This is a genomic window from Symbiopectobacterium purcellii (assembly GCF_019797845.1).
In the GTDB taxonomy this organism is placed as follows: domain Bacteria; phylum Pseudomonadota; class Gammaproteobacteria; order Enterobacterales; family Enterobacteriaceae; genus Symbiopectobacterium; species Symbiopectobacterium purcellii.
In genome coordinates this window covers 1,497,782-1,613,124 of record NZ_CP081864.1, presented here as the reverse complement: position 1 = coordinate 1,613,124, position 115,343 = coordinate 1,497,782, and the positions used below count along the sequence as shown (strand labels likewise).

The 115,343-nt window shown below is 52.6% G+C and carries 96 protein-coding genes, 1 tRNA gene and 7 pseudogenes (2 of these 104 running past the window's edge); 52 read left to right on the top strand and 52 right to left on the bottom strand.

Translation table 11 applies throughout. From position 1 onward, the window contains the following. The 14 genes and pseudogenes from tssM to tssB form a co-directional block, all read right to left on the bottom strand. Window positions 1-1,987, bottom strand: a pseudogene (gene tssM, locus K6K13_RS07505) (type VI secretion system membrane subunit TssM) (it extends 1,511 nt beyond the left edge of the window). A gap of 25 nt (window positions 1,988-2,012) precedes the next feature. Continuing rightward, complete coding sequence (gene tssA / locus K6K13_RS07500) at window positions 2,013-3,419, bottom strand: type VI secretion system protein TssA (protein WP_222160220.1); 1,407 nt, start codon at window positions 3,417-3,419, stop codon at window positions 2,013-2,015. An 11-nt stretch (window positions 3,420-3,430) separates the two neighbouring features. After that, window positions 3,431-3,979: a type VI secretion system-associated protein VasI gene (gene vasI / locus K6K13_RS07495; RefSeq protein ID WP_222160218.1), complete on the bottom strand. Its 549-nt coding sequence runs from the start codon at window positions 3,977-3,979 to the stop codon at window positions 3,431-3,433. Next, entirely contained in the window at window positions 3,979-5,499 is a 1,521-nt protein-coding gene (locus K6K13_RS07490) for a sigma-54 interaction domain-containing protein (protein ID WP_222160217.1), read from the bottom strand. The genes vasI and K6K13_RS07490 overlap by 1 nt, the downstream gene beginning before the upstream one ends. A 2-nt stretch (window positions 5,500-5,501) precedes the next feature. Then, on the bottom strand, window positions 5,502-8,141 hold the full coding sequence (gene tssH / locus K6K13_RS07485) for a type VI secretion system ATPase TssH (RefSeq protein ID WP_222160216.1): 2,640 nt from the start codon (window positions 8,139-8,141) through the stop codon (window positions 5,502-5,504). A gap of 13 nt (window positions 8,142-8,154) precedes the next feature. Beyond that, on the bottom strand, window positions 8,155-8,931 hold the full coding sequence (icmH, locus tag K6K13_RS07480; RefSeq protein WP_222160215.1) for a type IVB secretion system protein IcmH/DotU: 777 nt from the start codon (window positions 8,929-8,931) through the stop codon (window positions 8,155-8,157). A gap of 13 nt (window positions 8,932-8,944) precedes the next feature. Continuing rightward, window positions 8,945-10,285, bottom strand: coding sequence for a type VI secretion system baseplate subunit TssK (gene tssK / locus K6K13_RS07475; protein WP_222160214.1), 1,341 nt, complete (start codon window positions 10,283-10,285; stop codon window positions 8,945-8,947). Between the two features lie 2 nt (window positions 10,286-10,287). Next, window positions 10,288-10,812: a type VI secretion system lipoprotein TssJ gene (gene tssJ, locus K6K13_RS07470; protein WP_222160213.1), complete on the bottom strand. Its 525-nt coding sequence runs from the start codon at window positions 10,810-10,812 to the stop codon at window positions 10,288-10,290. Next, window positions 10,809-12,029, bottom strand: a complete 1,221-nt coding sequence (gene tagH, locus K6K13_RS07465; protein ID WP_222160212.1) for a type VI secretion system-associated FHA domain protein TagH — start codon at window positions 12,027-12,029, stop codon at window positions 10,809-10,811. Before tagH ends, tssJ begins: the two co-directional genes overlap by 4 nt. A 36-nt stretch (window positions 12,030-12,065) precedes the next feature. Continuing rightward, window positions 12,066-13,064 (bottom strand): type VI secretion system baseplate subunit TssG, encoded by a 999-nt coding sequence (tssG, locus tag K6K13_RS07460; RefSeq protein WP_222160211.1) that lies wholly within the window; start codon window positions 13,062-13,064, stop codon window positions 12,066-12,068. Next, window positions 13,028-14,794 carry a type VI secretion system baseplate subunit TssF gene (gene tssF / locus K6K13_RS07455; RefSeq protein ID WP_222160210.1) on the bottom strand — a complete coding sequence of 589 codons (1,767 nt, stop codon included), beginning with the start codon at window positions 14,792-14,794 and terminating at the stop codon, window positions 13,028-13,030. Before tssF ends, tssG begins: the two co-directional genes overlap by 37 nt. An 18-nt stretch (window positions 14,795-14,812) precedes the next feature. Beyond that, window positions 14,813-15,244, bottom strand: coding sequence for a type VI secretion system baseplate subunit TssE (gene tssE / locus K6K13_RS07450; protein WP_222160209.1), 432 nt, complete (start codon window positions 15,242-15,244; stop codon window positions 14,813-14,815). Window positions 15,245-15,249: 5 nt separating this feature from the next. Then, window positions 15,250-16,728 (bottom strand): type VI secretion system contractile sheath large subunit, encoded by a 1,479-nt coding sequence (gene tssC, locus K6K13_RS07445; protein ID WP_222160208.1) that lies wholly within the window; start codon window positions 16,726-16,728, stop codon window positions 15,250-15,252. 32 nt (window positions 16,729-16,760) lie between these two features. Beyond that, window positions 16,761-17,264 carry a type VI secretion system contractile sheath small subunit gene (gene tssB, locus K6K13_RS07440; protein WP_222160206.1) on the bottom strand — a complete coding sequence of 168 codons (504 nt, stop codon included), beginning with the start codon at window positions 17,262-17,264 and terminating at the stop codon, window positions 16,761-16,763. Window positions 17,265-18,566: 1,302 nt separating this feature from the next. On the opposite strand from tssB, the gene K6K13_RS07435 reads away from it, so the two are divergent. Genes K6K13_RS07435 through K6K13_RS07415 form a run of 6 tightly spaced genes read left to right on the top strand, consistent with a single transcriptional unit; the run spans window position 18,567 to window position 23,597 of the window. After that, a complete protein-coding gene (locus tag K6K13_RS07435) occupies window positions 18,567-18,881 on the top strand; it encodes a hypothetical protein (protein WP_252120444.1) in 315 nt (104 codons plus the stop codon). A 1-nt stretch (window position 18,882) separates the two neighbouring features. Continuing rightward, a complete protein-coding gene (locus K6K13_RS07430; protein WP_222160205.1) occupies window positions 18,883-19,968 on the top strand; it encodes an ABC transporter ATP-binding protein in 1,086 nt (361 codons plus the stop codon). A gap of 27 nt (window positions 19,969-19,995) precedes the next feature. Then, the gene (locus K6K13_RS07425; RefSeq protein ID WP_252120443.1) at window positions 19,996-20,925 is read left to right on the top strand and encodes an ABC transporter substrate-binding protein; all 930 of its coding nucleotides are present in this window, start codon (window positions 19,996-19,998) and stop codon (window positions 20,923-20,925) included. Window positions 20,926-20,940: 15 nt separating this feature from the next. Continuing rightward, entirely contained in the window at window positions 20,941-21,099 is a 159-nt protein-coding gene (locus K6K13_RS23135; RefSeq protein WP_252120442.1) for a hypothetical protein, read from the top strand. Between the two features lie 55 nt (window positions 21,100-21,154). Further along, complete coding sequence (locus tag K6K13_RS07420) at window positions 21,155-22,591, top strand: inositol monophosphatase family protein (protein ID WP_222160203.1); 1,437 nt, start codon at window positions 21,155-21,157, stop codon at window positions 22,589-22,591. Then, window positions 22,584-23,597 carry a LacI family DNA-binding transcriptional regulator gene (locus K6K13_RS07415; protein WP_222160202.1) on the top strand — a complete coding sequence of 338 codons (1,014 nt, stop codon included), beginning with the start codon at window positions 22,584-22,586 and terminating at the stop codon, window positions 23,595-23,597. The genes K6K13_RS07420 and K6K13_RS07415 overlap by 8 nt, the downstream gene beginning before the upstream one ends. A gap of 28 nt (window positions 23,598-23,625) precedes the next feature. On the opposite strand, the gene K6K13_RS07410 is transcribed toward K6K13_RS07415, so the two are convergent. Continuing rightward, a complete protein-coding gene (locus K6K13_RS07410; RefSeq protein WP_222160201.1) occupies window positions 23,626-24,132 on the bottom strand; it encodes a MarR family winged helix-turn-helix transcriptional regulator in 507 nt (168 codons plus the stop codon). Between the two features lie 82 nt (window positions 24,133-24,214). Between K6K13_RS07410 and K6K13_RS07405 the strand changes: the two genes are divergently transcribed. Continuing rightward, the gene (locus K6K13_RS07405; protein ID WP_222160200.1) at window positions 24,215-25,090 is read left to right on the top strand and encodes an EamA family transporter; all 876 of its coding nucleotides are present in this window, start codon (window positions 24,215-24,217) and stop codon (window positions 25,088-25,090) included. Window positions 25,091-25,099: 9 nt separating this feature from the next. Here K6K13_RS07405 and K6K13_RS07400 read toward each other — a convergent pair. Next, window positions 25,100-25,612 (bottom strand): annotated as a pseudogene (locus tag K6K13_RS07400) (LuxR C-terminal-related transcriptional regulator); the annotation flags it as partial. On the opposite strand from K6K13_RS07400, the pseudogene K6K13_RS07390 reads away from it, so the two are divergent. Beyond that, window positions 25,497-26,537: pseudogene (locus K6K13_RS07390) on the top strand (glycoside hydrolase family 1 protein). The pseudogenes K6K13_RS07400 and K6K13_RS07390 sit on opposite strands and share 116 nt — an antisense overlap. A gap of 3 nt (window positions 26,538-26,540) precedes the next feature. Here K6K13_RS07390 and mltB read toward each other — a convergent pair. Then, a complete protein-coding gene (gene mltB / locus K6K13_RS07385; protein ID WP_222160195.1) occupies window positions 26,541-27,686 on the bottom strand; it encodes a lytic murein transglycosylase B in 1,146 nt (381 codons plus the stop codon). A 176-nt stretch (window positions 27,687-27,862) separates the two neighbouring features. Further along, window positions 27,863-29,965, bottom strand: a complete 2,103-nt coding sequence (gene fusA, locus K6K13_RS07380) for an elongation factor G (RefSeq protein WP_222160194.1) — start codon at window positions 29,963-29,965, stop codon at window positions 27,863-27,865. An 854-nt stretch (window positions 29,966-30,819) separates the two neighbouring features. Between fusA and K6K13_RS07375 the strand changes: the two genes are divergently transcribed. Both K6K13_RS07375 and K6K13_RS07370 read left to right on the top strand, forming a co-directional pair. After that, window positions 30,820-31,614, top strand: coding sequence for an NEL-type E3 ubiquitin ligase domain-containing protein (locus K6K13_RS07375; RefSeq protein WP_222160193.1), 795 nt, complete (start codon window positions 30,820-30,822; stop codon window positions 31,612-31,614). A gap of 104 nt (window positions 31,615-31,718) precedes the next feature. Next, window positions 31,719-32,030: an ArsR/SmtB family transcription factor gene (locus tag K6K13_RS07370; RefSeq protein WP_222161002.1), complete on the top strand. Its 312-nt coding sequence runs from the start codon at window positions 31,719-31,721 to the stop codon at window positions 32,028-32,030. 67 nt (window positions 32,031-32,097) lie between these two features. On the opposite strand, the gene ygjG is transcribed toward K6K13_RS07370, so the two are convergent. The 3 genes from ygjG to K6K13_RS07355 form a co-directional block, all read right to left on the bottom strand. Beyond that, entirely contained in the window at window positions 32,098-33,504 is a 1,407-nt protein-coding gene (gene ygjG, locus K6K13_RS07365; protein ID WP_222160192.1) for a putrescine aminotransferase, read from the bottom strand. 362 nt (window positions 33,505-33,866) lie between these two features. Further along, window positions 33,867-35,291, bottom strand: coding sequence for an aminobutyraldehyde dehydrogenase (gene patD / locus K6K13_RS07360; RefSeq protein WP_222161001.1), 1,425 nt, complete (start codon window positions 35,289-35,291; stop codon window positions 33,867-33,869). Window positions 35,292-35,398: 107 nt separating this feature from the next. After that, entirely contained in the window at window positions 35,399-35,560 is a 162-nt protein-coding gene (locus tag K6K13_RS07355) for a hypothetical protein (protein ID WP_222160191.1), read from the bottom strand. 946 nt (window positions 35,561-36,506) lie between these two features. On the opposite strand from K6K13_RS07355, the gene K6K13_RS07350 reads away from it, so the two are divergent. Further along, window positions 36,507-37,847 (top strand): anaerobic C4-dicarboxylate transporter, encoded by a 1,341-nt coding sequence (locus K6K13_RS07350; RefSeq protein WP_222160190.1) that lies wholly within the window; start codon window positions 36,507-36,509, stop codon window positions 37,845-37,847. A gap of 64 nt (window positions 37,848-37,911) precedes the next feature. Here K6K13_RS07350 and gltP read toward each other — a convergent pair whose 3' ends face one another. Together gltP and cbl are read right to left on the bottom strand one after the other, a co-directional pair. Then, window positions 37,912-39,231: a glutamate/aspartate:proton symporter GltP gene (gene gltP, locus K6K13_RS07345; RefSeq protein ID WP_222160189.1), complete on the bottom strand. Its 1,320-nt coding sequence runs from the start codon at window positions 39,229-39,231 to the stop codon at window positions 37,912-37,914. 544 nt (window positions 39,232-39,775) lie between these two features. Further along, a complete protein-coding gene (gene cbl / locus K6K13_RS07340) occupies window positions 39,776-40,729 on the bottom strand; it encodes an HTH-type transcriptional regulator Cbl (RefSeq protein ID WP_222160188.1) in 954 nt (317 codons plus the stop codon). 616 nt (window positions 40,730-41,345) lie between these two features. Here cbl and K6K13_RS07335 point away from each other — a divergent pair. Together K6K13_RS07335 and K6K13_RS07330 are read left to right on the top strand one after the other, a co-directional pair. Further along, window positions 41,346-42,167: pseudogene (locus K6K13_RS07335) on the top strand (AraC family ligand binding domain-containing protein). A gap of 109 nt (window positions 42,168-42,276) precedes the next feature. Further along, window positions 42,277-43,251 carry a DMT family transporter gene (locus K6K13_RS07330; RefSeq protein ID WP_222160185.1) on the top strand — a complete coding sequence of 325 codons (975 nt, stop codon included), beginning with the start codon at window positions 42,277-42,279 and terminating at the stop codon, window positions 43,249-43,251. Between the two features lie 47 nt (window positions 43,252-43,298). Here the strand turns inward: K6K13_RS07330 and K6K13_RS07325 are convergent, their stop codons facing one another. The 10 genes from K6K13_RS07325 to K6K13_RS07280 form a co-directional block, all read right to left on the bottom strand. Continuing rightward, window positions 43,299-43,799 (bottom strand): TlpA family protein disulfide reductase, encoded by a 501-nt coding sequence (locus K6K13_RS07325; RefSeq protein ID WP_222160184.1) that lies wholly within the window; start codon window positions 43,797-43,799, stop codon window positions 43,299-43,301. Beyond that, window positions 43,786-44,484, bottom strand: a complete 699-nt coding sequence (locus K6K13_RS07320; protein WP_222160182.1) for an ABC transporter ATP-binding protein — start codon at window positions 44,482-44,484, stop codon at window positions 43,786-43,788. The genes K6K13_RS07325 and K6K13_RS07320 overlap by 14 nt, the downstream gene beginning before the upstream one ends. Window positions 44,485-44,488: 4 nt before the next feature. Continuing rightward, complete coding sequence (locus K6K13_RS07315; protein ID WP_350338150.1) at window positions 44,489-45,643, bottom strand: ABC transporter permease; 1,155 nt, start codon at window positions 45,641-45,643, stop codon at window positions 44,489-44,491. Further along, window positions 45,633-46,937, bottom strand: a complete 1,305-nt coding sequence (locus K6K13_RS07310) for an ABC transporter permease (protein WP_222160180.1) — start codon at window positions 46,935-46,937, stop codon at window positions 45,633-45,635. Before K6K13_RS07310 ends, K6K13_RS07315 begins: the two co-directional genes overlap by 11 nt. A gap of 2 nt (window positions 46,938-46,939) precedes the next feature. Beyond that, complete coding sequence (locus tag K6K13_RS07305; protein ID WP_222160178.1) at window positions 46,940-48,361, bottom strand: Fe-S-containing protein; 1,422 nt, start codon at window positions 48,359-48,361, stop codon at window positions 46,940-46,942. A gap of 81 nt (window positions 48,362-48,442) precedes the next feature. Further along, window positions 48,443-48,973, bottom strand: a complete 531-nt coding sequence (locus K6K13_RS07300) for an iron transporter (protein ID WP_222160176.1) — start codon at window positions 48,971-48,973, stop codon at window positions 48,443-48,445. Window positions 48,974-49,023: 50 nt separating this feature from the next. Next, window positions 49,024-50,943: an FTR1 family iron permease gene (locus tag K6K13_RS07295; RefSeq protein ID WP_222160175.1), complete on the bottom strand. Its 1,920-nt coding sequence runs from the start codon at window positions 50,941-50,943 to the stop codon at window positions 49,024-49,026. Between the two features lie 84 nt (window positions 50,944-51,027). Next, window positions 51,028-51,297: a HypC/HybG/HupF family hydrogenase formation chaperone gene (hypC, locus tag K6K13_RS07290; protein WP_222160174.1), complete on the bottom strand. Its 270-nt coding sequence runs from the start codon at window positions 51,295-51,297 to the stop codon at window positions 51,028-51,030. Window positions 51,298-51,380: 83 nt separating this feature from the next. After that, window positions 51,381-52,241, bottom strand: coding sequence for an OspG family effector kinase (locus tag K6K13_RS07285; RefSeq protein ID WP_222160173.1), 861 nt, complete (start codon window positions 52,239-52,241; stop codon window positions 51,381-51,383). A gap of 94 nt (window positions 52,242-52,335) precedes the next feature. Next, a complete protein-coding gene (locus K6K13_RS07280) occupies window positions 52,336-52,476 on the bottom strand; it encodes a hypothetical protein (RefSeq protein ID WP_222160172.1) in 141 nt (46 codons plus the stop codon). Window positions 52,477-52,564: 88 nt separating this feature from the next. On the opposite strand from K6K13_RS07280, the gene K6K13_RS07275 reads away from it, so the two are divergent. From K6K13_RS07275 to hycI, 11 genes are all read left to right on the top strand, one after another. Further along, window positions 52,565-53,182 carry a 4Fe-4S dicluster domain-containing protein gene (locus tag K6K13_RS07275; protein ID WP_222160171.1) on the top strand — a complete coding sequence of 206 codons (618 nt, stop codon included), beginning with the start codon at window positions 52,565-52,567 and terminating at the stop codon, window positions 53,180-53,182. Next, window positions 53,179-55,191 (top strand): hydrogenase 4 subunit B, encoded by a 2,013-nt coding sequence (gene hyfB, locus K6K13_RS07270; RefSeq protein WP_252120441.1) that lies wholly within the window; start codon window positions 53,179-53,181, stop codon window positions 55,189-55,191. Before K6K13_RS07275 ends, hyfB begins: the two co-directional genes overlap by 4 nt. Before the next feature lie 10 nt (window positions 55,192-55,201). Then, complete coding sequence (locus tag K6K13_RS07265; RefSeq protein ID WP_222160170.1) at window positions 55,202-56,170, top strand: respiratory chain complex I subunit 1 family protein; 969 nt, start codon at window positions 55,202-55,204, stop codon at window positions 56,168-56,170. 15 nt (window positions 56,171-56,185) lie between these two features. Beyond that, on the top strand, window positions 56,186-57,640 hold the full coding sequence (locus K6K13_RS07260) for a hydrogenase 4 subunit D (RefSeq protein ID WP_286206784.1): 1,455 nt from the start codon (window positions 56,186-56,188) through the stop codon (window positions 57,638-57,640). 24 nt (window positions 57,641-57,664) lie between these two features. Beyond that, window positions 57,665-58,315, top strand: coding sequence for a hydrogenase 4 membrane subunit (gene hyfE / locus K6K13_RS07255; RefSeq protein WP_222160169.1), 651 nt, complete (start codon window positions 57,665-57,667; stop codon window positions 58,313-58,315). Window positions 58,316-58,319: 4 nt separating this feature from the next. After that, window positions 58,320-59,903, top strand: a complete 1,584-nt coding sequence (locus K6K13_RS07250; protein ID WP_222160168.1) for a hydrogenase 4 subunit F — start codon at window positions 58,320-58,322, stop codon at window positions 59,901-59,903. Beyond that, window positions 59,896-61,635 carry a hydrogenase large subunit gene (locus K6K13_RS07245; RefSeq protein WP_222160997.1) on the top strand — a complete coding sequence of 580 codons (1,740 nt, stop codon included), beginning with the start codon at window positions 59,896-59,898 and terminating at the stop codon, window positions 61,633-61,635. Before K6K13_RS07250 ends, K6K13_RS07245 begins: the two co-directional genes overlap by 8 nt. Before the next feature lie 12 nt (window positions 61,636-61,647). After that, entirely contained in the window at window positions 61,648-62,229 is a 582-nt protein-coding gene (gene hyfH, locus K6K13_RS07240) for a hydrogenase 4 subunit H (protein ID WP_222160167.1), read from the top strand. Then, window positions 62,222-63,028, top strand: a complete 807-nt coding sequence (locus K6K13_RS07235; RefSeq protein WP_222160166.1) for an NADH-quinone oxidoreductase subunit B family protein — start codon at window positions 62,222-62,224, stop codon at window positions 63,026-63,028. The genes hyfH and K6K13_RS07235 overlap by 8 nt, the downstream gene beginning before the upstream one ends. Then, window positions 63,025-63,426: a formate hydrogenlyase maturation HycH family protein gene (locus tag K6K13_RS07230; RefSeq protein ID WP_222160165.1), complete on the top strand. Its 402-nt coding sequence runs from the start codon at window positions 63,025-63,027 to the stop codon at window positions 63,424-63,426. The genes K6K13_RS07235 and K6K13_RS07230 overlap by 4 nt, the downstream gene beginning before the upstream one ends. 81 nt (window positions 63,427-63,507) lie before the next feature. Beyond that, entirely contained in the window at window positions 63,508-63,954 is a 447-nt protein-coding gene (hycI, locus tag K6K13_RS07225; protein WP_252120497.1) for a hydrogenase maturation peptidase HycI, read from the top strand. A gap of 80 nt (window positions 63,955-64,034) precedes the next feature. Here the strand turns inward: hycI and K6K13_RS07220 are convergent, their stop codons facing one another. After that, window positions 64,035-65,714, bottom strand: coding sequence for a methyl-accepting chemotaxis protein (locus K6K13_RS07220; RefSeq protein ID WP_222160163.1), 1,680 nt, complete (start codon window positions 65,712-65,714; stop codon window positions 64,035-64,037). Window positions 65,715-66,248: 534 nt separating this feature from the next. On the opposite strand from K6K13_RS07220, the gene K6K13_RS07215 reads away from it, so the two are divergent. Together K6K13_RS07215 and fdhF are read left to right on the top strand one after the other, a co-directional pair. Beyond that, the gene (locus K6K13_RS07215) at window positions 66,249-66,704 is read left to right on the top strand and encodes an electron transport protein HydN (RefSeq protein ID WP_222160161.1); all 456 of its coding nucleotides are present in this window, start codon (window positions 66,249-66,251) and stop codon (window positions 66,702-66,704) included. Between the two features lie 38 nt (window positions 66,705-66,742). After that, window positions 66,743-68,896 (top strand): formate dehydrogenase subunit alpha, encoded by a 2,154-nt coding sequence (fdhF, locus tag K6K13_RS07210; RefSeq protein WP_222160160.1) that lies wholly within the window; start codon window positions 66,743-66,745, stop codon window positions 68,894-68,896. A 340-nt stretch (window positions 68,897-69,236) separates the two neighbouring features. Here the strand turns inward: fdhF and K6K13_RS07205 are convergent, their stop codons facing one another. Continuing rightward, window positions 69,237-71,426, bottom strand: a complete 2,190-nt coding sequence (locus K6K13_RS07205) for a sigma 54-interacting transcriptional regulator (RefSeq protein ID WP_222160158.1) — start codon at window positions 71,424-71,426, stop codon at window positions 69,237-69,239. 633 nt (window positions 71,427-72,059) lie between these two features. Between K6K13_RS07205 and K6K13_RS07200 the strand changes: the two genes are divergently transcribed. Further along, a complete protein-coding gene (locus K6K13_RS07200; RefSeq protein WP_222160157.1) occupies window positions 72,060-73,346 on the top strand; it encodes a dicarboxylate/amino acid:cation symporter in 1,287 nt (428 codons plus the stop codon). Between the two features lie 82 nt (window positions 73,347-73,428). On the opposite strand, the gene hypT is transcribed toward K6K13_RS07200, so the two are convergent. After that, window positions 73,429-74,316, bottom strand: coding sequence for a hypochlorite stress DNA-binding transcriptional regulator HypT (gene hypT, locus K6K13_RS07195; RefSeq protein ID WP_222160156.1), 888 nt, complete (start codon window positions 74,314-74,316; stop codon window positions 73,429-73,431). A gap of 207 nt (window positions 74,317-74,523) precedes the next feature. Between hypT and cuyB the strand changes: the two genes are divergently transcribed. The 3 genes from cuyB to K6K13_RS07180 all read left to right on the top strand — a co-directional run bounded on the left by cuyB (window position 74,524) and on the right by K6K13_RS07180 (window position 76,613). Next, window positions 74,524-75,285, top strand: coding sequence for a cysteate racemase (gene cuyB, locus K6K13_RS07190; RefSeq protein ID WP_222160155.1), 762 nt, complete (start codon window positions 74,524-74,526; stop codon window positions 75,283-75,285). A gap of 188 nt (window positions 75,286-75,473) precedes the next feature. Then, window positions 75,474-75,549 (top strand) — tRNA-Asn (locus K6K13_RS07185). Between the two features lie 410 nt (window positions 75,550-75,959). Beyond that, the gene (locus K6K13_RS07180; protein WP_222160154.1) at window positions 75,960-76,613 is read left to right on the top strand and encodes a CPBP family intramembrane glutamic endopeptidase; all 654 of its coding nucleotides are present in this window, start codon (window positions 75,960-75,962) and stop codon (window positions 76,611-76,613) included. Window positions 76,614-76,901: 288 nt separating this feature from the next. On the opposite strand, the gene K6K13_RS07175 is transcribed toward K6K13_RS07180, so the two are convergent. Further along, on the bottom strand, window positions 76,902-77,519 hold the full coding sequence (locus tag K6K13_RS07175) for a LysE family translocator (protein ID WP_222160153.1): 618 nt from the start codon (window positions 77,517-77,519) through the stop codon (window positions 76,902-76,904). 530 nt (window positions 77,520-78,049) lie between these two features. Here K6K13_RS07175 and K6K13_RS07170 point away from each other — a divergent pair. Then, window positions 78,050-78,478, top strand: coding sequence for an Lrp/AsnC family transcriptional regulator (locus tag K6K13_RS07170; RefSeq protein WP_252120440.1), 429 nt, complete (start codon window positions 78,050-78,052; stop codon window positions 78,476-78,478). A gap of 15 nt (window positions 78,479-78,493) precedes the next feature. Here K6K13_RS07170 and K6K13_RS07165 read toward each other — a convergent pair whose 3' ends face one another. Further along, window positions 78,494-79,336: an EamA family transporter gene (locus tag K6K13_RS07165; RefSeq protein ID WP_222160152.1), complete on the bottom strand. Its 843-nt coding sequence runs from the start codon at window positions 79,334-79,336 to the stop codon at window positions 78,494-78,496. 377 nt (window positions 79,337-79,713) lie between these two features. Next, entirely contained in the window at window positions 79,714-80,412 is a 699-nt protein-coding gene (locus tag K6K13_RS07160) for a B3/B4 domain-containing protein (protein ID WP_222160151.1), read from the bottom strand. Between the two features lie 43 nt (window positions 80,413-80,455). On the opposite strand from K6K13_RS07160, the gene K6K13_RS07155 reads away from it, so the two are divergent. Then, window positions 80,456-81,052: a helix-turn-helix domain-containing protein gene (locus tag K6K13_RS07155; protein ID WP_222160150.1), complete on the top strand. Its 597-nt coding sequence runs from the start codon at window positions 80,456-80,458 to the stop codon at window positions 81,050-81,052. A gap of 105 nt (window positions 81,053-81,157) precedes the next feature. Here K6K13_RS07155 and K6K13_RS07150 read toward each other — a convergent pair whose 3' ends face one another. Beyond that, window positions 81,158-82,492: an aminotransferase-like domain-containing protein gene (locus K6K13_RS07150; RefSeq protein WP_222160149.1), complete on the bottom strand. Its 1,335-nt coding sequence runs from the start codon at window positions 82,490-82,492 to the stop codon at window positions 81,158-81,160. 106 nt (window positions 82,493-82,598) lie between these two features. Between K6K13_RS07150 and K6K13_RS07145 the strand changes: the two genes are divergently transcribed. Next, entirely contained in the window at window positions 82,599-83,489 is an 891-nt protein-coding gene (locus tag K6K13_RS07145; RefSeq protein WP_222160148.1) for a DMT family transporter, read from the top strand. 47 nt (window positions 83,490-83,536) lie between these two features. Continuing rightward, window positions 83,537-84,427: a dihydrodipicolinate synthase family protein gene (locus tag K6K13_RS07140; RefSeq protein WP_222160147.1), complete on the top strand. Its 891-nt coding sequence runs from the start codon at window positions 83,537-83,539 to the stop codon at window positions 84,425-84,427. 250 nt (window positions 84,428-84,677) lie between these two features. Here K6K13_RS07140 and K6K13_RS07135 read toward each other — a convergent pair whose 3' ends face one another. The 3 genes from K6K13_RS07135 to K6K13_RS07125 all read right to left on the bottom strand — a co-directional run bounded on the left by K6K13_RS07135 (window position 84,678) and on the right by K6K13_RS07125 (window position 87,876). Further along, window positions 84,678-85,595: a hypothetical protein gene (locus K6K13_RS07135; protein WP_222160146.1), complete on the bottom strand. Its 918-nt coding sequence runs from the start codon at window positions 85,593-85,595 to the stop codon at window positions 84,678-84,680. A 30-nt stretch (window positions 85,596-85,625) separates the two neighbouring features. Further along, window positions 85,626-86,132: a LemA family protein gene (locus tag K6K13_RS07130; RefSeq protein WP_222160145.1), complete on the bottom strand. Its 507-nt coding sequence runs from the start codon at window positions 86,130-86,132 to the stop codon at window positions 85,626-85,628. Window positions 86,133-86,397: 265 nt separating this feature from the next. Beyond that, window positions 86,398-87,876, bottom strand: coding sequence for an aminotransferase-like domain-containing protein (locus K6K13_RS07125; RefSeq protein ID WP_222160144.1), 1,479 nt, complete (start codon window positions 87,874-87,876; stop codon window positions 86,398-86,400). Window positions 87,877-87,912: 36 nt separating this feature from the next. On the opposite strand from K6K13_RS07125, the pseudogene K6K13_RS07120 reads away from it, so the two are divergent. Next, window positions 87,913-88,608: pseudogene (locus tag K6K13_RS07120) on the top strand (arylamine N-acetyltransferase family protein); the annotation flags it as partial. Window positions 88,609-89,348: 740 nt separating this feature from the next. Here K6K13_RS07120 and K6K13_RS07115 read toward each other — a convergent pair. Continuing rightward, window positions 89,349-89,753 (bottom strand): DUF2251 domain-containing protein, encoded by a 405-nt coding sequence (locus K6K13_RS07115; RefSeq protein ID WP_222160143.1) that lies wholly within the window; start codon window positions 89,751-89,753, stop codon window positions 89,349-89,351. Between the two features lie 506 nt (window positions 89,754-90,259). Between K6K13_RS07115 and K6K13_RS07110 the strand changes: the two genes are divergently transcribed. Next, a complete protein-coding gene (locus tag K6K13_RS07110) occupies window positions 90,260-90,466 on the top strand; it encodes a hypothetical protein (RefSeq protein WP_222160142.1) in 207 nt (68 codons plus the stop codon). A 359-nt stretch (window positions 90,467-90,825) separates the two neighbouring features. Here the strand turns inward: K6K13_RS07110 and K6K13_RS07105 are convergent, their stop codons facing one another. Together K6K13_RS07105 and K6K13_RS07100 are read right to left on the bottom strand one after the other, a co-directional pair. Then, a complete protein-coding gene (locus K6K13_RS07105; protein ID WP_222160141.1) occupies window positions 90,826-91,398 on the bottom strand; it encodes a TetR/AcrR family transcriptional regulator in 573 nt (190 codons plus the stop codon). Window positions 91,399-91,495: 97 nt separating this feature from the next. Continuing rightward, window positions 91,496-92,359, bottom strand: coding sequence for an arginase family protein (locus tag K6K13_RS07100; protein ID WP_222160994.1), 864 nt, complete (start codon window positions 92,357-92,359; stop codon window positions 91,496-91,498). Between the two features lie 301 nt (window positions 92,360-92,660). Here K6K13_RS07100 and K6K13_RS07095 point away from each other — a divergent pair, with 301 nt between their 5' ends. Continuing rightward, window positions 92,661-93,605: a zinc-dependent alcohol dehydrogenase family protein gene (locus K6K13_RS07095; protein WP_222160140.1), complete on the top strand. Its 945-nt coding sequence runs from the start codon at window positions 92,661-92,663 to the stop codon at window positions 93,603-93,605. A 251-nt stretch (window positions 93,606-93,856) separates the two neighbouring features. Here K6K13_RS07095 and K6K13_RS07090 read toward each other — a convergent pair whose 3' ends face one another. Then, entirely contained in the window at window positions 93,857-94,204 is a 348-nt protein-coding gene (locus tag K6K13_RS07090; RefSeq protein WP_222160139.1) for a winged helix-turn-helix transcriptional regulator, read from the bottom strand. A 121-nt stretch (window positions 94,205-94,325) separates the two neighbouring features. On the opposite strand from K6K13_RS07090, the gene K6K13_RS07085 reads away from it, so the two are divergent. Beyond that, window positions 94,326-95,069 carry an SDR family oxidoreductase gene (locus K6K13_RS07085; protein WP_222160138.1) on the top strand — a complete coding sequence of 248 codons (744 nt, stop codon included), beginning with the start codon at window positions 94,326-94,328 and terminating at the stop codon, window positions 95,067-95,069. 343 nt (window positions 95,070-95,412) lie between these two features. On the opposite strand, the gene K6K13_RS07080 is transcribed toward K6K13_RS07085, so the two are convergent. Next, window positions 95,413-96,462, bottom strand: a complete 1,050-nt coding sequence (locus K6K13_RS07080) for an alpha/beta hydrolase (RefSeq protein WP_222160137.1) — start codon at window positions 96,460-96,462, stop codon at window positions 95,413-95,415. Window positions 96,463-96,714: 252 nt separating this feature from the next. On the opposite strand from K6K13_RS07080, the gene K6K13_RS07075 reads away from it, so the two are divergent. From K6K13_RS07075 to K6K13_RS07035, 9 genes are all read left to right on the top strand, one after another. After that, window positions 96,715-97,881, top strand: a complete 1,167-nt coding sequence (locus K6K13_RS07075; protein WP_222160136.1) for an aldo/keto reductase — start codon at window positions 96,715-96,717, stop codon at window positions 97,879-97,881. A 14-nt stretch (window positions 97,882-97,895) separates the two neighbouring features. Beyond that, complete coding sequence (locus tag K6K13_RS07070; RefSeq protein WP_222160135.1) at window positions 97,896-98,576, top strand: heavy metal response regulator transcription factor; 681 nt, start codon at window positions 97,896-97,898, stop codon at window positions 98,574-98,576. A gap of 15 nt (window positions 98,577-98,591) precedes the next feature. Further along, the gene (locus K6K13_RS07065; protein WP_222160134.1) at window positions 98,592-100,061 is read left to right on the top strand and encodes a heavy metal sensor histidine kinase; all 1,470 of its coding nucleotides are present in this window, start codon (window positions 98,592-98,594) and stop codon (window positions 100,059-100,061) included. A 109-nt stretch (window positions 100,062-100,170) separates the two neighbouring features. Then, window positions 100,171-100,782, top strand: coding sequence for a flavodoxin (locus K6K13_RS07060; RefSeq protein ID WP_252120496.1), 612 nt, complete (start codon window positions 100,171-100,173; stop codon window positions 100,780-100,782). A 51-nt stretch (window positions 100,783-100,833) separates the two neighbouring features. Further along, the gene (locus K6K13_RS07055; RefSeq protein WP_222160132.1) at window positions 100,834-101,481 is read left to right on the top strand and encodes a DUF4405 domain-containing protein; all 648 of its coding nucleotides are present in this window, start codon (window positions 100,834-100,836) and stop codon (window positions 101,479-101,481) included. Window positions 101,482-101,588: 107 nt separating this feature from the next. Further along, window positions 101,589-102,068: a (R)-mandelonitrile lyase gene (locus K6K13_RS07050; protein WP_222160131.1), complete on the top strand. Its 480-nt coding sequence runs from the start codon at window positions 101,589-101,591 to the stop codon at window positions 102,066-102,068. Continuing rightward, on the top strand, window positions 102,046-102,804 hold the full coding sequence (locus K6K13_RS07045; protein ID WP_222160130.1) for a carboxymuconolactone decarboxylase family protein: 759 nt from the start codon (window positions 102,046-102,048) through the stop codon (window positions 102,802-102,804). Before K6K13_RS07050 ends, K6K13_RS07045 begins: the two co-directional genes overlap by 23 nt. A gap of 227 nt (window positions 102,805-103,031) precedes the next feature. After that, window positions 103,032-103,883 (top strand): aldo/keto reductase, encoded by an 852-nt coding sequence (locus K6K13_RS07040; RefSeq protein WP_222160129.1) that lies wholly within the window; start codon window positions 103,032-103,034, stop codon window positions 103,881-103,883. Between the two features lie 26 nt (window positions 103,884-103,909). Continuing rightward, window positions 103,910-104,899: an aldo/keto reductase gene (locus K6K13_RS07035; RefSeq protein WP_222160128.1), complete on the top strand. Its 990-nt coding sequence runs from the start codon at window positions 103,910-103,912 to the stop codon at window positions 104,897-104,899. Between the two features lie 267 nt (window positions 104,900-105,166). On the opposite strand, the gene K6K13_RS07030 is transcribed toward K6K13_RS07035, so the two are convergent. Further along, a complete protein-coding gene (locus tag K6K13_RS07030) occupies window positions 105,167-105,856 on the bottom strand; it encodes an aspartate/glutamate racemase family protein (RefSeq protein WP_222160127.1) in 690 nt (229 codons plus the stop codon). Window positions 105,857-105,952: 96 nt separating this feature from the next. On the opposite strand from K6K13_RS07030, the gene K6K13_RS07025 reads away from it, so the two are divergent. Together K6K13_RS07025 and yajD are read left to right on the top strand one after the other, a co-directional pair. Continuing rightward, window positions 105,953-106,849 carry a LysR family transcriptional regulator gene (locus tag K6K13_RS07025; protein ID WP_222160126.1) on the top strand — a complete coding sequence of 299 codons (897 nt, stop codon included), beginning with the start codon at window positions 105,953-105,955 and terminating at the stop codon, window positions 106,847-106,849. A 104-nt stretch (window positions 106,850-106,953) separates the two neighbouring features. Beyond that, complete coding sequence (gene yajD, locus K6K13_RS07020; RefSeq protein WP_222160125.1) at window positions 106,954-107,298, top strand: HNH nuclease YajD; 345 nt, start codon at window positions 106,954-106,956, stop codon at window positions 107,296-107,298. 157 nt (window positions 107,299-107,455) lie between these two features. Here the strand turns inward: yajD and K6K13_RS07015 are convergent, their stop codons facing one another. After that, entirely contained in the window at window positions 107,456-109,108 is a 1,653-nt protein-coding gene (locus tag K6K13_RS07015) for an inverse autotransporter beta domain-containing protein (RefSeq protein WP_222160124.1), read from the bottom strand. Window positions 109,109-109,692: 584 nt separating this feature from the next. On the opposite strand from K6K13_RS07015, the gene K6K13_RS07010 reads away from it, so the two are divergent. From K6K13_RS07010 to K6K13_RS07000, 3 genes are all read left to right on the top strand, one after another. Next, on the top strand, window positions 109,693-110,286 hold the full coding sequence (locus K6K13_RS07010) for a flavodoxin (RefSeq protein ID WP_222160123.1): 594 nt from the start codon (window positions 109,693-109,695) through the stop codon (window positions 110,284-110,286). Window positions 110,287-110,417: 131 nt separating this feature from the next. Beyond that, window positions 110,418-111,407 (top strand): aldo/keto reductase, encoded by a 990-nt coding sequence (locus tag K6K13_RS07005; RefSeq protein WP_222160122.1) that lies wholly within the window; start codon window positions 110,418-110,420, stop codon window positions 111,405-111,407. A gap of 20 nt (window positions 111,408-111,427) precedes the next feature. Beyond that, window positions 111,428-112,477 carry an NAD(P)-dependent alcohol dehydrogenase gene (locus tag K6K13_RS07000; RefSeq protein WP_222160121.1) on the top strand — a complete coding sequence of 350 codons (1,050 nt, stop codon included), beginning with the start codon at window positions 111,428-111,430 and terminating at the stop codon, window positions 112,475-112,477. Window positions 112,478-112,486: 9 nt separating this feature from the next. Here K6K13_RS07000 and K6K13_RS06995 read toward each other — a convergent pair. Continuing rightward, a pseudogene (locus tag K6K13_RS06995) lies at window positions 112,487-114,199 on the bottom strand (SulP family inorganic anion transporter). A gap of 194 nt (window positions 114,200-114,393) precedes the next feature. Continuing rightward, window positions 114,394-115,343: pseudogene (locus K6K13_RS06990) on the bottom strand (TonB-dependent receptor) (it continues 1,135 nt past the right edge of the window).

Below are 115,343 nucleotides of genomic sequence, written 5' to 3'. Positions count from 1 at the left end.
ATTCCCGCTGTGCTGCTGCGATCGGCGCACTGAACGGTTGAAAGTTGCTTATTGCCGCCGTCTCTTTCTGCTCACGGTCACGGTGCCAATCCGTGTGCATCAGTGCGTAGTCCAGGTGCTGCATCAGTTGCTCCTGCACCTGGCCTTGCCCCGGAAACGCGCGCTGCCAGCGTTGGACCATATACTGTTTAACCAACATATTGTTACGCCCCGAGGCATCATCCAGCATGCGCATCACGCGCAGGATAGTCAGCTTGTGTTCACTGTTGGCCGGCGCCTGCACCAAATCCTCCAGCAACCCCTGCATCACCGCAGGCAGAAAGCGCTGGTTGAGCATTTGCAGATAGGAGCCTTCGACAAACGGCCCGATCTTCCCGCCCTGATACAGGCCAAGATCCGCCAACATCGGCGTGCGCTCATGGTAGTTACCGAACGACAAGGTGGCATCACGAATCAGATTCAGACGCGGTAACTGCTGGAAACCGTAGCCCGGCTGCCCTTCCAGTTCATTGGTGCCGATAAAAGCCTGCGCTTTGGTCAGCACGTTGCGCCCAGCCTCTTCGTTGACACGATAAAAATGGTGCCAGCCTGCGATCAAGGCGATGCCCGCCACGGCCATGACGCTGATACCGATACTCAAACGGCGACGGCGATAGACATGGTGCAGACGACTCTCCCCTGCCAGGCTCGCTTCGGAAAAGATCACGTCAGGGAAAAGGCGCTGTACGAAAAAGGTGGTCGACTCCCCTCGCATCGCGCTGTTCACCGGTTCAGGCAACTGGTAACGCCGTGACGCGGACTGGGCAAAGGCATCGAACGGTACTCCCTGTTGATAGACGGAGCAGGCATACAGGCCGCGCACCATGAAAGCACGCTCATCGCCCGCCGTCACGGTTTCTGTCAAAACTTCAAGCACGTACGCTTTCAATCCGGCCAACTGGCGTACAAAGGCAAACAGGTTGTTGCGCACGGTGCGATCGCTGTGATTGAGCAGCATGTCCGGCAAGTTACTGTTGAGGTGCTCCGTCCAGGTATCCCAAAAGTCAGCCAGGTCCTCCAGCCACGCGTTGCCCCGACTCGATTCGAGGGTAAACGTCACGCCGAGCACCGCCTGCCGCGCCTCGCGGTTAAGCTGGCGATACACTTTGTCAAACCCGCTCAACATATCCAGGCGGGTCAAGGCGATATACACCGGCAACCGGGTATTGATGTTGACGGCAATATCCTGCAATCGCGCCCGCATCACCTGCGCGTAGGCTTTGCGTTCCGCCACGCTGGCCTGAGCCAGCCAGGCAATATCGATGGTAAAAACCAGCCCGTTGAGTGGCTGACGCCGACGGTTTTCACATAACCATTGCAGTAGATGCTGCCACAGGCGCGCATGACGCTGCCCGTCCAGATCGCTATCCAGTCCAGGCTGAGCCAACAGTTGACCACTCGGGTCCCAAATCACCGCCGACTCCCCTACCCAACAGCTTACCTGCTGTCCGGAAGCGATATCCCGCAGCTCCGCATCCAGCTTGGGATTGAGCTTATTGGCAGGGTTGGCACGGTGCACCAGACTACTTTTACCGCTTCCCGACAGCCCAATCATCAGATACCACGGCATGGTGTACAACGCCCGTGCCCCTAGCTGGTTCTGAAACGCAGCCAGCCAGCGATCCAGGAAGGTTTGTTGATGATCAACATCTCGTTGCAATGGATCCTGTTCGATGACCTGCTGTTCACGCCGTTCGGCGCGCAGTTGTCGAACGCGTCGCCAAACGCACCAGGCGCTGTAGGCAAAGCCGAGCCACAGCCAGATAACGCTGAACACCACCCGTTCCCATAGCCCTTGCAGCGGACGCCATTCCCCCACTTGCAAACGCGGGCCGAACCACCAGGCCACGATCAGCACAACGCTCCACAGCAACACGCCCAGCAACAGCCAGGAGGGTTTCAATTTTGGCAATTGCTTACGCAAAAACGTTAACATTGTTTTGAACATAGGTAACCACTCACTCCTGAATCTCTTATCGTTGGCGGATCGCAGCCAACCGTTCCATACGGTCCACCATTTCTGGCTCCCAGTGCATCAGGCCCAGACGCTGACAGGTCTGCCACAGATGCTGATAGTGCTGGGCAGCCAGCGCCTTCATGCCCTCGTCCATCAGTAAATCCGCCAGCACCAACTCAGCATAAAAGCGATCGCGCGGTGATTTCAGGTGACGCATTCGGTCATCGATCAGCGCCAGCGCCGCATTGATGTCCTTTTCGTCGCGACAGTTGGCGACTTCCGTTGCCAACCCCGCTTGCCCCCTGCCGGCACCGCGTGCTGGCTGACTGGATTGCAACCATTGGCTACATTTCCCGGTTAGAAAGGGCGAACCATCACTGAACGCCAGCGCCTGCAATTCCGGCACCCGTTGGAGAAAGACAGATAGCTCATCAGCAATAGCGTGGGCAACGGCGGTATGCCCGAGGTGGGTCGCGACCGCAGCGGAGATCATATGTCCGTCAAACCAGTAAGGTGCCAGCACCAGACTCTGTTCGACGCGCTGCCACAGGCTGTGATCCGCTTGCGTCAGCGCGCTCTGGTATTCATCCACCCGATCCGGCGATACCGGCGCCAATTGGGTTTTATTCCCCTGCGTACTTATCGGCGGTGTGGTAATACCAGACCACACGGCATTGCGCCGCAACCGGTAGCCGACGGGTGCATCCGGTTGGCGCTCAACCAGCAGCGCCGCGACATTGAGCTGTGTCTGACGCAAGCCACGTTCATCAGAAGCATTGATCTCTACAATGCTGGCCGGTGCTGGCACCGCGGCGCTGAAAGAGGCGACGTCAGGAGGCGATGTGGAGACGGGCGCAACTTCACGATCGGTCTGAGCTTGTACTTGCTGGCGCTGCCGCACACGGCTGATACTGCCGACCAGTTCATCCGTCAGTGCCGCTTTATCGCTCGCGAGCTGACACCAGCGTTCTGACAACGCCAGCGCCTGACGCTCCAACAATTCCACTTCGCTGGCAGAAGCGTTTTCCACAGCGCGTGGCAGTACGCTCTCGAAGCGGCGCACAATCTGAATCATCACTTTCTGTTTCTGCACCGGGCTGGCTGGCCAGGCAACGTGCCAGTAGTGCGTCAGCCAGGCATCCAACAACGTCAACGCGCTGGTGAATGGCGTCGCCTTCGCGGGGTGCTGCAAACAGCGCAACAACTGCGCCAGCACCCGCATATCCTTGGTGCGCGTTTCCAACAGCAGCAGGCATTGTCCCGCTACCACGTTGAGATCTACCTGGCTGTGCGCCAGCGATCCCAGCTTGACCAGTTCGTTTTCCACCTGTTCCCATATGGGATCGTCTGCCGCCACAGCGGCGCGTAAGCGATCGTCCGACAGCGGCGTCAGCAGGCGTGTGGCCCACGGATGGGTATGCATCGATACCTCCATCACCAGTGACACTGCTGACGCAACGGCATCAGCGCCTCCGTAAGCCCGGTGAGGTCAATGCGCAGCGGTTTGCCGCTGGCATCGATCAACACGGCGTGCTGATGTCCTATCCAGCGTTTAAGGGCATCGATCGCCGGTAAACCGCGTCCATACTCCAGCAGCCGTCCATGGTTGCGTACAAACCAGTTGTCCGCGCTGCGGATTCCGTCCAGCTGTGCGCTAACCGTCTCGCCCTCCCAGGGCGTTGCCAGCGTCAGCCGCAGGTACGTGATGTTACTGGTGCAGCTCACCACCAGTTGATTACCCTCCGCCAGCGGGCGCGTTAAGGTCATGTCGCCACTGTTTTCTTCACGCCGTAACTGGAAGGCAGTGCTTTGCGCCGCAGGCGACATCGTCCGCACGCGCTCCCCTTCGCGGCTGAGTGCGTCATAACAGGCCAGTCGTACTTGTGATGAAGTTTCACTGCGACACTGTTCCCACAATGTCAGCCAGGCCAGTTCGGGCGTACCCGCCGTCGCTAACAGCAGCGGTAATGCGCTCAGTAGCATCAATTCACCTCCAGCTTCTGACATTTAGGAATATTGAGGCTCTCCGCCACCAGCAGGCGGTTGCCATGAAACTGGCTCATACGTGCTTTGATCACCGCGGCCTCATATTGCTGGGTAGCAACACGCAGATCGTGGATCTCCTGAAAATGCGTTTTCGTTTCCTCTGCACTTCCCGCCATGCGGTCGCGAACCTCTTGTGGCAAGGCCGCCAACGTCACCGTTTCCCCTTCCGGCGTATGCGCGCAGGCAATCTCCAGCAGGTTTCGCAATTCACGCACATTGCCAGGGAAGTCATACCCCACCAGTTGGCGTAACAGAGCGCGGTGCAACGGCCCGACACGCTTCTGCTGCTGGAGGGAAATCCGTCCGATAAAGTGTTCGCTTAACAGACTGATATCATCCGGACGTTCACGCAGCGGCGCGATCTGCATCAGGCATTGACACAGGCGATGGTAGAGATCCTGACGGAAGGTGCCTTCTGCCACGCGCTGCTCCAACGGTTGGTGCGTCGCCGCAATCAAGCGAAAATCAGAATGGCTCTCCTTGCCCGCACCGAGCGGCCGGAAACGGTGTGTTTCCAGCACGCGCAACAGCTTGGCCTGCATCAACGGTGACATATCGCCCACTTCATCGAGAAACAGCGTACCGCCGTTAGCCTGTGCCACCAGCCCCACCTTGTTGCTCTGCGCCCCGGAAAACGCACCTTTTTCGTAGCCGAACAGCTCACTTTCCACCAGATTCTCTGGGATCGCCGCACAGTTGATCGCGACGTAAGGCTTATCCGCGCGCTCAGAACACTGGTGCAACAAGCGCGCTACCACGTCCTTGCCTACGCCGGTTTCACCGAGTATCAATACCGAGAGGCGATGATGCGCCGCCTGATAGATCTGCGTGTGCAGTGCCTTGGTGGCAGCAGACTGACCGATGAGCGTCGCTTCAACCTGCTTTTCCCGATCGCGGCGATGCACGTCTTCATCTTTGATTTGACGCAGTGAATCGCGTAGCGCCGTCTGTTCACGCTGGGTAATGGCTAACTGACGTAGCAGCATCAGTTGACAGCAGAACACATGCCCAAGGCGCACCCCCTCACCGCTGTGATGCAGCGCGAACAGGCGCTCAGAAGAATCCAGCAGCGCCAACACCGCCAGCGGCTTGCCATTTTCAGCCGACAGCGGCAGCGCATGCAGCCCGCAGGCCGTGCCAACACGGCACAACATTTGACGAAAATCGTGATGCTCGATACGCGCGCCACCGTACAGTGAATCCCAGGTACGCACCTGATTCTTGTGCAATACATAGGCCAGTGGGTGGCTAAAATCATCGACCGCCAGTTGTAACGATACCGGTGCATCGAGGACGCGCCCGTAGCAGGTCAGTTGTCGACCGCTGACATCCAGCATGCCCAACAACACACCCTGAGGTTGCCAGACGCGCTGAATGGTCTCCAGCAGCCAGTCACGCAGCGTCGCTTCGTCTCGGGTTTGCGTTAACGCCAGCGCCAGATCGAGGGCTCGCTGCATACTCAGCCCTCCACCTCAGACTGGAACTGGTCATCTTTCACATGGAAATGCACCCGACGAACCGGCTCGCCCGCGGAAAGGCGTTGCAGCAGTTGCAATGAAACCGGCGGCAGCAACGCGCCATCAATCACCGATTCCAGCATCCGCGCCCCGTTTTCACTGCGGTTTGCCAGACGCAGGATCGCCTCCGGCACCGCCTCATCGATCACGGTTTCGGCACCAAAACGCTGTTGCAGCAGTGACACCAAGCGCGCCAACTTGCCGTGAACGATGGCGACCATCGTGGCATGATCCAACGGCAGGTAGGGAATGACCTCCATACGCGCTAATAGCGCTGGTTTGAAAAATGCCGCCAGTTCAGGATAGAGCGCATCCAGCAGCGCATTCGCGCGTGCATCCTGCTCATCCAGCGATGCATAGCCCGCATAGTTAACAATGGTTTGATAACCGAGGTTAGACGTAAGGAAAAACACCACGTTACGGCAGTCGATAACCCGCCCTTCACCATCGGCCAATTCACCTTTATCAAACGCCTGGTAGAACAGGTTAAGTACGTCCGGATGGGCTTTTTCCACTTCGTCCAGCAGGACCACGGAGTAAGGTTTCTGACGAATGGCCTCTGTCAACACACCGCCTTCACCAAACCCCACGTAGCCCGGCGGTGAACCAATCAGACGCGATACCGTGTGTTTTTCCTGATATTCCGACATGTTGATGGTGGTCAGATAATGGCGTCCGCCGAACAGCAGATCGGCAATCTGCAACACCGTTTCCGTTTTCCCAACGCCGCTCGGCCCAACCAGCAGGAAAGCGCCCAACGGTCGGCCGGGACGACGCAGATCGGCTCGCGCCGTCAACAGATGCTTGTGCAGGTGTGCGATGGCCAAGGTTTGACCTTTAATCGTTTCGCCCAGGAACTCAGGCAGACGAGTGACGACCTCCATTTCCCCTTGTGAAATCCGATTGAGCGGCACCCCGGTCCACTCGGCGATCACGGCGGCAATCTGGGTTTTATCCACGTGGGGTGACACCAATACAGACGCCTGCTGGAGTGCTTCCAATTCACGCTCGCTGGCTGCTAACTCATCGGCCATCGCCTCGAGATTATCCGGTAGTTCAACGTCGGGAAGCGCATCGGCCAGCAGTGCAGTGCGCAAGGCGATAATGCGCTCTACATGATGCTTCTGCTGCTGCCAGTCATTCTCCCGTTGCGCCAGTTCTGCGACACAGGTTTCACACTCGGCGCGCAATGTCGCCAGTCGTTCAACGGTGTCACCCAGTCCTATGCGACGCTGGCGTTCCAGTTGTGCGATCTCCATCTCCTGCTGATGCAGACGCGTCTGTAACTGGCTGACAGCTCGGGGGGGCGTAGTGAGGTTGATGGCAACCCGCGCACAGGCGGTATCCAGCACATCAATCGCTTTATCCGGCAGTTGACGACCGGAGATATAGCGCGCGGAGAGGTGTGCTGCCGCATGCAGCGCGTCCTCATCAATCAGCACCCCATGGGCGTTTTCATAAATGGCACGTAACCCACGCAGGATAACGGCGCTTTCATCCGCACTCGGTTCCCCCACGTTGACCCGTTGGAAACGGCGCGACAGCGCAGCATCTTTCTCTACGTACTTTTTGTATTCGCTACAGGTGGTCGCGGCAATGGTGCGCAATTCTCCGCGCGCCAGCGCCGGTTTCAGCAGGTTGGAAACATCCAACCCGCCAGCCTGGTTGCCAGCACCGATCAGGGTATGCGCCTCATCAATAAACAGAATGATGGGCTGGGGAGAGTCTTTGACCTCCTGCATCACCCCTTTGAAACGCTTCTCAAATTCACCTTTTACCGATGCGCCGGCCTGCATCGCCCCGAGATCCAGGGTCAGCAGTTCCACGTTACGCAACCGCTCCGGCACCAATCCGGCAACGATGCGCAAGGCCAACCCCTCAATCAGCGCACTTTTCCCCACGCCCGCCTCCCCAACCACCATCGGGTTGTTTTTACGGCGGCGAGACAGGATATCGATCATCACATCGATTTCACGATCGCGGCACAGCACCGGATCGAGCTGCCCTTGACGCGCAGCTTCAGTCACATTCTGGGTATAGCGTCCAAGCTGAGTGCTCACCGCAGCCGCTTGCTCTGTGGTGGCGCTGCCATTTACCGCTACCGCAGTTTCCGATGACGCTTTCACCCACTCATCAAACTGCTGGCGCAGCAGTTCACGGTTGATGTGTGCCAGCGGGCGCGATGCGGCTGCCGACAGATAGCGGTTTGGCATCATCAGCAGCACCATGAGCAGCACGCCGCTTCGCAGATGGCTGTGCTGAAACTCGGCCGATGCCAGTAACCAGCTATCTTGCAACCACTCGACCAACAGCGGTGAAAACGAGGGATAACCCGCCGCTACAAAATCACTGTCTGCAACCGCGGGCTGGAGCTGGGCGCGGAGGGCCTGCACATCCACATCTGCGCGTTTGCAAATCTCGCGCACGTCGCACAGCGGCGTATCCAGCATATTCATCAACAGGTGCTCGATGCGGATTTCCGCGCCCTGATGCTGTATGCAGAGCGCCGCCGCTTGTTCCAGCATATGGCGACACACAGGGTTGAGACGTTCAACCAGCGTAGTCAGTTCGATTCGAATCACGGTGCAGCTCCTGTTACTGTAACAATTCACCCAGTTGACGTAGCACGTCCTGGGTTTGGTGAATCAGCGGGTAGTAGTAAGCGCCAAACGCCGCAGCCAGTACGGCACACAGGCCGAGAAACAGGACGCTGAGCGACACCTGTTTGCGCAGGCGATAGCGCGATACCTGCTGCCCGAGATGTTGATGAAACACCGTAGGAACGGCGGCAGGTTCTGGATATAACACGTCGTACAGTTTTCGCACCACACGGTCCAGTTCCTCGCGCCCTTGCACCATCACGCGATAGCGTCCTTCAAACCCGAGACACAGGCACAGATAGATAAACTCGAGAATATCGCGATAGCGCGCCGGGTCTTCCTGAAGGCGATCCAGCAGCACGAACACTTTTTCGCCACCCCAGGTTTCATTGTGAAACCGCGTCAGCAGCGAATGGGCGGACCAGATGCTCTGTGATCCCCATTCCCGCGCCATCACGGCCTCATCGATAACGGTGCACAGAATGTAGCGAAACGACAGGATCACGCCGTTTTCATAGCCATGGGCATGCAACTCCTGCTCAATGGCCTGAATTTCGGACACCACCCGTTGATAGAGATCGGGTACGTCTTCGTAAGCCACAAGCTGACGCACGCGCTCCACCATTCCCAACAGCGGTGTCACCGCATCGATCATCGGGTTAATACTCTGGCCGCGCAGACTGAACCAGTAATCAGAGTCGCTATCCAGTTGCCGGGCATGGTCATACAGCAGGTCGCCCAGTTGATCGTTTTTAATCACGTCGATGCTCATCGTTTCCCCTCAGTTAACCCTGACCACGGATAGCCCAGAGCTGCATATCCAGCTCCGGGAATTCGCCCGCAATATGGAACGCCAGGGTATTGCCGGACACCAGCACCTGCCAGGACGGGCTTTGTCTGTCCAATTGGAAATAGCTGTAGCCGGCGTGATACGGCAGTTGGCGTGGTGCAACCGGTAACGGCAACAGCGGTACGCCCGGTAATTGCAGATTGATCAGTTCGCGGATCTTCTCACTGGAGGCAATCTTGGTCTGTTGCAACAGTTGCTTGCGCAGGTGCTCCTGCGGCATCCGCGCCTTGACCGCCAGCACAAACTCGGCGCTGGACAACAGCTCAGCATCCCCCACCACCGCGACCATGACCCCATAGGGCTGCTTGATGAGCTGGACAGAGACAGCACGCGGTGACAACACGGTGCTCAACGCCTGACGCAGCGCCAACATGATCGGCTCGAAACTGCTCTGCGGGTGCGCGTGGCGATAGGCAGGAAACTCCGGTGGCAGTCGGGACTCGTCGGTAAAGGTCATCAGTTCGCCACACAGCGAGACCAGCACTTCATGCAACCGTTCAGGGTGCAACGTACCGAGGCGCGCCAGGTGGGACAAGCGGGGCTGCGCGCGGTTAAGCAGTTGCAGCATCATGAATTCCGCCACATCGGCGACGCCTTGTTGTCCCGGTGCGGCGATACGCAGTGCCAGACTGCGCGCACGCTCGGCGACCAGCCCGGCGGATTCACCCAAAAAGCGTTTCAGTGCAGGAATAGCCGTGATGCTCACGCTGCACGGCATAAAATTTGGATCGAGTACCAGTCCGCCATCGGGGCGTTTATCGAGAATAGTGGCGATGGCCAGCGAGGCGTAGGCGCTGCGATCGTCGCGCTCCAGCATCAGACGCAGGCTGACCTTGCCCACGTCGAGCGATGCCACATCGCCGCCCTCGCTGTGCAGATCGCGTACATCGTGACGATGCGCCTGCAAGCGGCTGGCAACCCCCTGCCCCGGCTGTCCGACTTCACTGACACCGCTTACCGCCAGCGGCAAGGCGATATAGACCTTTTGATTGGCGAGCGCTACGTCGGTGATCTCCAGCGGCGGTGGCAGCACATCGTCACCGGGAATATTGAACACGGTGCCATCTGGCATCACACCGTTGGCGTGAACCAGCGCAATACGGCCAAAGTTGAGGTACTCTTCGTTAATCGCTAACGTTTGCAGGCCATAGAAATAGTCGCTGAGCGCGCTAAGTCGTGCGTGTAAGGTGTAGTCGGTATACCGTAGCTGCTGTTGGAAATGCTGCGGTTTGATGAACAGCCCTTCCCGCCAAATAACGCGATTTCGACTCGACATGGTTATTCTTCTTCCTGGTCTTTTTTGATGTCGACTTCATCCCGGCGCAGGTGCACCAGAATCTGATAACTGCGGCCGGTGTTTTTCAGTTTGATCACCTTGCGCCACTCCGCACTCTCCGGATCGGCATAGCGCGCGATGACACCGATGTAATGCACCTTGGCATCCAGCGCTTCGGGCGGCAGGTACTTAAACTGCCCCGGCAGCAGGGTGTAGTCCTGATGACTGACATAATTCTTGGTCAGCGCCTTTTCGATATCCTCGGTGATCTGGTCGTAGTCGGCGGCCAGCAGGCGTGAATCCTCAGCCAGTAGCACCAGTTGAAATTCGATGGGCGCGGCATCACCGCTCTCGTTGGGGTTTACGTCCGGCTCTGCCAGCAGGCTAAACCCCACCGTGGAGGGCTGATTGTCGTTACTGCCCACCTGAATATCGGGATTGGCAGCCACTTTCGCCATCTTGCCGAGGGTGGTACAGCCTGGCAGCAACGCCAACAGGCTGACAAAACAGAACACTCGCCACATCATTGCTGCGCCTGTTGTTGACGCACCGCGCGGTCATACGCCTGGGCGTAGACCTGCTGAAACAGCTTCTGAAACCCCTGCTGGCGCACAGAGGTCAGTTCGCGGTAGTAGTGCTGGTACATGTCCCATGCCCAACCGTCATCCACCACCTCCTGCTCGCCGCTGCGGCGATAATGGGCAAAACGGTCGAGCAAGGCGGCTGGAGAGAACGCTTGCAAGATGGTTTCCAGTGCAACGCTAATCGCCTGCTGGTTTGCCGCCTGATGCACCCGGACGTTATTTAGCACTTCAGCCACCGCTGCCGGTGCAGAAAGGTGAACTGGGCTTTTTCCGTCGGCAAACAGCAACGGCAAGGTGTCGGCATAGTCCAGTCCCAGACGCAGCGGGTTATCTTCAATCGGACGCAGATGGGTATCCGCCAATGCGCCTTGCTCACGCTGCAAGGCCAGCAGACCTTCCACCATCGCGCGCAGACTTTTTCCCATCTCTTCCAGCATCTCGCGCTGTTGTCTTGCATCCTCCAGCGTCAGCGTTTGACCCAGACCACGCATCAGCGGTGCCAACAGGTGGCTATCCAGTGAACCCGATGCATCCTGCGTCACAAGGGGATTATTGATGTTGGGTAGTTCCACAAATTTCTGGTCCATGGTGTCCTCAGCAGCTGAAAAAGTGGTAAGCGCAGTCGGTAACGCCGCCTCCGCAGGACCACCGTGGGTATTCAGCAGGCTCTGACGCTGCTCTTGCTGCAATACCCACAGCGGATCGTTAGTGACGTCATCGCCTAGTGCGTCCGTCGTTGTCTGACGTTTGGTCGTGTCATCGAGCCAGCCATCAAGCCCACTCGCGCTATCCTGCCCCAGCAGTTGATCGATATTTTTCTCCTGCATCAGATCGTTTAGGTACACACCGAGACGAAAAGGGCCAATAACCAGCTCATCGCCATGTGACAACCGCACGTTGCGCCCGCGACCAATCGGCGACAGCGAGCCATTGATAAAGGACTGCCCGCTCAGGTCGCACAGGCTGAAATGGCCGTCGCGCATCTCAATGCGAGCGTGTTCCGGCAGCACGGCACCCAGCCTGTCGCGCAGTTGCCAATGGTCCTTTTCTGATGCCCCCAGCGTGCCGCCGTTATGATCAAACGCGTGCTGCACCTGAGAATTGATATCCAGCTGTTCGCTGTTGAGAACAACCAGAGTGAGTGGATGACTAACGGTCACATTGACTCCTGAACACGATGTATACGTAAACACGATTTATTCTTGAACGCAGATCGTTACGTAAGGCTCTGCCGGCGGCTGCCCAAGGAAACTGCTCCAGCCTAAAATGCCGCTCTGCTCGCTGCCCAACCGCAGCCCTTGCGCTTCATCCTCGGCAAAGCCAAGGCGTAAATCCCACGCCAACTGATCGCGCAGAATAAAAGAGACGAAGCGCACCAGCGGCTGGAAGTGCTCGCCGTTAGGCAAGAAGCTGAGGAATCGGCCAAAACTCAGATTGCCAATCTTCAGCAGGAACTTACCCGCGCAGTCATTGACGTTGTCACCAATGACAAAATCGCCTCCCAGCACAATGTTGGCTTTGCCAAGCCGGTTCTGCTGGCTTTCGTGGATCGCCACCCGACGTTTTTGCCAGGCCAGCACCTCCACATCCTCGAGGTCAAAACAGTGGCTCACCAACCCCGCCACCACTTCCGGCGAACGGCTGGGGCTGGCGAGCACCCCGGCATACGAGAGCATCTTGGCGCGGTTCACCGTCAGGCTCTCGCGTACTGCGTCATTCCCCAACCCAACCAGCGCAAACATCAGCCGTGAAAAACCGTCCTCGCCATCGTTCTGAAACCGCACGTGGTAGCGATATTTACGCCAGGCGCGGTGCAGCAGCGTGAGCAAACGGTGATGGAAGAAATCGAGGAACAGTCCCAGTTTCTGTTCACCCTGCGCATACTCCCAGGCGAGATCGTCCAGGTAGTAGCCCGGCATCGGCGACTGGCTGCCGTGCAGGCCCAAAAATGCAACTTCGAGCGCCTGACGTCCGTTCTCATCGCGTTCCACCTGCACGATATCGCCGGGGTGAAAACCGATTGATGCCGTGGAGCGAAAACGCAATCGCTCCTGCTCTGGGCGAAAATCCAATGCCCGTTCCAGATCCACCCCTTCCAGTTGATTGAGCAGTTCAACCAACTGGTAGAAATTAAAGCGCGAGGCGTCCTGATAGAACGTCACATCATCGAGTGCTGACCTATCTGTACCGGCCATCGGTAGCGCTCCTTGTTATCGAGATTAACCACCTCCAGCAGGTGGAAGGCGTTGACGCTGGCATACAGTGAGAAAAAGTGCGCCAGCACGGTACTGAACAGATACAGCTCACCTTCGTTACCAAAGGCCGATTGCCGCACTGACAGCACCGATTTCAACCCCCGCACCGGCATTCCCTGAACCAACCGATCGATCGGTGTGGTTTCAATGGCGTCTATTCCTGCCAATCGCTTACGCGATGCCTGTTCCGCCTTCTTATCGTGCAACGCGGGAAAATCGTAGGTGCGCAAAATCTGCACCAGCGCATCGCGGCGCAGTAACGACACATAGTTGAGTGACAGATTTGAGATAAGCGTCCAGTGCAGGCTGCCGTCCATCGCCGGACGCAGCGGACGGGTGGGCCGAATCAGGTTGCGAAAGGTGGCAAAGGTTGGCGATGTGCCGGTTGGCACACAGATACTGCCCACAGGCAGTTGCGCGGCACGAGCACGGTTGGTGCAGGTCAACGCTACCGAGATCGATTCATCAAGATTGATCGCTTCACGCTCATCCCCACGCACAAATGACAGCAGGTGTTCGAAACCATTTCCCTTAACAGCCTCTTTCACCCGAATGCGGTAGTAAAGCGCCAACCGCCATTTGGCGCGTTCGATCTGATGCTGAAAACTTTCAAACGGTTGATAGCGTCGTGGCACGCCGCGCGAACGTACGGCTCGCCCTTCCCCCCACCCTTCCACGCTGTCCACCGAAAAAATTTCAAAGCTATCGGCATGACGGAAGCTGGCTTTGAGCGGATACTCCGTCTGACGGCCGTCGAGATTAATCGGCTCACTGTCGTGCTGAAACAGATTAATAGCGGGCACACAGTTGAGCAGAAAAGCGTCCGACCGGATTTTCAGCTCGGCAGGCAACGGACGATCGAAACAGAAATGCAGCCGAAACGAGGTGAGCGTCATCGGCAAATCGGGCCAAAGGGCACCGGACAGTTCAAAGAACTGGAAGCTTTCTGGAAAGCAGAAATACTCCTGCAAAATGCGATAACCGGAGTAGACATTACCGGGGTATGGCAGCAACGCATCTTCGCGTTCAAATCCGACCATTTTCAACGCGCTCGCCTCTTGGCGAAAACGCTGTCCCTCGACCTCCAGTTCAATGTGCGACAGTTTACTGGCAAGCCAGAAATAGAGCTCAGACGCGGTATAGGCATCACCACCAAGGTAAAAGCGCAGCTTATCCAATTGCAGTTGTTGTAACGATTGCGGGTCGTGCAGCGCAATATCTACGCTGATAGTGGAGAGGTCATTGCAGCTTTGTACATGGATTTGACGAATGTCTGCCGGGTAGATCCAGGCGTCGTGGCAGGTTCGGAAATGGCACACCACGTCGTCCATCGGTAAGCTATCCAGCTCACACCCTCCGGCCACGAAAGCCGGTTGCGCCAGCGCACCTGGTAGCACCGAAAACTGCATGATGGTCATGCTAGGCACCGGACGCAGATAGTTCGGCCACAACATGCCCAGCAAACCGTGAGTCAGTTCCGGAAACTCATCCTCAAGCTTGGCGCGCAGGCTTCCCGTCAGAAAGGCAAACCCTTCCAGCAACCGCTCGACATCCGGATCCGTGGTCTGCTCGGACAAAAAGCGCGTAAGCTCAGGATGTGCCTTGGCGAATTCACGCCCTTGCAAGCGCAAGAAGGTCAACTCATCCCTGAAAAACTGTTCCAATGACATAGCGCCTCAATGACAGGGTCAGACCATTCGGTAATGGCGGTGGTTATCCATCTGAATGTTGAACGACATGACCTGCTCCAAATCGTCCAGTTTGACGTGAGCGGTCACCAAAAATGACATCTCCAATGGATTCGATAACGACCCCGAATCCATCACGTCCACATGCGCAATGCGTGGTTCAAAGCGGCAAATGCACTGCCGGATCGCTTCGCAAATTTTGCCGTAAATATCAGCGCCCCCTTGCGTTGCGTCATTGAAATCAATCACGCCCAACTCAGGTGCACTGCGGCAATTGCCCGGACGGGTATTGAGCACATTGTCCAACTGACGTTTGATGGACAAAATCAGTGTCTCAAGTTCCGTTTCAGGGGACGTGCGCGGCGTCTCTCTCCGAATGCGATCGAACAGACTTGCCGTACTTCCTCGTTCCCAGGCAGAAAGTGACGGCATCGGTCTTATTCCTTATCCAAACGCCCAACCAGTGACAGTTCGAAGTTAGCGCCCATGTATTTGAAATGGGGGCGTACTGACAGCGAGACCTGATACCAGCCCGGTTCCCCTTCCACATCCAGCACCTTAATCTGTGCAGCACGCAGCGGACGGCGGCTACGTACGTCTGCTGGCGGGTTTTCCTGATCGGCTATGTACTGTTTGATCCAGGTATTCAGTTCGCGCTCCAGATCCTGACGCTCTTTCCATACGCCAATCTGTTCGCGCTGCAACACCTTGATGTAGTGCGCCAGACGGTTGATGATGAACATGTACGGCAGTTGGGTGCCCAACTTGTAGTTGGTTTCCGCCTCTTTACCCTCTTTGGTATTGGGGAATACTTTGGGCTTTTGCACCGAGTTGGCAGAGAAGAACGCGGCGTTGTCGCTGTCCTTGCGCATGGTCAGCGTGATGAAGCCCTCTTCGGCCATCTCATACTCACGGCGGTCGGTGATCAGCACTTCGGTTGGAATTTTTGCCTGCAATTGCCCCATGGCTTCATACACGTGTACGGGCAGGTCGGTAATGGCACCACCGCTTTGCGGGCCGATAATGTTCGGGCACCAACGGTATTTGGCGAAGCTGTCGGTAATTGCCGCCCCCATCAGATAGGCAGTATTGCCCCACAGATAGTGATCGTGATCGGCACTGATCTCTTCTTTGTAGTTGAAGCCTTTGATGGGGTTTTCTGCCGGATCGTAAGGCAGGCGCGCCAGAAAACGTGGCGCGGTCAATCCCAGGTAGCGCGCATCCTCAGACTCACGCAGTGAGCGCCACTTGGTATAGGCTGGGCCTTCGAATACGGATTTCAGATCCTTGATGGTCGGCAGATCGGTGAAGCTGTCGACGCCAAAAAAGGTCGGCGCGACGGAAGACACGAACGGTGCATGCGCCATGGCCCCTACGGCACTGACATATTGCAGCAGTTTGATATCGGGTGCGCTTTGCGTCATGGCATAGTCACCGATCACCCCACCGATAGGCTGCCCACCGAATTGTCCGTAACCACTGGAATAGACGTGTTTGTAAAAGCCTGATTGGGTAATTTCCGGTGCAAACTCAAAATCATCCAGCAGCTCTTCTTTGGTGGCATGGAGTACCAGCAGCTTGATGTTCTCACGAAAGTCAGTGCGATCGACGAGCAGTTTCAGCGAACGCCAGGAAGACTCCAGTTCCTGTAGCGGTTTGGCATGCAGAATAACATCGACCTGCTTGCTCAATGTCTTGTCCAGTTCGACGATCATGCTATCGACCAGCGCTTTGTTAACCGGTTCTGCGGCATTACCGTTATCAAGAATATTGGCCACCAGCGCCGCAATTCCCTGCTTGGCTACGCTATAGCCTTCATCGACCGGCGTAATGCGCGCCTGCGCCATGATTTCATCCAGCAACGAGCCGGAGGCACTGGCCGTGTTGGCCTGTGTTTGTGCTTCAATGATTGACATTGTTATTTCCCTATCTCGTTAGTGGGCACTGATTATTCAGCCGGTTTTACCAGATCCAGCTCTTTCAGCAGTTGCTCTCTGGCGTCATCGTTGGCGAGCAGATCCTGTAACCGGTTGCGGAAAGCGGGAATATTGCCAAGCGGCCCCTTAAGGGCAACGAGTGCTTCACGCAGTTCGAGCAGCTTGCGCAATTCAGGCACCTGCTGAGCAATACGATCGGGGGAAAAGTCATTCAATGAAGTAATATTCAACGTCACCGGCATATCATCTTGAGCATCGTCTTCCAGGCGATTTGGAACGTTGAAATTCAATTCTAACTTTGCTTCTTTCATTACCGAGGCGAAATTATTTTTGTCGATCGATACCGTGTCACGCTCCTCAATCGGCGTCTCCTCGGTGCGACCTTTCATATTTCCTACCACCATCAACGTCAGCGGCAACTCTATTTCCGCCTGCTGGCCACCAGTAGCGGGGACATATTTGATATTAATACGCTCTTTTGGTGCGACAGATGCACCGTCAGTTCCTTTTGCCATAAGTCAATACTCGTATAGGGGCGCCATCACCCGAAAAAAGTAAAGCCGAATCCCACTGGATGCTGTCATCAACAATGAGAGAGCACACCAGCAGAGAGCAAATAAGATTTGTCATTCGACCAGAAACATAAAATAAAAAAAATCGTGTTAAAAAAATGAAAAAAAACATTTCAAGACACACACGCACGGTAAATCGGAGTAAAAAAATTACTCAAAAACTATAAAAAAACAATTGTTGTCATCCGTTGGTCAATCATACACATAATGTAAACCAACGGTCAACGGGTCTTAAATCAGACACTTTACACATTGAAACAACAAATAAAAACCAACAAAAACAAATAACTAAACACTATCCATTGATGCGTTATTTTAAGAAAACCGGAAAAATCGAACAAAAAACGTCTGATTTTCATTAGGAAGATACAGGTATAATATTTATACGCTTTTTATTTTGATAAAAATAAAATAGTTAGCGTGTTAAGTAATTAGCTTGGGTATTATTCTTATTCATACGTTTTTCTTTCGACTAATTAAACATCATTGTTAAAGAATAAATTATTAACATCACGAGTTTGATTTAAAATTATTCTTATCTCTGTTTTTTTACGTTAAGACAGAAGATAACAACATCATAAGCCATAAAACCTGCGTATCTATAACAACGACAAACCAGCAAAACCCAATGAACCAGGAAACGATAAAAGGGCAATGTAACAAAGGCTTAAAACCATATTCTTTGAGTGGGATTGCCCGATAAAAACAAAGCAGGTCCGTAATAGGCTACTTGTGGGTCCGCCTACAGGAAAATATTTACCAAGGAAAGGGAATGAGAAGATTCTGATAGCTAACCGTCAAGCAAACTGAAAAAAGTCGCTCCATTTAATCCATTAATCTGACTTTTTACCTCACGTTAATCGTACTATCCCAATCATCTTCATCCGTGTTGTCACCCACACTGTAGGAAGAAAATGTGCCCGATGTAGGGCCCACTTTCCTCCAGATCTTAACAACAATAAGCAGCAACATCTGTTTTGCACATAGGTGCAACCAACTCGAAAAACTGTAACATTGCCTCGCTATATTCCTGCCTGTCGTCAACAGTCAGGGGTAAATCCGTGTCTTACCAAGCCGAAATCCGCCACCGAAAAAACGCGTGGCCAAAGATACGCCACACACTGTCTATCGCCAGCCACGAACCTGCCAATTGGCTTGGTGCACTGCTGCTGATGCTGTTTAGCGGGATCATTCTGGCACCGGTGCTTTCCGTTTTGCTGAATGCGGCACGGGTGCAAAGCGGCGATGAAAGCCGCGCAGATTGCCGGTGCCGGTTGGTTGGCGCGCCTGCGCCGTATCGTGATTCCGATTCAATCAGGCCCGCTGGCGACCGGCATCCTGCTGCCGTTTATTTCCGGCATCAAGGGCATCAGCCTGTTTGTCATTCTCGCCACACCCGCAACCGACGTACTGACAACCTATTCCCTGCGTTTGATTGACTACAACTACCAGCAGGCCGCCAACGCCGTGGTACTGATGATTGCGCTGATTTCATGGGCAGGTACGGTGATGATCCAGAAGATCACCGGCACTGGTCTGGCTGACGCGCTGGAGAACTAACATGCCTTCCATCCAGTTGTCTCATCTCACCAAAACCTACGCCGGCAGCGATAGTCCGGCAGTAAACAACATCAGTCTGACCGTTAACGACGGTGAATTTATGTGCTTGCTCGGGCCGTCTGGCTGCGGCAAAACCACCATTTTGCGCATGATAGCCGGGATTGAGCATGCCAGCGGCGGGGAGATTGTCATCGGCGACAAGGTTGTCGATTCCGTCACGCAGGGTATTTATGTCCCACCTGAAAAACGCGGTATCGGTCTGGTGTTTCAGAGCTACGCGCTCTGGCCCCATATGACAGTCGAGCAGAATGTCGATTTTGGTCTGCGTTTACAGAAAGTCCCGGCGCAAGCGCGTATCGCACGCACTCAGGACGTGATGGAAAAATTACGCATCGCGGATTATGCCAAACGCTATCCGGCGCAGCTCTCCGGTGGACAGCAGCAGCGCGTCGCCCTGGCGCGCATGCTGGCGGTTAATCCTGGCGTGCTGCTGCTTGATGAGCCGCTCTCAAATCTGGACGCCACGTTGCGTTTGGAAATGCGGGCCGAATTGCGCCGCTTACACGAAACCTTCGGCACCACCATCGTGTTTGTCAGTCACGATCAGTGGGAGGCGATGACCCTGGCGACAACCATCGCGGTGATGAGCGCCGGGCAGATGCAGCAGGTAGGCACCCCGGATCAAATCTATGCTGCCCCCACCAACCGCTTTGTTGCCGAATTTATTGGCACGCCCAAGCTCAATATGATCCCGCTACACCCGCCGTTGAGCCATTTAGCGCAGCATCTGCACCACCGTTTTTCCCTGCACGACAGCGAGCACGCCGAGCTGTGCGGTATCCGACCCGAAGAGATTGTCCTCAGCGCGGAGGCAGGCAATAACGGCGTTGCCATGACCATCGATAACATAATGCCTACCGGCGGCAGTTGGATCATTGAACTGGTCACCGGCAACGATCGGTTGTTCCATTCGACGCAACTGCGGCCACGCTGGCAGCCCCATCAGCAAGTGTTCTGCCAATTGCCATCCCACTCGCTGCACTTTTTCAATCGCCATGGGCTGCGCCACGAGATAGCCGCCCAGTAACCCCCTTACTTATTATCAGGAGTCACGATGAAGCGCACATTCACTGCACTGTTGGTCACCAGCACCTTGTTAAGCAGCCCGTTAACCCATGCTGAAACCGCCGACGTGCAAGCCCTGATCGCCGCCGCACGGCAAGAGAACCCATTAACAGTTTATGCGTCAACCGGTAAAATCGTGCAGCAGGCTAAAGCCTTTAGCGAAAAGTACGGACTTAAAGCCACCGGCGTGAAAGCCGACGCGCCGCAGATCATTGAAATTATCAGTCGCGAAGCACAAGCCAAAAACGTCAGGGCCGATGTCGCCATCGTGGAAGATACGCCGGCGGCCATCACGCAGTTGCTCAGTAAAGGCTATGTGCAAAGCTGGGTGCCGGATGGCCTGCAAGGCAACATCGCCGCCCGGTATCAAAACCCGTTAACCGTGGTGCTGGCACCCAACGTATTTGCCTACAATACCGCGCGTCACACCACCTGCCCCGTCACCAATATCTGGCAGCTCACCCAACCTGAGTGGCGAGGCAAGGTAGCGATGCAGGACCCGACCGGCAAACCCGCCTACACCGACTGGTTCAGCCAGATGGAAACCCACTACGACCAGCAAATTCGCGAGGCGTATCAACAGCAATTCGGTAAGCCGCTGCAAACCAATGAGAAATCTGCCACCGCGGCGTTTGTTAAAGCGCTGGCAGGAAACAGCGTGTTGCTCACCCACTCCGATAATGATGCAGCCTCAGCCATTGGCGCACCGGATGGAAGCGCCGATTTTGTCGGTCTGGTTTCAACCGCGAAATTCCGTGATAACCAACAAGGGATGAAGCTGGGGTTGTGTAACGGACTCAAACCATTTATCGGCTGGAATTACCCCAGTCTGGGAGTGATCGCCACCGGCAGCCACAGCACTAACGCTGCCAAACTGTTTGTCCACTATTTGCTGACCGCCGAAGGGATTGAGCCGTAGAGCGTCGATGGCAAAATGTCCACCAACCAGACAGTCTCACTGCCTGCCAACGAAGCCTCTGGAATCGAAAAGCACCGTTCAGAATTGATGGAATACCTGACAGACACGGCTAAAGAGGACTGGAAAAACCGTCAGGATTGGCAAGATATCTGGAGCCTGAACTACAAGAAATAAGGTTTGACTCAGACCGTGGCATCGCCCCTTTTCACTTTTAAACAGGCAGATTACGTTGACCAACATCTACATTGAGCAGCGCGAAGCGGCATTAAAACGCATCATTCTGGACGCGGGTGATACCGCCCTGCGTTATTTTCGTTCACGCAAAGCGGGGGAGTATGAACTCAAGGGCCATCAGGATATCCTGACCGAAGCAGACACGCTGGTAGAAGCCCTGATTCTACGGGAGCTTGGCGCAGCCTTCCCCGGCGATTTGGTACTGGGTGAAGAGTCAGCGCGCCAACCCAGCAATACAGCGAGTTTGTGGGTTGTCGACCCGATTGATGGTACCGCCAACTTTGCGCGCGGGATCGCCCATTTCTGCGTGTGCATCGCCTGGGTTTATCGCGGCATCACCGAACTGGGCGCCATCTATAACCCGGTCAGTCAGGAACTCTATCTGACACGCCGTGGACATTACGCCGTGAAAAACGACCAACCGCTGCGCTGCACCGCTATCGCGGACACGCAGTTGGCCTCTTTTGAACTCGGGTGGTCTGCACGTCACAGCCAGCGCCGCTATCTGGACGTGATGGCCGCTCTACTCAATCTGGGAGCCAGCATCCGCCGTGGTGGCTCGGGTGCACTGGCGCTGGCATGGGTTGCGGAAGGCCGCACTGATGGCTATGTGGAAATCCACATGAACGCCTGGGACTGTTTGGCGGGATTGCTGCTGGTGCGCGAAGCAGGAGGAGAAACCGGAATCATCCCTCAGGATGCTACCGGCTTGTATAACGGCCTGCCGGTACTGGCGGCGGCGCCGGGCGTTGCCGCAGCGTTGGCACGCGCCGCCAGCATTCCGTTAGCACGCGAAGCGGTCACGCCTACACCAACGTCTTCAGCCACGCCGGTATACCCGCGTCCCCCCCTCAGTCTGATTAGCGAAAACTTCCCCGGCTGGGGCATGGATATCTACATCGGCGGTGCCAGCGGTGTCTGTGACGCCGCGCTGCTGGCCGAACACGATATCGGCATCGTGATCAATTGCGCGGTGAATCTCGATATCGATTGGGTAACTACCCAGGAAGCAACACCGGATACCCATCTGCTTTCCCACGGTGCCGGACCGGTTCGCTATTACAAACTCGGACTGATTGATGGCGAAGGCAATGCGCCAGCGATGCTGCACGCCGGCTATCAGTTGATGCGCTCCGCGCTGTTACAGCAAATTCCCGATAAACCGTCTTATCGCAACCGCCGTCGGGGCAATATTCTGGTCAACTGTCGCGGCGGACGCAGCCGCTCCGTGGCGCTGGTCGCGCTGTTTATGCACCTCGAATGTCCGGAACGTTACCCGACGCTTGACGATGCCATCGCGCTGATTCGGGAGAAACGTCAGCTACACCCGGATGAATGGTTTGAAACGCCGAAGCCGTCGCTGACGCGTCTGGCTGAACATGCCATCCTGCGTGAAAAAGCGTTGATTGCAACGGAATGGCACGATGAGTGAGAGCAGCTACAGCAAAAACAGCGGATTTTCCAGCGCCGCTGAAGTCGCGCAACTGGCTGGCGTATCGCGTTCAGCGGTATCGCGCACCTTCACACCGGGCAGCAGCGTCTCGGCAGAGACGCGGCGCAAAGTCCTGGCCGCCGCACAAACGCTTAACTATCACGTTAATCATCTGGCTCGCGGCCTCTCCAAAGAGGCCAGTCGCCCGGTGTGTATTCTTGGCGGTAATCTGGCGGCACCTTACCAGGCCAGCCTGTTGGAGCACCTCACCCGTCGTTTGAACCATGCCGGACGCGCAGTGATGGTGATCAACACCGACGACGGTGAAGAGAGTGTCAGAGAGGCCGTGCAACAAACCCTGAATTATCGTTCGACGGCGACGATTGTATTGTCAGGGAAACCGCCGGGTACGCTAATTGAAACCTGCCTGCAAAGCGGACAACAGGTGATTTTGATTAACCGTATGGGACAGTTTGAGGGGGCAGACAATATTGAGATTGACTACCGCTCGACAATGGCTGATGCGTTAGACTTGTTGCTCACTGCTGGCTGTCAGCAGATTGCGTTGGTATCGTCATCGGCACGTTCTCCCAGCATGGTATTGCGCGAAACGCGCTTTCTCGATGCGGCAGCCGAACGAGGGATTAACGTCACGCTGACCCAACCAGGCAGCGCCAGTTATCTTACTGGCGTTACCGCCGCGCGCGCGTTGTTAAGTACAGAAGCGCATCCGGACGGGGTGTTTTGTGTCACCGATCTGATTGCCTGCGGTTTTATCGACGCCGCTCGGCATGAGTTTGGCCTGCGGATTCCAGAAGATATCAGTATCATTGGCTTCGATGATATCGAACAGGCCAGTTGGCTGGGCTATGGCTTGACCACTTTCGCTCAGCCTTTGGCTGAGATGGCGGAAGCCGCGTGCCAACTGGTGATCGCGCCGACAACGGAAACACCGTCCCGACGCGTGTTCAACGCCCTTCTCGTACGGCGCAGTACCTTAGGCTAGGTGTTGACGGCTTCGAGGACAGAGAGGGTTACTCGTCTTCCAACAGGCGCATCAAGGTGGATAGCGCCTCATTCAACTGCTGGCGCTGTGCCACAGATAGCCCGGACAGCAGTTGCCGCTCGTTTTCGATATGGGTTTCGACAGCGCGGTCGATCACCGCGCGACCTTGTGGCGTCAACGCCACCAGCATGCTGCGCGCATCCTCCGGATTGGGCAAACGTGAAATGAATGCACGTTTTTCCAACGCTTTCAGCCGGTGGGTGATGGTGCCAGAGGTGATCATCAGGGTGGAAAACAGCTGGGTGGGTGACAGCACAAACGGCGCACCAGCGCGCCGCAGTGTGGCGAGCATATCAAACTCCCAGCGTACCAGCCCGTGCTCCACGAAGGCCTCGTCCACACGCGGTTCCAACAACAGCGCACAGCGCTTCAGGCGGCCGATGGGCCCCATCGGGCTGCAATCCAGATCCGGGCGTTCACGCCGCCACTGTTCTAAAATTCGATCGACGGCATCCGCCTGCGTTTTTTTTGTCATCACTCGCTCATTTATCTTGATATAAAGATAATTATCATTGCATACTTTGCTCACTAATTTAGCTTGAAGCAAAGATAAAATCATGACCTTTTTGTCACGTTATCCCCTTTTCGATCTGCTGCTCACCGCGCTGGCACCCACGATTTGGGGAACAACCTATATTGTTACCACGCAGTTTTTGCCGCCTGACAGACCCTTTATCGCCGCGCTGCTGCGTGTGCTGCCTGCGGGATGTGCTCTGCTGCTCTGGTGTCGCCATGTTCCATTGCGCCATGAATGGTGGAAGCTGATCGTCACCGGCATCCTCAATATCGGCGCGTTCCAGGCGCTGTTGTTTGTCGCTGCCTACCGTTTACCGGGCGGTTTGGCCGCCGTTATCGGCGCGATACAGCCGCTGCTGGTGATGCTGCTGGCGTGGGGAATTGATCGACAGCGATCTCCGTTAACCGCCGTTCTGGCGGCCTTTGCCGGCATTATCGGCATGGCGATGCTGCTGCTTTCACCGCAGACAACCGTCGATACCATCGGGATCGGCGCAGCGTTTCTCGGCGCAGTCAGCATGGCGTTAGGCACCTGGCTGTCGCGGCGTTGGTCGCTCTCGATGCCAGTGATGGCATTGACCGGATGGCAGTTACTGCTCGGCGGAATGTTTTTATTGCCGGTAGCGCTGCTGGTCGATCCGCCGCTACCGGTGCTAACGGCCACGCAGATTGCCGGTTATGTGTGGCTGTGCGTAGCAGGGGCGATGCTGGCCTACGCGCTGTGGTTTCGCGGCATTCGCCGTCTTTCGCCGGTGGCAGTGTCGGCAATGAGCCTGCTGAGCCCGGTCACGGCCGTGGTGCTGGGGTGGGTATTTCTCGGGCAACGCATTCAGGGAATGGCATTGCCCGGGCTGATTATCGTGATGCTGAGCGTATTGTCGATCCAGTGGGCGCTTTCCAAAAAACCCAAGATCTGACCCCTGATGTCATAAACCGCGCGTTTGCAGATACAGCACGGTAGCTGCCACGCGCGAACTCACGTTCAACTTACGCAAGATATTTCGGATATGCACCTTCACGGTCTCTTCCGAAATAAACAGCGCAGAGGCAATTTGCTTGTTGGACAACCCCGATGCCACCTCCTGAAGCACATCCAGCTCACACTCAGTGAGTACGGTAAACGGCGAAGGGATCTCTTGCATCGCCATGCGGTTTTGTAAAACCGCTTTCACCTGTTCGCTGAAGGCATCGCCGTTACGGATTGCCGCCAACAGGCTCTCCGGCGCGCTGTCTTTAAGCAGATACCCATCAGCCCCTGCATCCACCAGCGCGTATATATCGCCCGGTGAATCCGACACGGTCAGCACGATAATGCGCGCACAGATGCCATCACGCCGCAGCGCGTGCAGCGTATCCAATCCGCTCAACCCTTTCATATTGAGGTCGAGCAAAATAATATCGGGTGAATCACGATTGGCGAGGCTGAGCGCCTCCATACCGATGCTGTCAGTGGATGTGCTCATGGGATTGCAGGGTCTGGATGCCAACGAGGCCGATCGACGTCGCTATCAAATGAACCACCACATGTTTCTGGCGACCGCCAAGGCGATCGAGGCCTGTCATGAACTGCTGCCACAGGCGAAGATCGGTCCGGCGGTCTCCTATGTGCCTATCTATCCGGCATCACCACGCCCAGAAGATGTGTTAGCCGCGCGTCAGAACCACGATCTGCGCAACCACGCCATGCTGCACGTACATTGCTATGGCGACTATCCCGGTTACTACACCGCATTTTTACAACAGCACGGCTGGTAGCCGCAGGTGGAAGACGGTGATTTTGCCTACCTGCGCCAGCATGCGCCGGATTTCATCGCCTTTAACTACTATCGCACCAACGTTGCCAGCGCCTGTCCGGCAAACATCACCGCACAGGAGATTGAACGCATCAAAGACGCCACTGGCGATCGTTTGGCGTCTGTGATCCCAGGTTACTATCAGCGCGAAAAGAACCCCCACCTGAAGGCGACGGAATATGGCTGGCAGATCGATCCGATCGGCTTTCGACTGGCCTTTCGTGAACTGCACGAACGCTATCGACTGCCGCTGATGGTGACAGAAAATGGGTTGGGTACACGGGATGAACTCACGGCAGACGGTCAGGTGCACGACGAATACCGCATTGCCTATATTCGCGATCACATTGAACAGATGCGTCTCGCCATTCAGGACGGCGCACACGTTCTCTCCTACAACCCCTGGACCTTTATCGATGTGCTCAGTTCAAGCGATGGTTTCAAGAAGCGCTACGGCTTTGTCTATATCGATCGGGGTGAGTTCGATCCCACCCCGTTAACACGCATCAAGAAGGACAGCTTCTATTGGTATCAGGCGTTGATCCGCAATAACGGCAACGCCCCTGAGTGAGGTTTATTCCCAGCGCAGGCTGGGCTGCGACCCACTGGCTGGCTGGCGCGTGGGCATCGCCGGTACGGCGTTGCCCTGGCTGGCCTGCTTCACTGCCAGCCCCAGTTGCCACACCGCCATGGCATAATGGACGCTGTGGTTATAACGGGTGATGGTGAAGAAATTCGGCAAGCCGAACCAGTATTGGAATTGGTTGCCCATATCCAAACGCAGCAAACTGACCTCGGTATAACCAATCAGCGGTTGGGCAGTACGCAGCCCGGCCGCTGTCAGCGTCGCCACCGGATAACGCGTTTTGAAACCACTGTCCCAGGTGTTAGGCACCTGTCCTTGTGTCGGGACTGCCACCTCGGCACCGGCAGTCCAGCCGTGCGCCTTGAAATAGTTGGCCACACTGCCGATAGCATCAACCGGATCCCATAAATTGATATGCCCGTCACCGTTAAAATCGACGGCATACTGCTTAAACGATGATGGCATAAACTGACCGTACCCCATGGCACCCGCATAGGAGCCTTTAAGCGAAAGCGGATCGTCCCCCTCTTTACGCGCCATCAGCAGGAAAGTTTCCAGCTCCCCGGCAAAATAGTCGGCACGGCGCGGATAGGCAAACGCCAGCGTGGCCAAGGCGTCGATAATACGGGTTTTTCCCATTACCCGTCCCCAACGGGTTTCCACGCCAATAATACCGACGATGATCTCGGGCGGCACACCATAGGTCTGCCAGGCGCGTTGTAGGGCGTCGCTGTATTGATTCCAGAATATCACCCCATTTTGCACATTATCCGGCGTAATGAACTTGCTGCGATAACGCACCCAGGCACCGTTTGGCGTCGGCGGTCCACCGGCAGAGACCGGCGCTTGCTGATCCATCAAGCGAATCACCCAATCGAGCTTCTTGGCCTGTATCAGGACATCGTGCAATTGCTGGCGATCGAACCCGTGCTCTTGCACCATTCGCGCAACAAAACGGTCAGTTTCTTTGTTGAATACAAAATCGCCCTGTTGCAGTGGTCCGGTATGCTCAGGTTGCAACAAAAAGCCACCGGATACCGGCGGTTGGGTGGCAGGATCCGCCGCCGAGGGGGCAGAAGTCTGGCTGCTACAGGCAGCCAGCAGCAGAGGTAACACAACAGCCAAATAACGCATCAGAAAGCCATTTAACGCCAAATGATAGGATACATCTATGGTAAGCCAAAGCTCGGTATGAAAAAACAGAAATATCGAAATGAAACAGTGCGGTACTTTGTCTGTCGTGATGCATGCAAAAAAAGAAAAACCCCGGCAACATTTGCCGGGGTTGCTTACGAATGCCTGGATAAACCTCAGGCTTTGGCGCGCGACGTAATAATCGCCTCCATCACATTGCGCGGTGCTTCAGCGTAATGCTTGAACTCCATGGTAAAGGTAGCGCGCCCTTGCGTCATGGAACGCAGCGTGGTGGCATAGCCGAACATCTCTGACAACGGCACCTCTGCGCGAATGACCCGGTCACCCAGCCGTTCTTCCATGCCTTGCACCATGCCACGCCGTGACGATAAATCGCCCATCACGTTACCGGCGTAAGGTTCTGGTGTTTCGACTTCCACCTGCATCATCGGTTCCAAAATCACCGGATGCGCGCGTTTTACCCCCTCTTTGAAGCCAAAGATCGCCGCCATGCGGAACGCCATTTCTGACGAGTCCACTTCATGATAGGAACCAAACGTCAGCGTGACTTTCACATCCACCAGCGGATAGCCCGCCAACACGCCGTTGTTCATGGCTTCCCGCCCCCCTTTTTCCACGGAAGGGATGTATTCACGCGGCACTACGCCGCCCTTGGTAGCATCCACAAAAGTGAACCCGGCACCGGCAGCCAACGGTTCCAATGACAGCACCACATGGCCATACTGCCCTTTACCGCCGGATTGGCGCACAAACTTGCCTTCTACGTCCGTTACCGTCTGACGTATCGTTTCGCGATACGTCACCTGCGGCCGGCCGACGTTCGCTTCCACGCCGAATTCACGTCGCATGCGATCAACGATAATCTCCAGATGCAGTTCCCCCATACCCGCAATGAGGGTCTGACCTGACTCTTCGTCCGTTTTCAGGCGCAACGACGGGTCTTCTGCCGCTAAACGTTGTAAGGCCAGCGCCATCTTTTCCTGATCGCCCTTGGTTTTAGGTTCAATCGCCAACGCGATCACTGGCTCTGGGAAAACCATACGTTCCAAGGTGATAACGGCATCGGGATCGGACAAGGTATCACCGGTCGTGACATCCTTGAGCCCGACACACGCAGCGATATCCCCAGCGCGAATCTCATCCACTTCGTGGCGCGTATTGGCATGCATTTGTACGATACGGCCAATACGCTCCCGTTTGCCCTTCACCGGGTTATAGACGCTATCGCCTTTGCTCAGCACGCCCGAATAAACGCGCACAAAAGTCAATTGACCGACATACGGGTCACTCATCAGTTTGAATGCCAATGCCGAGAACGCTTCTTGATCATCGGCATGACGTTCCGCTGACGCCCCCTGCTCATCCACACCCTGTACCGCCGGAATATCCAGCGGTGAAGGCATCAGTTCCACAATGGCATCCAGCAGACGCTGCACCCCTTTGTTTTTGAACGCACTGCCACACAGCATGGGCTGAATCTCACCGGCAATGGTACGCAGACGCAAACCTTCTACGATCTCGGCCTCGCTCAGATCGCCCCGCTCAAGATAGCGGTCCATCAACGTCTCGGAAGCTTCCGCCGCCGCAGACACCATCTGCTCACGCCATACCTGCGCCGTTTCTACGAGATCGGCCGGGATGGGTTGGTAGCTAAAGGTCATCCCCTGGGTAGCATCATCCCAGAAAATGGCACGCATCTTCACCAAATCCACCACGCCGCTGAAATGTTCTTCGCTGCCGATAGGCACGACGATCGGCACGGGATTGGCCTTCAGGCGCTCAACCATCATCTGACGCACGCGGAAAAAATCGGCACCGGCGCGGTCCATTTTATTCACGAAAGCCAGTCGCGGAACCCGATACTTGTTGGCCTGACGCCAGACGGTTTCCGATTGTGGCTGAACGCCGCCCACGGCGTCATACACCATCACCGCACCGTCGAGCACGCGCATCGAGCGTTCTACCTCGATAGTGAAATCCACGTGCCCCGGCGTGTCGATGATGTTGATACGATGCTGAGGAAAACGGTTGTCCATCCCCGGCCAAAAACAGGTTACTGCCGCAGAGGTAATGGTGATCCCGCGTTCCTGCTCCTGCGCCATCCAGTCAGTCGTGGCCGCACCGTCATGCACTTCACCCAGCTTATGGCTCATCCCGGTGTAAAACAGGATGCGCTCCGTGGTAGTGGTTTTCCCCGCGTCAATGTGCGCAGAGATGCCAATGTTGCGGTAACGGTCAATAGACGTTGTACGAGCCATGATGTGTCCTTAATAACGAAGGGGTTCGGACGTGGCAGTGAACTGTCGCAGGGAGAACCCAGATTGATAACGGCGACGATTATAGTACAACTGTTCGAGTATATTCGAAATATTTTTTTGAAAATGTTATTCAATAGATTGCCCAACCCCACTCTGTCGTACGTCGATACACAGCGAGTGATACCTGCTTGCAGCCTACGCTTCGTCAACAATCCCTGCAATCAATGATGCGTTTTTGTTACAAAAAACGCCCCTAACTCGAAACGCTTTTTATAAAAACCATAATATAAACAAAAGTATTAATAATAATTTTTATTTATGATTAAAACTAAATTGAAATATGCAAGACATCACAATAAAAAAACAGATATTAATTCTTTAATCGATAGGATATCACCATGCCATACACTAATATTAATAAATCAGCGGATCATCCCACGTTCACATCAGATTCCAGATGGCGTAATAGACATCCCATCATCGCCGGTTTTTTTTTGACGAGAGTAGCTCGCGCACAAAATGATTATCTTCAACTACAGTATAACCCCCTATATACAGGAAATCTCTCAGAGCTAGGCAGTGAAATATCCAGAACGCCCCGAACCCTCCTTCCTGGAAATGCAGAAAACACCACAGCCGATATAATCAGAATACTTTTCCAGCCACAGTTAAATTACTTTCCATCAGAGGTAAATACCGCCACAGAGAATAAACGTTTGCTTACAGAGATCCCCCATTGGTATACGCCAGAAGATTTAAACAGTAAACCACTGGTATCACAACCAAACATAAGCAAACTGGAACATTGGAAGAGGATCTCTCAGAACAGCAACAGTGACTAATTCTCCCAATTTTTGAGCAAACTCAGAGCCTGTAATGTCGTTACTCACTCTTCTGAGTTTAAACAGCATATCGGTGCATTTCTTGACAATATTGTGTTATCTCCCTCGTTAGCAGAAACCTTGTTTGCTATCGCCTTGGACGGAACCACCAGTTGCAACGACAAAACCCTGTTTACTTACAATCAGATGCAGCAAGTTATGATTATTGACGACATTAACAAGGGTAAATATGACACCCAATTGGATGCGTTGATTACAGTAGCCAGACGCGTTTATCGCACCCGACAATTAACTATGATTGCCAATCAACATATGAAGCATCACCCTAACGTCGATGAAATTGAAGTTTACCTCGGCTTCCAAACCCAATTGCACAGCGCGTTAGACCTACAACACTTCGCACCAGACATGCACAGTTTTATTTGCGCAAATATTTCATCAGAAGACCTGAACGCTGCGGAGAAAACCATTAAAAGAAATGAAAACATTCAATTCCCTTCTTGGCTAGCGCAGTGGGAACCGTTACATACATTAATTGAACGACTGGCGCCGGAAAAAAAACACGCGGCGCAAGAACGAAGGTACTACATGCTGGAGTTTGAATATCAAGGCCGCATTGATGATTTACTGCGAAAGAGCCTATTAAAAGGCATACCAGATGCTGAAGAAAATGCGGGGAAAATAGTATTAAACAAAATACAGCTCAAGATTGATCGGGCGCTCATTGCTGATTTCTTTTCTGAGCATCAACTCAAAAGCGCAATTGAGAATGCATTCTGGACAAACGAAAAATATCATAAGGTGTAAAAACACACGCCAGGATGACATCATCAAATACACCCGTTATAGTGATCGCTGACGAACAGTGACGGCGGCCAGGTGGCACCGTTGATAAATCAATGCGGAGTACTATGATCGCTCACCATCCCGACCCTGAGCAAATTCGATTAGAGAACGTTTTACTGGCTTTGGGTAATCCGGTTCGGCTGGAAGTCGTGCGTATTTTAGCCCAGCAGGGGGAGCAATCCTGCGGCGCACTTTCGCAAGGCGCGGCAAAATCCACAATGTCGCACCATTGGCGAGTATTGCGCGACAGTGGCGTGATCTGGCAGCGCCCTAATGGACGTGAAAATCTCCTCTCGCTGCGACGTGAAGATCTGGATGCACGGTTTCCCGGCCTGTTAGACACGCTGTTGGCCGCACTGGAGCAGCGCGACACATAAAAAAAGCCGGTCTGGTTGCAGACCGGCTTTCGTGCATGAGTAGTACTCAGCGTATCAAGGTAGCGTTTCACCCTACAGCGTATTCCTTAAGTTGAATGTCATTCGGTTGTGCACCCCGCAGTTTTTTCAATACCTCACCGGCTTGCAACAACACCTGAGCACACTGGTTATGGGTAATGGTTAACGGCGGTGCGATGCGGACCGATTTGGCATTGTTCAGCGTACCCGCCACCAGAATGCCGCGTTTGAACAGCTCACTGGCGAAGGCATAGCCAATTTCGTTTTCTCTGAATTCGATCGCTTGCAGTAAGCCTAAACCGCGCACCTCGACAATCAGTTCTGGATATTCGGTAGCTAACTGCCGTAACCCATCCAGTAAAAACGCCCCTTGTTGTGCAGCTCTGTCCGCCAGATTCTGCGTGAGCAAAACGTTGATGGTCGCCAACGCGGCGGTACAGGCCAACGGATTGCCGCCAAACGTCGTGGTGTGCAGGAACGGGTTATCGAACAATACCGAAAAGACCGCTTCTGTCGCCACGGTCGCACCGATGGGCATCACGCCGCCCCCCAGCGCTTTCGCCAAACAGAGGATATCCGGCTGCACCCCATAATGCTCACAGGCAAACATTTTACCGGTACGCCCCATTCCGGTTTGCACTTCATCCAGAATCAGCAGCGCGCCAATTTCATCGCACAGTGCACGAACCGCTGGCAGGTAGTGCGCAGGAGGAACAATAACGCCGCCTTCACCCTGAATCGGTTCCAGGATAATCGCCGCAATACCATCGCCACGTTTTTCACACAGGGCAACCTGCTGTTTCATGGCCTCAATGTCACCAAAAGGCACATGATGGAAACCAGGCAGCAGCGGCATAAACGGTTGCCGGAACGCCTGTTTGGCCGTTGCAGATAATGCGCCTAGCGACTTACCGTGAAAGGCGCCACTCGTGGCAATAAAGGTGAAGCGTCCGCGCGGTGCCTGATAGGCTTTGGCCAATTTCAGCGCCGCTTCCACCGCTTCGGTGCCGCTGTTGCTGAAAAAGCTGTACTGCAAACTGCCCGGCGTGAGCGCCGCCAACGTTTTCGCCAACATGGCACGCATCGGATCGAGCAATTCCTGACTGTGTAACGGCTGCTTGGCCAACTGACTCTCTACCGCCGCCAACACCGTGGGATTACGATGGCCTACGTTGAAAATGCCATACCCTCCCAGACAGTCGAGATATTCCTTTCCTTGCGTATCAACAAGCGTATTCGGACCGCTGGCGCGCCATTCTACGGCACCAAAGTCCCCTCCAGAGGTGACAGATTTTCTGTAGCTCAGAAAACCCGGATTGACGTAATCGCGGAAGTTGCTCAGCACTTCCTGATTTAATGCAATGGTTTCTTCTTGCGTGAGGGTCTCTTTATGGACCCACTGTAGTGCCCGTTGAGAACACTCTAACGGGGTGAGTGTAGTGCGTAGTCTGGACAAACTGTGCTCCTTCGCAACGGATATCACGTGATATCAATTTAATTAATGCACAGAACACGCCAATTGTCTGTCAAAAGGCGCACTTTGAAACAAAATTTTTACATTGGAAGGACAGCAAGAATAAAGCGGTGGGATTATGTGTGCTTATCGGAATTAACTGCCGTATCGAAAACGCCAATGGTTGAGAATATATTGAAAAACAATATGATTGCCCCATTATCGCGCACATCGTCCCAAAATGGAGCATCTGAATAACGTCATAAAAAACGCCAGCGTCAGTGCTTCGATTGCCCCTGACGCCGGATATCAACACCGATAAAGAGAGCTTACCTTAACATTTACGAAACACAACCTCGCGACGATCAGTGACGAATCATAATGTGTCGCACGACGGTGTAATCCTCTAATCCATACATCGACATGTCTTTGCCGTAACCGGAAAGTTTCTGCCCACCGTGCGGCATTTCACTGACCAGCATAAAGTGCGTATTGACCCAGGTACAGCCATATTGCAGACACGCAGCCAGACGATGCGCACGCCCCACGTCGCGCGTCCACACCGAGGAAGCCAGCCCGTAGCCAGAGGCATTGGCCCAGGCAACGACTTGTGCCTCATCGTCGAACGGGGTAATAGAGATCACGGGGCCAAATACCTCTTTTTGTACGATATCATCATCCTGCTGTGCGCCCGCCAGCACGGTCGGCTGGAAGTAGTACCCCGGCCCGTCAACCCGTTGCCCCCCGGTTATGACCTGAATATGTGGCAACGCGCTGGCCTGTTCAACAAAGTTAGCGACACGTTCCAACTGTGCGGCGGTAATCAGGGGCCCGAGCTCTGTGTCTTCGCTGTTCGGATCGCCCATATTGAGGCTGGCGACGGCCTGACCCAATTTGCTGACCACGTCATCATAGATACCACGCTGCACATACAGGCGGCAGGCAGCCGTGCAATCTTGCCCGGCGTTATAAAAACCAAAGCTGCGAATACCGTCCACCACCTGATCAATATTGGCGTCATCGAACACGATAACTGGCGCTTTACCGCCCAGTTCCATATGCGTACGTTTAATGCTGGAGGCGGTGTGCGACAAAATATGTGCCCCGGTTGCAATCGAACCGGTGAGCGACACCATATTCACCAGTGGATGCCCAGTCAGTGCGTCGCCAATTGCCGCGCCGGTACCGAACACCACGTTGACCACTCCCGCAGGGAAAATAGCGGCCAATAAAGAGGCCAGATGGAACGTGGTAAGCGGCGTTTGCTCCGCAGGCTTCAAGACCACACAGTTACCGGCCGCAAGCGCGGGTGCCAGTTTCCAGGCGGCCATCATCAACGGGTAATTCCAGGGCGCAATGGAAGCTACTACGCCAATGGGATCGCGTCGAATCATTGAGGTGTGCCCTTCCAGATATTCACCGGCGGCCGAACCACTCAGACATCTTGCTGCACCGGCGAAAAAGCGGAAAACGTCCGCCACGGCGGGCAGTTCATCATTCAATGCGGCGTGATAGGGTTTGCCGCAGTTCAACGACTCAAGACGCGCGAAGGTTTCTGCATGCTGCTCAATAGCATCCGCCAGTTCTAACAGCAACAGCGAACGGGTTTTTGGCGTGGTCTGCCCCCATTGCGCAAAAGCGCTTTCCGCAGCACGCACAGCTGCATCAACCTGGTGCAGGTCTGCCTGGGGTATACGTGCAATTTCTTCCCCCGTCGCAGGGTTGAACACCGCCAGCGCAGTGCCCTGGCCCGCTTCGAGCTTACCGTCTATCAGCAGTTTGTCGTGCATCATCGCGTCCTCGTCACCCGAAATCAGTCTGTTGTCTGCATGGATTTTTTCTGCATTGTGATGCTAAGTGTGCAAAAAACCTGCCACTTTCGCTCACCACAATGCAATCAATCTGGACGTTCCTTATTGGTATTTTGCGCCGCTACACGCGCTGCGTCTGCCAGCGCGTCGATCTCCTCTTCGGTTAACTGCTCTGCCGCCTCGTGCACTTTGGCCAGTCCGTCGCCCACCGTAACCGCTTTAGGATCGTCCATTTGTTGCTCTGCCATATTAACCTCTCCAGCTGTTTACTGGCCGCATCATTGACCCTTAAGTGTAGTCGAACATCTCAGCCTGCCCATGGCAGCACGACGATAACAAAAGCCAACGGGCAAACCTTGCAGAAACTGCCTGTATATTTTCTTCATGCTAACTAAAGTTATTCTTAAATCAGACAGTAAATAATTTTTTTAATAACCGAACATGCTATAACAAGCGGACAATGGATTTCTTTTTCGGCAAGAAAAAGCGCAATAAAGGTGAAAAAGCATTTTAGTAAAAAACGTAACATGACAACCGTCACAGCGATTGCAGCAACAACGCAGCAGTAATGAAAAAACCATTACCACCAAAGAGTTAAAGGCATTGAAAATCATTATCATCGATAATGAATATCTCGGAAAGCGCCTCATTTCTTTTCATTATCGATTTATTAGCAAAAAACAAACTTATGCAAAGCATTAAAACAACAAATTAAAAACAACATTGAAAAATATAGTAAACATTAAATAAGATAATTAACGCAATAAATTCACCCTCTGTTTTAATTTCCCTAATATAATTAATTTTAGAGTTAAATAACCAAATAAACCAAATAAACCAAATAAACCAAATAATAATTATTATTGGGATCTGCTTCTTTTATTTGAATTAAAATTTATAAATATAAAAAATTGTAGACATGGATCAAATAAATAATAATCCAATAATCCAATAATCCAATAATCCAATAATCCAATAATCCAATAATCCAATAATCCCTATAGTACCCACGACGACAGTAAGCCAACTTAATTTATTTATACCCTAAATAATTCGAGTTGCAGAAAGGCGGCAAGTGAAGGAATCCCGATGAGCTTACTCAGGTAAGTGATTCGGATGAGTGAATGTAGCCAACGCATCTGCAACTTGAAGTATGACGGGTATATTTCGTCAATATTGAGCAATGGGGTACTTATGGATTTTATCTTACAATTAGTGATCGTTCTGATCTGCCTTTTTTACGGGGCAAGAAAAGGCGGTATAGCACTCGGCCTGCTCGGCGGTATCGGGCTAGTCATTCTGGTCTTTGTGTTTAAACTCAAACCCGGCACACCGCCCGTCGACGTTATGCTGGTGATTATCGCGGTGGTTGCAGCTTCTGCCACCCTCCAGGCTTCTGGTGGGTTGGATGTGATGTTGCAAATTGCAGAACGTTTGCTGCGCCGCAACCCGAAATACGTTTCTATCATTGCACCGTTTGTCACCTGTATCCTGACCATTCTTTGCGGTACCGGCCATGTGGTGTATACCATCCTGCCCATTATTTATGATGTCGCTATCAAAAATAATATCCGTCCTGAACGCCCCATGGCTGCCAGTTCGATCGGTGCACAAATGGGGATTATCGCCAGCCCGGTTTCCGTGGCAGTGGTTTCGTTAGTCGCCATGCTGGGGAATTTTACCTTTAACGGTCGCCATCTGGAATTTCTCGACCTGCTGGCCATTACCATTCCGTCAACGCTGTTAGGTATTCTGGCGATCGGTATTTTCAGTTGGTTTCGTGGTAAAGATCTGGATAAAGATGAAGACTTCCAGAAATTTATCTCTGTGCCGGAAAACAAGCATTACGTTTACGGTGATACGGCTACGCTGCTGGATAAAAAACTGCCCAAGAGCAACTGGGTCGCCATGTGGATTTTCCTGGCAGCCATTGCTGCGGTAGAGATTCTCGGTGCAGATGCCGACTTGCGCCCAAGTTTTGGCGGCAAGCCGCTCTCCATGGTGCTGGTCATCCAGATGTTTATGCTGTTTGCGGGCGCAGTGATTATCATTGCCACTAAAACCAACCCGGCCAATATCTCTAAAAACGAAGTCTTCCGCTCTGGGATGATCGCTATCGTTGCAGTGTATGGGATTGCCTGGATGGCAGAGACCATGTTCGGTGCGCATCTGGAAGAAATCAAGGCTACGCTTGGCACCTTGGTGAAACAGTATCCGTGGGCTTATGCCTTGATCTTGCTGCTGGTATCGAAGTTTGTTAACTCGCAGGCGGCAGCACTGGCGGCAATCGTACCGGTAGCGTTAGCCATCGGTGTGGATCCGGCGTATATCGTCGCCTCAGCGCCTGCCTGCTACGGCTACTATATTTTGCCAACCTACCCCAGCGATCTGGCTGCCATCCAGTTTGACCGCTCTGGTACCACCAAGATTGGCCGTTACGTTATCAACCACAGCTTTATCCTGCCGGGGTTGATTGGCGTATCCACATCCTGTGTGTTTGGCTGGGTATTTGCCGCCATGTACGGCTTCCTCTGATTCCTGCCATAAAAAAAACGCCCGAAACTCGGGCGGTTTTTTCATTGTCTTTCCAGTGCGTTAATCAAACGTTGCTCTGCACCAGCGGTGAGTCACTGCCCTTGATTTCACGCTCGTAGGCACGGGCTTTCTCTTCATCAAACTGCCCTTCCCACTTCGCAACAACCAAGACGGCAAGCGCATTACCCACCACGTTCAGCGCCGTGCGCGCCATGTCCATGATGCGATCCACGCCGGCAATAAAGGCCAATCCTTCCAACGGAATGCCCACGCTGCCCAAAGTAGCCAACAACACCACAAACGAAACCCCCGGCACACCAGCAATCCCTTTGGAGGTCAGCATCAGGGTTAACACCAGCACAATCTCTTGCCACAGTGAAAGATCGATGCCGTAGAGTTGAGCAATGAAAATGGCAGCGATACTTTGGTACAGCGTGGAGCCGTCCAGGTTAAACGAGTAGCCCGTAGGCACCACAAAACTGGTGATCGATTTTGGCGCGCCGTAGGCTTCCATTTTTTCAATGATGCGTGGCAACACCGTTTCGGAACTGGCGGTAGAGTAGGCCAGAATCAGTTCATCTTTCAAAATACGGATCAACATGGTGATCCGCAGATTGCATAAGCGAGCCACTACGCCCAGGACCACCAACGCGAAGAACAGAATGGCGACATACACCAGAATGACCAGTTTGGCGAGCGGCCACAATGAGGCAAAACCGAAGTTGGCTACCGTCACCGAAATCAACGCAAACACCCCAACTGGCGCGTAGCGCATGATCATGTGAGTGACTTTAAACATGGTTTCCGATACGCCGCGAAACGCGTTCAACAACGGATCGCGCTGCGCTTTGGGCAGCGATGACAGCCCCAGCCCAAACATGACGGAAAAGAAGATAATCGGCAATATATCGCCATTGGCAATCGCGGCAAAAATGTTGGAGGGAATGAGTGACAGCACGGTCGCCACTAAACTGTGCGACCCACTCTGCACCTGTTCGGTGGTTTTTTGGTATTGAGAGATGTCCACCGTGGTCAATGATGACATATCGATGCCATGACCGGGTTGGAACAGATTTGCCAGCGTAATGCCAAGAATGATGGCAAAGGTGGTGATCACTTCAAAATAGACAATGGTTTTAAGACCGATACGCCCCAGCTTCTTGGCATCCCCTACTCCGGCGATGCCCACAATCAGCGTGGCGATCACAATCGGTACCACGATCATTTTGATTAACCGGATAAAAATATCACCGGCAGGGCTCAAAATGTTACCGATAAGCCACTGGCGCTCATCAGGACTTTCATGCAGCACGGCACCAACAAGGATGCCAAGGAACAGCGCAATAAGGATTTGCCAGGCAAGGCTGATTTTGATTGATTTCATAGTGAATTCCATTGCAAGACCACCCGGTGCCGCGAACGTACGACCACAGCGCCTCTCTTCCGGTTGAACAGCGCATCAGGGTGACTGAGATAAAATGCGACCAATGTGAATGCTGATGCAGTACGCCTTGATAACCCTTGGTGCGGCGTAAAGGTATGAATACGCCCCGTAATAACGCTGAGTGGATTGACAAGTGACTGTATCTGAAAGCAAAACATCAGACATACGTTATTGTTATGGCCGGGGATACTACTATCCCATTTCCATGAGATCAAGCAGTCAAACAGTGTCAAAAGCCACAGTTATGTCAAATAATTGTGATAAAACACTGAAAAATACGTAAAAAAAGCAGTTATTCACCACATAGAAGAAAAGATAAAGAAGATATGTCAGACTGAGGTAAAAGCAGTAGCAGGATGCATAATGTCAGTCAATCGCGATTCACTTGATCGATATCAAGCAAACCGCCATTGCCGTGGTTTTGCGGGTTAAGCGCCAGGCTTGTGACAACAGGATAAGTAACCTGACACTGATGGGGTAAGCGCTAAATCTGGTAGTCGATAACGGACTCCGCATTGTCCGAAAAGACTTTATCTTTGATCTCATCCAGCGAGAGTTCGCTGTTGCACAGTTGCAAGAATTTCCAGGCATAGTTGCGCTGTAACTGACTTTTCTTCAGCCCAATCCACACCGTGTTTCCTTCAAACAGATGCTCAGCGTTCAAGCGAACCAGCCCTTTATCACGCGCGGGTTCGTAGGAGTGATCGGCAACAATCCCCACCCCTAAGCCCAATTCAACGTAAGTTTTAATCACATCCGAATCCTGTGCGCTCAGGGCAATATCAGGCGTCATGCCTGCTGCCAGAAAAGCGCGATCGACGCGAGAGCGCCCGGTAATCCCTTGTCGATAAGTGATCAGCGGCAGCTTGCTGAGCATATCCAGCGTCACCGTTGGCACGTCTATCAGCGGGTGTTGCTGCGGCACCAGGATAGCGTGATGCCAGCGGTAGTATGGAAACGCTGCCAGCGTGGCATCATTCATCAGTTGCTCACTGGCAATGCCGATATCCGCTTCACCGGAGTGCAGCATGGCAACGATATCGTCCGGCGTCCCTTGGTTCAGCACCAGTCGCACTTGCGGATAGATGGCACGAAACTCTTTAATCACATTGGGCAAACTGTAGCGCGCCTGGGTATGCGTAGTGGCAATCACCAGTTGGCCCACATCGTTGTTGGTGAACACGTTAGCCAGACGACGAATGTTGTTGGCATCATTCAAAATACGTTCCTCGACCACCAGCAACTCTTTGCCCGGCTCGGTCATGCCGAGCAGTCGTTTGCCACGGCGGATAAAGATTTCGATGCCCAGTTCTTCTTCCAGTTCACGGATATGACGACTCACGCCCGACTGAGACGTAAACAGCGAATTGGCGACTTCCGTCAGATTATAGTTACGCCGTGCCGATTCTCGAATAATCTTCAGTTGTTGAAAATTCACTTGGATCCCCATCTCTGCATCGTTTTACCCTAACGCCATATATACCCGTCATACTTCAAGTTGCAGGTGCGTTGGCAGCGTTCGTTATTCGGCTCATCCCTGGCCCTCACCTCTTACGAGGCCGCCGCACGCGGCGTTCAAATCTGCTCCCGGCAGATTTGTCACCCGAATCACTGACTCAAGTAAGCTCATCGGGACTCTCTTCCTTGCCGCGTTACGAGACGCATAAATGAGCCTCGCCCTAAAGGGCCAGCGCGAGCGCTGTTCAAAACGTTAACGTTTTATCCTGCAACTCGAATTATTTAAGGTATAAATACGGGGGAAAAAATGCTGCGACAAATAAGCAATCGGATGGTGTTATATTATTTTCTACTAAGAAAATAAGCCGCGATCATCAGCGCGACCCACCTTCGGGCATAAAAGAATAAAATCATTTATAATCAACACATTAAAAAATTACTTTTTATGTGGATTTAATTTCCGTCGCAGATCGATAAATCTTTTTGTTATGATTTATATAAATCCGATCTTACTCTTTCAAAAATACGTCATGGACCTGCACATGAATAACGCCCCTCTCTCGCTGTTGGATAAAAAAGAAGGCGTCGATCGCGAGATGTTCCAGGGTCCGTTGGATCGCGCGCAATTTCGTCATGTACCGCAGCAGCCTGGCGTTGAATTATATCAGGCACACATAGCCCGCTGTGCGTTCGAACCCCATACTCATGACGCTTTTGGTATCGGCACCATCGACTTTGGTGCCGAGCAGTTTCGCTATCGGGGCGCTCAGCACATCGCCGCACAGGATTCGCTGGTGTTGATGAATCCAGACGAACTGCATACCGGGCAGGCCGTCGGTGAGGAAGGGTGGCGTTACCGCATGATCTATCTTGATCCTGCGCAATTGGAGGCCCTCTCCGGTGATCAGGGCTGGTGGTTTAGCGATGTGGTTAGGCATGACCCACTGGCAGCCCGCCAGTTGTCTGCGCTGCTGGCTGCGCTGTGGCGGACTCACGACCCGCTGGCCTGTGACAGCCTGATGCTAAGCATTATCGATGTTTTTCGCCCCTTTGCCCGCGTGGCGCAGCCGTTAAAAACGCAAGCCCTGTAGCGCTTTGACGAGGTGAAGCACTACCTCAACGATAACTTCGCTCAGGCCATCACGCTTAACCAGTTGGCCGCCGTCGCCGCCCTCAGTCCTTATCATTTCCAGCGGCGCTTTAAAGCGCAATATCACGTCACCCCACACCAGATGCTGATGGCGATCCGTTTGCAGCGGGCCAAACAGTTGCTGTGCCGCGGTATGCCCGCCGCCCAAGTGGCGGCGGAAGTTGGACTGACAGATCAAGCCCATCTGACGCGCAGCTTTGCCCAACGTTACGGTATTACGCCCGTTCGCTATCAAAAACAGGTTATGCCGTACGGCCAGCGTCGGTAAAAAAAGCGCAATATCCTACAATATGTTATCCGGCTTACCGGTTAGGCTTCCCGTGATACGACACGACAAGGGCCTGGCCCTTCAAGCATAAATGGGTAACGGGTGTGATATGTTAAGCGGTATCGTTTTCGCCCTGACGGCGGGTTTGATGTGGGGGCTGATTTTCGTCGGCCCGTTGATGGTGCCGGAGTACCCTGCCGCGTTGCAGTCTGCAGGTCGCTATGTGGCGTTTGGGCTGATAGCGCTGCCATTGGCATGGGCTGACAGGAAACGTCTGCGTCGGTTGAGCCGTGCGGACTGGATTGAAGCGCTGAAGCTTTCAGCGGTGGGTAATCTGCTTTATTACTTTTTCCTCGCCAGCGCCATCCAGCGTACTGGCGCGCCCGTCTCTACCATGATCATCGGCACGCTGCCGGTGGTGATTGCCGTTACCGCTAATCTGCTGTACGGGCGACAGGAAGGCATGCTCTCTTGGTGGCGATTAACGCCACCGCTGTTGCTGATTTTGCTTGGGCTATTATGCGTGAATCTGGCGGAGCTAAGCGCCAAGGATGAGCAGGTCGATATGGAGCGCTATCTGAGCGGCATTGGCATGGCGATTATCGCGGTCATCTGCTGGACCTGGTATCCGCTGCGTAATGCACGCTGGCTGCGCCGTAATCTGGATAAAAAATCCACCACCTGGGCCACCGCGCAAGGGATAGTGACGCTACCCATGGCCTTGCTGGCCTATATCATGGTCAGCGGACAGCTTGCCCTGACCAAACCGGATTTTTCCCTGCCGTTTGGCCCACGCCCACTGGTGTTTATTGGTTTAATGCTGGCGATCGGGTTACTGTGTTCCTGGCTGGGAACCTTCTGTTGGAACCAGGCCAGCCAACGTCTGCCGACAGTGCTGGTAGGGCCGTTGATTGTGTTCGAAACGCTGTCTGGGCTGACCTACACCTTTATGCTGCGTCAGGCATGGCCGCCGCTGCTGACACTGTGTGGGATCTTCTGTTTGTTGGTGGGTGTGGTGGGTGCCATGCGTATCAAACCCAAACCCATAGTGGTAAAGGTGGATACAGCGGTGCAGGAAAAATAAACCTAAAGGTGGCGCCAGGTTCCCTCTGCGCCACCCGCTAAAGGGAATTAGGCCCCGGTGGCTAGCTTTTTGAACAGCGTCGTTAACTGTTGCTCATTGCGCGCGCCTTCATGCTGGGCGGTGACGTTGCCCGAGGCGTCAATCACGAACGAGGTTGGCGTGCCCACCACCTGATAGCGCTCTTTGGTAATGCCCAGTTGGTCACGGATGACCGGATAGCTGATGTGCTGCTGCGCCAACAGCGCAGCGATGTCCACGCCATCAGGATCGGTATTCACCGCCACTACCACTACGTTATCCGCGTAGGTTTTACTCAGTTTTTCCAACGTGCCCATCTCCGCCAGACACCCACCACAGCCAGAAGACCAGAAGTTAAGATAGACCTGTTTGCCCTGCCAGCGCGCCAGTTCCACCTGTTGCCCGGCCAGATCGTAGGCCGCCAGCGCAGGTGCGCGTGCGCCAACCTGTACCTGCTCCTCTTTGCAGCCCGACAGCAGTGCCAGCGTCCCCATCAGGCACCCTAGCGTTATCAGTTTACGCCACTGCATGTTGTTGAACCTCCTCGCTCAGATACTTGCCGTGCTGCAAGCGGATAATACGATCGGCAAAACGCCCCAGCTCCGGATTGTGTGTCACCATGACAATGGTACGTCCCTGATGATGCAGATCCTGCAACAGCGCCAGCACGCGTTGTTCGTTCTCTTCATCCAGATTCCCGGTCGGTTCATCGGCAAAAATCACCGGCGGCTCGTTCACCAGCGCACGAGCAATACAGACGCGCTGCTGTTCCCCACCGGAAAGCTGACTAGGCAGGTGATCGGTACGGTGCTCCAGCCCGACCTGCGCCAGCACCTGGCGTGCCGCCGTTTCGTCCACCACGCTATGGTAATGCTGCGCCAGCATCACGTTTTCCAGCGCGGTGAGAAACGGGATCAGGTGGAACTGCTGGAACACCAGCCCGATTTTGTCCGCGCGAAAGCGTCGCCGTCCTTCTTCATCCAGCGCCGCCGCATCGACGCCGTCCAGCAGCACCTGCCCTTCCGTCACGGTATCGAGGCAGGTCAGGATATTCATCAGCGTGGTTTTCCCCGAGCCGGATGCGCCCATGATGGCGACAAATTCACCGCGCTGAATACGGATATTGATGTTTTCCAGCGCAGTGACCTGCCCGAAGCGTTTGTACAGTTGGCGGGTCTCAATCACCGCCTCTTGCGGGTTATGTGCAACACCCATTGAATCACTCCCCTTTTAACACTTTTGCGGGCTCGACGTGGATCGCGCGCCGGGTAGGAAACACAGCGGCGGCGGCCGCCACCAGCAAGGACAGCAGCAGCGTCAGCGGCAGCACCGGTGCACGCAGCGAAATGCTGGCGTTGAACACCGTGAGTCCCAGTACCTGTGCCAACAGGTAACCGAGCAGGCAACCGCACACCACCGCCGCAAGCGCAATCACACCGGTTTCGGCCAGCATCTGGCGCACGATATCTTTCCCGCTCGCGCCCAACGCTTTCTGTAACGCAAACTCTTTGGCACGTTCACCGACAATCGCCATCAGGGTGGTGTTCACACACAGCGAAGAGAGCACCAGAATGACGGCAGAAACCAGTCCCATCAGCCCTTTAATCTTGTCCAGCACCTGCCCTTCAGAGGCGGAAACCTTAAGGATAGGTCGAATCTCCAGATCAGGATATTGTTGCTGCAGACTGGCAGCGAAGCGATCGACCTGCCCCAGATCGTTGCTGACACTTAACAGGGCGTTACTGATGATGCCTTCCTTTTGCAGCCATTTTTGCGCCAGATCCAGATTCACGATCAGCATATTGTCGGTAGCGTCACCGGCTTCAACAATCCCTTTAATACGCAGGCGCTGACGCTCGCTGCCATCGATCAGTGTGACGCTATCGCCGACTTTGACATGCAGTCGCTCCGCCAACTTGACGCCGATCATCGCGTTGCGATCGTCAAACTTGACGCCAATCCAGTCACCGGTTACCTGCCAATAGGGAGAGAGCTGGCGCAACGCATCAAACCACACGCCCATTAGCACCACTTTCTCCAACTCGGTACGCGCCATGCCGTATAAGTACGGGCTGGCAGCATTGATCAGCCCCGGCGGGGCGTTGTCGAGAATCGGCTGAAAGCCGTTTTGTGCCAGAGAGCCGCCGTGCGCCGGACCGATATAAAAGTTGGCACCAAAGGTACGCAGTTCCTGGCTCATTTTGGCGTTGATATCAAAGTACACCGCCGACATGGCGGTCACGATAGCGGCACCGACGGTCAGTGCAGCAAACACCACGCTGACACGCTGCATGCGTAAGCGCAATGCGCGAATCACCAACCGCCAAAACATACTGCCCATCCAGCGCTCTGTACCCGAGCGATTAACGGCCATACAGCACCTCCACCGGGTAGAGTCGGGCAATGCGCCGCGCCGGGAACCAGGTGCCGATCACAGCAATCAGCATGGCAATCACCAGTACGCACGGGATCACCACCCAGGCAAAACTGAGCGGCACGCCAAACAGCATCAAGCCAATCGCACGCGCTAATCCCCAACCGGCGATGCACCCTAAGGCTCCGCCGAGCAAGCCGCTCATCGCCGCTTCAAGATAGAACAGCAGCATGATCTGCCACTGCCGCGCGCCGAGCGCTTTCATCAAACCGATTTCCTTAGAACGCTCCATAATGGTACTGGTCATCAATGAGGCAATGCCCATGGCAGCGGCGACCAGTGCGGCAAAGGTCACCACGCCCAACAGCAACTGAATTTTATCGATAACCACCCCTTCTGACGCCGCCACCTGCCAGATAGGGCGGACCACCGATCCTGAGATGGCTTCTTCCAACTGGTGGGCAATCGACGACACGTAAGCGGTGCAATACCACAGGTCATACTCTTCGGCATTGAGCGCTTCGAGATTCTCCCGCGCCCGGCGTGACAGCTCGTTTTCCGGCACCGTCAGCGCAGAGACACGCACGGCCTGAATCTTTCCTTCCAGCCCCAGCATGTTCTGCACCGCCGCCAGCGGCATCACCAGGCGGTTCTCTTCATCGCCACCGCTGGCAAGAATGCCACTGATACGTACATCCAGCGCGCGTTCTGGCCCTTGTAACCGTAACGTTTGCCCCACCTGCCAGCCATTTTGCTGCGCCAGCTGTTTTCCCGCCAGCACGTCAATCCCCTGCCCGCTCTGCAACGCATTTTCGCTCACCGGTTCGGTCGGCCAATTGCCGGTCACCTGCCAGTAAGGGCTGACGCTCTGTTGCCCGGTGTGGTAATCCTCTTCATCAGGGATGGTGATCGGCTGAGAAAAGAAGGTGCCCAGCACTGAAATGTGCTTGCCGGCAACGATCACATCCCCGCTGAGCAGCGGTGCAAAACCGACAATATTGTTACGCCAAAAGATATCCTTGATGTTGGGCAGTTCTGATTCATCAAGAAATTCCTCACTGGCCAGCGGATTGCTGTTTTCACCAAACAGCGCAGGCAGCGCCGCCTGACCGGCGGGCTCTACCAGAATATTGGCACCGTAGGACTTCAGTTCGCGCGCCATTTTGTCGCCAATATCGATCGATACTGCCAGCAGCGCCGAGATCAAACCGGCAGCCAGAAACACCGTCAGTACCGCCAGCGATTTGCGCCGCACATTGCGACTCCATGACTGACGTAGCATGCGCCATAACATGATTACTCCTCCTCGTCCGCTGCGGCGTTATCCGTCGCAGACTCGGTACTACCCGCGGGATGTGCTGTCACGAAGCTGCGGGGGTTGTCACGGAACTTGTTGTAGCTGGCTTCCGATGCAAAGAAATAGGTCTTCCCGGCGTAGCGGTATTTGTGCTCGGCTTTCAGATTGGTCAGCTTGCTGCCGTCGACCGGATCGACCACGTCCATCGAAACCACGGTGCTGAAGTAGTTCGCACCTACCGCCAGCGACGCGTAGCTGATCACCAGTTCGTTGTCGTCGTTGCTCCACCCTTCAATCGGTACCGGATTACATCCACCGGCTTTACCGATGGAGGGGATAAAGATCCGCACACCGCAAGCCACACAAATCACCTGATTGCCTTCCATCACATAGCCCTGATCGCCACACAGTAAGCAGGCATCAAACACCACGCCGAGGCGAAGCCGGTCGGGATAGCGGTTAATCACAAAGAAGCGAACGGCTTTGCCGTCGTCGGCAATCCAGACAAAACGGTGCAGCTTGCCGTCACGCACCTGCTCGATAGGAATATGCACTTTGCCATCCGGGCCGAGCGTCACGGGTTGCGCTTCCGACAAGCGCGGCGGCTGTGATGCAACCTGATCCCAATAGAGCTGCCCCAGCGCTACCACCAGCAGCGCCACCAACGCAGCGGTAAAGGTCCGGCGCGTATTACGGTAATCGGCGGTTGCTTTGCGCTTGGCTATCGCTTCGTCGGTGGACTGCATCTGCTGACGATTTTTCAGCAACGGCAGCAAGAAACCGACCGAGAGCAGCGCCAACAGCAGTGCGCAGAGATAGTTAAGCGCCGCGCCGTTATTGGTGACGCGCGCCACAAAGCTCAGACGCGGTTTGGTCAAACCCAGCGCTTGCAGCTTCATCAACAGCAACATCAGACCGCCGCTCAGCGGCAGTACCAACAATACCACCAGCAGCAGCAGTAGCGACCAGCGCCAGCGCGGTAAACGCCGCACCATCATGCTGCACAGCACGGCGCTGAAAGCAACCCAGCCAAAGGCCAGAATCACCGCGCTGATGTTCAACAGTAAATCGGTATTTACTACATGGGTGGTGGTCAGTGCCGTCAGGTTGGGATCGTCGCCCCAATGCACGGCGGCCCCGATGATCAACAGCCCCTGCCAGAGGTAGCCGAATTTGCTACTTTGCGTGAATTGGCTCAGTAAAAACAGCGCCAGTGCGACCAGTTGAATCAGGGTAAAAATCAGTTGGACGGTTTGACTGGAAGGCAGGCGAATTCCCACCAAGGTGCCGACCAGCAAAGCCAGTAACGTGGTCCACATCAGTGGGCGCAGACAAGGAGCAGAACGGTGACTCCAGTGGAGTCCTAACAGCAGCGCAACAGGCAAAAAGGCTTGTAGCACGGTAACAAAAAAATGACTCATAACGCACACTCAGGCGAAGCCCCCTGCGCCCAGGGCGGCAGGGGGAATTTCCGTAACGGCCTTACGCAATCCAGAATCGAATTATTTGTCCAGACCAACGTATTTGAAGTCATAGCTGACATCAAACGGTTTCCACCAGCGGCCAACACCGGTTTCACCATCGGTATGGCGGTGCATACCAGCTTTTGACGGCGGCTCAATGTGGTAGGTCACTTTATAGTTACCTACGCCCATCATTTTAATGTTGGCACCGTAGTGCGGACCATCGCTCGCCACCATCGGCATGAAAGTCCCTTCCTGCTTAGCACCGGTATCGGTGTTCACCAGGGTATAAGCGATTGTCAGGTATGGCATCCATTCGCCTGCGCCGAAGCCGTTTTTGTTGCCTTCCACGGCGTGGATATCTGCTTCCAGGTGAATATCAGATTTAGCCGCTGGCAGGCCCATGCCGCGCGGCTCCATGTCAATCGGCTGCAAGTAGACCGCAGCGATCTCCAGTTCGTTAATGGTGATCGGCTCACCAGCCGGATGTTCGGTAAACGCGAACGCGGCAGGTGCCGTTAATACTCCGGCAATAATCGCGCTGGCAATCAAACTCTTTTGCATCTTCATCAAACCCATCCTCATATCATCAATATCATGTTGTTTTTGATTTTTGCTTATCATTGCTTCCCGTATTCGAACGTCTCAGCGCGCCGACGCATAATCCACAGCGCGGCCAGAGCAGCGAACACCAATACGACTTGCGGTATCAGCGTTTCGACGTAGGGGTAGATCCCCAATACACTGATTTCCGGAACCCACGTTAACAACGTAGGTTCAAACAGCTTGCCTTCGATTAACTCCAGTACACCTTTACCGGCGAACACAAACGCCATCAGGTACATAAAACAACCGGTAAACATAAAGAAGGGTTTCAGCGGCAGTTTGACCACGGTAAAGCGCATCACCAGATAAGCGATAAGCAATATCACGCAGCCAATCAGGAAGCCCGCCAGAATAGAGAGGTGCCCTGCCACGTTGCTGGCATCCCCCACTAATGCGAAGTAGAACAGCACCGTTTCCGCGCCTTCGCGGTATACCGCCAGGAAACTGGTCAGCCACAAACCGACAACCGAGCCGCTGCTCAGGGAGTGCGACAGTTTTCCTTCCAGATAGGCTTTCCAGTGTCGGGCTTCGACTTTAGACAGCAGCCAATAGCTCATGCTGAACAGCATCACCACCGCAATCAGCATGGTGAACCCTTCCAGCAATTCACGACTGGCACCGGAATTACTGAACAGCATCTGGAACAACACGGCGGTCAATACACTGCACACCAGCGCCACATACACCGACTGGCGGATTAACGGCAGTTTGTCATGGTGATTGTTTTTCACCAGATAGGCCACGATAGCAGCCACGATCAGCAGCGCCTCCAGCCCTTCACGCACGATGATCAGCAGACTGTAGATCAGCAGGCTCCAGTGCGTTTCACTGCCGCTGCCCAGCATGGTGACTGCGTTAGCCAAGTCCTGTTGCATCGCATCAGCCTGCGCATGCAGCGCAGAAACTGGCTGCCCGGCGCTCATCATACTGACCAGACGGGTGAAATAGCCTTCCAGCGTGGATTTGAATGCAGAATCACGCGAGCCGACTTTGTTCTCCATACCGCTGGCTTCAAACAGATCGAAGTAGGCATCCTGCACCGCCATAATGGCCGGTTTTACCTGTCCGCTTTCATACTGCGCAATCGCTGCTGCGATAGCCTGGTTGATGTTATTAACTACGCTGGCCCAGTCCGCATCCGGAATGTCAGCGCCAGCGATACTGTTATCCGGTGCCGCCGATACGGGCTGATCGTCGCGGGTGGTGGGTAAGCCCGGCAGCACATCTTCAATATCTTGCAGCAGCGTGGTGACCCGATACGCCACTTCGCTCATTTGATCCGGCTGAGCGGTCAGCGCGATCAGTGCACTAAACTGCTGGTTGATCGAGGCGGCTTGCTGCGAAGAGCGGTTTTGGCGCACTGACATTTCCATCTCGGAGTTTTTAAATCCTTGATAGTGTGCCTGCTGTACGCTTTGACTGGCTTTCTGATAGTCGCCTGCCTGATAGTCAGCCACAGCCTGCGCCAACCCATCGTCAATGGTCTTGAAACTTTGCTGCCAGTAGAGGGCGATATCGCTGTTGCCATAAGCCCCGTGCTGCTCCTGAGCCACCAATTTGTGACCGTCAGTCAACACCGGTAACACGCTGTCTAACTCGCCTTTCAGCCAGTTCACCTTGGCCTGAATATCAGCTTGCGGCTTACCTTCGCCAATCATGCGGCGAATTTCACCAAAGGTGGCTTCCAGTTGATAGCTTTTCTGCGCGGAGATATTGATACGAATTGGCCCTTCCAGGTTCTCAAACACCTCGAAGTAGGCCATTTGAACTTCAGTACGGGCTTCATCCGGCTTCTGCTGCTGATAGAGCTCAGCGGTCTTATCCAGGCGGCCCTGAATGTCATGGATGAAGGTGTTGTAATCCGTTGCGGCAAATGCCGACAGGCTGGAAAACATGAAACACAGTACAATCAAACACTTCTGCCAACTAGACATAAATACGATGGTCATCGACAATGAGAGTTATTTTCATTATAACGTTTTAACATTTACATTTCTTGACGTAAATCACAAAAGGGCTCACTGTTTCAGAAATATTGTAACATCGTGCTCTACCTCTTCCATTTGGCGCAGTGCCGCCAGCGTGTCGAGCGCTTCCTGTTCATCCAACCGGCTCATGGCAAACCCGACGTGGACAAATACCCAACTGTCTATGAGGCTGGCAGCGTCAATGCCATCCGCCACCAGCGCAATATTCACTTCGCGCTTAACCCCACATACATCCACCCACGCCGTATCCTGCACGGTGTCCGCCAGTGCGATGACTTTTCCGGGAATGCCGAGACACATGATGATAATCCTTGTTGATGAGTACAGGCTGCCGTGCATCGATTTAGCAAAATTTATGCCAACGGCACAATCAGTATTTCCTCCTATATCGCTATTCCAATAGGCTGAGGCTTACTTTTTTCCGCAATCAACTTGAGAATATAATGTAAACCACCGAGGTCAATCTTGTCTCCGGGGAAATAGGAGATATCAACAGGATAAAATTGATTTCTTGCAAGGTTGTATAAAAAGTTATCTTCCGACATATCGGTCGGCGGACAACCTTTGTCACACATTTCGTATAACAATAATATAAAGTCCTCCTCAGCGTCATCAGCAAAATAATCGACCTTGGACAAAGGAACGCCATCAATTTTATCCAACTGGATAATCCCCTGAGCAATAATACTGGCAGATTCATTCCCATAAAAAAGGCGGAACGAATCTGCTTGCCGGGCAACCTCATTGGACGACACATCATCATAGAAAATTTTCAACACTTTCCCTGGATTCTTTTTATCTTCAACCACAATAGCCTGTGCCCCTTCCCCTAGCGAAGCACCGATCCTATCGCTATTTTTTATTATAAATTCAGTGCTAGTGGCTGTGCATGATGACGCTGAGCACGGAATTCCTGTTTGGGGGTTGTTATCAACGGAGGGACTTCCGCAATGTGCGACAAACGCCTTTAATTGCGACCGAAGATTGTCACTAGACACTTGTGCCAGCGCTTTACCGATATTATACGCCAATATTATCGACGCGCCCGATGGCGTAACGGGTTTATTATTTTTAAAAATTCGCCTGGCATCCGCTTTCGGCAGTTCGAAGGAAGTTCTGGCTATTTTCGCCAACTTATTTAAGGTTTTCGAGGACAGTGTGTTGTTATTGGTTTTTTTCAACAACGCGGAGTAAATCGTATCTGTTTTAACATCAATTCGAGATGGAGAATTAATAAAGAGCATCGTGTACCTCAGTAAAAATACTACTGTACACAATAATTATGGTCAGCCGTTCAAGAAAACAATTTTAGCGCGGTTAAGCACTGACAGAAACATTTCATACCGTTTCAGGGGAAAAGGATAAGGCAATGCCTGTACGCCGATGCGTCACGCCATCGTCATCCATCTCGTCACTAATGTCGAAACCGACATCGTCAACACCGTCACCGATGAACACCTGCGCACAATACCCTAGCAAGGGCGGGCCTCTCAGGCTAACTCGCTGACGTGGCACAGAATATGCTTTACGCAGCCCAACATAGGAGAAAGCCCCGGAGGGTATGGCTATGAATCGCTTCGTCATTGCGGAGCCCAAACGCTGTATCGGATGTAACACCTGTATGGCGGCCTGTACGCAGGTACACCGCCAGCATGGGTTGCAAACCCATCCCCGTTTGACGGTGGAGCGAGATGCCCAAGGCACCGCCCCCGTTTTGTGTCGCCACTGTGAGGATGCTCCGTGCGCACAGGTATGTCCGGTTAACGCCATCACGCAGCGCAACAACTCTGTGGTGTTGGATGAAATCGCCTGTATCGGCTGCAAGCTGTGCGCCATCGCGTGCCCGTTCGGTGCGATAACCCCGTCTGACAGCAAGCCGCTGGCGGTGCCGCAGACCTTCGCTCACCACGTTCCCGTTGAAGCCTTAACGGACGTACCGGTCAGCGTTGCCTCCATCAATCCGTTTCTGTCATGGAACGCGGGGGTGAAAAGCGTGGCGGTAAAATGCGACCTGTGCGCCTTTCAGGACAAACCGGAATGTGTACGCGTTTGCCCAACGCAAGCCCTCTTTGTTGTGGATGAGTCACATCTTGCCGCTGCGACCGAGGCCAAGCGCCGTCAGGCAATGATGTGGCCGCAGGGCAATCAGCCCTTTGCGGCAACGGAATGGGAGCCAAAATCATGATGACGCCCTTTGCATGGCTGGCACTCTCGCTGGCGCTCTATCTGGCAGGTGCGCTGTTATCGCTTTGCCTGGCCCACAACGATGACAGGGCAATCAAGCTCAGTGGCGTCTCTGCCCTGCTCGCCGGACTCGCGGGTGTCACCGCCGCGCTTCCGGTGCTGACCCGCGCCGAGCCGTTACTGGCATCGTTCGATGGCCCCTTTGTTGCTTTCGCGCGATTAACGCTGCGGCTGGATGCACTGGCTGCCTTTATGGTGCTGGTAATTTCACTGCTGGCAACCATCACAGCCCTGTATTCGTTAGCCTATCTGCAAGAGTACCGCGGACGCGCTGGCGCGATGGGGTTCTATATGAACCTGTTTATCGCCTCGATGGTCGCACTGGTAGTAACGGATAACGCTTTCTATTTCATCATCCTGTTTGAAGTGATGTCGCTTAGTTCTTACTTCCTGGTGATCTCCGATCAGGATGATGAGGCCATCAACGCCGGGCTGCTCTACTTCCTGATTGCCCATGCCGGATCGGTACTGATCATGGTGGCGTTCTTCTTGCTCTACCGCGCCAGCGGCAGTCTGGATTTTGCCGATTTCCGTCAGGCAAAACTGCCGCCGTTACAGGCTTCCGTGGTGTTCCTGCTGGCGTTCTTCGGGTTTGGCGCAAAGGCCGGGATGTTGCCGCTGCACGGCTGGCTGCCGCGCGCCCACCCCGCCGCGCCGTCACATGCCTCTGCATTGATGTCGGGCGTGATGGTGAAAATCGGCATCTTCGGCATCATTAAGGTGGGTATCGACCTGCTCGGTGCCACCGCAACCTGGTGGGGCGTAGTGGTGCTGGCATTTGGCGCTGTCTCTTCAGTGCTGGGTGTGTTGTACGCGCTGGCCGAGCACGATATCAAGCGCCTGCTGGCTTATCACACGGTAGAAAACATCGGCATCATTCTGATGGGCGTCGGCATGATTGGCATCGCCACGCATCAACCGCTGCTGGCGGCATTAGGTCTGCTGGGCGGGCTGTATCACTTGCTGAACCATGCGCTGTTTAAAGGGTTACTGTTCTTGGGTGCCGGGGCCGTGATTTACCGGCTGCACAGCAAAGACATGGAAAAGATGGGCGGCCTTGCCCGCCGTATGCCGTACACCGCGCTGGCGTTTCTGGTTGGCTGTATGGCGATTTCTGCGCTACCGCCACTCAACGGCTTTGTCAGTGAATGGTTCACTTATCAGTCACTGTTTACCCTGAGCCATCAAGGGAGCTTCGGGTTGCGGCTGATCGCCCCGATTGCCATTGTGATGCTCGCTATCACCGGTGCTCTGGCCGCCATGTGTTTCGTCAAAGTCTACGGCATCAGTTTCTCCGGAGCCCCTCGCAGTGAGAAAGCCGATCGGGCACGGGAAGTGCCCTGGCCGATGACCCTCGCCATGGGCCTGCTGGCGCTGCTGTGTGTCGCGCTGGGCGTCGGTGCCAGTCTGGTGGCACCGGTTATCACCCAGGTTGCCATCAGCCTGACCGGCGAGGCAGCCCCGGTGGTAGCGCACGGGCTGACGCTGTTCCCCGGCAATCCGGCGCAAACCTCACTCTCAACCCCATTGATCTTTATTTTGCTGCTCGCGCTGCCGCTGTTGCCGCTGCTGCTCTACGTGGGCGCGAAGGGGGGCCGTCAGGCATTCCGCCAACGTGGTACACCCTGGGCGTGTGGCTATGAGTACGAAGGCGCCATGGCCGCTTCAGCGGGCAGTTTTACCCAGCCGCTGCGCGTGTTATTTGCTCCGCTCTACCGTATACGCAAAACCTTGGCTCCGGGCCCGATGCTACAACGGACGCTGGAACAGACGACACGTGCCGCTGAAAACGCCGAACCCCTGCTGGATAACCGCATAGTGATGCCGTTAGCCAGCGCCTTGCAGCGGGTGAGCCGTGCGATGCAGTGGATACAACACGGCGATTTCCGGCTCTATTGCCTGTACGTGGTCGCAGCGCTGGTGGTGCTGCTGCTGGTCACGATGGCATAAGGAGAATCCGATGTTTACTGAAACTACGCTATCCGGTGCCGCCCCGCTCATCATCCGTCTGGTGTGCGCCTTGTTGCAGGCGCTGGTGCTGTTCGCGCTTGCCCCGCTGTTCTCGGGGCTGGCGCGTGTGATCCGCGCCAAGATGCACTCGCGTCAAGGGCCGGGACTGTTACAGGACTACCGCGACATTATCAAGCTGCTCAAGCGGCAATCCGTCGCACCAGAACACGCAGGCGGGGTATTTCGCCTGATGCCGTTTGTGCTGATCGGCTCAATGCTGCTGGTCGCCATGACGCTACCGGCTGTGACGCTACGTTCGCCGTTTGGTGCCGGCGGCGACATCATCACTCTGCTCTATCTGTTTGCCCTGTTTCGCTTCTTCTTTTCACTGGCAGGGCTGGATTCCGGCAGCCCGTTTGCCGGTATCGGTGCCAGCCGCGAACTGACGCTCGGCATATTAGTCGAGCCGATCCTGATTCTGTCGCTGCTGGTGGTGGCGTTGATTGCCGGTTCCACCAATATCGGCAATATCAGCCATGTGCTGGCAGAGGGCGCCTGGCTCTCACCAACGGCTACCGGTCTGGCGCTGCTGGCCTGTGCTTTTGCCACCTTTATCGAAATGGGCAAAATTCCTTTCGACGTTGCCGAGGCCGAACAGGAGCTACAAGAGGGTCCGTTGACCGAATATTCCGGTGCCGGGCTGGCGCTGGTGAAATGGGGGATCAGCCTCAAGCAGGTGATGGTGGCGGTGTTGTTTCTCTCTATTTTCGTGCCGTTTGGCAAGGCGGACAGCTTCACCCTCGGTGCCATGCTGTGGGGCAGCATCGCGCTGTTGTTAAAGCTGTTGCTGGTGTTTGTCGCCGCTGCGGTGTTTGAAAACAGCCTGGCGCGCGGGCGCTTTCTGCTGACCGGGCGCGTTACCTGGCTCGGCTTTGGTATCGCCGCGCTGGCCTTTGTTTTTTACCTCACCGGTCTATAGGAGCCCATCGCGATTATGGATACGTTCGTTATAGAAAGTCGCGCGCTGGCGACGCTGCTTCTGCCCTTTATCGGCGCGCTGTGGATTGCCGTTGCGCCACAGCGCCACGCCAAAGTGCTGTGCAGTCTGTTCGCCCTGTTGGCGACGTTGGGTATGGCGTCGCTGGCCTGGGGCTGGTATGCGGCAGGCCAGCAAGATACGGTGATTACGCTGTATCGCTACGGTGACGCCGAGCTGTTCGGCTTTGTGTTTGACCGCGTCAGCCTGCTCATCGGTTTTGCCGTGGTGTTCCTCGGCCTGCTGGTCAGCATCTACTCCTGCGGTTATCTGACGTCAGGCAACCGGGAGCACCCGCACGAAGGCACCAATCGTTACTATGCGTTTCTGCTGGTGTTCATCGGGGCGATGGCGGGTCTGACGCTCTCTTCCACGCTGCTCGGGCAACTGCTGTTTTTCGAAATCACCGGCGGGTGTTCCTGGGCGTTGATTGGTTACTACCAGCAACCGAAGTCGCTGCGCTCAGCGTTAAAAGCGCTGTTGATCACTCACGTTGCCTCTGTTGGCCTCTACCTTGCCACCGCCTGGCTGTTTGCCAAAACCGGCACCTTTGCGCTGAGTGCCATCAGCCAGTTAGACAGCGCCGATAAAATGGTGGTGTTCGCCGGCATCATGTTCGCCGCCTGGGGGAAATCCGCCCAGTGGCCGCTGCACGTTTGGCTGCCGGATGCGATGGAAGCCCCCACACCGGTCAGTGCCTATCTGCACGCCGCCTCGATGGTGAAAGTGGGCGTGTATATTTTTGCCCGCGCCATTCTGGCAACAGACGACATCCCGCATGTGATCGGCGTGGTAGGGCTGGTGATGGCGACCTTTACGCTGGTGTACGGCTTCCTGATGTATTTACCGCAGAAAGACATGAAACGCCTGCTGGCCTACTCCACTATTACCCAACTGTCGTACATCTTCTTCGCACTTTCACTGGCGACCTTCGGCTCACGCATGGCGTTCGAGGCCGGTATTGCCTACATCTTCAACCACGCCTTTGCCAAGAGCCTGTTCTTTTTGGTCGCCGGTGCGCTGAGCTACAGCTGTGGCACCCGCATGTTGCCACGCCTGAAAGGATTGATGCGTAAAACGCCGTTGCTCGGCATCGGCTTTTGCGTGGCCGCGCTGGCGATCACCGGGGTACCGCCGTTTAACGGTTTCTTTAGCAAATTCCCGCTGTTTGCCGCCGGTTTCTCGCTCTCGGCTGAGCACCTTTGGCTGTTACCGCTGCTGGTAATTACGTTGGTGGAATCTGTCGCCAGCTTTGCCTGGTTCCTGTACTGGTTCGGACGCACCGTGCCGGGTGAACCGTCGGAAGACGTGGCGGCAGCGGCACCGCTCCCGGCCACCATGCAGGGCGTGCTGGTGGTGTTAATCATCATGTCGCTGTGTTCCAGCGTGTTTGCTGCACTGTGGCTGCAATAAGCACGGGCGAAAGGAGAAAATGAAATGACTGGTTCGCTTATCGTCAACAATTTGGCCGGACTGCTGATCATCACCTCGCTTCTGGTGATCGTCGCCAAACGGCCTACCACCTCATCGTTACTCTACGCGCTGCAATCGCTGGTACTGGTGCTGATATTTGTCGCACTGGCCAACCTGTTGCAGGCGCATGAGCTGTATCTTTGGTCACTGACCGCGCTGGTCACCAAGGTGATTCTGGTGCCTGCCATCATGTATCGCGCTTTCCGGCGACTGGACGACCCGAGCGCCGACGGCGGCATTATCAGTCCGGTGGCGATCTTGCTGTTGGCGGTATTGATTGTGGTGCTGAGCTACTTCGTGGTGGCCCCGGTGCAACTGCCGATGGTCAGTACGCTCAAACCGGCGCTCGCGGTGTCGCTCGGCCACTTTATGATCGGCCTGCTGTGTATCGTCACCCAGCGTAACATCCTCAAACAGGTATTCGGCTATTGCCTGATGGAGAACGGCGCGCATCTGACATTGGCGTTGCTGGCACACCGCGCGCCGGAGCTGGTGGAGATAGGTATCGCTACCGACGCCATCTTTGCTGTCATTGTCATGGCGCTGATGGCACGCAAAATCCATCGCACCTTGCATACCTTGGACGTTCAACAACTTACGGCACTGAAGGGGTAAGCACATGACCAGTTCGACCTTGCTTTTCACCCTGCTTGCCACGCCGTTTATCACTGCGCTGCTGGCATTTGCCTGCCGCTGGTGCGGTGGTGCGGTGCGCATGGCGGTGAGCGTTATCCACCTGTGCGGCATCAGCCTGCTGCTGGTGCTTTCGCTGTACGTGGTGGGAATGATTGCCTCTCAGGGCGAGATTCTGGCAGCACATCGCTGGTTGCATCTGGATAGCTTGAGTGCACTGTTTCTCGCCATTCTCGGCATTATCGGCTTTCTCACCGGGCTTTACTCCGTGGGGTACATGAACCATGAAGTGAACAGCGGCGAGGTTTCCGTCCCGACGTTGTGCCACTACTACGGCTTCTTTCAACTGTTTCTGTTCACCATGTTATTGGTGATCACCAGTAACAACCTGATTGTGATGTGGGCCGCCATTGAGGCCACGACCCTCAGCTCCGCGTTTCTGGTTGGCCTTTACGGACAACGCTCGTCGCTGGAGGCTGCCTGGAAGTACGTCATCATTTGTACTGTCGGGGTCGCGTTTGGGTTATACGGCACTGTGCTGGTCTATGCCAATGCCGCCAACGTGATGGCGACACCGGGTGATGCCATCTTCTGGACCGAAGTGCTGCAACATGCTTCCGAGTTGGACAGCACGCTGATGCATCTGGCGTTTATTTTCGTCATCATCGGTTTCGGCACCAAGACAGGGCTGTTTCCGATGCATGCCTGGTTACCCGATGCCCACAGTGAAGCCCCCAGCCCGACCAGCGCGCTACTTTCTGCCGTGCTGCTCAACTGCGCTCTGCTGGTAATTGTGCGTTATACCATGATCGTCAGCGCCGCCATCGGTCCGGTATTTCCGCAGCGGCTGTTGCTGGTGTTCGGGCTGCTGTCTGTCGCGGTGGCCGCATTCCTGATTCTGGTTCAGCGCGACATGAAGCGACTGCTCGCCTACTCCAGCGTGGAAAATATGGGATTGATTGCCGTGGCGCTGGGCATTGGTGGCCCACTCGGTGTGCTGGCAGCACTGCTGCACACGCTCAATCACAGCCTGACGAAAACCCTGCTGTTCTGCGGCTCCGGTAACGTACTGCTTAAATACGGCACCCGTGACATGGATGCGGTGAAAGGCATCCTGCGTGTCACCCCCATTACCGGCGCACTGCTGGCCGGTGGCGCACTGGCGCTGGGCGGCATGCCGCCGTTCAACCTGTTTTTAAGTGAATTTATGACCGTCACCGCCGGCATCAACGCGGGCTATCTCTGGCTGGTTATCGTGTTGCTGTTTTTGCTGACTATCGTACTGGCCGGGTTGGTGCGCATGGTCGCCAGCACCGTGCTGGGCAACAGCCCTGCTGCCGTCAGCAAAGGCGAGTTAGGCATCCTGACTACCGCACCGATGGCTATTCTGCTGGCATTAATGCTGCTGATGGGCACACATATTCCACAACCCGTTACCCGTTTACTGGAAAGCGCCAGCGCGTTGGTATTGCAATCGCACACCACCGAGGCCGCTGCCGTCACGGCACTGTCGCCTACCGAACGCGCACCGCTTACCCTTTCTCGTCAGGAGACGTCCCGTGATGAATGAACATCCTACTCCCCCCGTGGCTGCTGCAACCAACGCCAAACGCGGCGCGGGTTATGCCGCGCAGGTGCAGCAGCGGTTTCCCCACGCCATATTGGAACAGGCGTGGCAAACCGACGATCAATTGACGCTGACGGTGAAACTGACAAGCCTGCCAGAAGTGGTGGAGCATCTCTACTATCAGCACGGTGGTTGGCTGTCAGTCCTGTTTGGTAACGACGAACGGACATTGAACGGTTATTTTGCCATTTACTACGTACTGTCGATGGAGCAAGGGGAAAAATGCTGGGTGATCGTCAAAGCACTGATCGACCCGGTCAATCCTGAGTTTCCATCGGTGACGCCGCGCGTGCCTGCCGCCGTGTGGGGCGAGCGCGAAGTGCGTGATATGTATGGCCTGATCCCCGTCGGTCTGCCGGATGAACGCCGTCTGGTATTGCCTGACGATTGGCCGGACGATCTTTACCCGCTGCGCAAAGATGCGATGGATTACCGCCAGCGCCCGGCACCGACCCAGGATAATGAAACCTACTCCTTTGTGAACGACGCCACTGGTGACACCCGCGTGGTGCCGATTGGGCCGCTGCACATCACCTCCGACGAACCCGGTCACTTCCGCCTGTTTGTCGACGGCGAGCAGATTATCGATGCGGATTACCGCTTGTTCTACGTCCACCGTGGCATGGAGAAGCTGGCGGAAACCCGCATGGGCTATAACGAAGTCACCTTTCTGTCCGATCGGGTGTGCGGTATCTGCGGTTTTACCCACAGTGTCGCCTACACCACATCGATCGAAAATGCGATGGGGATTGTGGTGCCGCCACGGGCACACGCCATTCGCAGCATTCTGCTGGAAGTGGAACGCCTGCACAGTCACCTGCTAAACATCGGCCTGTCGAGTCACTTCGTCGGTTTTGACACCGGATTTATGCAGTTCTTCCGCATCCGCGAAAAATCCATGACCATCGCCGAGATGCTGACCGGTGCGCGTAAAACCTACGGCCTGAACCTGATTGGCGGTATTCGCCGCGATATCCTGAAAGAAGATCGGCTGAGAACCATCAAGCTGATCCGCGAGATGCGCACCGAGATTATGCAACTCTCCGACATGCTGCTGAACACGCCCAATATGCTGCAACGCACGCAGGGTATCGGCATTTTGTCATCACAGGTAGCGCGTGATTACAGCCCGGTAGGCCCGATGATCCGCGCCAGCGGGTTCCAACGCGATATGCGTATCGATCACCCCTACTCCGCCTACCTGGATTTGCCAATGGAACTGCACCACCTGAGCGCCGGGGATGTCTATTCCCGCGTTCTGGTGCGCATTCGCGAAGTGCTGACCTCGCTGGCCATTGTGGAATACGGTTTGGACAACCTGCCCGAAGGTCCGCTGCTGACTGAAGGGTTTGCGTATAAACCTTATCAGTTTGCACTGGGGTATGCAGAAGCGCCGCGCGGCGAAGACGTGCACTGGAGCATGACCGGCGATAATCAGAAACTGTTCCGCTGGCGCTGCCGTGCTGCTACCTACGCCAATTGGCCGGTGCTGCGCTATATGCTGCGCGGTAATACCGTGTCCGATGCGCCGCTGATCATCGGCAGCCTGGATCCGTGCTACTCCTGTACCGATCGGGTAACGCTGATTGACGTGCGCAAGCAGAAAATCACTACCGTGCCCTATAAAGAGATCGAGCGCTATGGGCTGGAACGCACGCGTTCGCCGCTGAAATAGAGGGATGACACCATGTTAAAACTGTTCAAAATCCTGCGCGACGCGGGCAACAGTACGGTCAAATACCCGTTTGCGCCACTCGAGGTGCCAGCAGGGTTTCGCGGCAAACCGCAATACGACCCCGAGCAGTGCATTGCCTGCGCGGCCTGTACCGTCGCCTGCCCAGCCAATGCGCTGACCATGGAAACCGATGTGGCGAACGGCACCCGTACCTGGCAGTTGTTCCTCGGGCGCTGCATTTTTTGCGGACGCTGTGAGGAAGTGTGCCCGACGCGCGCCATCGTGCTGTCACAAGAGTTTGAGATGGCTGTCGCCAATAAAGCGGATTTGTTCCAGCGGGCCACCTTTCGGCTGTTGGCATGCCATGAGTGTCACCGCCCCTTCGCCCCGGAGAAAGAGGTGGCCTTTACGGTAGCCCTGTTGCAACAGGCTGGTATGTCGGCAGAAGACGCAGAAGCCCGACGCACACAGTTCGAAACCTGCCCGGAATGCAAACGCAAACAAAGCATGCCACACAAAGGCAACGTAACGCTGAGCCAGCATTTTATCACGCCGCCAACGGCGGCTTTCAGTCAAGGGGGCCACCATGAGTGAACCGCTCAACGGCGTAGACATACCTTCATCGGTCCATACGCGCAGCACGCCCATCCAGCTTGATGAACAGACCCAGCAGTTAAAGAAAACGCTGCTGAAAGATATTCAGCGATCTGATTACGTCTATCGTGTCGACTGCGGTGGCTGTAACGGTTGTGAAATTGAAATTTTTTCCGCCATCACGCCTGTTTTTGATGCAGAGCGTTTTGGCATCAAGGTGGTGGCCTCACCGCGCCATGCCGATATTCTGCTGTTTACCGGCGCAGTCACGCGAGCGATGCGCAGCCCGGCGCTGCGCGCCTATGAATCCGCACCCGACCCGAAAATCTGTATCTCCTACGGTGCCTGCGGCTGCGGCGGCGGTATCTTCCACGATCTCTACTGCGTATGGGGCGGCAGCGATACCATCGTGCCGATTGATGTGTACATTCCCGGCTGCCCCCCCACCCCTGCCGCGACCATTTACGGCTTTGCCGTGGCGCTGGTATTGCTGGAGCAAAAACTGCACGGCGTCAGCACGCAACAAGGCGAACATGAGCAGGCCGCGCTATTGCTGCCTGATGCGCCGCTGGATTTGCGCGTACAACTAGAGCGGGAAGCCAGACGTATGGCGGGTTATCGCCAGGGACGAGAAATCAGCGACGCATTTATCAACCTGCTGATCCAATCACCGCAAGAGATGCTGGAAGCGCGCGTTAACGCCTATCTGGCACACCAGGACGATCCGCGTCTGAGTGAAATCGTGCGTCGCCTACTGGCGCAGTATCACGGCTGGCAAAAAGGAGTTCGACCACTATGAGTGGAAAAGCGATCTTTTACGCACTGAGCCAAAAATTTCTCGACAGCAAAGAGAAGGTGCCGGAGCAGGCGCAACAGGTGATGTATTATTCGCTGGCCATCGGCCACCATGTCGGGGTGATCGACTGCCTGAAACCGGTGCTGACTTGTCCGCTCGACGACTATCAGGCATGGATAGCCCAACTGCCAACTGGCGACGCACAACGCAAAATGGCCGGATTGTTGAAATTCGGCGAAATCACCCTCGACAGTTCACATACCCGATTGTTGCATCAGGCATTTAGCGCACTGGGAGACAGCGATCGTTTCGTCCCCTGGAGCGCCACCCTACTCGACTATCTGGCCGCCATAGAGCGGGAGTCAGCGCTGTACCTTATGGTTAAACGGGTGGAGGCGTAAGCGATGAATTGGGAAGACCATCTTGCCAGCCTGGACACCCTTGATATCCTTGATACCGATACGCCGTGCTCCGCACCCAACATGGTGCTGGCGGTAGGCAATGTGATGATGGGTGACGATGGCGCAGGGCCACTGCTCGCCGAGCGGTTGCAACACAGCCCGCTAGCGGGTTGGGCGGTCATCGATGGCGGTGCCATTCCGGAAAACGCGGTGCATCGCCTGCGTGCCGCGCCGCCGCAGCGCCTGTTGGTGGTCGATGCCACGGATATGGGGCTCGAGCCGGGTGCCATACGCATCGTCGATCCGACACGCATTGCCGAAGATATGCTGATGAACACCCACAGTATGCCGCTCACCTTTATGATTGATGCGCTGCAAACGTTTATTCCGGAAGTGATTTTTGTCGGCATTCAGCCTGCACTGGTGGCGTTTTACTGCCCGGTCAACCGGGCGGTGACACAGGCTGTAGAGCAGATTTATCAGCAATTACCTCACTGGCAGGGTGACGGCGGCTTCCCGCGATTGTAAGCCTTTACGGCTACCGGCGGTTACGGGTATAAACATTGAACACAAAACGCCCTGCAATACGCAGGGCGTTATTTTTCCGATTAGAATTTCTCCCAGCCGCCATGCGCCGCGTTCTGTCCACTGGTAAGCAGCGCGGTAGGCCGAGACGCAACGCCAGGCCGTTTTACCACGGGTTTGATGACGCTCTGTGTTTGTCGGGATTCAGGGGCCGATTCCGTCAGATGGAACACATCAACTGCCGCCAACAAGCCATCGGCTTCATCTTCCAGCTCAGCCGCCGCTTCAGCCGATTGCACCACCAGCGCCGCATTCTGCTGCGTCACACGATCCATTTCATGCACCGTTTGGCTGATTTGCGAAATACCGTGACTCTGCTCTTCCGTCGCTGCCGCAATTTCACTGATAACATCATTCACGTGGCTCACGGACTCGATAATGCCGCTCATGGCTTCACCGGATTGCTGAACCTGGCTGGCCCCGGCTGACACTCGCGTCACCGATTCTGCAATCAGTGCTTCAATCTCTTTCGCTGCCTGCGCACTGCGCTGTGCCAGACTACGCACCTCGCCGGCCACCACGGCAAACCCCTTGCCCTGTTCACCGGCCCGCGCCGCTTCCACCGCCGCATTGAGCGCCAAGATATTGGTCTGGAACGCGATGCCATTAATCACGGTGTTAATATCAGAGATCTTGCGCGAACTGGCGCTGATATCGTTCATGGTTTGCATCACATTTTTGCTGATATCACCACCACGTTTCGCCATGTTTGACGCATCTTGTGCCAAACGACGCGCCTGATGCACATTTTCGGTATTCTGTTTTACCGTCGCACTCATCTGTTCCATGCTGGCAGCAGTCTGTTGTAGCGCCGCCGCCTGCTGCTCAGTGCGCGAGGAAAGGCTATCGTTCCCTTCCTTGATGTTGGCCGTGCGATCCTGCACCACGCTTGCACCTTGTCGGATAGCAGTGACGGTATCGCGCAAGGTTTTCTGTAGCAGTTTGATATCGGGGATCAGACGGCCTGCACAGTTACGGCCAAACTCGGTCAGTTCATAACCCAAACGCCCCGCCGTTAACTGTGCCAGATGGGATTTCAGCACGCTGATCGGCGTCACCAAATAGTTTTTCAGATAATATTCAGTGAAAAGCAGTGCCAACACCCCCACCAGCAAGGCAGCAATCAGTGCATTACGGTTATTCTCATGGTGGCCTTGCGCTTCGCTAATGGCTGGCGATGCGGCAACCTGATCGGTATAGCGTTTTATCTCATCACCAAAGGCATGCACCACGGGGTAGGTTTGACTCAGACGCTGCCGCAATGCGTCCGGCTCATTTTGCTGTAACGCTTGCTGTAACGGCTCCAGTGCAACAGTCACCAGTGCCGACCAGGTGCGAACCACGCCCTCAATGGCAGCGGGCGTAACATCCCCGTGAGCGCCGTTTTTGAACGCCTCCAGCGAGGATTTCACATTTGCGATCGCCGGTTGTGCCTGTGCCAGCGCCTGCCGGGCATTTTCCACGTCACTGTTCAGCGTGTAGCTTGCTGCCTGTTCAAGCGTTGTCATGGCGCGAAAAGATTGTTCAACACCGTAGAGCAGTTGCGCATGGCTCTTTCTTTGCACTTCACTTTGCGCGATAAGCTGGGTCGCCTGTTGCAGAGAGTACAGGCTATAGCCGGATGCTCCCCCCCAGATTGCCAAGAGAAACGCCACAATCATCAACACCATGACTCTTATACTGATGTTCTTCAGAAAGCTCATATCACCACTCCATCATGCCTTCCCATACATCAGTGACAGGCAAGCCCACGGGCACAGCGCTGCACCGAAAAACGGAAGGAGGTTGAATCGCCGTCATATAGTCAGACCCACCGACAGGAGTCAGCAGGAAACATTACCGAGTTTCAGACATGCGCCCTGAAAGCCTGTCTGCACCGGAATATCGGTCAATGAGAACACCGTTAAATAAGAAACCCTTTTTTATAAAAAATGCACGCCGAGTCCATTACGCGCACCCTTTTGAAGTATAGGCAGTGAATAAAGAAATGTGAGGTAAATTACATAAAACGCTTTTTCTCCCGTCATTGCCATCGTCAAATCTGCCGAAATGTCCCTTGAGTCGCGTCGTCACCGAATGTCGACACCCAACATCATCTTATTTTTAATATATCAATCAATACATTAAATTTTTATTATCAGGTTGGCATAAACCCTGCTTTATGTAGGGCGATCCGCCGACACCCGCAAAGTGTCGACACCCACGTTATGTACAGAGCCGAGGAAGGAGAGCCCGTCATGAACCGGTTCGTTATTGCAGATTCCAAAAGATGTATCGGTTGTCGCACCTGCGAAGTCGCTTGCGTGCTGGCCCACGGCGATGGCAATACGGCATCGCTCAGTGCAACGCAGTTCGCACCGCGTCTCACGGTGGTAAAGAGCCTTGATGTCAGCACCACCGTTCAATGCCGCCATTGTGAAGACGCCCCGTGTGCCAATGTGTGCCCCAACGGTGCCATGACCGTGATCAGTAAACCGGTCGTCAGAATCAGCCATCATCAGTTGATGGGGAGTGGGATGAAAGCCGAAGCACATAAATGCGATCTGTGTCAGGAACGCGCTGCTGGCCCGGCGTGTGTTCAGGTGTGCCCCACCAAGGCGCTACATCTGGTCAACCGCGATGATATCGACACCATGATCCAACAAAAACAACGGCGTGCGGCACTTGATGACGCCGCAGGAATCCAGTTCTGAACGGTGCCGTCCAGGTACGTGCAAGGAGATACAACATCATGCAAAAAGTGATTACCGTCTGTCCTTACTGTGGGTCAGGCTGCAAGATCAACCTGCTGGTTGAGAACGGCAAAGTGGTTGGCGCAGAGGGTGCGAATGGCGTAACCAACGAAGGTGAACTGTGCCTGAAAGGCTACTACGGCTGGGATTTTCTCAACGACACCAAACTGCTCACCCCGCGTTTAACCCAGCCCATGATCCGGCGTCAAAAAGGCGCGCCGTTTGAGGTGGTGTCCTGGGATGAAGCCATCGGTTTTGCCAGTTCAAAACTGTTAGCCATTAAAGAAAAATACGGCCCGGATGCCATCATGCATACCGGTTCATCACGCGGTCCCGGTAATGAAACCAACTACGTGATGCAAAAATTTGCGCGCGCGGTAACGGGCACCAACAATATCGACTGCTGCGCCCGCGTCTGCCACGGCCCCTCCGTTGCCGGATTGCAGGTAACACTCGGCAACGGAGCCATGAGCAACTCCATTTGCGAGATTGAAAATACAGAGTGCATCCTGGTGTTTGGCTATAACGCTGCTGACTCTCACCCTATCGTGGCGCGCCGTATCATCAAAGCCAAAGAGCGCGGTGCAAAAGTTATCGTGTGCGATCCACGCCATATCGAAACCGCCCGCATTGCCGATCTCTGGCTGCCGCTGAAAAATGGCTCCAACATGGCGCTGGTTAACGCGTTTGCCAACGTGTTGATCAACGAAGGGCTTTACGATACCAACTTTGTGGCACAACACACTGAAGGGTTTGATGAATACCGGGCGTTGGTTGCCAAGTACACGCCGGAATACGTTGCGGAAATCACCGGTCTGTCTGCGCAGTTGATTCGCGATGCGATGCGGATGTATGCCGCCGCGCCGTCTGCCACTATCCTGTGGGGCATGGGCGTCACACAGTGGACGCAGGGCGTTGACGTGGTGAAAGGGCTTTCGGGTCTGGCGCTGCTCACCGGCAATCTGGGGCGTCCCAACGTCGGCGTGGGCCCGGTGCGTGGTCAAAACAACGTGCAAGGCGCGTGCGACATGGGCGCACTGCCGAACCAATTCCCGGGCTATCAGAATGTGACCGATCCAGATGTGCGTGCCAAATTTGCCAAAGCCTGGGGCGTGCAAGATCTGGCCGGGCATATCGGTTATTCACTGACAGATGTGCCGCACAAGATTAAAGAAGGCAAAATCAAAGCCAACTACCTGATGGGAGAAGACCCGTTACAGACCGAGCCTGATTTGTCGATGGTGCGTGAAACCTTCGCCGAGCTGGAGCTGCTGATCGTTCAAGACATCTTTATGACCAAGACAGCAGCGATGGCAGACGTTATCTTCCCGGCGACCTCATGGGGTGAACACGAAGGGGTATACTCCGCGGCTGACCGTGGCTTCCAACGCTTCTATAAGGCTGTTCAGGCCAAAGGCAACGTCAAACCAGATTGGGAAATCATCAGCCTGATGGCAACGGCGATGGGCTACCCGATGCACTACAACAATACTCAGGAAATTTGGGACGAACTGCGTCACCTGTGTCCGCTCTACTTCGGTGCGACTTACGAGAAAATGTCCGGTTTGGGTTACGTTCCCTGGCCGTGCCTGACTGAGGATAGTCCCGGCACACCGTGGCTGTACGCCGGTAACAAGTTCGACCGCCCCGGAGGTAAAGGATTGCTGTTTGCAACGGAATGGCGTCCACCGATGGAACAAACGGACAGTGACTATCCGCTGGTGCTCTCCACGGTGCGCGAAGTCGGCCACTACTCATGCCGTTCCATGACCGGCAACTGTACTGCGCTGCAAACGCTGGCGGATGAACCGGGATACGTGCAGGTCAGCCCGGCAGACGCCGAGCATCTTGGCCTACGCGACCAGCAGTTGACGTGGGTCTCTTCCCGCCGTGGTAAGGTGATCAGCCGCGTGATGGTCAGCGAGCGCATCAATAAAGGTGCGGTATACATGACCTATCAATGGTGGATCGGTGCCTGTAATGAGCTGACGCTGGATGAAGTTGACCCCATTTCCAAAACGCCGGAATACAAGCACTGCGCGGTGAAATTGGAAGCCATTGAGAATCAGGCATGGGCGGAAAACTTTGTGCAACAGGAATACAGCGCATTGAAAGCCCGCCTGCGGAAGGAAGCCGAGGTGGCGGGAGCCTAAAAAATCCGTCACCCGACGGAGGGCGTGTTTATGCAGAGGACTGCGTCATGTTTCGTGCGCTAACCATTCTGCATATCTCTGCCACTCGCGTGGCACGCGCCCGACACGGGGTGTGCAGTCGCCCACACCCCGTGACCCCGGGCTTTTTGCGGAATGGTGTCGCTACGCGATACCTTCGGAAACCGTTGTCGCCGGACGGACCGCCAGCGACGTGCTCCCGGCACGGCGCTGGCTTTCGCCGCATCCATGCGGCTCATCCTGGCGTCATCGTTTTCCTCAGCACCATTCAACGCGGATATTACCCCCACAGGTAGCGAAAAGGTTTTTGGTCAGCCCAGACCTACTCCATCTCCTCGATATCTTTCACCGAGATCCCCATACGCTGCATCCGCGATAATAACGTGGTGCGTTTCACCCCCATGCGCGCCGCCGCCCCTTTTGGCCCGGCGACAATACCGTTAGTTTCACGCAGTACACGGATAATTTTTTGCCGCTCGGACTCCACTTCGTCATCCTGCAACGGCTGACGAGGAGGCATATCCAGAGGGGGCGCCACAGGTTTTTGAATATCGCTCGCTGACGGTGGCATTTGCTGCAATTCGGCCAGTTGTAGATTCAAGGTGGTACCACGCGTGAGGATCACCGCGCGCTCGACGACATTTTCCAGTTCACGCACATTGCCCGGCCACGGCAATCGACTTAACCGACGCAACACCTCAGAGGGAATATTGTCGATAGTGCGGTTCATCCGACGGGCTATCTTGCGCGTGAAAAACTTCACCAACAGCGGAATATCCTCCGGACGCTCCCGCAGCGGGGGAATGACAATGGGAAAGACATTCAACCGGTAATAGAGATCGCTGCGGTATTCGCGATCCGCTACCATCTGTTTTAAATCACGGTTGGTGGCAGCAATCAGGCGCACGTCAACGGAGATAACCTTACTGCCGCCAAGCCGTTCAATCTCCCGCTCTTGCAACACGCGCAACAGTTTGGGCTGCAACTCCGGCGGAATGTCCCCCACTTCATCGAGAAACAGCGTGCTGTTATCCGCCAGCTCAAAACGGCCCTGACGTTGCGCACTGGCCCCGGTAAAAGCGCCCTTTTCATGACCGAACAGATCGCTCTCCAAAAGCCCGGAGGGGATAGCGGCACAGTTCATTTTTACCATGCGTTTGCCTTGCCTTGGGCTCAGGCGGTGTATGGCCCGGGCAATCAACTCTTTGCCGGTGCCCGTCTCGCCCAAAATCAGCACCGTGCTGTCACTGGCAGCCACCATCTCCACTTGTTCCAACACCTGCCGAATGGCCTGGCTACAACCAATGATTTCACCAAACGCATCATCGCCATGCTGGCGCACATGTTCGGTTAACTGTTCAGTCAGATAGAAATTTTCATGGATCAGACTGTCTTTAAGGCGGGTGATCTGCTCGTAGGCCACGGCATTATCCAGCGCAATCGCGATACGTGCCGCAATTTGCCGCAACAGCCGAATATCCGCCTCGGTCACCGCCAATTCATGGCGATGGGCCAACTCCAACACCCCTAAGACTCTGGTGCCAAAGGTTAACGGCAAAAGACACGCGTGGGCTAAGCCACCATCGAGTCGCTGTGCCAATGTACAACGCGTCGGCGTACCAGGCGTGCCATCTCCTGGCGCACTTAACACCACCGCATTGTTTTGCATCACTTGCGCTGCCAGCGTTTCCGTCAGCGGCACTTTCCCTTGCTTGTGGTATGAGGTTTTCCCGGCAGGACGTTCTCCAGCAGGATAATGCGTGGCATAGTAGGTTAACGGCCCGTCCTCGTTCTCGCCATCCCCCAACGCCAGCGCGATAAAATCAATGCCAAAGAAACGGTGGATCTCGCGCGAGACCTCTTGCGCTAACGCTTTTAATTCCAGTTTGGAGATAACGGTATTGGTGACATCCACCAGAATGCGGTAGTGATCGCGTTCATGGCGCAGGGATTCAGCCTCTTTCTGCGCCTGCTCTCGCGTGATGATATTTTCCAGCGCACAGGTAACGACGCTTGCCAACGCCTGAAAAAAGGCGATTTCACTGTCATCAAACAGGCTACCATCCGCCTTGAGAAACTCTAGTCCCCCCATCACGCGATCCGCGCCCGTGCGTACCAGTGGCACCAGACAGTAATCGCTTAAGCCTAAATAGGCGGGATGCTGTGCCAGATAAGGGTAATCGTGCAAAAAATGCAAACGATCGCGCCGCTGGAGTGTGGCATAGGTCCAGCTCGCACCGCCCGGACCTTCTGACAGCAAAGCCCCTTCTTCACTCCCTGTCACCTTGTCGGTAAGCGGATCGTAGCGATAAAAGCGAATTTGATTATGTAGCGGGTTAAACCAGAGCAGATGGACACGCTGAAACCTCACCACCGAAAAGGAGGCCCCTTGCAAAACCTGCAACAGATCGTCGACTGTGCGTTGTTGCAACACTGATTGGGAAACCTTTAACAGCGTATCCTGCCAGAGAATAGACTGTCGGGATGGAGAATCCGTCAAATGTATCGCCATAGTCACCGCAGTTTAATCACCATAATCCTTAAGGGTAATAGTGTAAGGGCTGACCACAGGAAATGACACGATACGATAGCCATAGCTTGATCTGAATCGTGATTCATTTTTCTGAAGACAGCCATGGCGGCCCGTATTAACGAATTTTGATATTACTCACAGAAAGCGAGTGCAATTAATGAATGCGGCAACAGAGAATTTGTCTACGATCGGTGCGCTGTTGCAGCACACTTTTCCCTCAGCTCTTCATTCTATTAATTACTAAGAGAACGTTTTTCATAAGCAAAAATGATAACCGTACACATCAATGGCAATAGCAATAGTTAACCAACTGTTTTAAATGCCAATTTCATTCTATTCAACGAATGAACAGTCACCATTTAATTCTCATTTTAGATAAAAAAACTAAAATAAATGCATTTTTTGCATAATTGTTTCTCTCTTTGCATGGTGAGGTATAAGAAAAAAAAGGTAAAACCGTAGAATCGTTGTAATATCTTGGCCCAGGCAATATCACCCATAAAACATGACTGGTGCAGCAGGTCGTGCTTTTCACAGGCATGGCCGCCGAGATCTGCTGACTGCCAATAACAATGTTTATTGCCTGAGTTTATTCATCAACATGAGGTCACTATGCAAAGGCAGAAGTTATTTAAGCAGATAGCACTGGCTATCATCTTAGGGATATTGATTGGCTGGGCTTGTCATCATTTTCTGGATGGCGCACGAGCAAAAGAAGTTGCATCATACTTCAACATGGTCACCGACATCTTCTTACGCATGATCAAAATGATTATTGCACCGCTGGTGTTTGCTACCCTGGTTTCCGGGCTGGCAAGTATGGGCAATTCATCGGATGTAGGCCGTGTCGGCCTTAAAGCGATGACCTGGTTTATTACCGCTTCAGTGATTTCACTGCTGATCGGTATGTTGTTTGCCAACATTTTCCAACCGGGTGCAGGCATGAACCTGACCGCGCCAACAACGGCGGTTGCTACTGGCCTGAATACCGATGGTTTTACGTTGAAGAGCTTCATCAGTCATATCTTCCCGAAAAGCATCGTGGAAGCCATGGCGAACAACGAAATCCTCCAGATTCTGGTGTTCTCTCTGTTCTTTGGTTCTGCGCTGGCCTATGTCAAAGCAAAAAACAAAGCAGCCACTACCATCGATTCATTGATTAATGAACTGGCTAAAGTGATGTTCCGCGTCACTGACTACGTGATGAATCTGGCGCCTATCGCCGTTTTCGCTGCGTTGGCCTCTGCTATCACCACCCAAGGTCTGGGCCTGATTTATGACTTTGGTAAACTGATTGGCGAGTTCTATATTGGTCTGGCAGTGTTGTGGGCGGTATTGTTTGGTGCTGGCTACCTGTTCCTCGGCAAACCGATTTTCCATCTGGCTAAACTGATTCGCGAACCCACCATGCTGGCCTTCGCTACGGCAAGCAGCGAATCGGCTTATCCTAAAACCATGGAAGCACTGAACAAGTTTGGTGTGCCGAAAAAGATCTCCAGCTTCGTGTTGCCGTTGGGATATTCCTTCAACCTCGATGGCTCAATGATGTACCAGTCTTTCGCCATCCTGTTTATCGCGCAAGCCTACAACATTGACCTGAGCATCACTCAGCAGATCCTGATTCTGTTAACACTGATGATCACCAGTAAAGGCATGGCGGGTGTTGCACGCGCCTCCGTCGTTGTTGTAGCGGCAACGCTGCCGATGTTCAGCCTGCCAGAAGCCGGTATTCTGTTGATTATCGGTATCGACCAGTTCCTGGATATGGGCCGTACTGCGACTAACGTAGTGGGTAACATTATCTCCACCGCCGTGGTTGCGAAGCTCGAACAGAAGAATGGATTGATTGAAGATGACGTTGACGAAGAAGTCGAATACGACGAAGTCAAAGTCAGCTAAACCATCAAGATCAGTGAAATAGCACACAACTGAAAAGCGGCCCTTGGCCGCTTTTTTTATGAACGCAATCGCGTGTCGCTAACTAATGATTTAAGCTTTTCATGTAGCGCCAAAATTTTTCAGATGCGACATTAAGTTTGGCATTCATTCGATACAGGTAAACCCCCATGCGCATTACCGCATCGGGCATATCCAGCACCGCCAACTCCCGATTTTTAAGCTCTTCGCGAATGGAGTAATCCGGTAACCAGGCGATACCGTAGCCCTGCAACGTCATGCGCTTAAGCAAGTCGCTCATCGAAGAAACAAACGTTATTGAAAAACGCTCGCTGTTGATGGCGGAAAGATAGCGGTTCACCTGCCGTCCCATATAGCTGGTATCGGTGTAGTTCAACAGCGGCACAGTTTCTGCTCGGGGATTAAAAACCGGCTTTCCGGTTTTATCACAGGCGCTCAACGGATAGAGATGGGATTCGAGGATCTTGGTGTGCATAAAAGGTTCAGACATCAGTTCTTCATTAAAGAAGGAAAAAATAAAATCACTTTTCCCCTCTTTAAGGTTTAGAACAGCCTCATCGACATCGATAGATTCCACATAGAATATTTTTTCCTGTGGCTCTGGCACTGTTTTTAACAGTTCGGGAAGAATAAATACCGAAAGTGAATGTGCGGCGGCCAGGGTGATTTTATTTTTATAGTGACTTCCACCGTGTAATTTATTCAACTGATAGGCCAGATCGTCGAGCGTATTACGAATATGGGCGTGGAACAGACGCCCTTGCTCGGTCAGTTTTAACGGCGTGGCATTTCTGTCAAATAACTCAATACCGATGGCCGTTTCCAGCGCACGAATTCGACGACTGAATGACGACTGGGAAATATTGCGTTTTTCCGCAGCCAAGGTAAAACTGCGATGTTCTTCCAGTGCAATAAAGTCATACAACCATTTAGTTTCAATGTTATTAAGCACAACTCACCTCTTTTCATCTTCACGCCGCGCAGCGCCTGACGCTACGACCACTGTCGCTGTGGCGCCTGCGCAGTGACACAGCCAGGAAAAGCATAGCCACCCGGCTGGCTATGCAAATCATACATAGGGGATGGGAATTTAGCAATTCACATTCCGGCTGGTTGTGCGAAGATATTTTCAATTCCTTCAGGTATTGAGGTTAATAAGGTGAATAATTTAATTGGTATTCTTGGTGGAATGGGGCCAGGGGCGACGGTTGATGCCATGCAAAAATTAATTAACAACACGCCAGCCAATAAAGACCAGGATCATATTCCTACGATTGCAGTATCCATTCCTGACATTCCTGACATTCCTGACATTCCTGACAGAACACAATGTATTTTGAACCATGGTGCATCGCCGTTGGATAAAATGGTTCAATATCTGAAAATCCTCGAAAACGCTGGCGCTGAGTGTATTATTATTCCCTGTAATACCGCGCATTTTTGGTTCGATGAATTAAAAAAACGCACGCATGTCGAAATGATCAGTATCATCGACACCACCTGCCAGTTGATTAAACAGCAACATTTGCACGCGGTTGGGTTATTGGCAACCACCGCCACGTGCAAAGCAAAAATTTATCAGGATAACCTTAGCGCACTGGGTATTGCCTGTCAGATTCCCGATGACACAGCACAACAGGCGGTGATGGAAAGTATTTATGCCTACAAAGCTGGCCGCATTGCCGATGCACATCGACTTCTGACCCCAGTCAGAGACAGACTGCTTGATGCGGGTGTGGAAAAACTGATTCTCGGGTGTACTGAGCTGCCGTTAATTCTGCAACAAGATATGGCATCAGCACCAGAACACTATATTGACGCAACGGATGCACTGATCAAGAAAACGGTTGAGTGGTACTTCGCCCACTCTCCGCGCCATCCCCACCATCAGGGTACGCCCCATCACCCGATTGCCGCCTGAAAACGGCATCGCCCCCTACGTAAGCATCCTGGTTGACCGCGATAAAGGGCGTTAAATTGCCCTGATTTTCGCCTCAACGCAGAAAAAAAGGGCGATTTGACTAATCTCTCAGCAAACGATCGCCCTTTGCATGTTCTTCCTTTGACATCCCCGCAGCACGCCGTTATTATGCGCCCCGTTCACACGATTCCTCTGTAGTTCAGTCGGTAGAACGGCGGACTGTTAATCCGTATGTCACTGGTTCGAGTCCAGTCAGAGGAGCCAAATTCAAAAAAGCAGATGTCTTCGACATCTGCTTTTTGCTTTTGGATTCAATAAAATAATCTAACAATCCTTTCCCGACACATACTTACTTTGCCCTCCGCATCGGTTGAATGTGGTGGTCAGATTTGGGGCTTTTCTGGTTCGATAACGGAGTGCCCCTCAAATAGCGCCCCAAGGTACTTCTGCATAGCGGCTAAAGCGCTGCACAATCGACCTCATCGTGGAGCACTTATCCAACCCGATACCGTCATGGTTTTTGCTAATGAACAGGTGGGAGTATAATCATAATCCCCTCATTCAGTTACGTCATGGTCATCGATACCTTGCGCGCGTTGAAGGAAGGCGATATTCGCTACTGCGAAAAATGAGATCTCACTTGCGATGAGATAATTACATTAATCAGGGAAGATATGTCACATCATACAGATCGTCTGGAACAGTCGCTTTGGTGCTTCGGGTTGCCTGTACTCTGGTACAGTATTTCAATCTTCAGCGGAGTTGGGCTCTATCGCGGTATATCGATTAATCCAGCCTACTCGTTAGTTTTTTTTTCATTGCTGGCTTTTATTATCATTGTGCCATTCTGGTTTCTGTATACGAAACGGTATGGATTACTCCCTCTTGGGCTTTTTTCCTCTCCTTTGATGCTTAAGCTCGCCGGTGTTTTGCTGCTCATTTTGCTGCTGACAAGCATGATGATGTCAAGTGAAGAGCGCTGGGTACAGCAGATGGCTGATTTTTCGAAACAAGGATGGCTGAGTGTTGTATTGGCGATGATCCTTTTCAGTCCCATCGTTGAAGAGATCGTTTTCCGCGGTTTTTTACTGCAAGGACTTATTACGTGGTTGCCTAATCATCGGTTGGCTTGTTGTATGCTTGTGTCGCTGATCTTTGCTGCTGCGCATACACAATATACATCCACGGTAACGCTGACTGAGCTAATCGCAATATCATTGCTGCTGTGTTATGCACGTCTGACCAGTAAAGGGTTGCTGATGCCAATATTGACACACATGCTAGCCAATACAGCCGTTTTACTGTTCTTGTATACCTCCACCGTCTGATTTAAGGCTTGGATACGATGCTTTATGGCCGTATGGGTTTATTTGGCATAACTTCCCGGCCTCGTGCAGGGCGGCAATTGCAGCCCTGAAGACGCAAATTTCAACAAACGCAGACCTCTCCTGAGCATCATTGATTTCAATGTTCAGGCTTGGTTCTGCTCTTGGAATGAATACGGTACAACACATCATCGAGCCCATGTTCATCCCCCACTCTCTTGTGATGTGGAAGATTGGATTAGGGTTGTCCCCCAGCGAAGATTAACGCCTCACCTGCGGAGGTTGCTTTAATCACTTTAACAGCAACCGTACGCCCAGCCAGACCATAATTCCCCCGCTTAATTTGTCTATGAACTTACGGTACTTGATGTAAGCCTGACGGGGTCTGTCGGTTGATAATAAAAAAGCGACGAAGGCATACCAGAGCATATCAATCGTGAACGCCAGTAAGGGCAAGACGATATACATGGCAGGTTGAATATCAGTGGTAAGCGCTGCGGAGAAAATACTGGCAAATACCAGAGCCGTATGGGGATTGCTGATTTGCGTAATGATGCCTGTTGCAAAGGCCTTTAACGCGCTCATTTCGCCTATAGCGGTTGGGTCAATAAACCGCTTCGAAGGACTACGAAACATTTTCAGCGCCAGCCATAAAAGATAACAACCGCCAGCAATTTTCAGCCCCGTGTAAAGAGACGGGATCATCGTTAGCAGAGCATGCAGACCCGCTAACGCGACAACAGCAAAGACAAGCGCACCAAGGCCCATACCCGCCGCCACGGACAGTGCTGCATGCCGCGAACTGGACATGGCCGTACGGGCAACAAGCAGAAAACTGGCCCCTGGACTCATTGCCCCTAAAAGGATTGCGACCCCAATCGCAGAGAGTGCAATCAAATCATCTGGCATAAACTTTCTCCACGCATGCTATAGGTTTAGTCGGTCAGTGCAGTGCAGGGCACTGCGTGAACAGTACACCTCATGACCAATTTTCAATAAAGTAACATAGCACGGCGTTAGCAACGACCCCCTCTGGCACAAAGCTGGCTGCTGCAGGATTCACAGTCAGCTTTGAGCGAGAAGCCGACCTTCTCGATAATTTCCAGCCTGATGTCCTGAATGTTTTTGATGATAAATCCTGCACATGCGAGGCGGACGACAGTTATCAGGTCGGTGAGTGCAGAACAATGATCGCATATAATAAAACGACACAAACTACCGTGCCGATGACTAGCCGGCTCCCCTCGTTCATAACATCTCCCTTTTGCACGGCTATTCAAAAATAGATAACCGTTATGATAAGGTGTTGAGGCTGAGTAGATTGTGTCATTTACTCACCATAAACGGTGCCTTTACCCTTTTTCAGGCAATGTAATGAGAAAAAAAACACGCGAGACGCGCTGGACCAGTTTGATTTATCCATTCTTGACATATTACAGGTGAATAACCGCCTCCCTCATTCGGCCATAGCCGAAAAAATTGGACTTTCAACGCCCTCAGTCCAACGCCGTATCAACAAGCTGGAGGCGAAAGGAATTATCAGAGCCAATATTGCTGTCCTCGACCCAGCTAAGGTTGGTAATCCCGTTACGGCAGTTATTGAATCACGTCTCGTCGAGGATCGGAGCATCGTAATGGACAGAGCCAAACGGTATTTTCGAAGCGTCGACGAAATTCAGCAGTGCTATTTCGTTAACGGTGGCGTGTCATTCATCATCATCATGATTGCCCGAGACCTACAGCACTTTGAGCATCTTGTCAGGCTGCACTTTGCGGATAATCAGGACATTTTGACCTACCGGACGCTAATTGTGCTCGATCCTGTTAAAACGGGAATGAAGGTTCCGCTGTTCGATTTGGAAGACTGAGCCAGAACGTCAGGGTCATGTGCGTGGACGGGCGAACAACGCACAACCGCAACAAGCGGACATAACGGCCAGAATGCCTCCACACTGCGTTAAACTTAACTCTTCACGCAGGATAATCCATCCTGCAAGCGCACTGATTGCCGGAGAACCGCTCAGTAAAACGCCGAACACACGGGAGGGAAGCCAACGCATGGAATACATATCCAGCAGGAAAGGCAGCATGCTCGACAGGATCGCCACGCAAAGCCCAGTAAGAAGCACACCGGGTATGAGCAGAGCACTCCCGGCCTGAGCAGTGCCAAGCGGTACCGTAATCAGAGCAGCAATAGTCATACCTGCCGCAACAGAGCGCCCGCCGCCGCCTGACACTCTTCTGCCAACAATGACATAAAGCCCCCAGAAAAATGCCGCCGCTATAGAATACGCTACGCCACGGATATCAATGACATTATGTATATCGCCTGCCGCCAACAAAAACATGCCCAAAGCGGACAAAAGGATCCATAGCAAATCTGTTTTTTGCCGGGACGTCAGCAGAGCAGCTACCAAGGGTCCCATTACCTCAATTGATATGGCGATACTGACGGGAATATAAGCAAAAGCACGGTAAATCAGTAGGTTCATCAGGGCGAGTACGATGCCATACATGATTATTGATACCCACGATATCCCGCTATTGCGTAATGTCCACGGACGAAACACGATAAGTAGAACAATGGCTGAAATGCCAAGGCGCAGCGCGGCCACGCCTTCGCTACCAACAACGGGGAATAGTGTCTTAGCAAACGCTGCACCTGTCTGAACCGAAACCATTCCAGATAAGGCCGCCAGAAAAGGAAGATTTTGATTTTTATGCATGAGGACGTCTTTCAAAAAAGTGGAACTCAAAATTTTACAGAGCCGGCATGATTAGTTTTCTCTTTAAAAACTGGCTTAATGAGTTTTTTGATTATGATTTACCAGCACTCCGACAGAAAAACTCATAATCGGCAGAGTCATGTCAATACCAGGCCGTTCGGGGTTGTTTTCGAAACCGATGTCAGTTGCGAAGGGGTGGTATACATACATGTACTGACAATGTCCGCTAACTGAGATGGAACGTCCGTTCCTGGCACGAAGCTGCCTGTCACGCTATGACTGGACATCAGACATCGACAGACAGCTTTGAGCTAAAAGCGGACTCTGCGGACGCTTTCGTGCTAATTCCAGCACTCATAATGCCGGATTAGGATTAGTCAGTTGGCTTGAAGCGTCTCAATTAACGTAACTTCAGACTTCAATCCTGGCATCATAACTTCCAGCCCGTCTGTCAGCATTTTTCCTGCCTCATAAAGCGCTTCGAGTGGCATCTCCGGCAGGCTTTCCAGTATGAACCACATGTGTTTATCTGAAGAACTCAGCCGGGTTCTTATTCCCTGTCGCCAGTTCCAGCGACGACAGGTGACCCCCGTGTCGTCACACCAGATGACTTCCCCTGCTTCGGGGTTCTCCACGTATGGCTGGCCATCTTTGAGGGTGTCAAACGGTTCACTGCCATCGGCAATAATGAGTTGGGGTGAACCGCAATAGGCTTCCAGATTTTCACCACCGACAGGCACGGCATAGCGCAGACTGACTGCGTTATAAAGGTCTACCACCGGGTCAAGTGCTGCCATAGACCCGCCGCGTATCACTCGCTTACGAAGGGCTTCAGCTGAACAAGGCGTACGTTTGGGCTTTGCTCCGAAGGCACGAAAAACCTTAGCCCATGCATCCAGGTGAACTTCAGCCCAGGCAGGTTGCCCGTAAAGTACGTATTCACAGGCTTTGCGAAGTGCTTCCTCACCTACGCTGGCGTTAACCAGCGGATCTGCAGATATGCTGATGCTCAGCGCGCGAAAGCCTGGAGCTAGACGAGCAACGTTAGCGCTAATTGACGGATAGGCTGTTAACATTCAATAATCCTGAAATGACCGTTTTAGATTATGATAATGACCAATGACCGATAAAGTCAATATAATGACCGGCTCAGATGCCAGCGTCATTAATGAAGCTCTATCCGCTTCTCTTAAGCAGTACCGTAGCCAGAATAAAATGTCTCTGGATGAGCTGTCACGGCAGGCTGGCGTAAGCAAAGGTATGCTCGTAGAAATTGAGGCTTGCCGGGCAAACCCCAGCATAGCGCTGCTCTGTAAACTGGCATCTGCGATGGGGGTCTCAGTGGCAGATATTGTTAATGTCGCCAGTAAACCTAGCATACATCTCATTGCCTCAGAGGATATTCCCTGCCTGTGGCACGGCAAAAATGGGGGAACAGCCCGACTGCTGGCTGGCACCAGCGGACCGGACATGATCGAGTTGTGGGAGTGGGAGCTGCATCCTGGTGAAATTTTCGAATCGCCCGGTCACTCTGATGGCACGTTTGAACTTTTACATGTCGTGAAGGGTTCACTGCAGCTCACTTTAGGGAAGGAAAGCCTGAAAGTGAGCGAAGGTTGCTCAGTGATTGCCAGAACAGATTTGCCGCATAGCTACAGCTGTGCCGAAAGCGGCTTGCTGAAGTTCACTATGACCGTAAGCGAACGGACACGCTGAATGAACAACACGCATAATTACTGAACACTTATTTGAGAGTTAAATTTGGCCTGCTGAAATTAAAAAATCTCGTTAAATACCACACGACTTGAAGTGGGCTTTAGCTTAAAGATCTCTCTCATACTCAATAGCATCTTTGATCGCAGTGAGGGCTTCGCTCAGTTGATTCATGCTGACGGAGCCAAGCGCGAGACGAAGCGCATGTGGCACATTATTTGTGGAGCAGAATGGTTCTGCGGTTGAAACTGAAATGTGTTGCTGCATCAGCCGGTGGACAAGCTGGTCAGCCCGTATCTCCTGTGGTAACGGTAACCAGAGAAAGTAGGAGCTGGAATGGCCTACCCATTCACAGTCAGAGAGTATTTTACGGGCCAGCGCCTGTCGCTGGCGTGCATCTCGTCTTTTCAGTGATTCAAAGCGTTGTATCGTGCCATCTTTTATCCATCCACAGACAATGGAGACCATAAGGGATGGTGTATTCCAGGTCGTCGCCCTTATAGCCCGTTCCAGTGCACCACGCATGTTTGCCGGGCAAAATACGGCTCCCACACGCAAACCTGTGGCAATACTTTTGGCGAAACCGGTAACATATACCGTTCTTTCAGGCGCATAGGCAGCAAGCGGCGGCGGCGGGCGGCGAACAAGAAAAGCATAGGCCGCATCCTCAATGATGAGCAGATCAAAGGTTCTGGCAATCAAAGTGAGTTTCTTTCGCTGTTCATCATTCAAAACCCAGCCGAGCGGATTATGCAGTGTCGGCATCGTATAAACAGCGCGGATGCGCCTGCGCTGGCAGATTTGTCTGAATGCATCTAGGTCCGGGCCATTTGCATGAGCCGGAATTGCCACCAGTTCCAGATGACACAATCGCGCCAGAGCTATAAAGCCGGGATAAATCAGCGCGTCCACAGCTACCACATCTCCGGGCTTAAGGAGCCCCATAACGGCAACGGTGAGGCCATGCTGTGCGCCATTCACAACCAGGACTTCATCGGCGGAAGGCTGGATACCGGCGGCATTTAGCCATGATGCAATGGTATCCCTGTCGCTTTGCCTGCCTGCGTGGGGCTGATATCGCAACAGGGAAGCCAGATCGCCAGAAGTGGTCAATTGCCTCATCGCGTCGCGTAGCCGTTCCGCCTGATCCGGCAGGGATGGGTAGTTAAAGTTCAGGTCAAGAACATCAGACGCGACCACGTGCTGATCTAACCCAAGCCCTGCTGGCAGCGAAATTTCCCTGACAAATGTTCCCCTTCCTGATTCTCCACTGACTAACCCCATGGCTTCCAGTTCAGCGTAAACGCGTGTAGCTGTTGCAAGAGAAATATGTTTTTCGACTGAAAGGGCTCGGTGTGTCGAGAGACGGGTGCCCGGCAATAAAGTGCCGCTTCGGATTGCAGTTGCAAACTCATCCACAATGGCTTTGTACCGGGCTTTCATAAATTGTATCCATGACAATTATTTGATTGTCATTAATGATGAGGCTTAGCATCAAGGGTGTCAACTTCAGTCACTGAAGTGTTATCCAAACGTTGAGAGGTCTGCTGTGGTAACTAATGTGGTAAATCAATCGAATCATGACCTGAGGTCGGGCTGGCTAAACGGTCTTGTTGGGGTTGTCATTTTTAGCGGTTCACTGCCCGCGACCCGGATTGCGGTACAGGAAATGGACCCATTTTTTCTGACGTTCATACGCGCCTCAATTGCCGGTTTGCTGGCAATTATGTTGATTCTTTTTTTTAGAGAGAAGCGTCCGACACGCAATCAGCTGTTTTCTCTGATTGTTGTATCCCTGGGCGTGGTGATTGGTTTTCCTCTACTTACTGCAATGGCGTTGCAGCATGTTACATCTTCTCACTCCATTGTTTTTCTGGGGCTTTTGCCGATGGCAACCGCTATCTTCGGCGTTATCAGAGGAGGTGAAAGGCCAAAGCTGGCTTTCTGGATTTTTTCTGCCATTGGCAGCGTGTTGGTGATGGGGTTCGCTCTTTCTCAGGATATCGCTATATCAGCAACAGGCGATTTGCTGATGCTAGCCTCGGTTGTGGTATGTGGCCTCGGGTATGCCGAAGGAGCAAGGATTTCGCGTGAACTGGGAGGATGGCAGGTGATCTGCTGGGCTTTAATCATTTCGCTGCCTCTGATGCTGCTCGCCACCATTGAAACAATGCCAGACGATATTGGCGTGATAAGTCTACAGGGCTGGATCGCGCTGGGATACGTATCTCTGTTCAGTATGCTGATCGGCTTTATTTTCTGGTACCGGGGACTTGTGGCTGGCGGTATTGCTGCTGTAGGGCAACTACAACTGCTACAGCCCTTCTTCGGTCTGGGACTCTCGGCAACGCTACTTTCTGAAAAGGTAAGTCCATTGATGATTGCGGTAACACTGGGCGTGATCCTCTGCGTGATGGGATCACGTAAATTTGCACATTAAGCCCAGACCATTTTACTCGCCTAACCCTCATCGCAAGGACAAAAAATATGTTCTCAGGATTCAGTGCCTTTCCCCTCACACCGTTAAAAAATGGGGATATTGATGAAACAGCCTTCACTGGGCTGTTGCAAATTATCACGGCTGCAGAAGTTGATTCCATTGGAGTCATAGGCTCTACAGGAAATTATGCCTACCTAACACGTGCTCAACGCTACCGTGCGACTGAAATTGCCGTGGAATTAGCAGGTTCTATTCCGGTCATGAGTAGTATCGGCGCTGTCAGTACGGATGAAGTGATCAGACTTGCCAATGATGCCCAGAAAGCGGGTGTTAAAGGCGTGATGATGGCACCGGTTTCTTATCAGAAACTCACGTCTGAAGAAGTCTTTGGTTTTTATGAACGTGTAACGGGCGAACTGTCCGTTCCACTTTACATCTATGATAATCCGGCCACCACGGGGTTCTCATTCGATGATGAACTTCTCATGAGATTATCTTTCCTGCCTAATGTTTCTTCAGTCAAACTTGGTTTTCTGGAAACGGATTTAAGTCTGGCCACGCAACGGATTGGAAAGCTGAAAGCGTCATTCTGTGAGGGGGTTACACTCGGTATCAGTGGTGATGGACGAGCCGTTAGGGGACTAATGGCCGGTTGTGACGTTTATTATTCTGCACTGGGCGGGCTGTATCCCCGTGAATTACTGGAGATGGCCCATTCAGTGCTGCGCGGTGATGTTCAACGAGCAATTGATCTCAATGCTTTGTTTGAACCCATCTGGGCTTACTTCAGCCAGTATGGCAGTCTGCGCACTATTGCCTCGATTGCAGAACTTCGCGGTCTTGTCCAGTCGCCCTGCCTGCCGTCGCCTCTGCTTTCTTTGACGGGGGAGGATAGAACCATGCTTGCCCAAATCATCAGTAAACTGGAACTCGAATAATATACGCCTAAGCAGTAGCCACCATACATAAGGCCACATAAGCAGGACATCTTTGATCTTCATGATGTCCGCTCCTGGCGCGAAGCGGACAGACTGGGTGGCCATCAGGTCTGCTCTGAGCGAGGAGCGGTCCTTTTAGTTAGCGCTGCATGCAACACCAATGAGTTAAAAGAATACTAACGGCACCGAAACCTTTGTGACAACGGGTAAGCACATTCTTATGCCCCCCCCTCTTCTTTCTTGTGCCCAATTATAAGTTGGCACCAAGTTCCTCTTTTTTCTTTTCAAACCACTGATGACCGCAGTCCTTACAGCGATAGTCATATTCATTGATAGTAAGGGTTGCGCTGACTGCTCGAGTATTGACTCCTCTCGAATTTTTCTCCTGAACTTTCACATGTCCTTTAAAACGTTCTAACTCAGTAATATCATGAACAACGAAATTAAGAGACTTGCAGCGAGAATAGCGTTTGCGGATGAATTTATTCCAGATGTAAATTGCAAAGACAGCCACAACGCTCAGAAAAGCAAGTATCTTTATAGTATTTACTCTCTTCAATTCTGATTGAGCGATGTGTTTCCTCTTGTTTTCTAAATTAGTAATTTCTTTCTCTTTATCTTTATCAGCTTTTTTCTGATTCTCAATTAATAATCTTTGTTGCTGAAGATATTCCTGCTCCTTTAGTTTTACATTAGCTTGTTGTATCCAATATTTGAATCGTGGAATATTTTCAATGAAAATATGTATATCTCTGGCTCGAGATTGATAAACTGAATCATCCTCTGGTTTGGTTTTTAAATTTCTTTTAAGGTAAAAGGATCGGGTCGATGCCAAATCAGCATCCATCTCTTTATTTAATCTAAACACTACGTAAGAAAAATCAGTTTCTGTCCACTGAATAACTGGCTTACCAAATAAATTATTCTGAGGGTTACTCCAATACGCTTCAGATAATAAAGTTGAAGAGTTATGAATTAATGATTTATCAAATAGTATGGGAATCGGGTTGTCAGCGGAAAGTTTTGGCTCTTGAATTTCATTTCCACAGATTGCAAACTCGGCAGCAAGCGTAGCCTTGTCGCAGTTAACGCTGGCAGCGTGAACGCTTGTAAACCCCATAGAAAAAACAAACAACATTAGTGTGATTTTTTTAAAAAAAACTCTCATTTTTGAGTCCATATTTTAAGAGATGTAAATTCAAGAGGTTATATCGACAATGGACAGGAAATCTTTAGGCTTAAAACCTAATAATCTGAGAAGAATGTTGGCGGGGAATAATGTCAGAACAGTATTATAAGCACGGACACTAGCATTGAATTCTTCGCGCCTGTTGGCAATATCTGTTTCTACATCGGCCAGTTCAGTTAGCAATTGATTATACAATCCGTCAGCTTTCAGCTCAGGAAACGCCATTCTCAAACAAGCAAGTCGATCAACGATAGGTTGGCCCTTCGATGGCCCTCCACTGCCAAAATACAAACTAACATTTTCAGTTATTCCTTTTTCATGCAAGCCATAAGAGTCTACAATCGCCACCATTTTTGTGATCAAATACTCTTTCTTTTTGCGAAGAATTTCGATATTAGACCTGTTCTCAGGAATTATATTTTTTAGCCTAATGGCCTTATTATAGATTGAAATCACATAAATTAACCCAATTATCAATATGCTTACCAAGCCGATAAAATATTTATCCAAATCCATAAATAACCCTCAATACTGAAAACAGCAAATACAACTAAACATGCAATCTGTAGGTCTTTTTATTTTACACTCGATCCCCTCGAAGGGGAAGTTATACTCAATACAGAGGTGACTATTTTATGAACTTACAACGTTTTAAATGAATCTGATTCAGATACCCGGACGATTCAAATATCCGCATCTGGCACAAAACCACCCTGGCATTGATGCGCTGGCGGCATATATCGAGTTGAAGGTATTCGCGACATGGGCGCAAATAAAACGATTACTCACTTCTCGCCAGTTGGTGACAAAGTGCGCCGAGCTGTTCTACCGCATTGAGCAAGTGAGGTGTGGGTTCGTTCGCACAATTTAAGCGCAGGAAGTTTTGTAATTCCGCCCCGGGGGAAAACAAGGGGCCAGGGCTGACACCAATACCCAGCGCTAGCGCACGACGATGTACCTCCAGCGCATTTATCTGCTGTGGGAGTTCTACCCACAACAAAAAACCGGCTGCTGGCACGGTAACGCGCGTACCCGGTGGGAAGCTCGCTTCGACCCGTGCTATAACGACGTGTACCCCCTGCGTAACTCTGGATTTCAGGCGCCGCAGGTGACGCTCATAGTCGCCACTTGCCAGTACGTCGCTCGCTGCGGCTTCAAGCAACGGCGCGCCTGCCCAGTCTCCGGCCATGCGAGCCTGCAATACCTGTAAATGATAGCGTCCGGCCACAATCCAACCGATTCGCCAGCCCGGAGCAAGGGTTTTGGATAACGAATTGCAGTAAATCACACTCCCACTCTGGTCAAACGCTTTGCAGGCCGGAGGCCGCTGACCTTCGCCGGCCAGATCGCCATACACATCGTCTTCAATTAAAGGAATGCCTGCACCTTCAATCAGGGCAACCAGTTCCTTCTTGCGCGCGATGGGCATACTGGCACCGAGCGGATTCTGCACCGTGGGCGAGGCCAGAACGGCGGCTGGGCGATGACGCTCAATGGCATCAGCCAGCGGTGCCAGCAACAAACCTTCGGCAGGATCCGTGGGGATTTGCAATGCTTTCAGACCTAAATCCTCCAGCAGCAGGAGCGTGCCAAAGTAGGCGGGTTGCTCGATCGCCACGACATCACCTGGCTGACACACTGCTCGCAGAGCCAAACGCAGCGCCTGCGTCGCGCCTGTGGTGATGACGATGTCATCCGCGCCAAAATGGGCCCCCCACTGCGCGGCGTGAGCGGCAATCTTATTGCGCAGGTCAGCCCTCCCCGGTGGCAGGCTATAACTTTGCCCATGGGCGACCAGGCGACGGCTCGCTGCATGCAGTGCCCGTTGCAGGATATCGCCAGGTAGCCAGGATGGATCGGGTAGCGCGGCCCCAAGTGGCACCAGACGCATTTCTGCACTACTGAATAGTGACCGTGCCACGGCTGACATTGTTACAGGGACAGGACCAGACAAAGGATGGGAGGACGTATTGACCTGACTGACGAAGTAGCCCGAGCGTGGACGAGCAACAATCAGACCTTCGGCCTCAAGACAGCGGAGCGCTTCCAGTGCCGTTGGCAGGCTAACGTGCTCGCGTTCGGCCAGCTTACGCGCGGAGATCATCCGGTCACCGGCTCGCAGCGCGCCAGAGTCAAGAGTGAGGCGCAGCATTGCAGCAATTCGGCGGTAATGTGGAGACGATTGAGACGGGGCGGACATCGCGATCTGTACAGTCTGATTTTCGATAAATCTGACTATACAGCTAATGATGTTCGCCATCTATAGTGGCGAACACGACTCAATCACGGAGGCATGATGCATAGCGACAACTTTGATCTTTCTACTTATTTACGCCGTATAAACTATACCGCTCAGGTGTCTGCCGACAGCGCCACACTCAATGCGCTCATGCGCCATCAACTCTTTTCGGTGCCTTTTGAGAATCTGGATGTGCAGGCAGGCAAGGTTATCTCACTGGTACCAGAAGAGATTGTCGACAAACTGCTACACCGGGGTCGGGGCGGCTACTGCTATGAGGTCAACGGGCTATTTGCCATGGCGCTGGAAGCGTTAGGAATCCCCTACTGTTTCGTGGCGGCACGTCCGATGTTCTATCCGGCGCGTCGGCCGAAAACCCATATGGCGTTAATTGCAGAGGTCGATGGCCGCCGGTGGCTATGCGATCTGGGTTTCGGTAGTTACGGTATCCGCGCGCCGCTGGCCTTAGACTTGCTCGACACCGACATTAATCAGGATTTCGATATCTTTCGACTTACCCGTGACGCAAAGGGAGAGTACCTGTTGCAGGCGAGGGTTGAGGGTGAATGGGCTAATCAATACGGCTTTGATTTGACCCCTCAGGAATGGATTGATTTCGTCCCGGCGAACTACCTCAATTCCACCCATCCTGATGCCATTTTTGTACAGAAGCTGCTGATCGTGCAACATCACGCTGAGGGACGCCTGATTTTGCTGGGTGATACACTCAAAACAGTGACCGCGCAGGGGGCATAAAAGCAGCAACTGGCGGAAAAAGACATCGCCCATCTACTGAAATACCGCTTTGCTCTGCCTGTGCCGCAGTAAGCAGGAGTGACGATGTGATCCAGCCCTCTTCAATACCTGATGCGGCATACAGAGGGCTGACTTATCAGAAGGCGTATAGCACGTCAACCTTGCTGTCTTTCCGTTTTGAGCGGGGGCGGGAGTTAGCAGTTATCTGCGGACGTGGATTATTACGATCTAAGAAACGGTATATCAACCTATGGGAAATTTATCCTAAGCATATTGAGACCATAGTAACCATGTCCCCATGCACAACAGGATCATCACTAAAAGGGAGTGCATAATCAACACAGCAATAAAATAGCGTTCTCCACGATAGAAAGTCCGATTTCTATAGTTGATGCGCGCCGTAACCACCCCCGTTCTAATTCCCTTTATCACTATATATACTCCCCAGACACAGCTACAAAACAAACCGACTAGTGACCAGTCAAAAACGCCTATATACATTCAGATTCTCCGAAAAACTGCTGCTATCGTAGTGTTAACACATCATACTTTTAGCAATGCTCACTTTTGCAAGGCGTGGGCAGACTAGCCAAGCGGTCAGGTCTGCTATGAGCGAGGAACGGGCATTCGGAATACATAGTTTATCTCCTGAGAGTCCAGGAAATCGTCCGTCTCCCTTCAGAGTGACATTATCAATACGGGTAGAGAATGACGGCAGGCGTTAAGCCCACCATAACTCACCGGAAAAAGTCATCCACCGTATCGCTCCACTCATGGCCGGACGCAGACCAATCCTTGTTTATCGGGGGAGGAAATCCGCTTCTGCAGTACCCCTTTTTCCCCACGAAATCGAACGCTCCGTGTGGATATCCGTTGATAAGGAGCACGCACTTCTGACTGTCTTCTGACCAGCCGATTTTAACGTCAGAAGGAATGTAGCCGTCTGAAATATCCTCAACATTGTAGATATGCACTGCATCCAGAATCGGGTTTCCTTCAACGGACTCATCGAGCGCGTAGAAATACCCGGTCTGGCCGTCGTCTTCAAATACGGCGGCCAGCATACCCTCAGGAGCCAGGCTTTTTATCACCTGCGCTTCTCCAATAATGAGCTGGGCCTGTATAGTCAGTAAAATCGTCATACCGATTACTCTCCGTTACCTAATTGTTTGGTAAGGCCGCTTTCTAACTGACAAGCAACTTACCATAACATCACTGCGATGAACTAAGACCCTGGCCTACAACCACCATGTTGACACACAATTGGTTTAGAAATGTCCGCTCACAGCACGAAGCGGACAGACGCCAAGTTGTCAGGTGACGACGAACGAGAAGCAGAAGTTCGCCGTTGCTCTCACACCCCGATGGTGGAATTACTCAGGCTGCGCGAGTTAATCAACGGGGGGAGATCCAAGGTCATTCGTTTGTTGTTCTTTTCATACTGACCGGCCCCGTTGATTAACACCCCAATATTTAGGGGGGACTGAAAATTAGGGAATTGTCCCATGCGACGAATTTGTGCTTAATGTCGGGTGTTTTTGATGAGCCACACCCCGCGTGGGTTCGTATCGTTCACTACACGCAACATGCGGGTATCTATCAAGATGAAAAGGGCGTCCGCACTGGAGGTGTCATCCGGTCAGGCCCCTTGCCCTTCATTAACACGCAGGACATGGGCATGCCCAAAGCCGGGCAAGATTTGGCCTTCGATTACTACGAAATACCCGTCCGGCCTGATGTAGAAACCGAGGTGTCGATGATGTGGGAAGGCCCACGAACGCTCTCTTGTTTCATTACCATCACGTTCACCCCAAAAGCTGGACGCTATTACCAGTTTATGCTGAACAAAGGCTAAGGCAGTTTTTGTACCTCGGACGCTTCTGTCATCGAACGCGACAAAAATGGCACAACATGGCACCTCACGCCCAATACTGACGCGACTTGCAAATCCAATGGATCAACGGCAGAAAAGCGATTCAGTAACGCCAGATTCGAAGACCCTGACTACCACCAGATCCTAATCTGTATCCCGGCACAGCGCTGTAACGCCTCATGCGCCGTTTTTTACCTTAGTTTCAGGAAGTCAGGGATTGTACTGTCTGATGATGATACCGGCCGGCCGCGATCTGCCGTTATGTTGTATTGTGTCAACGGTAAGCGAGGAGCGGACGTTTACGATTAAAAGATTATCAGGTTGACTAAGCGTGTTTAGCGTTATTTTAATAATTTTGACATCAGTTCAAAGAACATTGGCACGTCACGCCTGAAAGAGAAGGAAGCGTTTATTGCCTTGCGCGCGATTAAACCGTCAATAAAGGCAAAAAGAATAATGGTGACTTCCTCAAGGTCAATATCCCGGCGAAATTCTCCCGCCGCAATACCTTCCGCGATAATCCCTGCGAGACTTCGTCGCATGACAGTATCACTGGATATATATGTTTTTTGCAATTCAGGGTTCCGCGCAGATTCCGCCATTATTTCAACCCACAGTTGATGCGTGACGGGATAACCAACATCGCTTATGCAGGAAGCGACCTGCGCGCAAAGGTGGTCTAAATAAGTGCCGGTAGATGAAGCATTATGGGCTTTTAACGCTGAGTTTTGCTCTTCAAGAACGATAGCCTTGATGAGGTCATCCTTGCTTTTGAAATAGGTGTACATCGCCCCCTGACTGATTCCAGCCCGGGTTGAGATCTCACGTACGCTTGTCGCACTAAAGCCCTTTTCGGCAAAACAGGCAGCGGCAGCGGTGATCAGCTTATGGTAGGTTTCCGTTTTCTTTAACATATCGTCTGTCATAGTTACGTCGGTCGCCCAGACTTTAACGCTCTTTAAAGTCTGGGGCCAGGATTGATCTTAGCAGTCTGGTTCCAGCGCTAATGCGTTACTTCATTAGCGGTAATGCGCTAAGCATATTCTTGAGATTCAGCATATCCCACGGCATATGTTCGGCAATCGTCAAACCGACAGGTTCTGCCTCAGAGGTTACCTGAGCTATAAGCTTGAGCACATCTTCAATAGCCAGTTTCCCTTCTGCCACGCCACCAAAGTCGTGCTTTCCTCGACCAGGTTTTGCGAAAAGAACGGAACGGAACAGCGACGGATCTAGTACATCCAGATCGATATGGATAGCCAGATATTCAATTTTTTCTCTCGAAATCCATTCCATGACTTCAGTTGCACCGTTTTTAACCTGTTCAGGGCATGTCGTCGCAATATGATGACGAGCGAGGAATTCAGCTTCGTAAGCCAGGGGAGCGTGAATACCTGCAATCATGATTTTTGACGGGGCAAGTCTGGTTGTTACATGAGCAACTAAGTCTTTATCGCCATTTCCAATCAGCGCGCCTAGCACGTGAGCATGGGCATTTGGGTACTGTTCCGCCGTCTGAACGTCAGGGTGAGAATCGATCCAAAGCACACCAAGTTTGTCGCGATATTTATTGAGCAGATGTGCGAAAGGTGCCAGAGATACCAGGCAATCGCCGCCAAAAACGACAATTGAATCGGGAGCATGCTTCCCAATAAGCGCGGCTGCATCGTTGAGTTGCCTGATGATTTGAGGTTTGGCAGTAATGCCGTCCACCTCGTTCTGCGGCTTCGAAGTGGGCATCTCGACTGGAACGGATTCAACAGGCCCTTTCGATTCGGGTGAAAGAAACGCGAGAAGAAGCGAACCAAGATGGTAGGAAGGATTATTGCCACCCTGCCATTGAGGAAATAAAAGTCGGAGTGTTTTGCTGGTCATCATTTACCTGTGCTTGTGTTATTTAAGCGTAATCATTTTCAAAATGAATGAACGCTCATTCATTTTTACCTAACGGCCGCTCATTCGCAAGCAACACAGCACGTTTAGTGAATACCAGCTTTACACGCTGCCTCAGCGATATCCGCGCCTGGCACAGGGCTGCTGTTGCATCCCTGATAACCTTAGATGTCAATCGACTTAGAGGTCTGTCTGCCCAAATGCCTTCGCCCTTGTGGGACTTGAAGATACTATACACTCACAGTGTCTGTCATAAGGCGGGTCAGTCGGAAAGGTATTAATAATGAATAAGGTAGCCATCTGGTACAGGCATTTCGGCGTTCCAGAGCAAACACTTGAGTTGGAAACAGCGCCGGTGGAATCACTTACACCCGGGCTCATGCGGATCAGGATGCAGCTTTCTCCCGTGAATGCCTCCGATCTGATCCCTGTTACAGGTGCATACGGGCATCGTATTATCCCCCCCTTAGTGGCCGGATATGAAGGTGTCGGTGAGGTCATCACTGCACCGGAAACATGGTCTCATCTGGTGGGGAAACGCGTTTTGCCGCTCCGGGGACAAGGAACATGGCAGTCTCTTGTTGATTGCCCACCTGAGTATGCCATTCCGGTACCTGACTGGATCTGTAGCGATCTGGCGGCACGGGCTTTTATTAATCCTGCGGCGGCTCTAATGATGCTCCGGTTATACTCACCTGAAGGTAAGCGCGTTCTGCTGACTGCCGCAGGCTCTGACTGCAGCCTTCTTCTGGGACAATGGGCGCTACGGTTCGGAGCAGTCTCAGTGACAGGCATTCATCGTTCAGCGGCACATGCCACCAGACTGGCGGCATGTGGTATCACATCTGTCAGCCAGGAAGACGCCGGTGCCATCGAACGTTCCGCTTCTGAATCTGATCTTGTTTTCGATGCCACAGGGGGAAAACTGGCCACGTCTATACTGCAACATCTGCCTGAGACATCCACGTTTGTTTGTTACGGACTCTTATCCGGTATCCCGTTCAGGCAGCACCATTCCCGACCGTTTGTCCGCTGGTTCCATATCCGTAATTATCTGAATAGCATGGACATTAGGCAATGGCATGCCTTGTTTTCTGAAATCTGGCCATTACTAAATACCAGCAGCTACAGTGGCGCTGTCCGCTATCCGGTTGCTTCCTGGAAGGAAGCCATAGGCTTCTATCGAGAATCCGGGCGTTCGGGTAAACCGTTGCTGATAATGAATTGAATAGCCTGGCAGGCCAACGGCAACGCGCGCATGAAAGCGATCATAAACAGCAAGTTAACAACCCACGGCCCTTTCATTCCCTTTTCCCCGGTAGACCGGCTCCCTGATGAATACTACACCGTCATATTTGCAAAGGCCCTTCAGGCACTGCACCACCCGTAAGCGGATTCCAGGGCTGATAAGAGCTAAAAGCAAACACCAGAGATAATGGAACATTCATAACAAGGACCATTAATATCACCAGCGGCAACTCATTTCAGCACAGCCGCGTTAGCCCTCATCCAATCAGCCAACGAGTCTAATGTCGGACGTAATGATTTACCCAACTCCGTTATTTGGTATTCAACGCGTGGTGGAACTTCAGCAAACACGTTTCTGGTGACTAACCCTCGTGCCTCAAACTGCCGGAGTTGGCGCGTCAGTTCTTTTTGAGTGATAGGCTCGACGGCCCGCAGCAAGTCACTGAAACGAAAAGGCTTATTTAATAAAATCAGACGATAAAGGATTGGGATCGCCCATTTTCCCGCAATCAGATTCACAAAACTCACCATCGGGCATCCTGCATCAGCCTCAATCAAGGCCGAAATATTTTGTGTCATAGCATCTCTTACCTCGCGTCAAAGCATCCCATGAGGTTCATTAGTATCCAAATGGTGCCTACTTCCAAAAGGATACTAAAGGATAAATAATTACGCCACGAATAAAACTCGGAGTAAGAAGATGGGCAGACTTGATGGTAAATATGCACTGATCACCGGTGGCAACAGCGGTATTGGTTTAGAAACGGCGCGCCAGTTTCTGGCAGAGGGAGCAACGGTAGCCATCACTGGCCGTAGCGAACTAAAACTTCTGGAAATAAAAAGAGAGTACGGAGACATTGCCACGTTTCTAAGTGATGCAGGGGATATCTCCCAACAAAGCAGCCTGGCTGCAGCGTTACAGGAACAATGGCCGAGACTTGATATTTTGTATATAAACGCAGGTGATGTGACGCACAAACCGCTGGAGACCTGGGATGAGCAAGCATACGATCGTCTAATGAACACCAACCTTAAAGGCCCTTTTTTCCTGATCAAGGCGCTGCTTCCAATGCTGTCGAACCCCTCTTCCGTCATTGTTTGTGGCTCAGTGAGCGCACGGATTGGGCTTCCACAAAGTAGTGCTTACGCGGCAAGTAAAGCCGCGCTGCTGTCTCTGGCAAGAACACTTTCTGCGGAGCTTCACCCCCGCGGCATTCGGGTCAATGGCTTAAGTCCCGGGCCTACGGAGACACCGGCATTAAACAAACTGAGTGGTGGAGAGAATGAAGAAAAGCTCAGAGACGATATTCGAGCGCTGGTCCCTGTCGGCCGTTTAGGAACACCGTATGAATTAGCTAAAGCGGCCGTTTTTCTTGCTTCTGACGAGTCCTCATTCGTCGTTGGCACAGACTTACTGGTGGATGGCGGGGTTGGTAATCTTTAGCTATGTAATATAGGGGACTATGTGTCATTTATTAAAAAATAAAGGACGCATAGTGCTCTTCTGGCACAAAACAACCCGCCTAAAAACCACCATTTCAGTTAACCATGCTCCCCCCTTAGTCCAGAGATGTTTATTACAACCAGCGATTGAAAACACCGGCCACCAACATCCCCCTTTGTTTTGTTTATGAATTTAATTCATAGCGCCTATTTAATGAGATCAACTATCTTTTACACCACTTTTATTAATCTGAGTGTATCGTAGGACATGAGCGGTAAATGACTGCCTGCGTGAAATAGTCCAGCGAGCTTGTCAGGCTAACGGGGGTATCGGCAGAAACAGCTTAACTATTTTTATCGAAGAAGATGCCTAACTGTTGCATTGCCTGATCAACGTATTTAGGAACCCAGTAAGTCTCGATATGGGTAGCGCCGTCAATCAAGAAGAGTTCTTTGTTGTTCGTACCGGTAGCTTTAGCGAATGCATCTTCAGTCATATACAACGTATCCGCTTTGGTACCGGCAATCATCAGCAGTGGTTTATTGATGAGATTGATATGGCCTGTCACGTCAAAGTTCATCAAATCCAGCAAGCTGCTTGTGGTGTATTTAAACGTTGAGTTCGGGTGTGCGTGAGTTTTCCAATAATATTCGTAGCCTTGCCGATATAAGGCAAAAGGTAATTTAGCAATCTGTTCATCCGTCAGATTTGCATCGCCGGAGTAAAGTATTTCGCCTCCGACGGCTTCCTGTGCTCGCGCGTTTGAAGCCTGCTGTAACCGCTGTTGGACAGTATCTAATTGTGAATCCTGTAAACCATTACGGCGCACAAGTCCTGAATTAAACATGCTGATGGTCGCAATAGATTTGAATCGTTTGTCCGTTTCTGCTGCAACCAGTGAGTACCCACCGCCTCCGCAGATGCCAAGCAGACCGAGACGGGAAGTATCAACCCCTGGGTACTGGCTGATGTAGTCAGCCATGCCGTGAACATCCTCAACGCGATTAGCGGGTTTATCTACGCTGCGAGGCATACCCCCGCTGCCCCCCTGCCAGGCGGCATCTGCGGTAATAGTGATATAACCCCGCTCGGCCAGACGCTGAGCGTATAACCCGGCGACCTGCTCTTTGACGCCACCATTAGGGTGTGCGACCACCACGGCGGGGTATTTTTTCGCCGGATCGTAGTTGGCTGGCGTATAGACATTCGCGGCAATTTGGATGCCATGCAGATCGTACTTCACCGGATGGATGTTGACCTTGCCGTTGACGTTCTCAGTGATGGCCCCGTCATAGACGAGGGTGAATGGGTTGTTTTTGTAATCAGCCGCATTGGCTGAGGTAACACCAGCCATTGCTGTAAGGAAAATTGCACTTAGTAGATTGAATTTCATGATGTATCCCAATGAATGATGGCCTGTCCATACCGACTCGCAATAGCAAATATGCAGACACAAATTAGGGAGGGAGGACTGTCAGCATCGTGACAAGCGAATAACATTTCTGTCAGGAAGTCGTTATCGGGCATGTATTCGTTTCTGACAGTACTGTCAGGGAACCGTCAGCGTCATGTTGGCAATCAACGCGCAAAATGTTCTCAGGTCAAATGAGGTTCATGTTCAATTTACTGAGAAAAGGAGTGATCCATGAAAAGCCAAAACACCCCTGCGATGCCAGAGCGACGTAAGCTCTTAGTGGCAGGAACGGGTATCGTCGCCGCCTCACTGATTCCCCATGGATTGGCAGCAGGGAAATCCGCTCAGAACCATGCCCCCAGTCAAAACAGCAAGCGCCTTACTGCACTGGGCAAACGTCAACTCGGGAAGATGGAAGTCTCTGCTGTAGGTTTAGGCGTTCAGAACATGAGCCGCAAATACGACACCTCGGTCCCCTGGCGTCCCGAGATGGTGAATGTTATTCGCCGCGCATTTGATGAGGGTGTCACTTTTTTCGACACCGCTGAAGCCTACGGCACCTTTGAAGTAGAGAAAATCCTTGGGGAAGCCATCGCGCCTTTCAGGGACAAAATCGTTATCGCCACTAAATTTGGCTGGAACATCGATCAGCAAACAGGCAATCGTCTGCCGGGGCTCAACAGCAGACCGGAGCATATCAGGCTGGTCGTCGACAATATGCTCAAACGCCTGAACACCGATCGCATTGATTTACTGTATCAGCACCGGGTTGACCCTCAGATTCCGATCGAAGATGTCGCAGGGGTAATCAAGGATTTAATGGATCAGGGGAAAGTCCTGCACTGGGGTCTATCAGAAATGGGCATTAATACATTGAGGCGAGCTCATGCGGCATTACCTGTCACAGCCGTACAAAGTGAATATTCAATGCTCTGGCGGGGCCCCGAAAAACATGTCCTTCCAGTATGCGAGGAACTGGGCATTGGGTTTGTGCCATGGAGTCCATTAGGCGTGCAGTTTTTAACAGGCTGGATCGATGAGAAGACCCGATTCGCGACGGGTGATTTCCGCGCGACAGAAACGCGCTTCTCGCCTGACAACCTCCCGCATAACTTACAGCTGGTTGAGTTATTGAAAACCTGGGCGCTAAGAAAAAATGCCGCGCCGGGTCAAATAGCGCTGGCATGGTTGCTGGCTCGAAAACCCTGGATTGTCCCGATCCCTGGCACCACAAACAAGGACCATATGCTGCAAAACACCGCCGCTACCGACCTCTCACTGACGCCCGACGACATGACCGAACTTACCCGTTCACTGGATGCTATCACCATCCAGGGTCAACGACTGCCGGATTCAGTGCAGGTTTATTCAGATGTCGAAGCACCGTTGAAACGTTAAGAGGACGTCTCGCTATGCGCCTGTTGTTAGTCGAAGATGAAGAAAAAACATCAACCTACCTCAACCGTGCGTTGGGTGAATCTGGATTTACGGTGGATGTCTCTGCGGATGGTGCTGAAGGTCTTCACTACGCACTCGAGTTCGACTATGACGCGATAATCCTTGATGTGATGTTGCCGGGAATCGATGGCTACCGCGTGCTTGAAGGCATACGAGCCAGTAAACAGACCCCCGTGTTGATGTTATCTGCACGGGGATCCGTTGACGAGCGGGTTAAAGGGCTTCGCCTTGGCGCCGATGATTATCTCCCAAAGCCCTTCTCGCTCATTGAGTTGGTGGCACGTATTCAAGCGCTCGTACGTCGCCGTTCAACGGATGGCGCAGATATCACGCAGTTGCACATTCACGACCTGCATCTCGACTTGCTGGCTCGCCGGGTGTTTCGCTCAGGAACGCGGCTGGAACTGACGGCAAAAGAGTTTTCTCTGTTGAGCCTTTTGGCACGCCATCAGGGCGAAATTCTGTCAAAGATGATGATTGCGGAACAGGTATGGGACATGAATTTTGACAGCGATGCCAACGTCGTTGAAGTGGCGATTAAACGCCTGCGTGCCAAAGTTGATGCCCCATTTGGCATCAAATTACTTCATACCGTGCGCGGTATGGGGTACGTCCTCGAAGTCAGATCTGAATAAATAATGAGGATAAGCATGCTTAATCGCTCCATCTCAGTCCATCTGGCACTGATGTTTGCCTTATCCGCCCTTCTGATTGTTTCAGCGATCGGCGTGCTGCTACGAAATTCCTTACACGACTCCCTGCAAAAACAGATGCACAACGAGCTCCTCTTCCGGGAATCATTGATGCGTCCTTGGATCACCGCACAAACGTCATCTGATGGTTGGCCTACGCTTGCCAATAAATTCAACGCGTTAACCAGTTCAGAAGGCGAGCGCGTTCGCTACTGGATAGTGAGCGATAACCCACGCTTTAGTATGGGGGGAATACCGCCGGAGGGTGTTCAGTGGTCCTCTTTGCAGGAAGGCGTTAATAAAATGCCTGGCGCATCTGAAGGTGTCTGCTCACTGTTTCTTCTCGTGAAAACGATCCCCGCGAACGGTCAAAGGCCTGAGGTACGCTATGTGGTTGCCATCGACTCCACCCCGTATATGGGCACACTCGATGCGTTCACCCACACGCTGCTGATAATTGCCGCACTGGGTGTATTTATCGTCGCGTTGCTGGGCTATATGGTTTCAAGGATCGGCATGCGTCCCGTTGAGACACTCAGTCAGCAGGCACAACATCTCGCCCCGGGAGACCATGGCCAACGCCTTGATGCTATTGTTTTGCCCGAAGAATTACAGCAGCTCGCGGCGTCATTTAACGGTGTGCTAGCGCGTCAAGAAATAGCCTGGCGGCAACTCGAAAGTTTTAATGCCGATGTTGCCCATGAACTGCGGACACCACTGACTAACCTTATTGGTCAGACACAATTGGGGCTGTCACGTCGACGTTCGCATGATGAGTTGGAAGAGTTACTGGGTTCAAATCTCGAAGAACTTGAACGTATGGCATCGATCGTTAACGACATGCTTTTCCTGTCACATGCTCACGCGGGAGAACATGCTTCCCAGCTTACGCAGGTTTCCCTGCGCGAAGAGGCCCTTAAAACCGCGGAATATGTAGAGCCTTCCTTTGCTGAAAAGCATCTTTCCCTTGATGTTGAGGGTGATGTCACCGCGCATATAGACCGACGACTGTTCCACCGTTCACTTGCCAATTTACTGGAAAACAGTGCAAGGCATTCGCTACCTAAAAGTACGGTTACTATCCGGTTGAGCGAAAAGAATAATCACGCAAGGGTTGAGGTTTCAAATCAAGGCGAGCCCATTGCAGCAGCACATTTACGTCGACTCTTTGAACGTTTCTATCGCGTCGACGCCTCACGCACCAGGAGTGATACCCACCATGGTCTGGGGTTATCGATCGTACGTGCCGTCGCGATTATGCACCGGGGAGACGTCTTTGCGCGGAGTGAGGGCGGTGTTAATACCTTTGGATTGACATTTGCTAAACGACCTAGCGCTGACCGATCAGAGATGCTGAGTTCAGAGAAAAAAGCGGAAAGTAAATTCTCCAAGCCTACTGACGACATTGTCAGAGAGCCGTCAGTCTGACGTCAGGTTACCTACATCAGAATCACTGCTAAGACCAACCGCAGCGGATTGAGGGAATGAAACAGTGAGAATAAAAACCGTATTTAGCAGATTTCTGGTGGCGATTGTGATGAGTTTTATGGGACAGACCGCTTTTGCAGCAAACAACGCATCCACGCAGTCCCGCACACTGATTATCTATTTTTCGCAGCCCGAGGGAATGAAGCCTGATGCGGTGGACGGTTTTTCCGGCGCCAGCGTATTGCAAAAAAATACGCCGGAGACCGGCAGTACCCAATATGTTGCACAGCTACTTCAGAAACAGACGCAAGGCGATCTGTACCGCATTGAGACAACCACACCTTATCCTCGCCAGCATGAGGCGTTGCTACGCGCGGCCGAAAAGGAACAGCAAACAAAAGCCAGGCCTTCACTAAACACACCGCTTCCGGATCTTAGTCATTACGACACCATTTATGTCGGTTATCCCATCTGGTGGTATACCATGCCAATGGTGATATATGGCCTCTTTGAGCAAAACGACTTTGCCAACAAAACCATCATTCCCTTTACCACCCATGGTGGTAGTCGCTTAGCGGACTCCCTGCGAGAAATCGCCCGCAGGCAGCCAAAGGCAAAACTAATTACTCGCGCACTTTCACTATCGCGTGATGATATTTCACACCCTGATGTACCCGCACAGGTAGAGCAGTGGGTCAAAAACGTTCAGCCACAGCGTTAATTAATCAACATGAAGAAAATCTATATTTTCCAGGTCATTCAGGATGCGCTGATGACGGTACTGCTGCTGGTATTGATGGGATTTCACCTTCAGGGTGAAATACTGCATGAGTGGGCAGGTATGCTCTTTACGCTGCTCATTATTATACATTTATGTCTCAACAGGCATCGCTTGTGGTCATTGTCGCCTCAGCGTCCTTCACCCATGCAGGTCGTTAGCAGAATTATAAACGCAGCAACAGTGGTAGTGATCCTGACTGCGATTATCTCTGGAATGATGCTCTCCCGACATATATTTTTGGATCTCCGGTTTCACAATCCGGCGAGTTGGGCCAGAAAGGCGCATATGGCGTCGGTCCATTGGGGAATGCTTATTTTGGCCATACATATTGGGTTGCATTGGAAAATGCTGGCGACGTTTTTCTGTCATATCATGAAAATCCCCGAAAAGTCGTATATTGCTAACGTTATTATGCCACGTTTTTTTGCAATAATTGCGCTACTGGGTTTGCACGGGTTGCTGAACCAAGACTATCTCGCCTATTTGTTGATGACGGTTGATTTCTCATTTTTTGACTACGATGAATCTGCCATGCTGTTTTATTTACGCTATTTATCCATTATTGTTTTATTTTCATTAACCACTCGACTTTTATTGTGGTGGTTTATTTTCAGAAAATACAATGTCGCATCGCTATGATAGAGATTAACTGACAACATTGTCAGGGAGGCGTCAGCCTTATGACATGTCCCTGGGTATAGACTCATCGCAGGCCATCTCCTTGATCATGGATAAGGATGCTTTGCGTGATTAGACATTTACGTTTCCTCGTGCCGTTAATACCGCTCTTTGCTTTTTCATCTTGGGCGGCAGAGCAAAATACCGCGGTCCACATCTCCCCCGCAGGCAGCCAGAATGCGGTTTACGGTCCAGTGGAGAACTTTACCGGACGCGTCCGGGTTGACCCTCTTTTCCAGCCTGATAACGCCATGCGTGTTTCAGGTGCTTATGTCACGTTTGAGCCAAGTGCTCGTTCCGCCTGGCATACGCATCCGGCAGGTCAGCAGTTGATTGTAACCGCTGGCGTCGGACTCACGCAGCAGGAAGGGCAGCCAATTCAGGTGATTCGGGCGGGCGACGTCGTTTCTTGCCCGCCAGGCATCAAACACTGGCATGGAGCGACACCTGGCAGTGCAATGACGCATCTGGCGATTACCGGAATGGTGGAGAACAACGGCGTTAACTGGATGGAGAAGGTAAGCGATGAACAATATCATGCCCATTAAGGCATTAACCGCAGCCCTGCTGCTGACGTTTGGTTTTACTCTCACAGCAAATGCTGAGTCAGTGATGAAAGGAACCACAGAAATGACTAAACAAACCGTTTCAGACACGCTGTCTGCGCGCCAGCAGGCCATTCCTATAATTGCCGCATCGATGGCCAGCAGCCAGATGGATAAGCTGAACCGTTCACTGAATCAGGGTTTGGACGCAGGACTCACGATAAACGAAACCAAAGAAATACTGGTGCAGCTCTACGCTTATACGGGCTTTCCCCGTAGCCTGAATGCGCTTAATGAATTGATGAAGGTTGTTGATACGCGTAAACAACACGGCATTAAAGATGCTCAAGGGAACGAACCGACGCTCCCGGCACCTACCGGAGATGAACTTCGCCGTGTCGGCACTGAGAATCAGACAAAAATCTCAGGCGCCCCCGTTCAGGGACCACTTTTTGATTTTGCACCGGTCATTAATCAGTTCCTGCAAACGCATCTGTTTGGCGACATATTTTCCCGCGACAACCTTGACTGGCAAAGCCGCGAGCTGGCAACCGTTGGCGCACTGGCCGCCACACCGGGCGTTGACGCACAGTTGCTATCGCATACCCAAGCAAGCATGCGGGTCGGCCTGACAGCGGCACAATTACGTCAGTTGGCAAAAGTGCTGCATGAACATGGCGAAAGTGATGCTGCCGTGCGGGCAGAAAAGGCACTACAGCAGGCATTGGCCAGCAAATAGAGAAGCCCAATATTAATACGGCACGTTTAATTTTAGGCTTTACGGCAAGCGATGTGACTTTCGATCAACACCACAAGGCTTAATCTATTTCCAACAAACGCATTCCTCTCTTTAAGTGCCGTCTTAATTAATGAATTACTCTAATAAACCTTAGCTAATTGCCCTATCTAATCGAATAAATCCCTTTGCGTTATGCTTTTCCCACACAACGACTGAAGGGTAAGGTCATGAAAACGGTAAAACTGAACAACGGTATTGAAATGCCCCTGCTGGGTTTTGGTGTGTATCAAATGACAGATGCCACCGAGTGTGAGAGAGCGGTTATTGATGCCATCGAAACAGGCTATCGACTGATTGATACTGCTGCGTCCTATCAGAATGAAACCCAGGTCGGCAATGCGCTGAAACAGAGCGGTATAGCGCGTGATGAACTCTTTGTGACAACCAAACTGTGGCTACAGGATGCTAATTATGAGGGCACTAAAGCGCAGTTTGAGCGTTCACTGAACAGACTGCAACTGGACTATGTTGACCTGTACCTGATTCATCAGCCCTACGGTGATATCCATGGCGCATGGCGTGCGATGGAAGAACTGCAACAGGCTGGCAAAATTCGCGCCATTGGCGTAAGCAACTTCCATCCTGACAGGCTTGCCGATCTTATCGCGTTCAATAAGGTCATTCCTGCGGTGAACCAGATTGAAGTAAATCCCTTTAACCAGCAGTTGCATGCCGTCCCGTGGATGCAAAGTCGTGACATTCAGCCGGAAGCATGGGCCCCCTTTGCCGAAGGCAGAAACGGCCTGTTTCAGCACCCCGCGCTGACGACGATAGGTCAAAAATACGGCAAAAGTGTGGGTCAGGTTGTCCTCCGTTGGATCTTACAGCGTGGCATCGTTTCGCTGGCCAAATCTGTGCGAAAAGAACGTATAGAAGAAAATATCAACATTCTTGATTTTGAACTCAGTGCTGATGATTTGCTGCAAATTGCCGCCCTGGATACCGCAACCAGTGCATTCTTTTCTCATCGTGATCCAGCCAGGGTGGAATGGATTACTGAGCGCAAACTAGACGTCTAAGTCACCTTAAGCGAGGTTAATACAAAATGAAGAAACGTTATCTGGGTAAATCTGGGCTCGAGGTGTCAGCACTGGGTCTCGGTTGCATGGGACTCAGCCACGGCTACGGCCCAGCGACGGATATCCGCCAGGCTATTGAACTCATTCGGGCAGCGGTTGAACGCGGCGTCACTTTCTTCGATACCGCTGAAGTGTATGGCCCCTATCTGAATGAAGACGTTGTCGGTGAAGCCTTAAAACCCTTTCGCGACCGCGTCGTCATCGCGACTAAATTTGGTTTTACCTTTGGCAATGATAATAAACAGCAGATTTTAAACAGCCGTCCGGCGCACATCCGTGAAGCTGTTGAAGGATCATTACGCCGCCTCAAGACTGACGTTATTGATCTGCTGTATCAACACCGTGTCGATCCCGATGTCCCTATTGAAGATGTGGCGGGAACGGTAAAAGACCTGATAGCAGAAGGCAAGGTCAAACATTTCGGCCTTTCGGAAGCGGGGGCGCAAACCATTCGTCGGGCGCATGCGGTACAACCTGTCACGGCCCTGCAAAGCGAATACTCCCTATGGTGGCGCGAGCCTGAGCGGGAGATCCTGCCGTTGCTGGAGGAACTGGGCATTGGTTTTGTCCCATTCAGCCCATTGGGCAAAGGCTTCCTGACGGGATCGATTACGTCCGGAACGACTTTTGGGAAAGAGGATTATCGCAGCACTGTTCCACGTTTCACCGCTCAAGCAATTGAAGCCAATGAAAAACTCGTCTTTTTATTAGGTGAACTGGCGTCCGAAAAAGGGGTGACGTCTGCGCAAATCGCACTGGCGTGGTTACTGGCACAAAAACCGTGGATTACGCCTATCCCCGGCACCACCAAACTGCATCGGCTGGAGGAAAACCTTGGCGCAACTGAAATTACTCTTTCTCCGGATGATGTACTTCAGGTTACCCAAGCGCTTGAATCGATAACAATTGTCGGCGAACGTTACTCCCCTGAACATCAGGCTCGCGTAGGCCGTTAAGGCAACGCCGGGTTCGCAGCGAATTGCAGACCCGGCATTACGCGTCCCGCAATGCCTGAATACGCGTTCCTGACGTTATATCATTCTGAACCCATTATCAGAAACACAGACGATGCCAAAGGCGGATCTGCCTTTATCTCTGATTCCTGTCGTGAGGTTATATCCGCTCGGTACAGCGCTAAGCCGACAGGTTCAAGACCGTTATAAGTGGCAAATCATTGTCGGCAACGGGCGATTCGCAGTATGAGAACGACGCTCATCGTGACGCTAACGCAGCATCTTGAACAGCGCTTCAATATGTATATCAACGGTATCAAGCGCTGGCACAGCAAGCTGGACGCCGGAAAACAGCAGGGGTAACTCTGTGCAGCCAAGAATAATGGCCTCTATGCCTTCATCCTTAGACATCCGTTCAATAACGGCGAGAAACCGTTCTCGCGTCTGTGTCTCCACAATACCTCGCTCAAGTTCATGGTGAATTTTTTCCGCAATAACGGCGATGTCATTTGGCATAGGGGTGATGACATCGATCCCTGCTTCAATGAAGGGCCGTTTAAAAAAATCAGCTTCCATGGTAAACCGCGTTCCCAGTAACCCGACCTTTTTCAGCCCCTGCGCTTTTACCTCGGCGCACGTAGCATCGATGATGCTGACAAGCGGTATCGCACTAGAGGCCTGTAGTTCGTTAAAAACGATATGAGGGGTATTGCCGGTCAGCGCAGCAACTTCCGCCCCCGCAGCAACCAGATGACGCACCGCCTTTGCCAGATAATCGGTGAGTCCTGCATAGTCTTTTTGACTGCACATCCTCAGTACGTCATAGACGTTAATACTTTCGATTGTGAGGTTCGGAAAGAAAGTATCACCGGTGCGCTGATTGGCTTCATAGACAAATTTTCGGTAATAAAGCAGCGTCGATTCAGGCCCGGTGCCGCCTATCAGTCCCAGTTTCTTCATAGTCGTCTCCAGGTTGTTCACACTGGTAAAATAAAAAACATGAAGTTTCTTTTCAATTGAATAAAATAGAATTCATTTTTCAATTCTGGTGAAAATATGGATATTTCAGATTTCCGTGCCGTCATTGCGGTGACCGAGACTGGCAGCATAACCGCGGCGGCCAGATTGCTTTGCCGGGTGCCCTCTGCCATCACAACACGCGTGCAAAATCTGGAGCATCATCTCGGTGTCATGCTGTTTATAAAAACGGGCCGTCGGTTTATTCCGACCACCGCAGGCCTGGCACTGTACGAAAATGCACTGAAGATCGTTGAACTGGTCGCCACTGCGGAACAGCAGGCAGCAAAGCCGCAGCCAGGTGGCCGGTTTAGAGTCGGAGCGCTCGACAGTATGGCAGCAACGCGTTTACCCGGCCCGCTCTCAGCGTTGTATCGTAAGCATCATGACGTAGCCGTCGAACTGGTGACCGGAATTAGCCGTATGCTCTACGAAGCCGTGGTTAACCACGAGTTGGATGCAGCCTTTATTGCTGATGCCCCTGCGAATGACAGGCTTGAACGTATGGCTGTTTTTGAAGAAGAGTTGGTGATTATCGCACCGGCTAATTCCCCGCCGATACGGGCTGCTGGCGATCTCGAAAACGCAACGTTGCTGGTTTTTCGCGATGGTTGCTCATACCGCGATCGGCTGACAGTCTGGTTACAACAGGCGCAGGTTAAACCCTATCGCCTGGCAGAGATGTCGTCCTATCACGCCATTCTAGGCGGTGTCAGCGCAGGGATGGGCGTAGGGATAGTGCCACGGCCAATACTGAGCACATTCCCGTCGGAGAATTTAATTACCGTCCACCCCTTCATGGAGCCAGGCAATCCTATTACCACCGCGTTGGTATGGCGCAAGGGCGGTATGACAGCCAATATTCGCGCACTGATCGACATACTGTCTTCAGAGGCAGAAAGCGTTTCTGATACCCAACGCAGCGCAGAATCATGAATCCGTGAACCGGCTATTTCGCTTTCATTTCTTCTCTGGTTCCAATATGGGATATATTGGGGACACTATCGTAAATACTCTCTTTATAACAGGTAACATCGGCAATGGCTCTGATCCCCAAAAACTACGCGCGTCTGGAAAGCGGCTACCGTGAGAAAGCACTAAAAATTTATCCGTGGGTGTGTGGGCGCTGCTCGCGGGAGTTTGTTTATTCCAACCTGCGCGAATTAACAGTTCACCATATCGATCACGACCATACCAATAATCCGGAAGATGGCAGCAACTGGGAGTTACTGTGTCTGTATTGCCATGACCATGAACACTCCAAGTACACTGAGGCAGACCAATACGGCACAACCGTTGTGGCGGGAGAGGATGCTCAAAATGACGTTGCGGCTGCGACCTATAATCCCTTTGCCGATTTAAAATCGATGTTTAACAAGAAATAATCTCTGCGTTTGTCTGGGCTGCTGACGCAGCCCAGACAAACGCAGACTTCAAGGAATTGTCCATCTCCATTGCATTACGTCACTGCCCACCAAGAGAACGCTGCGCCCACATTACTTATCGCCCTGCTTGGTGGACAGCTCCGATTGTCACTCCACGTTAAGACACGTTGACAAACTCAAAACCATCGTGCTCGTCTGACGAATCCCTTTTTGTTGGCGGGGGTTCAACAATCACAAACCCTTCAGCTCCTCCAGCCTCATCAACGAACACATGACGCTCCAACTTATCGGGGATCGCCCTGAGTCGCATATCATCATGGCTGGGTGGATAAACATAAATATCAGACGGTATATTAATCAGTTCTACTTCATCTTTAGGGTTTGTTGCTGGCTCTAGGTCTCCGCACTCTAAACATGGATCGCCTTCTGGCGCTACAACGGGTGGTTTTGGCCTTTCTGGCCATTCCGGCGCCCCTTTAGGGCTTACCGCCCTGTCTTCATCGTCAAAAGGTTCAACGTCAACAGACGGTTTTTTTCCTGGCTCTAACTCCCCGCACTCAAAACATGGATCGCCTTCTGGCGTTACAACGGGTGGTTTTGGCCGTTCTGGCGCCACTTTAGGGCTTACTGCCCTGTCTTCATCGTCAAAAGGTTCAACGTCAACAGACGGTTTTTTTCCTGGCTCTAAATCCCCGCACTCAAAACATGGATCGCCTTCTGGCGTTACAACGTGTGGTTTTGGCCGTTCTGGCGCCCCTGATGGGGTTGGTGCTTTTGGCGGTTGAGATGCTGGAGGTATGGTTGGCGGTTTTGGCGCAACGGGTACTTTTACCACTGGTTTTTCTATCTGTTCCAAGGGTTTCTCTCGAAACGAAAGCTTTATATCGTTGTTACGATCAACAACGTGATAATTTTTTGCTTTCCTCAAGTACTGCGATGCCGTGTACGTTGGATCAAGTTGCAAAGAAAGAGGTACGCCAAATTGGTAACGAACAGAGACCCCGAAACGGTTTTCAGCTTGACGTTGCCCACCCAACACGCGATCAACATCAAACTGTAGCAATGGAATAGGCGCATAGCTGAGTCCTAACGATAACGCATGCGGATTTCTGGCATCTTTCCCTTTCTTGGTAAGCGCAACACTATCGCCAAAGTATTGCTCAAATTTCACCCGACCACTCAACTGACGATACCCGGGTATCCACGCTTGCAAATTGACATCATAGCCATGAGCGACATCCGCGTAATACCCTGGTTTCTCATCAACATCCCGGTTACGTGTCAGGCCATAATATCCATTGGCCGTAAAACGAGCATGATCAAACCATAGCTCCCCACCAACGCCGAGGCGGTGGTAAACTGATTTTGACTTTTGTACATCATAAAAAAGGTTATAGCCCAATCCCCAGTCATTACCAAAATGACGCTGCCCCACTCCTACACTGACGCTGTTTTTATGCTTGCGATGATGCCCCCCAAATTGGCTAAACAGTATGCGATTTTCATTTTCTTGCAATGGAACTAATACATTCAGCGAGGTACTTTCAGACTGACGGCCAGGCGTGCTCACACCAACCTGAGCCTCTCCCCGGATTTTCATATCCGTCCTTTTGGACGACATAGCGGAATGCTGACCAGAGGCACTACCTGAGAGCGATGGTGAAATGACAGAACGTCCAGCCTCCTCTTTTGAGAACTTAATCACAGGAGTGTGGGTTCTCTCATCACTTTTATTCACCTGAGAACAACCAATCAAAGCAAAAACCATCCCCAGCGGTCGAAAAAAAACATATTTCCCATTATCATTCATAGTTTATTAAACACAAGCGTGCCCTCAATAATAAATAAAAAAACATGAATTATAAAAACCAAAAAGCAGCACACTCTATAATATGATATAAAATAGGGTCACCACCTGATACCAATCCATCCACTGCGTCTTTCATCGCTAAACAATGGTTATTCAAACACCATGCTCATTGTCATAAATACCAATAAAAACAAACTAAATCAAAACAATACCAATAGCGCACTCTTTGTGAATTCCACCTCTCTCGCTAAACACTAGCCTATTCTTGTTAAATATTCTGAAACTTTGATGATGATTTTTTTAAAATAATTCTGATTTCAAACAGACCGATGTCTTTTACCCAACCTTAAAGATAACTACATTTGTTTATTTAACACTTTCTCTTTGACATATTTAAATAACGAAGCGCGACTATTTACTTGCTGAGACAATGACACACATTTAATGAGCAACATTCATAGCACTAATCAATACAATACGATTATCTCATTACACATGTTCTGTTATCTTGGCCTTATTGATGCTGCGCGACTCCTGCATCACAGCGCACATTGTTTGTTATCCAAATTTACGGAGAATCATGCATGTCGCACCAACACGACCGCACTCGAAGAGCGCTGCTTTCCGCATTGGCCAGCTTAACCGTGGTCAAAATGGCGTTTCCTACCTCTGCGAGTGCCAACACGGATAACTCACTAAAAACTGAACGCATTCTCGTCGCCTATTTATCTCGCAGTGGTAACACGCGCGTTATCGCAGGGATTATTCATCGCAGCCTGCACAGCGATCTGTTTGAGATTGAGCCAGCAATACCCTATCCGGAGGATTATTTTCAGACGGTAGAACAGGCAAACATTGAACGTGACCGTGGCCTCAGGCCACCGCTAAAACGCAGTGTCAGTAATATAGAGCGTTATCAAACGATTTATTTAGGTTTTCCTGTTTGGGCAACCACCCTGCCTCCAGTAGTTCAAACCTTTCTCACTACCCATAATCTGGCAGACAACACCCTGATCCCTTTCATCACACATGGCGGATATGGTGTTGGTAACTGTGAAGCAGTCCTGGCGAGACTGGCTCCCCATGCTAGACGAGAACAACCGCTCGTTATCGAATGCGATCAGGAACGCAGGACCACGGAAACTGTGACCCACTGGTTACGTACCGTCTCGCGCTAAATAGCCAACGCGAACGGCAATTAATGAATACAGCGAATAAGCCCTAGTGAATTGGCGCGACTAATCGAATAAATCGCACTGCGCTATGCTTGCTAAACATCGGTAAAGCCGTTAATTGCAGGAGCTTAACAATGCAAAAACGTTATTTGGGAAAGTCCGGGCTTGAAGTGTCGGCGCTAGGTCTGGGCTGCATGGGATTGAGCCAAGGCTATGGCCCGGCAACGGATACCCGTCAAGCCATAACACTGATTCGCGCCGCTGTTGAGCGCGGGGTAACATTTTTTGATACCGCCGAAGTGTATGGCCCTTATTTAAATGAAGATGTCGTCGGTGAGGCATTAAAACCGTTACGCGATCGCGTGGTTATCGCGACAAAATTTGGCTTTAACATAGGCAACGACAATAAACGGCAAATGTTGAACAGTCGCCCAGAGCATATCCGTGAGGCCGTAGAAGGTTCACTGCGTCGCCTTAAGATGGAGGTTATCGATCTTCTCTATCAACACCGGGTTGACCTCGATGTCCCGATTGAAGATGTCGCAGGAACCGTAAAAGATCTGATCGCCGAAGGTAAAGTAAAACATTTTGGTCTTTCAGAAGCCGGTGCGCAAACCGTGCGTCGCGCTCATGCCATACAACCGGTTACTGCGCTGCAAAGTGAATATTCCCTATGGTGGCGCGAACCAGAGCAAGAAATACTGCCGCTGCTTGAAGAGCTCGGCATTGGTTTTGTGCCCTTTAGCCCACTGGGCAGAGGCTTTCTGACCGGTACAATCAAAGCCCAAACCACCTTCGCAGACAATGATTTCCGCAAAACTGTTCCACGTTTCGCCGCAGAAGCCCTGAAAGCCAACGAAAAATTGGTGATATTACTGGCAGAACTTGCAGCAGAACGTCACACCACTTCCGCACAAATCGCACTGGCTTGGTTACTGGCACAAAAATCATGGATTGTGCCAATTCCGGGCACCACGAAGCTACATCGGCTGGAGGAAAACCTGGCTGCAACAGAAATCAAACTCACCCCCGCAGACTTGCAGAAAATTACCCAAGCACTGGAAACGGTAAAAATTGTGGGTGAACGTTACCCGGCGGCATTGCAAGCGCATGTTGGTCGTTAATCGTCATAGAGATAGCTGTCATGTTTAAAACCATTAAAGCGATTGGCACCGATGCGGTAGCCAATCCGTTAACCACATTCCGTATCAAACGCCGCGGATTACAAGACGATGACGTTGAGATGGACATTCTCTATTGCGGCATTTGTTATTCCGACCTTCATCAACTCAAAAATGATTTTGGCGCAGCACACTACCCGATGGTGCCCGGGCATGAAATTGTCGGCCGCGTTATCGCGGTAGGCCGTGCCGTAACCCAATTTCAACCGGGTGATTACGCCGCAGTGGGCTGCATTGTTGACGCATGTGGCGAATGCCCTGCCTGCCGCCGCGATCTCGAACAGTTCTGTGAATCCGGCACAACGCTTTCGTTTAACTCACCGGATAAGCATTTGGGAGGAATGACCTACGGTGGGTTCGCACAAACCTACGTCTGTCGTGAAAAATACACGTTGAAAATGCCCGCCGCGTTGGATCTGGCGTCAGCCGCACCGCTGCTGTGCGCCGGCATTACGGTGTACTCCCCGCTGAAACACTGGCAGGTAGGGGCGGGGAAAGTGGTGGGCATTCTCGGCATCGGAGGGCTCGGGCACGTCGCGATCAAAATGGCCAAAGCGATGGGCGCACATGTGGTGGTATTTACTACGTCGGAAGCTAAGGTAGCAGATGCGACACGCCTTGGCGCCCATCAGGCGGTGTTATCGACCGATCCACAGCAGATGAAAAAATTTGCCAGTAAGGTCGATCTTATTCTCGATACGGTTTCCGCAAAGCATGACGTCAATGCATACCTTAATTTATTGAAAATTGATGGTTCCGTGGTATTGGTTGGGTTGCCACCAGAACCGATCGAGATTGGCGCATTTAATCTGGTTAAAGGGCGTCGTAGCTTCTCTGGCTCGAATATCGGCGGCATTGCTGAAACCCAAGAAATGCTTGAGTTTTGTGCGGAGCACGGAATTACTGCTGATATCGAACTCATCAGCGCCATTCAGGTTAATGATGCGTTTTCACGCCTTGAACAGGGTGATGTGAAGTATCGATTTGTTCTGGATATGTCTACGCTGCAATAAGTTACATCATCAGGGCGGGCTGTCCGCCCTTAGCGAGTCTGTCTCTTTACTCTGAATCAGCCGTAATGCCAAATACAGATCCGGCACCAGAATCAAATCGTGCATCTTACTGTCAGAACGGTCCATACGAAACCAGCGGGTTAATTCGGTACGCCGCCCTGCGAGCACCAGATTAATTCCGCGTTGTTTAAGCTCGCGTTTCAACTCGTCGATGGCAGCCAGCACGCTGACATCGGCGTGGGTAAAGCTGGCCACGGCATCAATCACCACCCAGCGCGGCTGAGAAGTATCGCTATCCACCAGATCCGTGATACGGCTTTTAAAATAGGCAACGTTGAAATAGGTTAATGGGGAATTGAAACGGTACATGATAACGCCGTCCACTGGACTGATGTCATTGTCATTGCCGTTGTCTAATGAATGAATCATGCCTTCCGCGTTGACACCGAGCAAATGCTCTGTGGGTCGAAATACCGTTTGCAGGAATTGCAGTAACCCTAGCAGCACCGCCAACCCAATACCCGGAATAATACCCACCAGCAGCACACTCAGAAAAGTAAACAGCGCCAGATAGAAGGCCGGGCGATTACGCTTTCGCAGTTGGAATATACTGCGTAAATCCAGTAAGCCCCACAGCGCATAGATTAATATGACACCGAGTACAGCGATAGGAATATATTGCAGGGGTTCACTTAACAGCACGACCACCAGCGCAATCGCCAATGCGGCGATCACAGAAACCAACTGACTTTTGCCACCGTTGGCATCGTTAACCGCAGTACGTGAATTAGCGCCGCTGATGGCAAATCCCTGAGACAAACCAGAGACGATATTCACCAAACCGAGCGCGCGAAATTCACTGTTTACGTCCACCTAATAACCATTTTTTGCCGCGAAACTGCGTGCGGTCAACATCATACTGACAAAGCTGACCACCGCAAGGTTCAATGCCGGGATCACCAGTTCACGCAGCAAACCGGGTTTGAAATCCGGCCAGGAGACAGTAGGCAAACCGCCCCCGGTGTAACCGGAAACCGTTTCTACCCCAAAGCGAGGCAGGTTTGCCGCCCAGGTGAGCCCCGTTGTCAACAGGACGGCAAAAAGCGGTGCAGGCCAATTAGGGCGAACATAGCGCACACCAAACAGACATAACAGCGTCAGCAACGAGATACCCACCGTCGGCCAGTGGCTACTTGCCAGATTCGACGGTAGCGCATAAATGCGCTCAATCAGTTCACTGGAGGAGGGAGAGAAACCAAACACTTTGCTGATCTGATTGACGATAATGGTCAACGCAACGCCGTTAAGCAAGCCACTCAATATCGGGCGGGACAACAAATCCGCAATGGCCCCCAGCTTGAACCGGCTGGCAATCAGACACCACGTTCCCATCATCAACGTCATCACAATCGCTAATTGCCAATGAAGCTCCGCATTTCCCGCCGCCAAGGGGGTAATGACCGCAGCGATGACCGCACAGGTAGCGACATCTGGACCCACAATTAATTGCCGTGAAGAGCCAAAAATGGCGTAGGCAACGATCGGCAAGATACAGGAGTAAAGCCCAACGATCGCGCTTACGCCGGCCAATTCGGCATAGGCGATCGCCACCGGTAACGCAACGGCAGCCACTGAAAGCCCCGCGCGAACGTCATGCTTTAACCAGGTGCGTTCATAAGCAAGCAGATTTGTCAGGCCGGGAGTCAGGGATTTCCACTGCATACTTCTTCCATTTAATCTTCATTACGGGGATCGGCCTGCTCGCTGGCAGGTGACAGCGCAGGTTGCACAGCAGGAATGGCTTGCCTACAAAAACGCACGGATGATGTGAAGTATGGCAGAGATAAAATAAAAATCAGAAGTCGTCCTGTACTACGCCTTCTGATTTTTTGTATGACGCAACAACGCGTGAAGGATCAGAAATTCACATTCACGGAAAGCCAGTAATTACGCCCAGGCATCACATAGCCGGTGGTACTCTGGGAAGAGGTAAAGTAATCCCCAGCGGTTGTTGTCCCGCACCCCACAGCAAACACGTGTGTCCGGGTAAAATCTTTATCCGTCAGGTTATTGATAGCGCCGTTGAGCGTCACATCTTTGGACACTTTGTATGACGCACCAAGATTGTAGACAGTAAAGGATTTAAAATATGCGCCGAGATTATCGTAAACCACCTTATTCGCAGCGCTCAGGTTTTCATAGTTGTCGGTGAATCGCGCAGTTTTACTGCGGTGCTCTGCCTTTAACCAGGTAGAGAGTTTCTCATTCACGTTCCAATTCAAACGCGCATTCGCCATATGTCTGGGCGTATTGGTCAGTGATGCCCCTTTATTCTCACCATCCTTTTGTTCACTGTCGGTAAAGGTGTAGTTCATGTTGAGTGACCAATCGTCAGACCACAAAGGAATGGTTGTTGCCAGCTCAATGCCCTGAGTGGTCGCTCTGCCAATGTTGGTATAGGTGCTGGTGACGCTGTCGATGGTTTCACTGTTGATTTTGTTTTTGAAACGGTTGTGGAATAACGTTGCGTTCGCACCAAAACCGCTCTGGTTCTCATAGTAAACACCCAGTTCAGTATTGACGCTCTCTTCCGGTTTCAATTTCGGGTTGCCGATCGTGGTAATCGTCCCCTGTCCGGTGACGCCACTGATGCCATCGTGCAATTGCGCAAGAGACGGCGTTTTGTATCCGGTGCTAACGCCCCCTTTCACCGTGATATCATCATGTGCATCCCAGACCAGATAGGCGCGAGGACTGACATGTCCGCCAAAGGTCTCCTGATGCTCATAACGGGCACCGAATGTCAGTGCCAGCGGATCGACAATTCGCCATTCATCCTCAGTGAACAGAGACCAAGAGTCCTGAC

Bases quoted from the DNA above. Each gene is read 5' to 3' on its own strand.
- hypC (WP_222160174.1), bottom strand. From the start codon at position 51,297: ATGTGTCTCGGCATTCCCGGAAAAGTCATCGCACTGGCGGACACCGTG.
- K6K13_RS07310 (WP_222160180.1), bottom strand. From the start codon at position 46,937: ATGTTATGGCGCATGCTACGTCAGTCATGGAGTCGCAATGTGCGGCGC.
- hyfE (WP_222160169.1), top strand. From the start codon at position 57,665: ATGACTGGTTCGCTTATCGTCAACAATTTGGCCGGACTGCTGATCATC.
- tssK (WP_222160214.1), bottom strand. From the start codon at position 10,285: ATGTCGAGTCGAAATCGCGTTATTTGGCGGGAAGGGCTGTTCATCAAA.
- icmH (WP_222160215.1), bottom strand. From the start codon at position 8,931: ATGAGCATCGACGTGATTAAAAACGATCAACTGGGCGACCTGCTGTAT.
- K6K13_RS07350 (WP_222160190.1), top strand. From the start codon at position 36,507: ATGGATTTTATCTTACAATTAGTGATCGTTCTGATCTGCCTTTTTTAC.
- K6K13_RS07070 (WP_222160135.1), top strand. From the start codon at position 97,896: ATGCGCCTGTTGTTAGTCGAAGATGAAGAAAAAACATCAACCTACCTC.
- K6K13_RS07005 (WP_222160122.1), top strand. From the start codon at position 110,418: ATGCAAAAACGTTATTTGGGAAAGTCCGGGCTTGAAGTGTCGGCGCTA.
- K6K13_RS07330 (WP_222160185.1), top strand. From the start codon at position 42,277: ATGTTAAGCGGTATCGTTTTCGCCCTGACGGCGGGTTTGATGTGGGGG.
- K6K13_RS07320 (WP_222160182.1), bottom strand. From the start codon at position 44,484: ATGGGTGTTGCACATAACCCGCAAGAGGCGGTGATTGAGACCCGCCAA.
- K6K13_RS07435 (WP_252120444.1), top strand. From the start codon at position 18,567: ATGAAAGCCGCGCAGATTGCCGGTGCCGGTTGGTTGGCGCGCCTGCGC.
- K6K13_RS07095 (WP_222160140.1), top strand. From the start codon at position 92,661: ATGAATAAGGTAGCCATCTGGTACAGGCATTTCGGCGTTCCAGAGCAA.
- K6K13_RS07490 (WP_222160217.1), bottom strand. From the start codon at position 5,499: ATGCAGCGAGCCCTCGATCTGGCGCTGGCGTTAACGCAAACCCGAGAC.
- K6K13_RS07065 (WP_222160134.1), top strand. From the start codon at position 98,592: ATGCTTAATCGCTCCATCTCAGTCCATCTGGCACTGATGTTTGCCTTA.
- K6K13_RS07140 (WP_222160147.1), top strand. From the start codon at position 83,537: ATGTTCTCAGGATTCAGTGCCTTTCCCCTCACACCGTTAAAAAATGGG.
- K6K13_RS07275 (WP_222160171.1), top strand. From the start codon at position 52,565: ATGAATCGCTTCGTCATTGCGGAGCCCAAACGCTGTATCGGATGTAAC.
- K6K13_RS07155 (WP_222160150.1), top strand. From the start codon at position 80,456: ATGACCGATAAAGTCAATATAATGACCGGCTCAGATGCCAGCGTCATT.
- K6K13_RS07055 (WP_222160132.1), top strand. From the start codon at position 100,834: ATGACGGTACTGCTGCTGGTATTGATGGGATTTCACCTTCAGGGTGAA.
- K6K13_RS07180 (WP_222160154.1), top strand. From the start codon at position 75,960: ATGTCACATCATACAGATCGTCTGGAACAGTCGCTTTGGTGCTTCGGG.
- K6K13_RS07405 (WP_222160200.1), top strand. From the start codon at position 24,215: ATGACCTTTTTGTCACGTTATCCCCTTTTCGATCTGCTGCTCACCGCG.
- K6K13_RS07430 (WP_222160205.1), top strand. From the start codon at position 18,883: ATGCCTTCCATCCAGTTGTCTCATCTCACCAAAACCTACGCCGGCAGC.
- tssJ (WP_222160213.1), bottom strand. From the start codon at position 10,812: ATGATGTGGCGAGTGTTCTGTTTTGTCAGCCTGTTGGCGTTGCTGCCA.
- K6K13_RS07175 (WP_222160153.1), bottom strand. From the start codon at position 77,519: ATGCCAGATGATTTGATTGCACTCTCTGCGATTGGGGTCGCAATCCTT.
- K6K13_RS07260 (WP_286206784.1), top strand. From the start codon at position 56,186: ATGGATACGTTCGTTATAGAAAGTCGCGCGCTGGCGACGCTGCTTCTG.
- K6K13_RS07000 (WP_222160121.1), top strand. From the start codon at position 111,428: ATGTTTAAAACCATTAAAGCGATTGGCACCGATGCGGTAGCCAATCCG.
- hyfB (WP_252120441.1), top strand. From the start codon at position 53,179: ATGATGACGCCCTTTGCATGGCTGGCACTCTCGCTGGCGCTCTATCTG.
- K6K13_RS07135 (WP_222160146.1), bottom strand. From the start codon at position 85,595: ATGAGAGTTTTTTTTAAAAAAATCACACTAATGTTGTTTGTTTTTTCT.
- K6K13_RS07425 (WP_252120443.1), top strand. From the start codon at position 19,996: ATGAAGCGCACATTCACTGCACTGTTGGTCACCAGCACCTTGTTAAGC.
- K6K13_RS07215 (WP_222160161.1), top strand. From the start codon at position 66,249: ATGAACCGGTTCGTTATTGCAGATTCCAAAAGATGTATCGGTTGTCGC.
- K6K13_RS07415 (WP_222160202.1), top strand. From the start codon at position 22,584: ATGAGTGAGAGCAGCTACAGCAAAAACAGCGGATTTTCCAGCGCCGCT.
- K6K13_RS07285 (WP_222160173.1), bottom strand. From the start codon at position 52,241: ATGCTCTTTATTAATTCTCCATCTCGAATTGATGTTAAAACAGATACG.
- K6K13_RS07265 (WP_222160170.1), top strand. From the start codon at position 55,202: ATGTTTACTGAAACTACGCTATCCGGTGCCGCCCCGCTCATCATCCGT.
- K6K13_RS23135 (WP_252120442.1), top strand. From the start codon at position 20,941: ATGTCCACCAACCAGACAGTCTCACTGCCTGCCAACGAAGCCTCTGGA.
- K6K13_RS07130 (WP_222160145.1), bottom strand. From the start codon at position 86,132: ATGGATTTGGATAAATATTTTATCGGCTTGGTAAGCATATTGATAATT.
- tssA (WP_222160220.1), bottom strand. From the start codon at position 3,419: ATGCATACCCATCCGTGGGCCACACGCCTGCTGACGCCGCTGTCGGAC.
- K6K13_RS07295 (WP_222160175.1), bottom strand. From the start codon at position 50,943: ATGTCTAGTTGGCAGAAGTGTTTGATTGTACTGTGTTTCATGTTTTCC.
- yajD (WP_222160125.1), top strand. From the start codon at position 106,954: ATGGCTCTGATCCCCAAAAACTACGCGCGTCTGGAAAGCGGCTACCGT.
- patD (WP_222161001.1), bottom strand. From the start codon at position 35,291: ATGCACGACAAACTGCTGATAGACGGTAAGCTCGAAGCGGGCCAGGGC.
- K6K13_RS07220 (WP_222160163.1), bottom strand. From the start codon at position 65,714: ATGAGCTTTCTGAAGAACATCAGTATAAGAGTCATGGTGTTGATGATT.
- K6K13_RS07040 (WP_222160129.1), top strand. From the start codon at position 103,032: ATGAAAACGGTAAAACTGAACAACGGTATTGAAATGCCCCTGCTGGGT.
- tssB (WP_222160206.1), bottom strand. From the start codon at position 17,264: ATGGCAAAAGGAACTGACGGTGCATCTGTCGCACCAAAAGAGCGTATT.
- K6K13_RS07160 (WP_222160151.1), bottom strand. From the start codon at position 80,412: ATGTTAACAGCCTATCCGTCAATTAGCGCTAACGTTGCTCGTCTAGCT.
- K6K13_RS07030 (WP_222160127.1), bottom strand. From the start codon at position 105,856: ATGAAGAAACTGGGACTGATAGGCGGCACCGGGCCTGAATCGACGCTG.
- K6K13_RS07305 (WP_222160178.1), bottom strand. From the start codon at position 48,361: ATGAGTCATTTTTTTGTTACCGTGCTACAAGCCTTTTTGCCTGTTGCG.
- mltB (WP_222160195.1), bottom strand. From the start codon at position 27,686: ATGCGTTATTTGGCTGTTGTGTTACCTCTGCTGCTGGCTGCCTGTAGC.
- K6K13_RS07235 (WP_222160166.1), top strand. From the start codon at position 62,222: ATGAGTGAACCGCTCAACGGCGTAGACATACCTTCATCGGTCCATACG.
- K6K13_RS07010 (WP_222160123.1), top strand. From the start codon at position 109,693: ATGTCGCACCAACACGACCGCACTCGAAGAGCGCTGCTTTCCGCATTG.
- K6K13_RS07245 (WP_222160997.1), top strand. From the start codon at position 59,896: ATGAATGAACATCCTACTCCCCCCGTGGCTGCTGCAACCAACGCCAAA.
- hyfH (WP_222160167.1), top strand. From the start codon at position 61,648: ATGTTAAAACTGTTCAAAATCCTGCGCGACGCGGGCAACAGTACGGTC.
- tssF (WP_222160210.1), bottom strand. From the start codon at position 14,794: ATGTCATTGGAACAGTTTTTCAGGGATGAGTTGACCTTCTTGCGCTTG.
- tssE (WP_222160209.1), bottom strand. From the start codon at position 15,244: ATGCCGTCACTTTCTGCCTGGGAACGAGGAAGTACGGCAAGTCTGTTC.
- K6K13_RS07200 (WP_222160157.1), top strand. From the start codon at position 72,060: ATGCAAAGGCAGAAGTTATTTAAGCAGATAGCACTGGCTATCATCTTA.
- tssC (WP_222160208.1), bottom strand. From the start codon at position 16,728: ATGTCAATCATTGAAGCACAAACACAGGCCAACACGGCCAGTGCCTCC.
- K6K13_RS07085 (WP_222160138.1), top strand. From the start codon at position 94,326: ATGGGCAGACTTGATGGTAAATATGCACTGATCACCGGTGGCAACAGC.
- K6K13_RS07090 (WP_222160139.1), bottom strand. From the start codon at position 94,204: ATGACACAAAATATTTCGGCCTTGATTGAGGCTGATGCAGGATGCCCG.
- K6K13_RS07315 (WP_350338150.1), bottom strand. From the start codon at position 45,643: ATGGCCGTTAATCGCTCGGGTACAGAGCGCTGGATGGGCAGTATGTTT.
- K6K13_RS07115 (WP_222160143.1), bottom strand. From the start codon at position 89,753: ATGACGATTTTACTGACTATACAGGCCCAGCTCATTATTGGAGAAGCG.
- K6K13_RS07300 (WP_222160176.1), bottom strand. From the start codon at position 48,973: ATGAAGATGCAAAAGAGTTTGATTGCCAGCGCGATTATTGCCGGAGTA.
- K6K13_RS07250 (WP_222160168.1), top strand. From the start codon at position 58,320: ATGACCAGTTCGACCTTGCTTTTCACCCTGCTTGCCACGCCGTTTATC.
- fusA (WP_222160194.1), bottom strand. From the start codon at position 29,965: ATGGCTCGTACAACGTCTATTGACCGTTACCGCAACATTGGCATCTCT.
- K6K13_RS07150 (WP_222160149.1), bottom strand. From the start codon at position 82,492: ATGAAAGCCCGGTACAAAGCCATTGTGGATGAGTTTGCAACTGCAATC.
- K6K13_RS07125 (WP_222160144.1), bottom strand. From the start codon at position 87,876: ATGGCGAACATCATTAGCTGTATAGTCAGATTTATCGAAAATCAGACT.
- K6K13_RS07015 (WP_222160124.1), bottom strand. From the start codon at position 109,108: ATGAATGATAATGGGAAATATGTTTTTTTTCGACCGCTGGGGATGGTT.
- gltP (WP_222160189.1), bottom strand. From the start codon at position 39,231: ATGAAATCAATCAAAATCAGCCTTGCCTGGCAAATCCTTATTGCGCTG.
- K6K13_RS07035 (WP_222160128.1), top strand. From the start codon at position 103,910: ATGAAGAAACGTTATCTGGGTAAATCTGGGCTCGAGGTGTCAGCACTG.
- K6K13_RS07100 (WP_222160994.1), bottom strand. From the start codon at position 92,359: ATGACCAGCAAAACACTCCGACTTTTATTTCCTCAATGGCAGGGTGGC.
- K6K13_RS07165 (WP_222160152.1), bottom strand. From the start codon at position 79,336: ATGCATAAAAATCAAAATCTTCCTTTTCTGGCGGCCTTATCTGGAATG.
- K6K13_RS07370 (WP_222161002.1), top strand. From the start codon at position 31,719: ATGATCGCTCACCATCCCGACCCTGAGCAAATTCGATTAGAGAACGTT.
- K6K13_RS07025 (WP_222160126.1), top strand. From the start codon at position 105,953: ATGGATATTTCAGATTTCCGTGCCGTCATTGCGGTGACCGAGACTGGC.
- fdhF (WP_222160160.1), top strand. From the start codon at position 66,743: ATGCAAAAAGTGATTACCGTCTGTCCTTACTGTGGGTCAGGCTGCAAG.
- K6K13_RS07355 (WP_222160191.1), bottom strand. From the start codon at position 35,560: ATGGCAGAGCAACAAATGGACGATCCTAAAGCGGTTACGGTGGGCGAC.
- tssG (WP_222160211.1), bottom strand. From the start codon at position 13,064: ATGGCCGGTACAGATAGGTCAGCACTCGATGATGTGACGTTCTATCAG.
- K6K13_RS07045 (WP_222160130.1), top strand. From the start codon at position 102,046: ATGAACAATATCATGCCCATTAAGGCATTAACCGCAGCCCTGCTGCTG.
- K6K13_RS07325 (WP_222160184.1), bottom strand. From the start codon at position 43,799: ATGCAGTGGCGTAAACTGATAACGCTAGGGTGCCTGATGGGGACGCTG.
- K6K13_RS07080 (WP_222160137.1), bottom strand. From the start codon at position 96,462: ATGAAATTCAATCTACTAAGTGCAATTTTCCTTACAGCAATGGCTGGT.
- K6K13_RS07410 (WP_222160201.1), bottom strand. From the start codon at position 24,132: ATGACAAAAAAAACGCAGGCGGATGCCGTCGATCGAATTTTAGAACAG.
- K6K13_RS07075 (WP_222160136.1), top strand. From the start codon at position 96,715: ATGAAAAGCCAAAACACCCCTGCGATGCCAGAGCGACGTAAGCTCTTA.
- K6K13_RS07230 (WP_222160165.1), top strand. From the start codon at position 63,025: ATGAGTGGAAAAGCGATCTTTTACGCACTGAGCCAAAAATTTCTCGAC.
- K6K13_RS07105 (WP_222160141.1), bottom strand. From the start codon at position 91,398: ATGTTAAAGAAAACGGAAACCTACCATAAGCTGATCACCGCTGCCGCT.
- vasI (WP_222160218.1), bottom strand. From the start codon at position 3,979: ATGCTACTGAGCGCATTACCGCTGCTGTTAGCGACGGCGGGTACGCCC.
- K6K13_RS07205 (WP_222160158.1), bottom strand. From the start codon at position 71,426: ATGGCGATACATTTGACGGATTCTCCATCCCGACAGTCTATTCTCTGG.
- hycI (WP_252120497.1), top strand. From the start codon at position 63,508: ATGGTGCTGGCGGTAGGCAATGTGATGATGGGTGACGATGGCGCAGGG.
- K6K13_RS07060 (WP_252120496.1), top strand. From the start codon at position 100,171: ATGAGTTTTATGGGACAGACCGCTTTTGCAGCAAACAACGCATCCACG.